The following is an 82,406-nucleotide window of genomic DNA, read 5'->3' as shown; positions in this document are numbered from 1 at the left end:
ACAACGATATACCTTCTAGGTTTAGTGGCAATAGCGAAGAGGTCACACCTGTTCCCATGCCGAACACAGCAGTTAAGCTCTTCAGCGCCGATGGTAGTTGGGGTTTTACCCCTGCGAGAGTAGGACGTCGCTAAGCCAACCACATTGTTTTGATTAACATCAAGGTGGCTTTGTGAGGAGCGTAAGCTTCAACGAATACCCAATTAACGTGACGAACAGTCATAAAAACTTTAGTAGGTAATCTAACTAAAAGGTTACTTATATTATCGCGGGGTGGAGCAAAGCCAACTTCGTTGATTAACATCAAAGTGGCTTTGTGAGGAGCGTAAGCTTCAACGAATACCCAATTAACGTGACGAACAGTCATGAAAATTTTAGTAGGTAATCTAATTAAAAGGTTACTTATATTATCGCGGGGTGGAGCAGTCTGGTAGCTCGTCGGGCTCATAACCCGAAGGTCGTAGGTTCAAATCCTGCCCCCGCAACCAATAATATTTTCTAACTACGTTGAGTAAATTTCACATTAGAAAATAATCGTGTACTGTAAGTGCAACCAATAATATTTTCTAACTACGTTGAGTAAACTTTACATTAGAAATAAATGTTCCATTTTTTATACATAAAAGGTCCGGTAGTTCAGCTGGTTAGAATGCCTGCCTGTCACGCAGGAGGTCGCGGGTTCGAGTCCCGTCCGGACCGCCACTATATGCTACTAAACTATATTGGCTTTCAACTATGAAAGCAAGATATAGTTTTTTATTTTTTTCATTAAACATAAAATGTTATTTCCTAAACAAAGAAAAAAGACCGAGAAATTCCCCTTCAATCTCAGTCTAGCTTCGTTAATATTCCTTTATCCATCTCACAAAGTTCTTTACATCTTGGGTATAATGAGAGGACATAATAATGGTTATCACTTCCTCCTTTAACGATTTAAACACGTTTCTCATTTTAACTACACAATAATCCCTGCTGTTTGTTTATAATTAGGTAAAAACTTAATATAATAAGACCAATGAAGATAACGACTAAGATAAAATAGCAGTAAACTTAGTAATGCCTTGATTTGGATAGAAAACTCAAGCAAATGTCCATCTGTAAATCAAATAATTTTTATCGAGCTGACAGCTTTTCTTATATCTATTTATTACTATTTAGATATATATTATAGATACTAACAATTCCTCGAAATTATATATTAATTTTTGGAATATTTTACTTTACAATATGTATGTTAAATATAGTTTGACATTTTCTTCGATTTCTTTTTTAAACTTTGCTATGATAGGATTAGTGTGATAGAGGAGCTTAAGTTAATGGAAGAGTTTCAGTTTATAGAATCAATCAGACAATCATTTTATCGAAATCAGCAAATTATTAGAGGTATAGGTGATGACGCTGCTGTCTATCGCCAACCCTATCAGGATATTGTCACTGCAGTTGATACTTTTGTTGAGGGCGTACATTTCTCAAAGAAAACGATGGATCCCTTTCATGTTGGCTATCGTGTATTAGCAGCAAATATTAGTGATATGGCCGCTATGGGAGCTGAGCCGATTTCTTATCTTATCTCAATTGTCGTGCCAACAAGCTGGACTGATCATGAGCTAAAAGAAGTCTATCGAGGCTTGAATACAATTGCTAAAGAATTTAAAATAGATCTTATTGGTGGTGACACAGTTTCAGGTGAACAGTTGGTTTTAACTGTCACCATTAATGGTGCTGTTGAACGCGATAAGGCACGTTATCGAAATGCGATGCAGGCAGAAGATGTCATTTTTGTTACGGGGACGTTAGGGGACTCAGCAGCAGGACTATCCATATTATTAACAGAAAATAAAACCGTCAACGAAACAGATTATTTGATCAAAAGACATCGTATGCCATCGCCTCGTGTAGCTTTTGCATCAGGATTAAGCGAGCTCAACCGAGTTGCTTTAAATGATATTAGTGATGGAATCGCTAGTGAAGCAAATGAACTTGCGCAAGCGTCAAATTTAACTGTTTATCTAGAACAAGACAAGCTTCCAGTATCTAAGCAGTTAAACCAGTTTGATCCCCAGTATAGGTTGAATTATGTGCTGAGCGGTGGAGAAGATTTTGAGCTGATTGGCTCTGTCGCTAAACAAGATTGGGACAAAGTCGTGGATATTGCCGAGCAAACTCAAACCCCTGTAACGAAAGTGGGCACTGTGTTAGATCAACCAAGCAAAAATGGGTATGTCTATCTTTATCATCAAGGCCAATATAAACAGTTAAAACCAAGTGGCTATGTCCACCGAAATTAGGTGATCGAATGAAACAAAAACAATTTGAAACTTATACTGCTGAAGATACACAACGTCTTGGGCAAAAGCTGGCTCTGTTACTTCGCCCCAATGACGTTATTACTTTATCTGGTGATCTTGGTGCTGGCAAGACAACCTTTACTAAAGGAATTGGTACGGGACTTGGTGTAATGCGAATGATTAACAGTCCAACATTTACGATAGTTAAAACCTATCATGGCGAATTACCGCTCTACCATATCGATGCCTATCGCTTAGAAGACAGTGAAGAAGATATCGGTTTTGATGAGTATTTTAATGGTGATGGTATTTCTGTTGTAGAATGGCCGCAATTTATAGAATCCTTTTTACCTGATGAACGTCTTGATTTTATCTTTGAGCGTAAAGCTGGTGATAAGCGTCTTATTCTTTGTGAGCCTAAAGGGGAGTTTTTTGAGTATGTGTGCGAGGAGTTAGCGCGATGACGATTTTAGCAATAGATACATCGAATGATGCGATGGCAATAGCTTTATCCAAAGATGAACAGGTAATCGCAGAATATATTTCTATAAATAAAAATAAACATTCCACTCGTTTGATGCCAGCCATTAATCAATTGATGCAGGATGCAAATATAGCACCGAATCATTTAACCAAGATTGCGGTAGCTAAGGGACCAGGTTCATATACAGGAGTCAGAGTTGGATTAGCTACAGCTAAAACGATGGGTTGGTCGCTTAATATTCCTGTTGTTGGGGTTTCAAGTTTACAAGTACTAGCGTTACAAGCTAAACCAGTTACAGGCCTTATCTGTCCTTTTTTTGATGCAAGAAGAGACATGGTCTTTACAGGTTTATATGACAGTAAGCTTGATTTAGTACAGGAAGAGCGAAATGTTTCAATGGATGAATGGTTGGATCAACTCAGTCAGTTAAAAGAAAAGATTGTTTTTATTAGTCCCAATATGGCCAATTATCAAGAACGGATTGTAAATAAGTTAGGAGAGTATGCTGAGTTTATGCCAGAGGGCTTTAATCAACCCCGCCCTGGTTTGCTGGCACTATTTGCAAGAGACAAAAAAAGTAATCAGGTTCACCAATTACAACCCAATTATTTACGTCTCGTTGAGGCAGAGGCAAAATGGCTCGCTAACCAAGAGGAGCAAGCTCATGAGTGATATCTCGATTCGAGCCATGACCTTAGAGGACTTAGAATATGTTGTCGTTATTGAATCGAAGTCATTTACTTCACCATGGTCAAAGGCATTATATCAAAAAGAACTTGTTCAGAACCATTTTGCTCATTATTATGTTATTGAAGTGGATCAAGAAATTATTGGATTTTGTGGTGTTTGGCTCGTTTTAGATGAAGCACAGGTCACTAACATTGCAATTGATCCGAGTCAACGTGGGAAAGGCTATGGGACGATCCTATTTCAGTATATGCTTAATCAGGTTATACGAAAAGGTGCAACTAACCTTTCCTTAGAGGTGAGAAAAAGTAATAAAACAGCGCAAGCGATGTATAAAAAGTTTGGTTTAGAATGTGCGGGAATTCGTAAACATTATTATACCGATAATAATGAAGATGCTATTGTAATGTGGGTGAGACTATGAAAAAAGATAACGAGACGATGATATTGGCTATTGAAACAAGCTGTGATGAGACAGCTGTTGCTATACTTAGGGATGGCGTCAAGTTAGAGGCTAATGTTGTGGCATCACAGATTGAAAGTCACCAACGTTTTGGGGGAGTTGTACCAGAACTGGCCTCTCGTCACCACGTTGAGCAAATGACGATCGTTTTAGAAGAAGCCTTCCGACAGGCGGATATGACCATGGACGAAATTGATGTTGTCGCTGTTACTGAAGGTCCGGGGCTTGTGGGAGCTTTGTTAGTAGGGATTAGTACGGCTAAGGCTTTGGCCTTTGCTCATCAAAAGCGATTAGTTGGTGTCCATCATATCGCGGGTCATATTTATGCCAATCGGCTTCAAGAGGAGTTTCAATTCCCTATTATCGCATTAGTCGTATCAGGCGGTCATACCGAACTTATTTTAATGAAAGAACATGGCCTGTTTGAAGTCCTCGGTGAGACACGGGATGATGCCGCTGGAGAGGCTTATGATAAAGTGGCGCGGACGATGGGGTTACCATATCCAGGAGGACCAGAGGTCGATCGATTGGCTCAACTTGGTCAGGATACATTAGCTTTTCCTCGTGCTTGGCTAGAGGAGGATTCGTTTGATTTTAGCTTTAGTGGCTTGAAATCAGCGGTCATTAATACGTTACATAATGCTAAGCAGAAAGGTATTGAGTTGAAACAAGAGGATATTGCCGCAAGCTTTCAAGCTAGTATTGTTGATGTATTAGTAGAAAAAACATTTCGAGCAGCGCAACAGTATAAAGCCAAGCAAGTTTTATTAGCTGGTGGTGTAGCTGCAAACAGAGGCTTAAGAACAGCGATCACGACCAAATTTGCTGATCAGAATATAGTATTATCGATTCCGCCTTTATGGCTCTGTACAGATAACGCTGCAATGATCGGTGCTGCGGCTATGATTGCCTATCAAAAAGGAAATCAGGCTGATTGGACGTTAAACGCGAACCCGGGACTTGATTTGGAGATGTACGGAAAGCGATAGGTTATCCACACGTTTGTGGGTAACTTTTTCATTTGTTGTTATAAAAAGCTTTAAGTTGTGCACAAAAATTGTGGATAAACATGATTGTTCTTGTGGATAATGTGTATAAGTCAGTTGATAACTACCAATATAGGTTTTTTTATGTGTATAACTTTAATGGATTGTGAAAGCAGTGTTAATGACAACATGAAGACATAGAATGAATTTTAAATTAAAAATGGTGTAGTAAAACGATCCCGTTAATAGCTACACCATTTTTGAATGTGATTTGTTATTAAAACAGTTATTCTTGCAGGCTTTCCCATTCTTCCATCAGTTTATCGATCTGAGCGACTAAGCGTTGATTATCCTCTGTTAACTCAAGTGCTTTTTCATGGTCTTGAAAAATTTCAGGCAGGCAAAGTAAAGCCTCATTCTCAGCTATTTTAGCCTCTAGCTGTTCGATATCCTGTTCAATTTCTTCAATCCGTCGTAGCCTTTTACGCTCTTGTTGCTTTTTTTGCTTATCCTCTTGAAAGCTATTTCTACTAACCGCTTGATTCTTAACAGCCTGTTCCTGTTCTTTCAGTGCCTCAAGCTCTGCCATCTCTTGCTTCTTCTCAAGATAGTAATCGTAATCTCCCAAATAGACCGTAACCCCATTACGATGTTGTTCAATCACTTGGCTCGCCATTTCATTAATAAAATAGCGGTCATGAGAAACGAAAATAATCGTACCTGGATAATGAATAAGTGCGGCTTCTAATATTTCTTTACTGTCTAAGTCAAGGTGGTTAGTCGGCTCATCAAGAATGAGCAGATTAGCCTTAAGCATCATAAGCTTTGCTAAGGCAAGTCGAGCTTTTTCACCACCACTTAGAGCCGACACAGGCTTTAACACATCATCTCCACTGAATAGGAAATTTCCTAATCGTGTCCGAATATCCTTTTCATTTACTTGAGGGTAGTCGTCCCAAAGTGTCATTAAAACAGATTTAGATGGATCAAGCTGTGCCTGCTCTTGATCATAGTAACCTATTTCAACATTGGTGCCAAAAACTAATTCTCCTGCGGTTGCTTGATATTGACCAATCAGTGTTTTCAGTAATGTTGTTTTACCGACACCATTAGGTCCAACTAATGCGATACGGTCACCACGTGTAACATTAAAGCTTAACCCTTTAAAGACAGGTTCAGTTTCCCCAGGATAATGATAAGTAAGTTCGTTCACTTTAAGAACGTCGTTCCCACTTCGACGATTTATATCAAAAGAAAACGATGCTGAAGCTTCGTCTCCTTTTGGTCGTTCAAGACGCTCAATCTTTTCCAATTGCTTACGTCGACTTTGGGCACGCTTAGTCGTTGATGCACGAGCAAGATTACGTTGAACAAAATCTTCAAGCTTTTTAATTTCGTCTTGTTGTTTCTCAAATGCTTTGAGTTCGCGTTCATATTCAAGTGCTTTTTGCTCAAGATATTTCGAATAGTTACCTTGATATTTCTTTGACTGTCGACGTGATATTTCGTAAACCGTATTAACCGTTCGATCTAAAAAGTAGCGATCATGTGAGACTATGACAACGGCCCCTTGATAATTATTAAGAAACTGTTCGAGCCAGGTTAAGGTTTCAATATCTAAATGGTTAGTCGGCTCGTCTAGGATTAATAGATCGGGCTTAGCTAAAAGAAGCTTGGCTAAGGCTAACCTTGTTTTTTGCCCGCCACTTAATTCATTAATCGAAGTTTCTAAATCAAAATTAGCAAAATTTAGACCATGTAAGACGCTTCGAATATCAGATTCATATTGGTAGCCACCATTTGCTTTAAAAGCTATTTGTCGTTGATCATATTGATTTAGGAGCTGTTGATAACGTGTCTTATCAGCCACTAAATCAGGATCTCCCATTTGTATTTCAAGCTGACGCAAGGATTGCTCCTCTTTAATTAAATCATCAAAAACCTTAAGCATTTCCTTCCAGATGGTTTCATCTGTCTCCAAGCCAGTATGTTGGTCTAAATATCCTAGTGATGTTTCCTTTGGTCGGTGAATCTCACCCTCATCATAAGATAACTGACCAGCCATTATTTTTAATAGGGTAGATTTACCTGCCCCGTTACGTCCAACAACAGCAATCCGATCATTTTGTTTGATCTCAAGCTTGATATTTTCTAATATTGTGTCTGCTCCGAAACGTTTAATTAATTGATTTATTTGCATGACTATCATTTCGTTTCACCTCATCTGTACCAGTGTATCGCATTATTTATCAGACTAGCAAGCAAATCAGTATAGGTTTGTGGTAAAATTGTTTATACTAGATAGTGTCTTTAAATGATAGAAAGCGTTTTATCCTCTAAACGATATAACCAAACATAATTTAACAAACTTTAGATAAAGGTCTTTTATCAAGAAAAAGAAGAGGAGAATGAGTATGGCAGGACAAAGTAAAATACCACAAGCAACGGCAAAGCGTTTACCTTTATACTATCGCTTTTTGAATAACTTACACCTAAAAGGCAAAACGCGTGTATCTTCAAAAGAATTGAGCGATGCGGTAAAGGTCGATTCAGCAACCATTCGAAGAGATTTTTCTTATTTTGGTGCGTTAGGTAAAAAAGGCTATGGCTATAATGTTGAATACTTGCTCGGCTTTTTCCGAAAAACACTTGATCAAGATGAGACGACAAGTGTAGCATTGATTGGTGTGGGTAACTTAGGAACAGCATTTTTACACTATAACTTTACTAAGAATAATAATACGAAAATTGAGATGGCGTTTGATGCTGATCCGAACAAAATTGGGGATGAGATTGGCGGGGTACCGGTTTACCATATTGATGAGTTAGAAGAGCGTTTGAACGATGTACAAGCGGCTATTTTAACTGTACCAGGATCAGTTGCCCAATCAATTACGGAACGACTCGTAGACTCGGGCATTACCGGAATTTTAAATTTTACACCAGCACGTATTTCTGTGCCTGATCAAATTAGAGTACATCATATTGATTTGTCGGTCGAACTACAATCACTCGTTTATTTCATGAAGCATTATCCATTAGAGGATTAAGTTTAACTTCATTCAACATAGGCATTGATCTTACCACTTTAGAAGTTGTCCACAATTGAATAAAGTTAAATCCTCCTGCTGATGTTACAGATTTTCAGCGGAATCTTATCGAGAACTCGATAAGAATGGGGCTAGCAAGGCGCATTTGATTGGCGCAAGTTCAAATTTTTTAAATGGAGTTGAGCTTATGACTCCTAATAGAAAATATCTATCCCTCTCAAATAGATTAAATATTTGTGAATAATAACTTAGAAAGAACAAAAAACAGGCTAACAGATGGATCATAACAAGTGATCATGGATCTGATGCCTGTTTTCTTTTGGATATCAATTAAATACTATATTTAGCAAGAGAAGATTAAGACGCAGCTAGGTGGAAGTACTATTTTTTATTTTTGCTATGACGCTTAATCCGAAAGTGTAGGTTGATCAGTCGAATGGTAATACCATAGTCCAATGTCGCAACAGCTGTTAATAGTAATGTTAGCGGATTGAGGACAGTATCTTCAACCGAATCAATCGCAAAATATAGGAATAATGATCCGATGATAAAGTACAATCCTGCATTTAAAAGTGGTGAAATACGCATAAGATGTTAGCCTCCAATTAAAATCATTTGAACATATGTGGTCGTCTGCTCTAATTGTGGGAGTATGACTAATTGAGCGATGACTACAAAAGTATTCATTAACATATGTGCGATGATTGGGACAATAATCCGCTTTGTTTCGACATAAATAAAGGCAAAAACAAAGCTCATCATGAAATATACAAGGAGATGGGTGAAGTCATTATGAATGACCGCAAAAATAAGCCCAGAAATCACCCCAGCAACTAAAAAGTTAGTACGCTTATAAAGCTCTCCAAAAATAATTTTCCTAAAAATAATTTCTTCAAGAATAGGTCCGATAATGGCAATAACAACAATGAAAATTGGGAAAACACGGGCAACTCCCATTAAATTTTCTGTATTTTGTGATTGCTCATCAATATTAAATAGAAGCATTTGAATTAAGTTAACGATCATTTGACCGAACATGACCATGAAAAATCCAAGAATAGACCAAATGATGGTCATGGTTAGACTGGCACGGTTTGGATCTCGTGGCAATTGCTTTTCTGGTTTAAGCAGGAGTAGGGTTATAATTAATGCTAAAACAAAACTCGCTACCTGCCATCCTAATACAAAATTCATATATTGAGATTCGGTAATGTTCTGTGTCTGTAACCAACTTGCAATAGGAATACCAGAAAGCTGAGCAACAATATAAGTTAAAATAATACCGATATAGCGCATTGGCATTATGAAAGCCCCCTTTTACATTGAATAAAACACCAATAATCGTATTTTACCATAAAGATGCCAGAGAATTAAATAGCTTATCCAGTCCCATCTCTATTAAGAAAAAGGTGAATGAGGTCAAAATAGCTCTTTGTGAAACGGCTTTGCGAGCTGCTGAGTTTATTGACAGCATTAGATTGGATAACATTTATTTTAAACGATTACGCGTTTCCTATCTACCTAAGCTGCATATTAGATCGAGGATAGCGTCGAGAAAGCCGTCTGACCGTTTACGTGATATTCCTTTTAGGGCTCCCTTTTATTTTTACTAACTTTGATAAAATTATTTTAGCTAGTGTGAATGGATTAAAATATATTAAGTCCAATTAAACGTTTATCGCTAAAGATCATCGCATTAAACGTATTTATTATCAATTATTAAATTATCAAAAAAAATTACGCACAATACTTGCAAAACCAAATCGAATTCATTATTATAATAATTGTGTTAGCACTCTAGATTGGTGAGTGCTAAAAATCCAAATAACTATTTTTAATAATACATGGAGGAGGGTTTTTTTAATGCTAAAGCCATTAGGTGATCGTGTCATTATTGAACTCGTTGAAGAAGAAGAAAAAACTGCAAGCGGAATCGTACTTCCGGATTCTGCAAAAGAAAAGCCACAACAAGGAAAGGTTATCGCAGTCGGTTCTGGACGTGTTGCTGACAACGGAACAAAAATCACTCCAGAGGTTCAAGAAGGAAATACAGTTGTGTTCGCTAAATATGCGGGAACTGAATTGAAATACCAAGGTAAAGAATACTTAATTCTTCGTGAAGATGATATTTTAGCGGTTTTAGACTAAGCGAGGAATAGCTTTAAAGAACAATACTTAGATTACAAGGAGGCATTTTTTCATGGCTAAGGAAATTAAATTTAGTGAAGATGCACGTCGCGCAATGCTTCGTGGTGTGGATACCCTTGCAAATGCAGTTAAAGTAACGTTAGGACCAAAAGGACGTAACGTCGTTCTAGACAAAAAATTCGGTTCACCACTAATTACAAATGATGGTGTTACCATTGCTAAAGAGATTGAGCTTGAGGACAAGTTTGAAAACATGGGGGCACAGTTAGTATCAGAAGTTGCCTCTCAAACAAACGATGTAGCAGGTGACGGTACAACTACTGCTACAGTTCTTGCGCAAGCTATGATTCAAGAAGGTCTTAAAAACGTAGCGTCTGGTGCAAACCCAGTTGGTGTTCGTCGTGGTATTGAAAAAGCTGTAGACGTAGCGGTTAAAGAATTAGCACAAATTTCTAAACCAATCGAAGGTAAAGATTCAATCGCTCAGGTTGCAGCAATCTCAGCAGCTGACGAAGAGGTTGGTCAATTAATTGCTGAAGCGATGGAACGTGTTGGTAACGATGGCGTTATCACAATTGAAGAATCAAAAGGTTTCAGCACTGAGCTAGAAGTGGTTGAAGGTATGCAATTTGATCGTGGTTATGCTTCACCATATATGGTGACTGACCAAGATAAAATGGAAGCCGTACTTGATGATCCATATATTTTTGTAACAGATAAGAAAATTAATAATATTCAGGAAGTATTACCGGTTCTTGAGCAAGTGGTTCAACAAGGTAAACCATTACTTCTTATTGCTGAGGATGTTGAAGGTGAAGCTCTCGCAACATTAGTGGTGAATAAGCTTCGTGGCACATTTAATGCAGTGGCAGTTAAAGCACCAGGATTTGGTGATCGTCGTAAAGCTATGCTTGAAGATATTGCAACATTAACAGGTGCAGAAGTGATTACTGAGGATTTAGGATTAGATCTTAAGAGTACAACAATTGAGCAACTAGGTCGCGCATCTAAAGTTGTAGTTACTAAAGAAAACACAACAATCGTTGAAGGTGCAGGTAGCCCAGATGCAATTTCTGGTCGTGTGCAACAAATTCGTGCTCAAATCGAAGAAACAACATCTGATTTTGATAAAGAAAAATTACAAGAGCGCTTAGCTAAATTAGCTGGTGGTGTAGCAGTCGTTAAGGTTGGTGCAGCTACTGAAACAGAATTAAAAGAACGTAAACTCCGCATTGAGGATGCCCTTAACTCTACTCGTGCAGCAGTAGAAGAAGGAATTGTCTCTGGTGGTGGAACAGCGTTAATGAACGTTTACAAGCAAGTTGGCGAGCTTAATCTAGAAGGTGACGAAGCTACAGGTGCAAGCATTGTACTTCGTGCATTAGAAGAACCAGTACGTCAAATTGCAGTAAACGCCGGTCTTGAAGGCTCCGTTATTGTTGAGCGTCTAAAAGGTGAAAAAGTAGGGATGGGTTACAACGCTGCAACTGGTGAATGGGTCAATATGATTGATGCAGGTATTGTTGACCCAACTAAAGTTACTCGTTCAGCACTTCAGAATGCAGCATCTGTAGCAGCAATGTTCTTAACTACTGAAGCTGTAGTGGCTGACATTCCAGAAGAAAATGGTGGCGGTGCACCAGACATGAGTGGAATGGGTGGCGGAATGCCAGGCATGATGTAATTCAGCCGAACAGAGCATAGATAGTTTTTGTAGAGGACTACTTCCTAAGTTAAAGGGAGTAGTCCTTTTTTTGCTTTTTAACATTTGCATATAGGGATCTTATCGAGTCCCCATATTCAAAAATATAAAGTATATTAGATGGATTTATTAAATATTGTAATGGTAATGATGGCTTGAATAATGAAGATATCGAAAGCAATCACGTAAACCATCATTATATAAACGGTTAAAAAAGGGTTTTCGTTTAGCTTTATCGAATTAAATTTAAGAAGTATTATTTTTTTATTGGGGGACAAATATGACAAAATCAATCGTTAATCTAAGTGAGTATAATCCAAATTGGGAAAAACAATTTGAGTATGAAAAAAATAGAATTATTGATGTTTTAGGTGATAAGGTTGTTGGAATTGAACATATTGGAAGTACCTCGATAAAGGGATTAACAGCTAAACCAATCATTGACATTATTGTAGGTGTACAAAACTTAGATAAAGTAACTAACTTCGTGAGTCCTTTAAGTGAAATAGAATATGAATATGTTCCTAAACCAGAGCTTAAAGATAGAAGGTTTTTTAGGAAGGGGTTATGGGGGCAAGGCACTAGTCATCTTCATATCTGTGAGTTTAATAGCAGCGAATGGATTGAAAAATTAGTATTTCGTGATTATCTTAGGTTACACCCCCAAGTAGCGGAAGAGTATGCTTCATTAAAAAAGAAACTTGCCTCTATATATCAGTTTGATAGAATGACTTATACAATGAAAAAAGAACCGTTTATAAAAACAGTTATAGAAAGAGCTAAGAGGGAAAAGTATAGTGAATAACATTGCTTATGTAAGCTATAGGTACTTTTAGCACAGGATATAAAGTGAAACTTCGTTCAGTGGGGGTTTCGACGCATAGGATCTGCTCGCAGACGTTGCGAATGACGTCGCGAACTAAGTCAGTTCTCTCCCCCCACTGAAAGTGAGTTGAACCAATTGGGCCGTTACTGGCAGTTTGATCTCGCACTTAGACATTTCCCTTATTTCTTGAAATGGGAGTCTTACAAAAGCCCTTCGATGGGGCGAGTAATCGCGCAGCCCCAGCCAGTTACACTGAGATAAATATAATAGAATACTTACATAAAGGTGTTAGTTTACTTTTCTTAATTATTTGATTTTGATCCAAACTAATGCTATTTTTTTTAGTGTATCTTGCTAGATGAGATAAAGAAAGGAAGCATGTTTATGATACAAAAAACTTATTTTATAAAAAGAAAGATAATGCTAGTTTTAGCTATCGCATTTGCCGTTTTGACTATTTATACTGTAAATTATCAATTGAATCCGAACAATCACGTTATCGGTGAGAACACGACAATGATCTGGTCTCTTCTTACTATATTATACTGATAACGCTCTATGTCGTTGCTCGAGCTCTCGATCCTAGACCAGCAGTCATTCTAACTGAAACTAGTATTATAGCCTTAAATATGTTCTTTAAAACAGTTGAAATTCCATATAATGAAATAGAGCAATTAAACCGTACTAAATATGTAACCCATCATGTAGGAAGTGCTATTCTTAATACTACTTCTACTACGTTAAAAATCAAAGGGAAAAATAGTGCAGTAACGATTAATTTTACATTAATGGCGAATAATCAACAGTTTATTAAAGACTTGCTACATAATCTACAGCAGGCAGCATGAAGGATAACAGAGTAGAGTACAATGCATGTCTAGGCGGTCTGAAAATCAAGGCGCGAGTGCGAATACGCCAAGGCGCATTGGCGATAGTTCTCTGAGAAAGACAACCGTATTCAATTGCAATACTGAATAACGGTGTCTAATAAGCAAGGATTAGGCTTAGCAACGCATTGGTATTAGCTAAAATATCTGTCATTCTTGACCCCTGCCAATTATTCATATCGAATCACGCTACTAAAGTCGTCTCACAATTTGGCATAAAGACGATCTTTAAGTGGTTTAGGTCTTTCTAAATAGATGATACAGACAATAGAGCTGATTAACATCATCCCACTGAATAGATAGAGTTGACCAAACCATTGTGTCATTAGTCCTGACATGCTTGATCCGGTTACTACACCTAGAGAGAAAGCGGCATAAAAAATCCCATAGGCCCTCCCACGCTCCTCTTTATTGGTGATGAATGTAACGAATTGATTCATCGATGGAAAAACCAAGGCAAATCCTATACCGTATATAATCATAGCTAGTATAGCTAAATAAATGCTAGTCATCATATTTAAAAACCATAACGAAATAAGAATCAAAGCTAAGCCGATGTTTATCAATTTTATTGATGATTGTTTCGCATAGATCTTATTCAAAGGTGTTAAAAAAATAATAAAAGCGACAGATGCGAACAAGCTTAGTAATGCACCTGTGGTACTTGTCGTGTAACCCAGTGTTTTTACTTGGATCGGTAATGCAAAAGAAAGTGTACCGTTACTCACCATTAAAGCAAAAGCAGCAACTGTAGCTTGAATTAATGAATGATTGGTTAATAATTTAGCCAGATCCTTAAGCTTCACTTGCTCTTGAATGCTTTTGGAATTAGTTTCCTTAATCGCGTATATCGATATCAAGGCTGTTAAAACAAACAAACCTGCTACAAGGTAAAATACAGCCTCTATTTGGGCACGGGCTGCCATCATACCACCGAACGCTGGCCCAATAATAGCTGATAAACCTATTGTGGCACCTGTGAATGCCATTGTTCTTCCATCTTTTCTTAATCGGGTGTAGTCCCCAATCAGTGTAAAAGTGGCTGGAACTAGGATTCCACCAGCCAAACCGTGCAACCCACGTATCATCAGTAATTGAAGTGCGTTTTGAACAATCGGATATCCTGGTAAGATAAGACTGACTGAGCTTAGTCCCATTACTAATAGTGGCTTGCGACCGAAGTAATCAATCCAGTACCCAGCAATTATATTACCAGATATATTTGTAAGCGAATAGATGGCTACGATAAAACCTGACATCCATTCACTAGCTCCTAACTCAATTGCATATCGTGTGATAATGGGTAGTTGAATAAAAGTATCTAAAAAAGCGACAGTCATGACCATATACAAAAATTTCATATTTGCTAATTCCTCCTGATAGGTAACCTATAATTATACTTATCCTAAGCTAACGATGTTAAACATATACCAATAAATTGTTATTTTTTGTTTTAGCAGGTAGGCTTAGGGGAATGACTGAAATAAATGAACATTGATCCTAACAAACTAAGGAGGAAGAGTTCATGGCAGAATTAAAATCAATGCCAAAGGAAGAAGGATTAGAAAAGGGTCTGAGTATGTTAAGAGAAGGCTATCAGTATATCTCAAATCGTAGCCAAAGCTTTCAGTCAAAGGTTTTTGAAACACGCTTGCTTGGGGAAAAAGCTATTTGTATGGTGGGGGAAGAAGCAGCTAAATTGTTTTATGATAACGATAAATTTATTAGAAAAGGCGCGGCATCCAAGCGTGTCCAGAAAACACTGCTTGGACAAGGTGGCGTCCAATCTTTAGATGGACAAGAACATCGTCATCGAAAAGCAATGTTCATGCAATTAATGAACCCAGATAGTCTTCACAAAATGCGAACCTTAATTAAACAAGAATGGGAGACAGCTATTCAGAATTGGGAGCGTCAAGAAAAGATTGTCCTATATGACCAAACGAAACCATTGCTTATGCGTGCAGTTTGTAAGTGGGCAGGTGTCCCGCTCCAAGAAGACGAAGTAATAAAAAGAGCGGATGACATGGCCGCCATGTTTGAAACCCCTGTTACAATAGGTTTAGAACAACATAAAGGACGAAAAGCACGTAGAGACTCAGAAAAATGGATCAAGGATTTGGTTGCACAAGTACGACAGAATGAAATAGCCGTAGATCAAAATAGTGCCCTTTATCAATTTTCATGGCATAAAGACTTAGAAAATCAGCTATTAGATCCGGATATTGTTGCAGTTGAAGTCTTAAATATACTAAGGCCTACGATTGCTGTTACGATCTATATCAATTTCATTGCATTAAGTCTTTATCAGCATCCGGAAGAAAAAGAAAAGCTCACTACCAACGATGAGAAAGCCTTAGATATGTTTGTTCAAGAAGTTCGCCGTTTTTACCCATTTTTCCCTTTTAACGGTGCACGTGTTAAAAAAGATTTTATTTGGAATGGCTATAAATTTGAGCAAGGCACTTTAACCCTATTAGACTTTTATGGTACGAATCATGACCCGCATATATGGGAAAATCCTGATTTATTCAAACCAGAACGGTTTGCGAATTGGGAGGGTAATCCTTTTACACTGATTCCCCAGGGAGGTGGCGATCATCATACTGGTCACCGCTGTGCAGGTGAATGGATCACCACAGATATTATGAAAATTAGCCTAGATTACCTAGCTAATAAACTAACCTATCATGTTCCAAAGCAAGACCTCAGCTACAGCTTAGTTGAGATTCCAAGTATCCCAAAAAGTCGTTTTATCATGGAAAATATTAAGAGAAGATAACGTCCGTTAAATCCACTATCTTATGAGCAGGTAGGGGATTTTGCTTATGTGGCAGCCATGATCGGTAAAAGGACAAAAAAGAAAGAGTCATTCATCAAGAATGACCCCTTTATCAATAAAATATCTTAATTGATAAGCGCGGATCGCTGTTTCACCTAAGGTTTCAAGTAAATTGTGATTCGCATAAGCTCCAACTACAGCACCGAATCCAGGGAGCATTTGAAGTAACTTAGCCAAATCAAGGTAATCTCGATACTCTAGTTGAAATGCCTTCCAGTCCATCTCTCGAAGAATTTCTTTGTTTTCAGACCAATTTCTAATTATATTATAGGTTTCCTTTCGCTTCTTCTCACCAGAAAAAGCAAGCTGAAAAACATGAAGAATAAACATTCTTTCCTCATATTTGTCAGTATTGTACCCGTATACAGAGGCTACCTCAAATAAAAACTTAATCTTGATTGAAAGCAGCAATGGAAAATCTGTCATCGCTAAAAGTATACCGCCAGCGCCTGTTCCTGCTCCTTCTACCACAGCAGCCTTTTGAAACGTCTTAAATTTTTCGTTAAATAACTGATCCTTCTCATATAGAGTTAGTCCGGTTGATTGATCTTTTTTTGTTGTCAAATTTGACCCTACTAATGTTACTTTTACCATATTGCTAATGCTGTCCGTAATCAATTGTTGGACCTTTTCAGGCATCAGGTTATTTAACTTGGTTTGCACCTTTTTAGACATTTGCCCGAATAAGCTAGTGGGCTTGAGGAGCTGTATACGCCATTTTTCAATTTCAGACCAAACAATTTGCTCGTATTCTGTCATTTTTACCACCCTGGGGAATTTACTTTTAAAAGTTAGCTAAGGCTTAATGTAACGAATCCGTTTCATTTTATCGCAGTGTAACTGGCTGAGGCTGCGATTACTCACCCATCGAAGGGCTTTTGTAAGACTCCCCCTTCAAGAAATAAGGGAAGAGGTCGTGTCGCAACGTCTGCACAAGCACATCCTATGCGTCGCCCTCCCACATAACGAAGTATTCACTTTATTATAACAGAAAAAATTAAATCACAGTTTAGACTGAAATTGATATATATATCAGCTTATTGACAATCTTCCCGAAGACCAAAATCTCGCATATAAACTCATGAACCGTTAGGGTTATACAGACAAATATTACACAAAGTTCATCCAAGGGACAAATCAAAGCTATGGTAAACTCGGCGGGAGTTGACTCTCTTGTACGATGGAACAAGAGAGGATAAAGATGATCGCTTTAAACTACTTCTTAGCAAAATCATATAGGGATATCGTTTTGGGGCGTTTAGTCAAGGGATAGCTTGATAAATTCTAACTTAAAAGATCAGTAGGACTAAAAAAGTCAAGAATAGCAATGTTGACAAGCTCGTCAAGTACTTTATGGCAATTGGGGTAATGTTCAAGGTCTTCTCATTATTGCCATGAATAAAAATTTGATCAATGACGTGGAAAGTTAGTTAGACTCCTTATATATGTTGGATTTAATAAGAAATAACCAGGTGTGATTCTCAAACAGCTAACATAAAGTTAGTTCTCTTTGACGTAAGACTTCATTGAAGCTATCAATAAGCTGGTCAAATATTTCATCCCATGATTGTGTTTCAGCAAACTGACGGGCAGCGATTGAAAAAGAAGCATGTAATAGACGATTTTCTAATAAGCTGGTCGTTCGTTCAACAAATTGATCGATATTCCTCGGTTCACAGAGGAAGCCAGTTATACCATCTAGCACGAGATGTTGTACGCCACCTGCATTTGCACCAATTACGGGTAGTCCAGATGCCAAAGCCTCTAGAATTACATTTCCAAAAGTTTCAGTCGGGGATGGAAATAAAAACAAGTCACTTGAAGCATAAATCTGGGCTAATTCTTCCCCTTTGATAAATCCAGTCCATGTTATCTGTTCATTATGGGCTTCAGATAAGCTGCGATACAGTGGACCGTCTCCAACAATAACTAAATGGGTGTCTTTTTTTAGTGTTTCTGGTAGCGAATAAAATGTTTCTAGAACAATATCTATGTCTTTTTCAGGCGCGACTCGCCCAACATAAAGTAAAATGTTATTTTCTTTAATTTGATAATTTCTTTTGAAAAAATCTTCTGATCTTTTTAATGGGCAATAGAAATCATGATTAACGCCTCTGCCCCACACTTCAATATCTTGATGAAACTGTTTTAAAAGTAGCTTTTCTTTCGTACTTTGCGATGGTACATATATCTTTTCAAAGGAGCGATGAAACCAATTCACATACTTCCATGCCCATTTTTTCAGGGCTGCTAAGTGATAATAATCAAGATAGTCATCGAAGTGGGTATGGTATGAGGCGACCATAGGTATTTGATGCTTTTTACCATACTTCAGTCCGGCTAATCCAAGGCTAAACGGGGTAGCGACATGAATTAATGTTGGTTTAAAATCGTCCAGTACATGATTAATGTACGATGGATTCGGAAGAGCAAGCCGACAGTTACTATACAATAAAAAGGGGATGCTAGTTGATTGTTTTATTTTTTCTGTAGTGGTAGCTGGCCATTTTGTAGAAGGAACAAATAAACGGTATGCTATTCCCTGCTTTTCTAGATGAGTTACATATCGCTCTAATGTTAGGGCAACGCCATTAATCTCAGGTGCGTAGGTATCTGTAAAGATTGCAATACGCATTTGTACACTCCTCTTTGATGTTTTTTCTGGCTATTATTAACATAACAAAAGAATTTAGTGTGAGTATTAAGTTTTGATTAAGATATTGATAATTTTTAGCAATGTGCAAATCAATTCTTTTTTAAGTGAGAAAGATTTGATCAAGTATCGACTTAGCGTTATTTTTTTGATATAATAAGAACAAATGTTCGTGTCAAATTTGAGGTTAGGGGGAAATGATATGGAGCGATATTTGATTGAAGCGATGGAAGGTCAGGCTAAGATTATGATTTTTTATCTAGATGGTAAAAATAGAATAACACAGCGAATTATTCGTGTGATCAAGTTAACTGATCATTATCTGCTGGCGTATTGTTATTACCGTAAGCAAATACGTGCTTTCAAATTTGATCATATCCTCTCATATGGGCCAGCAAAAAGGTACCAAGCCAAAAAAGCCATTTGAATCAATCACAACGATAGTAAAAATCAGCTAAATAACTTCTATCGCTGCTAAAAATTCAGGGCTTTTTTCGCTATGGTTTGGATTAATGGAGTAAAGTACAACTCTTTTAATAAGGTTTTGATTTAGCGGTTAGATGATCGAGTCGTTCATCTGTAAGATCAGACTAAGTTAAAATTTATTCGATAGGTACAACCTAACGGTGGCTGGTCGTTCACACAAAGAATATGAATTATATCTTAATATAAACTAAGGTAATTCATGTAACAATTTTAGAAGCAAGTAGTAACTAGACTAAACCACCCATATTTTTTGACATAAATCTATTAAGTTGTTATATTGTAATTTATAACTCACTAGGGGTGTTTTTTAAAACTGAGATGAGCTTTGTGCTCAAACCCTTTGAACCTGAACTAGTTGATACTAGCGTAGGAAAGTGCCTTTTTTGATACATATATATAAGGAACAATGGTTTCTTATATTACTTTGTGTATATAACGCAACTTTCCTATTAAATTAAGATGGTTGTGTTTTTTTTTATATAAAAATAATATAGATGGAGGAGTTGTCATTATGACGAGAACAGTATTAGTTACAGGAAGTAGTAGAGGTTTAGGAGCAACGATTGCAAGAACATTAGCAGAACAGGGGTATCAAGTTGTTATTAATTATTATCAAAGTAAGGAGAAAGCAGAGCAGCTAGTTGCTGAAATTGGTGAAGAGAATGCGAGTGCAATTCAGGCTGATGTCACAAACCGACAAGAAGTCGATAAAATGATAAAAAAGGCCATAGACCATTTTGGCCAACTAGATGTTGTAATTAACAATGCATTAGTAGATTTTAAATTTGATCCTAATAAACAGAAACCATTTACAAAGCTTAGTTGGGAAGATTATGAAAATCAATTGAATGGAACGATTAAGGCAGCTTTTAACATCGTTCAAAGTGTTATGCCTCAATTTATTGAACAAAAAGGTGGAACGATAATAAGTATTGGAACGAATTTATACCAAAATCCAGTCGTCCCATACCATGAATATACGACAGCAAAAGCAGCATTAGTCGGATTTACCCGTAATATTGCAGCTGAACTCGGTCAATATGGTATTAGTGCGAATGTCGTATCGGGTGGCTTATTAAAAACTACAGATGCGAGTGCTGTGACTACACCAGAAGTGTTCAATCTAATTGCACAATCAACACCATTGAAAAAAGTAACCACTCCTCAAGATGTTGCGAACATGGTCGCTTACTTATCATCAGAAGAAGCAAGTGGAATCACAGGGCAAAATATTGTTGTCGATGGTGGTTTAACGATGAACTAATCAGCTCAGTTATAAAGCATTTTATTGATACAAATTTAATAAATGATCTGTTCATGGGTGTTTAATTAATGACTATATCCAAAGAAAAACAAATGCATTTAGGTGATTTAATATATGGATGTGGACACCATTAAGCTGTTTGGCTCATGCCAGATTCAAGTATTGAGCGTATCGGTGATATTTCGTATTATCAGTCATTAGCAAAATTGACAGAAAGAAGATATTTTGATGCGGTATTTTTTTGTAGACAACCAATCATTTCAAGGGATTGATTCAAATGCGATACCAGCATTTTGATTTGATCCATCAATAAATTTAATGCTATTTCTTAAGTGACAAGTCGTGTTGGATTAGTTTCAACGATTTCAAGTACATTTTCTAATCCATTTACAGTCAACATACCCGATAATGAGATACGCTGCTCATCATTTCTTTTTAAAACAGTCTCTTATACCTACATTCTGTTCTATCGTTATTGAGTTGATGATATGACTGTAGCAAAAGTGAGCTGTTTTTTTATATGATTTCAGACTATAAGCGAGCTTAACTCATTGAGGAAAAGAAGGTATCTATAGCTGAATTCTGAGTAGCATGGCCATCTTATCTGTATTTCTAGTCATTAAACAATCGATCATTCACCACTTACCTTAAAATCAAGTAATCTATAAAACTTACTGACTATTAAGGTAAGTATCGGTTTGCTTGGCAATTCTTTTAAGTTATAATGTAAAGTAAAAGCAGGAAAAGGGGGGAGAAGTGTGGAATTAATAGAAAACTGTGTCTGTTTAACAGCAGATGTCATCAACTCACGAGCTAAAGATAAGCTGACAGAACTAGCCCAAATCGTAGCAGCGCTGAATCGGACTAATCGGCAAGCTATTGTAACACCTTTCACGGTTAGAGCAGGAGACGAGCTATTTGGCATCGTCAAGTCATTTACTGTTGGATATCGAGCATTTAAAGAACTCCATAGACTAGCAAGTCAACTCGATATAGCGTTATATGTTGGAATAGGGTTCGGCAGTATTTATAATAATCAGCTTGAAAACCCTAATCAGGTTAATGGACAGGCAATCTGGAACGCAGCTGATGCATTAGAATTGGTAAAAGGACGAAAGACGAAGCATCGTCTCGATGTATCAGATCATTTCAGGTATCACTTGATCATCGGTAATAATGATCCTGTTTATCAAGCGATGCACGATTTGCTATATTTCATTATGGAAAAAATAGTCAAACGAACAGATAAGCAGCACCAAGCCGTTTATTTGCTTGAGCAGCACCCTGATCACCTTCATAAAGAGCTAGGTGAACAACTTGGCTATCAGGGTAAGCATGCTGAGGCTAACTTTAGTAAACTATTAAATCGAGCAGATTATACCTTGGTCAAAGAAGCCGAACAACACATGATTGAAACCATCACACACCTTTATGAGCTAGAACAAAAGAGGAGCGGAGAATGATGCAGCTGTTATTGGTGATTTTATTTAGCTACTTTTTTTGTCAATACATAACTCCGCTAGCCACCATGATTACGTTCAATAAAACTCAGGTCAAATTAAACGGTTCAATTGTTCTTTTACCTGTTATTCACTTCTTTTTACTAGCTCTACTCCTTGTTACATTAATCGGTTTAGTAAATAAGCTGACTTTACTCGCCCTACTACTCATCAGTTTACTTCATTACCTGTTGACTTTACTAAACAGTTACTACTCAGAAACCATTCTTAATTTTTGCCAGCTTGATAATCATTGGTACAAAAGCTTTGTTGCTCTTCTTGGGAGAAAGGCTATTTATGCTAGTGTTGTACAGCTTGTTTACGTTTGTTCAATTTATTTTGTTCTTTGGCTCCTAAATCAAGTTGGTTCCCCCATTTATCTTTGGAACAGAGTGATCACGCTTATAAACCTTGAACTTAGCCTTACAAGTATAGATAAACTCCTATTACTCGGGATTATGCTGATCCTATTAACCTTTGGCTCAAGTCAATTGATTGTTTACATCCTTCAAGATATTAAACCAAATTCCAATCAGCCGGAAGCAGAACAAGCAGCTACGTTAGATCATGAAAACAATGAATTAGCTGGTATTGAAGCTCAAATGAAAGGTTTGAAACATAATGTTATGTTTGAGAAATCATGGGAGTCTATCAATCAACAGCAATTAAAAAGTAGCTTGAAAATTCAATATCAATTATTTAATGAATTAGATCGAAATAATGCTGGAAAGTACATCGGGATGTTAGAGCGGGTGTTAATTGTGCTGTTGATTATACCTGAAGCGTATCATGTGTTAACCGTTTTAACCGCACTAAAAACATTAACACGCTTTAAACAGTTTGATAACAAAAATTTTGCTGAATATTATTTAATCGGTTCGATGATCAGCATGATTCTTGGTCTAGGGATTGGTCAAATGGTCCGAATTATTTTATTAAGCTAGTAATGACTTAGTGAAGGTGGACTTTTTAACTTCATTCAACAGAGGTCACCCCACTTCAATAAGTGGTGTGCTAAATCCCTATGTGTCTATCATTCGGTGGAAGCTCAACCCTGGCTAACTAAACCAAGCCTTCGACGGATGCCACAGATTTTTAGCTGAAATTTATCGAGTAACGCTCGATAAAATCTAGGCACAAATATGCCAGGACATATTTGATTTGAGTTCTTTTTTAAAAGAATATCTGAATATTCGGAAGTTTTTATAATGGCATGACTTTGATTAATAGGAGTCGAGTGAACAAATGGAACACGGGTAGGTTCTAGGTTGATGATTAATGGATTTGCTCACCTAGGAAACCCCTACTTAGACTGGTAACTCGATTTTTTTTTGATGAAAAATACATGATATGTTGTTTAAAATTTTAGTTATGTCCCGTTATAAAAGAAATGTACTTCTAGACCTTTGCATAACATAAATAAGAAAGTCTTTAAAGGTACATTCGAAAATGCCCGATGAATAACAAGCAGACCAAGATTGCAGTAGTAACGTGGCCTATGCGAGCTGGGTGCTTTGTCATTTGGTGGTTTTTGATAACCTATTAAAGGTTAAGTAAGATACCAATTAAATGGAGGAGAAAAATGATTGAATTTGCAAAGCCTAAGGTAGAACAATTTTTTCGGTCAGTCGTGATTACGGATTTTACAGTCAGTAAGGATGAAAGGCGAATCGTATATAGTTCGAATTTAAATGACAAGGTTAATTTGTGGGTAATGGATTTACCTCATACCTATCCCTACTTGTTTGCCCATCATGATCAATCCGTTGGTTTTATTAAATTTGATCCGAATAACCGTTTTTTGTTAACCAGTTATGATCAGGATGGGGATGAAAATTATCATATTTATGCACTTCCACCAACTGGAGGTTTGCCTGAGCCCTTGATTACAGGCGAGGCTGAGGATAAGTATTATTTCGCTCACTTAAGCGAAGACGGTGAACGGATTTATTACGATACGTCAGCAGGGAATCCTTCATTTTTCAATACTCGTGTATTTAATTTAAAAGATCGAACCGATACGTTAATTCATGTTGGTGAGGAAGTACCGACCCAGTTAGCTACAGTATCTTCAGATGAACAGCGTTTTATTTATTTACAGATGTATGCAAATACCTATGTAACGGCTTTTGTTAAAGACAATGATAAGATTAGCTACCTAACCCCTGATCCCAGACAAATACATGTTGTGTTTGATCCCGTTTTTGTGACAGAAGAGAAAATCTATTTCGTTACTAATTATCAAGAGGAGTACAAATATGTTGCACAATTCGATCTAAATACAGGTGTTTTCGAGCCATTACTTAAAATTGAACATGAAGATGTTCAACATATTAAATATAACAAAGCCAAACATCGGCTTTACTTGGTGACAGAAAAAGGCGTGTCCGATTATCTCTACCAATACGACATCAAAGCAGAACAGCTAACCAAGCTAGAGTCACCAGTAGATGTTATTGAAAAATTACATGTTGCTGAGTCAGGTAATCTTTATTTACTAGGGCGAAGTTCGACCATTCCACTAAATATTTTTAAATCAACGGAGTCTAATCAATGGCAATCGTTAACGAATAATCGAGTATTAGGAGTAAATCGCGAGCAAATGGTTGAACCAGAGGTGGTCACTTATCCCTCATATGACGGCTTACAGATAGAAGCATTATTATTTAAAGCCAAACCTGATCTAAATAATGGTTATACCATTCTTTGGCCGCACGGAGGCCCACAAGCTGCTGAACGAAAAATGTTTCGAGCCATGTTTCAGTCATTTTTAAATCGAGGTTATACTATTTTTGCCCCTAATTTCCGCGGCAGTACTGGCTATGGGGCAGCGTTTACCAAAATGGTTGAACAGGATTGGGGAGAAGGTCCTCGGTTAGATAATGTTGAAGGAATTAAATGGTTATTTGATCAGGGTATTACTGATCCAGATCATCTATTTCTAATTGGCGGCAGTTATGGCGGCTATATGGCTTTATTACTTCATGGGCGTCATCCTGACTATTTTAAAGCTGTTATTGATATTTTTGGTCCATCTGACTTATTTACTATGGTCAGTTCTGTTCCAGAGCATTGGAAGCCAATTATGGAGCGTTGGTTAGGTGATCCCGTCCGAGATCGCGTCCGATTTACCAAAGATTCACCTATTACTTACCTTGATCAAATGACAAAGCCAATGCTTGTCATCCAAGGAGCGAAAGACCCGCGTGTGGTCAAGGGGGAATCAGATCAAATTGTAGCCAGGCTAAGGGAAAAGGGGCGGGACGTGGAGTATCTCGTATTAGATGATGAGGGACATGGTTTCTCGAAGAAAGAAAATGAAATAAAAGTATACCGTTTAATGCTCGATTTCTTAGCTAAACATCATTAAATTAAGAAGGAATGGATCAATCTGATCCATTCCTTCTTAATTATGTTACAGTTGCATCGTGTACTTAATCGCTTTACCGATAATTTTAGCCGGATTCTTTTCATTCACCACAATGGGATCATAACTTGGGTTGTCAGGAACTAGAATTAAAGTATCACCTTGTTTTTTAACACGCTTTAATGTTGCTTCAGTTTCACCGTTAACTAAGACAGCTGCAATTTCACCACTTTCAACCTCAGGTTGTTCTCGAATAACAACGATTGAACCATCAGGGATAGTCGGATACATGGATTCACCTGATGCTTCTAAACAAATTAAATGACCACTAGGCAAAGTGTCTTGTGATTCGTAATAATAGCCCTTAATATTTTCTTCGGCCGTAATCGGATCACCACAGGAAATTGTACCGAGAATGGGGATCGCAACGGTTTGGGCGCTAATTGAAGCTACATTACTTGGTAGTTGATCCGTTAATTCACTAATTGGAATAGCAAAATATTGTGCTAGTAATTGTAGCTTTTCAGGTCTTGGGTAGGTTTTACCTTGAACCCAATTAGAAACCGTCATTTCTGGTATATTTAAATCCCGGGCCATCATCGTTTGGGTACGTCCTTTTTTATTGAGCTGGTATTTTAAATTGCGTGCTAATGTTTGCTTTAAACTATCCATCATTAAGCTCCTTTCTTAATCATTATAGTACCTTTAAAAGTTATTGAAGTAAAGTGTTTTATACCTTGAATCAGTATTGCATAACAAGAAGAGCTTGACAATACCTTTTTAAGGTACTATATTAACATATATAATCCAAATATTTTCATGAGGAGGAATGAAGTTATTGATTTTAGCATTCATATCTCATTCAGTACCTTATAAAGGTAGTTCCGTGGTGTTTACTAAGAGAAGTAAGTATCACGATTTAATAAAAGGAGTTGTTATAGATGTACGATCTAAAAATTACGAAACAAACGTTTAAAAAAGTAGAAGCAGAATGGATGAATTATCATCATACTTTAAAAGAAATTAAACGATTAGAAGAAGATGTGTTTAATCCATATCAGGAAGTTTGGGACAGAGATGAGAATATTGGCGGTGGACAAGCTAACATCATTCGCGATCCTACCCAATCAACGGTGATCCGATTATCTAAGCATAAACAGCTCAACTATTTAAAAGATATTGTTCGGGCGATTGACACTGTATACCAACAATTATCTAAGGAGTATCAAGCTTTTGTTCAAATACGTTATTGGTCAAATCGTAAGCTGACATGGGATGGCATCGCTGATCAATGTTATATTAGCAAACGGCAAGCTATGCGCTGGCGTGACGAGATTGTAAAAATAACCATTGAGGTACTGGGCTGGCGCTAGCTGTGTCACTTTCATGTCACTTTTTCCTCTTCAAACGGTGCTATTATGATAGTGTAGAAAAATAAGTTGAATCACTCCACTTAATCTAAAGAAATGTGGGGATGCGAGATTCTTAAAAACCCCGGGGTAACTACTTGTTAGCGATTAGTCTCTACGGTGAAAATTGAAACTTAATATGTTGGACTTATACGTCTAACCTAATGCTCGTATTTCACTGTCAGCTTTAGAGCGGACTACAACTCATTATTGGCTTAATTCCCGCTACTGGTAGCATAACTAGTAGATCAATTTGATTTTGTCTGGATCTGCCTACATCTCATTCGGTTTTCTGAATACAGAGTTTAAGTTAACTGTATTACTGTAATGAAACCGCATCCAATGACGGATAAGAGTGTCAGTTAAGGTTAAGCATGATCTATGTTTTATAGGGGTATTCTTGAATAACAAGAATGCTCTTTTTGCACTTTAGGAATGGATAGCTTTTCTATCGGATTGAAGTATTAGAAAAACGAAAGCTTTCACCTTAGGAAATTGGTGATTGCTGAATCCTTCCAATTACAAACAAGGAGATTTGTGAGCAGTGGCATGATTTCAACTTTGTTTGCTCTACAGATGATTATGACCTAAGCATGTCGATCAAAGGCTTACCAACTTGAAAAGAGGGGGGAAGAAATGGGGGAGCGTGGACAATGGTATACCAATAAAGAGCTGTTTGAACAGCTAAACCAAATGCAAATTGATTTTAATGATCTTCGAATTGAAATGCGAGAGACCAGAGAAGTCATCAACAAATATAATGGTCTCAGAGAAAAGCTCGATATGGTTGAAGACAAAGTGGATCGTATTGAAGCAAAGAATGAAGGAAAACAGTTACTTGGCCAAGCCATTCGTGAATGGGGAGGCTGGATTTTTGCGTTAATCACGCTAATTATATTAATTTATCGAGGATGATGATTATGAATTTAAAAGGTGTAACAAAGCAGACATGGGGGCGAGTAATCGCCCTCTTTTTAGTGTTTATTAATCAAATTGGTGTCAGCTTTTTTAATTTTACCGTTCTCCCTTTTGCTGATCAAGAGATTTATCAAGGAGTATCTGTAATGATATCGGTAATAGTTGCGATTTGGACAAGCTGGAAGAATAATAGCTTTACCGAGCTAGCGCAACAGGCTGACCGCCAAATGAAAGGAACTAGACAGAATGATTAAGCTTTATCTTGATCCTGGACATGGAGGGATTGATCCAGGTGCTATCGGAAATGGTTTGCAGGAAAAAGATTTAACACTCGCCATTGCAACAAGAATGAAATCAATGTTAAACGGCTATAGTAATGTTTCAGTTCGGATGAGTAGAGCAACAGATCAAACCGTTAGTTTATCACAGCGAACAGATGATGCCAATCAGTGGGGAGCGGATTACTTTATTTCGATTCATATTAATGCAGGGGGTGGTACGGGATATGAAGATTTTATCTATAACCAACTGCCTTCCGGTTCAAAAACAACTCAGATGCGTCGTACGATGCATGAGCACATTATTAAACAAGTTAACCTTATAGATCGGGGGATGAAGCAGGCAAATTTTTATGTGTTAAGGGAGACACGAATGCCTGCTATTTTAACTGAAAATGGCTTTATTGACCATAAGAGTGATGCGGCTCTAATGAAAACAGACACATGGCTAGAAGCTGTAGCTTTAGGGCATGTTAATGGTTTGGTCGAGTTATTTAATCTTGCTACCCATAAAAATGCAGTGAAGGAACCATCAAAACCTAATAAGCAGGTGCAGACGGACTACACAGGAATAAGTATTGTTGATTATTTGAATCAGATCGGGCAAGACAGCTCTTTTTCTAACCGAGCAAAGTTAGCACGACAATTTGGGATAGTCGATTATCGTGGAACAGCTGAACAGAACCTAAATCTATTGGCTATGCTTCAATCCAATCATAAATCGGTTCAAGTAAAAGGTGATTTAGAGACAGATAGTATTGTGGATTATTTAAATAGTATTGGTAGCGACTCTAGCTTTGCTCATCGTAAAGAGTTAGCAAAGCGTCATGGCATCACCAATTATCGTGGCTCGGCCGAACAAAATATCCAGTTACTTCGTTTAATACGGGCGACCAATTGATTCTTTTGTTGGCATAGTGGTAAGGCAGAAGTGTCACTATGCCAGCCTGCTTTATCGCAGTGTAACTGGCTGGGGCTGCGTTTACTCGCCCCATCGAAGGGCTTTTGTAAGCCTCCCCTTCAAGAAATAAGGGAACACGTTATTTGTAAGTGGGAGATCCGACAGCCAGTAACGGCCTGATTGGTTCAACTAACGTTAAGTTCGTGACGTCGTGTTGCAACGTCTGCACGAGCACATCCTATGCGTCGAACCCCACTGAATGAAGTTTCACTTTATGGATTATCTATTTTTGGTTTGCTAGAATAAGATATAAGTGTTTTTATCAATGAAGTGTCATGTCTAGTAATGGGTCAAAAATATCATCATCATTAAATTCTCTTTTATTGCAGTGTAACTGGCCGTAAGCCTCCTTCTTCAAGAAATAAGGGAACATGTTATTTCTAATTGGGGGATCCAGCAGCCAGTAACGGCCCGATTGGTTCAACTAACGTTCAAAGGGGGAGAAAGGAAGCTGACTAAGTTCGCAACGTCTGCACGAGCACATCTATGCGTCGAAACCCCCACTGAACGACGTTTCACTTTATTTTCTGAATTCTGGAACGAGTACATTATATACATTAACTTCACAAGATTGGTTAGGAGGACAAAATGGATTTTCAAACATATCAAAGCTATGATGGCCTTGGCTTGGCAAAGCTTGTAAAAGATAAAAATGTATCAGCTAATGAGTTATTGGATGTTGCCTTTGGACGACTAGAGGAAATCAATCCAAGGATTAATGCCGTGATAAGATCTCGTCAGGACAAGGTATATAATGAGTTAGCTAATTCTAACCAGTATGCACCTTTCTTTGGTGTGCCGATCTTGTTAAAAGATATCTCTCAAGCACTAAAGGGAGAGGTGCTTAGTTCTGGGTCAAAGCTATTAAAACAAAATATCTCATCCAGGGATTCACATTTTGTTTCTAAGCTTCGGGAAGCGGGTTTTCTATTTATTGGTCACACCAACACACCAGAATTCGGTTTAAAAAATATTACTGAACCAACTGAATATGGTGCAACTCGGAACCCTTGGAATTTAAATCATTCCCCCGGAGGATCAAGTGGTGGTGCAGCAGCTGCTGTAGCAGCAGGAATTGTCCCAATAGCTGGTGCTAGTGATGGTGGTGGCTCAATCCGTATTCCTGCTGGGTTTACTGGCCTATTTGGGCTTAAACCAACGAGGGGAAGAACACCCGTCGGCCCAGGTGCAGGGCGACAGTGGCAAGGAGCATCGATTGATTTTGTTTTAAGTCGTTCAGTTCGAGATAGTGCGGCACTTTTGGATTTGCTCCAAACTATCCAACCCGCAGCGGCATTTCATACACCATTATTTCCGGACAGCTATCTTGATCTTGTACAAAAACCAGTCAAAAAGAGATATCGTATTGCTTTTACCACAGCTTCTCCTGTGCGCACGCCTGTTAGCGAAGCAGCTAAATCTGCTGTAGGCAAGATGGTTGACTGGTTAGAAAAAGAGGGGCATGTAGTTGAAGAAGTCGAGGCACCGATCGATGGTGTTAAAATGATGGAATATTACTATGTCATGAATTGTGGTGAAATGAATCGTGTGGTCTCCCAATTAGAACAACAAATGGGGAGGGTTTTAACGTTAAAAGATATCGAGATCTTTACTTGGGTCCTTCATAAAGCAGGTGAGAGCGTTACAGCTGCTGCCTATAGTGAGGCGCTACATGGTTGGGATATTGCCGCTGAACAGATGGCACAATTTCACCGGTACTATGATTTTTATCTCACGCCGACCAATGCTAATGCTGCGCCAAAGGTCGGGGAGCTCACACCTACAGAGCTTGAAGTTGAACAATTGACTTTAATCGAGGAGTTGGCTCCATTAAGACAACAGGAGCTCGTTTATCAAATGTTCTTACCTAGTTTAACCTATACACCTTATACCCAATTGGCTAATTTGACTGGACAGCCTGCAATGAGTGTGCCAATTAGTAAAAATAATCAAGGTTTACCGATCGGCGTTCAATTTCTTGCCTCAAAGGGACGAGAAGATCTGCTGTTAGCTTTAGCTAGCCAAATTGAACAATCAGATTTATGGCTAGAACGATTAAATTCTACGCCTAAACCAAACGTGTTAAAAGCCTAAAAGATTTGGATTTACCACATTCGCTCCTAAACGACATCAATGAGCATTCCTATAACATGAAACTTCGTTCAGTGGGGGGCGAAGTATAGGATGTGCTCGTGCAGACGTTGCGACACGACGTCACGAACTTAGTCAGCTTCCTCTCTCCCCCACTGAACGTGAGTTGAACCAATCGGGCCGTTACGGCTGTTGGATCTGACGTGTTCCCTTATTTCTTGAAGGGGGAGTCTTACAAAAGCCCTTCGATGGGGCGAGTAATCGCAGCCCTAGCCAGTTACACTGCGATAAATTGAGGGTTAAAATAAAAAGTCCTTTCTTGGGTTATCCAATTAGTCCAAAGCTTTGAAGCAAAAATAGCCCTTTATCAATAACTAAGAACGACCCAATAATAAAGGATAGACAAATCAAAATCTGTCTTCTTTATTATTTTACAATCGTCTTCTTCACGAGGAGAGCTCCTATCAAAGGCGTCTTGGCTTATTGCGCCCAGAATTTATCGAGCTTGACTCGATAAATTCCCATTGAAAATCTGTGCTATCAAAGGCTTTAACTTTATTTTGTCGGGGTTTTTACCCCCATTGAATGGATGACTTATTTGCATACATCTTAGAAGTGGGAGGCCTCTGCTGAATGAGGGTGTGGTTGCTTCATTTAGTAATCGAGTGCCTTCTTTTTTTAAAATCCACTATTCCCCAGTGAACCTTCGTGAGAAATATTTAACATATCCTTCGCTTTTTTTTAATTTTACTATTGTTTTCAGTTCCCTTTACTTTTTTCCATTTGATAATGGAAAAAACGTAATATAATAATAAAACGCTTTCATGATAAAATAATTGTAAATAAAAACATTCCATGATCATTTGGAGAAAATAGGTATGGATATGATGTTAGTCATTCAGTAGATATAAGTGCAAGCGTGTATCCGTGCTAAAAAGTGACGTCAAGTCTGATCTGCTTGAAAGGAGAGATGCGTCCTAAAAAAGTTAACGTACGTTTAAATGGTTTGGCTACAGGTTTACCCATTATTTTATAAAGGAGGTATACTAATGAATGCTTTAACTGCGTGGTTGGAGAGGTATTTTCTACCCATAGCCACCAAAATTGGAAGTCAAAAGCATTTAGTTGCATTAAGGGATGCGTTCATTGGAACCATTCCGGCAACCATGGCTGGTTCTGTGGCTGTAATGATTAACGCACTTATACGAGACCTTCCGCCACAATTCTTTGATGGATACGATGGGAACACCATTCCAATCATTAGAGAGATCATCGAAATAAATGGATATGTATGGAATGGAACCCTTGCTATTGCTGGTTTAATTTTCGTGTTTTCATGGGGGTATAATATCGCCAAAGCCTATCGAGTGAATGAATTATCTGGAGGGATTGTTGCAACAGCAGCGACAATTGCTGGGATAACATTCTCTTTCTCTGGTGGAATTACAGGGTTAAATTTGGATCAGTCTACCATAGATGCCATAAATGAAGCGGGTTGGTCGGCAACCGCAACAGAGATTACAGCAGGAGGCTGGGGCTGGCTACCGTTAAGCAACTTAGATGCTAATCTCTTTTTCACCGCAATGGTTATTGGTTTAGTGGCTACCATGATATACGTAAAATTAATGTTAAAAGATATAACTATAAAGTTACCGGATTCTGTACCACCAGCTATTTCGAAAGCGTTTGCATCTATTATTCCGGCAACTGTTGCCCTATATGTAGTTAGTATTTTTTACTTTGTTTTCTCAAAGTTTGTGCCAGACATGACTTTCTTAGAATGGATACAAAAAACTGTTGCGCAACCACTTCTAGGCCTATCACAAGGGTTTGGTGCAGTTATCTTAGTTGCTTTATTTGTTCAATTGTTCTGGTTCTTTGGAATTCATGGACCTAATGTCCTTGCTCCGATTTTAGAAAGTGTTTTCGGTGTTGCTCAAATTACAAACGTTAACTTATTCCAACAAGGTGGAGCTGAATTAGTCATTTCTGAAGGATATAAATGGGTTCGTGGCTCTTTCGACGCCTATTCTTGGTTCGGAGGATCGGGCGGTACGCTTGTCTTAATTTTAGCTATTCTGTTCTTTTCCAAAAGGAAGGATTACCGGACAGTCGCTAATTTGTCTGTCGGACCTGGAATTTTCAATATTAATGAGCCAATCATGTTTGGCTTACCTATTGTGTTAAATCCGATTATGTTTATTCCATTTTTACTTGCACCAGTGGTTTCGGTTTCAATCGGTTACTTTGCGACTATCTGGGGATTTGTTGCACCAGTTTCCCAGCAGGTTACTTGGGTAACGCCTCCGTTCCTGCTATCCTTCTTGGCAACAGGAGCAGATTGGCGTGCTCCAATTGTTACATTAGTTGCGATGCTTGCTTCATTTGCGATATGGGTTCCATTCGTTATTGCGGCAAATAAAATGGATGCAACTTTAGAAGAAAACAAAGCATCATGAAATGATAGCAAAAAATGAAGGGGCCACTTCTGTCGAAGCGGCTACCCTTCTTTTCAAAGAAAAGGAGTTAGCGATATGATTGAAATCAGTTCAGCTGTACAACAAGATAAAATCATTGCACTATTAAATAGTTATCAAGAAGCAGGGGTCGAATTTTCTTTCAAAGAAAAAAAGGGGATTAACCTCTATTTTGAAACAAATATCGATGATTTAGAAAAAGCAGCGAAACTAGCAAAGAAAGCAATCAAAGGTCAGACGTGGGGTTCGATTCTTTATTTTCGCGTTATTCCTGTTCAATAATAAGAAAAGGATGATGACCATGGGGAAATGGGCCTTATTTCTACTCAGTATTGGCGGTCTGCTCTTCCTCTTTAGTGCAAATGCACGAACGGGGAACTATAATATGCTTAATATGACGACTGCACTCTTTTTTATTATAGTGGGTATTTATCTCGTTTATAAAGAAAAGAAGCAAAATAAAAAGAAGATTAGGTGAAACTGAATGGAATTAGTAAGAAAAATGAACGTGCCAGTTGGATTTCTCTATGAAACAATCATAAAATCCGTTTTGGCGGATATTCATTCTCAGAAAGGAGAAAAACTATCAGAAAAACAATTGAAAGGATATGAATATGTAAAGACGTTCTCGAAAAATGCTAAAGCGACCATCCGAATTGAAGACGTCAGCAAAGATAAATTCTATCAGTATCGGACATCCAATAGTAAAAATACCTTTTTAGTCACTTATGATATTCGTCAGCTTACAGAGGATAGCTGTGAATTGCATTATTCTGAAAAAATGGAGTCTTATGGCTACTTGCAGCAAATCAATGATACGGTTATAGGTATAATTTGGTCTCCATTGAAAAAAAGAAAATTTAAAGAAATGCTAAGACAAATAGAAGCAACTTATTCCAATCAAAGTTATTGATCTTGATCGAGAGCAAAACTGATCATCTCTCGGTCATTTTATCATTCCATTCAGATAGTTTTTTGACTATTTCCTTCTTTATATACTCGATCATTTTCCCTAATCTTGTCTGTATAAATACTAGTTTATTTGTAATCTCCCTCTTATTGTTATGTTAGTTGTAGAGGACGATGACAAAGAAAAAGGGTAAAGCTTTATATACTTCCTGATTAGCCTCTTTTACTCAGTTAATCAAGCGACAAGGAGAGAAGGCACTTGAATTTACGATCAAAGCGGCAAAGGGACATTATTTTGTTTTTATTAAAGATGAATAAGCCTGTCATATCAGAATGGTTAGCTAAAGAATTAGGAGTTAGTGGTCGCACAATACGTAATGAAATCAAATTAATCCAACAAGAATCGCAATCATCTGGTTTCACGATTGAATCGATTAGGGGGAAAGGTTACCTACTAAATATACGGAATCAGGCATTATTTAAGCCATTGCTAAAGCAATTAGAAGCTGAAGATGATGATAAATTAGGCGACTTTGCTAAACAAAATAATCGGGTGCTGTATATGCTAAGACGACTTTTATTAGAAAAGAATCCTGTTAAGTTGGAAAGCTTTACAGATGAAATGTTTGTCTCCTTGTCGACCATTCAAAACGATATCAAAATGGTCAAAAAGATATTGGGGAAATATCACTTGAAACTAACGAATCGTCCTCACTATGGTTCAAAAGTGGAGGGTGAGGAGTATATGAAGCGATTATGCTTATCGAATTCCTTGATTAGTCGGGACCAGGATGCCTTTCTAGGCAATGATCCTTTGCAGCTCATTGACCAAGAGTTATTTGAAAAGATCAAGGAAGTCATTATAAAAAAGGTGAACCAGTATAAAATTGACATTTCTGATATTGCTTTAGAGAATTTAGCTACACATATAGCAATTGCTTGTAAGAGAATAGAAGAAGGATTTTTCATTGAACAATTGACTGATGTTTTAATCGATGAATATCCTTTTGAAAAAATAGTTGCCAAAGAGATCATTAATGAGGTTGAAAATTATACGGGATTAACTTTTCCGAATGCGGAGATGGATTACATTATTGTTCATTTATTAGGGACCAAGCTATTACACAAAAAGGCGTTATTCGAATTTAGTAAGTTTGATGAAGTGGGGATCATTGTCAATGATATACTAGAACGGCTACGAAGAGAACTTAATTGGGATTTTAGTAATGACGATGAATTTATTCAGGCGTTAACCTTACATATTCGCCCTGCTATGGATCGTTTACGCTACAATATGAATATCCGAAATCCATTATTAAATGATATCAAGATCAAATATCCAGCAGCATTTGAAGGAGCTATTATTGCTAGTAAATGTATAGAAGAATATTTACAAATTGAAGTTATTGAACACGAGATTGCGTACATTGCTCTTCATATTGGTGTAGCATTAGAGCGGATGAAATCTAAAAGAAAAATAAAGAAAAAGGTACTGATTGTATGTGCATCTGGGGTGGGTAGCGCCAAATTACTTTATTTTCGCTTGCAAAATTTATTTGAACAAGAAATGGAGATCATAGCGGCAATTAACTATTATAATTTAGCTTCGTATGACTTATCAACCATTGATCTTATTATAAGTACAGTCCCTGTTACGGAAGATTTTGGGGTGCCTGTTCAAGTTGTCAGTACGTTCTTAGAGGACAAGGACATCGACTCTATTAAAAATATGATTACAATCGCTACACAAAAAAATCAAATTGAAACATATTTACAGCCTTCTAGGGTTTTTCTTCAACAAGATTTGCCGAATAAAGAAAGTGTTATTACCTTTCTTTGTGATCAATTGTATGAGCAAAACCTCGTACAGAAGGATTATGTCAATCTTGTGTTAGAAAGAGAAGCGGTCTCACCGACAAGTTTCGGAAATTTAGTCGCGATCCCACACCCGATAACGCCAGTAACCGAAGAGGCATTTTGGACGGTATGTACATTAGCACGCCCGATTCAGTGGCATGACCAACAAATGGTTCAATTTATTTGTTTGTTAAACATTAAAAAAGGGGCTCAAGGTGACTTAGATCATATGTTTAAAACACTTATCTCTATTATTGAAAATAAAGTCACTGTCGAAAAATTAATACAGAGTAAGTCGTCGGAAGAACTGATTGAAGTGTTGAAAAATAAATGAGCAAGTCCCCACTGACGAAGTTTCACTTTATCATAAGTTTTTCCCGTTATTATTTTCCCGTTATTAATGGAAAAAACTCAAAGCGAAACTTAACCGCTTTCGTTGTAAAATATAAGTATAATATGTAGACATTTACCTTGTGCTAGGAGGGTGGAAATGGTCAATATAGGTTTATCTATTTACCCGGCAAAAAGTACCTTTGCCCAGGACAAAGAATATCTTGATCTTGCAAGGAAATACGGCTTTACTAAAATTTTCACAAGCTTGTTAGAGATAGAAGGTGATGCAGATCAGGTCATTAATCAATTCAAGAGAATAATGGACTATGGCAATTCGATTGGGATGGAAACGATTTTGGATATCAATCCGGGATTGTTTAAACAACTGAACATTAGCTATGATGATCTTAGTTTCTTTAAGGAGTTAGGAGCAGCAGGAATCCGTTTGGATCTTGGTTTTACTGGGTTAGAAGAAGCTTCAATGACAAAGAATCGATACGGTTTGAAGATTGAAGTAAATATGAGTAGTGGCACGAAATATATCGAAAATATTTTAAGTTACCATCCAAATAGGGATAACCTTTGTGGATCTCATAACTTTTATCCTCAAACGTACTCAGGTTTATCGCAGTCCCATTTTGAGGAAACAACAGCTCTATTTAACAAACACAATATTGTTACAGCGGCTTTTGTCACATCACAAGAAGGTGAGCTGGGCCCATGGCCAGTTCAGTCAGGATTATGTACGTTAGAGCAACATCGAAACCTAGATATTCAAACACAAGTGACGCATTATCGACTGATGGGTACAATTGATGATTTATTAATTGGTAATGCTTATGCAAGTGAAGGGGAATTAAAAAGAATGGCAGCGGCCTGCTTAGACTTACATCCAAATTTTGAACTTGAATTAATCGACGGCCTATCCGATGTAGAAAAGAAGATTATTCTTGATGAGATTCATCTTTATAGAGGAGATCGCTCGGAATATATGATTCGTTCCACTTCAACACGAATTAAATATAAAAATGAAAGTATCCCAGCGCATCATACAAAACCAATTAAAAAAGGTGATGTTTTAATTTGTAACGACGACTTTGGCCAGTACAAAGGGGAAGCACAAATCGCTATCAAAGATATGAAGAATGAAGGAAACCGAAATGTCATTGGACAACTAAAAAAAGATACGATCTTTTTATTAGATTACCTTAAGCCGTGGTCAACTTTTAAATTTTCACTTTAAAGAATAAGGATTAGAAATATTGTTTAGGAGGGGAATACCTGTGAAAACCATTATGTTAGTTTGCTCAGCAGGAATGAGCACAAGCCTGTTAGTAACAAAAATGCAAAAAGAAGCTCAGGCGAGAAATATCGAAGCAGATATTTTTGCAGTTTCTGCTTCAGAAGTAGACCTGATTTTATCAAAGAAGTCTATCGATGTCTTATTACTTGGCCCGCAGGTTCGTTATATGAAAGCTCAATTTGAATCAAAATTAAAAGGAAATAACATTCCTGTTGATACCATCAATATGCAGGATTATGGCTTAATGAATGGTGAGAAGGTTTTAGCACAAGTGCTAAAATTATTGGATAAAAACTAACCAATTCTGAAAACGCTTACTAAAAAATGCTAACGAATGAGTTAATAAATACCTAGTGGTTTGCTTTTCCATTGCTACACCTGCAGAATAAAGCAAAAATAGAGGTATGCGATCTACGAGAAGGATGTGAAAATAATGATTAATGAAAGTATAGATAGGATTGCTTTTCAAATGATTAGTAATGTTGGATCTGCAAAAAGTTTAGTAATGGAAGCTCTTTATGCTGCTAAGGAAGGAAATTTTACTCTAGCTGAAGAAAAATTAGCACAAGCAAAGGAATATTTTGTTGAGGGACACAAAGTCCATGCTACTTTAATACAAAAGGAAGCTGCTGGTGATAAGGTTGACTTTTCTTTACTCTTTATGCATGCGGAAGATCAGTTAATCAGTACAGAAACGATCAATGAATTAGTGAAAGAGATGATCGAATTGTATAAAAGAATCGATAATTAAAAAAATCAAATGGGTTAATAGCCTAAAATATAGGGATTTGTCACAACCGATCTACTACAACGCATAAACTACATTATCTAAATGCCTATAGGAGGAAAGTTATGAATCCCTATTATATTAACCAAAATCAATATGTAAATTTTTATCCTTATCAGCTACCAAGCTTTGATGGTTATTTGCCGTACCAGTCAACAACATGGCAGCGACAAAACATGATCAGGGGGCAAGCAACTTGGACAGACGGGGGAGAAAGAACGCAATGCGGTATACCATGGTCTCATAATCAATATATGACAGTTGCCGTATCTACGACTGCTCCATATCAATGTGGTCAGACATTAAAAGTACGTAATCTGGATGATCCTAGCGATCGGGAAGTGATCGTGACGATCGTGGATAGAGTCCAAGGTTATCCGAATAATAAAATCAATCTCCATCGCAGAGCATTTCAGGCGTTAGGTGCTAATCTAGCACAAGGGGTAATTAATATTGAATTCGAGCCGACACCACAGCTTGAGGAGGAAAGATGGGGAAAGTATTTGCTTGAGTTGGCTCAGGTGGCTTATCCTAGTTACCAAGTATCGGATTATCAGTTTGTCTCGCGTACACAGCCAAGCGCTAACCAGGTGAAGGAAGAGTATGATTATGTGCTCCAATCGATGCAGGAGACGGTTAGAGTCAGAGGCACAGTAATTTATAACCCGACAACTGAGCGTGTGATTGCTTTCGATATTAAAGAGATCTAGCTCGTAAAATCCGCCTAAAGTGAAACTTCGTTCAGTGGGGGGCGACGGATAGGATGTGCTCGTGCAGATGTTGCGACACGACGTCGCAAACTTAGTCAGCTTCCACTCTCCCCACTGAACGTGAGTTGAACCAATCGGGCCGTTACTGGCTAATTGGATCTCCCACTTAGCCATGACGTGTTCCCCTGATTTCTTGAAGTGGGAATTTTCCACACTGTGATAAATAAAGGGATTGGAAAATTATAGAACAAGCAATTTAATAAAATTAAGATAATCTGAGCTTAATTTTTTTTAACGACTAATGAAAACGTTTGCATATTTAACTTAGTATCTTTAATATAAATAAATAACACTCAACAATGGAATGGTCCATTTCATTGTTGTTGTAATAGAGTTTTTAAAGGAGGGAGGATGGTGCAAACGCTAAGCGAATAAAACTTAGCCCCAAATGATTACTCATCGGAGATGACGAACTAAGACAAAAGCAAAATCGAGTCAATCTAAAGGAGCGTGTTCATGAGAAAACGGCTTTTATATTCTGTTGTTTTAATCGTAACCGTACTGTTATCAGGATTTTTAATTAATTCTTCTGTTCAGGCTAGTGAATCTGAGCGACTCACCGAACAGCGGATGCTACCGGCCAATCCAGAAGATGGAGCTATCTTTCATGCATGGAATTGGTCCTTTGATACCATTAGGGAAAACCTTGAAGCATTAGCTGAGGCAGGATTTAATACCGTTCAAACATCACCAATTCAGGGTGTCAAAGAGCCTTTGATTAGCGGAAGCCAATGGTGGATTCTATATCAGCCGATTAATTTCCGTATTGGCAATAGTCAACTAGGTGATCGAGAAGCATTCAGACGCTTATGTGAAGCAGCGGAACAATATGGGATTAATATCATAGTAGATGTGATTGCTAACCATATGGGCAATGCTGGAGGAGGTGATCTTAAGTATACGCCTAGTCCAAATGTTGATCCGGTCATTCTTAACAATCCTGATTTCTGGCGTGAGGCAAGAGGGGTCGAGAATTGGAATGATCGTTACCAAGTGACACATTGGGGGATAGGATTACCCGATTTAAACACAGCGAACCAGGAACTTCAAGATATGGTCATTGATTTTTTAAATGAAGCTATTCAATTGGGTGTGGATGGATTTCGTTTCGATGCTGCCAAGCATATTGAACTTCCCAATGATGTGGTAGGATCGAATTTTTGGCCGAGAGTACTAGGTTCATTAACGAATCGTGATGATCTCTTCATATACGGTGAGGTACTTCAAGGTGGTGCTGATCATTTTACTGGCTATGCCGAATATATGCATGTCACTCCTTCACATTATGGAGATCGTGTTAGGAGTGCGGTAGGCTTTAACAGTAATCGTAATGTTCATGAGACTCGAAACTATGGCGTAAATGTTGACCCTTCAAAATTAGTGACATGGGTAGAATCGCATGATACGTATGCGAATGACTCAGAAGAATCTACGGCGATGACAGAATGGCAGCTTAGAATGGGCTGGGCTTTGATTGCAAGCAGAGCTCAATCCACCCCTTTATATTTTAATCGACCTGCTGGAAGTGGTAAATTTGCTACTCAATTAGGGACAGCAGGAAATGAATGGTGGAGGCATAGAGATATTGTTGCAGTTAATCATTTCCGAAATGCCATGGTTGGCGAAGAGGAATATTTACGTCCATTGAATAATGATCTTATGTTAATAGAGCGTGGAAGCAAGGGGATGACCATAATCAATCTTGGTGGTCAAACCGGCATTAATTCCGCTACGAATCTTGCTGATGGCAGTTATACCAATAAGGCAAGTGGTCAAGAGGTATTTACAGTCTCGAATGGGAGGATTACTGGTACGATTTCAGCTGGTCGTATTGCTGTACTATATGATGGAGAAGATAATGAGGACGGTGAACCAGATCACGAGCTTGTACCTGTTACCTTTAATATAAACAATGCCACAACCAATTGGGGGCAAAATATTTATATTGTAGGTGATCTAGCTGAGCTTGGTAGCTGGGAGCCGAGCCGAGCTGTAGCAGCAGCGATTACAAACTATCCAAGCTGGCAAGCAACGGTTTACCTTCCAATAGGGACCCGCTTCGAATTTAAAGCGATCAAGAGGAACGGTGACCAAGTCGATTGGGAAAGCGGGAATAATCGCGTTCACACTGTTACAGCAAATCAAAATGTTATTAACTTTAACTTCAATCACTAGGTTAAGATAGCGACCGACATTTTATTATTTATTCGAAAATAGACTTTGAAGAAGTTAAATTTTTACAACACTTAGCCGTATGAAATCTTAAGCTTTTTCCTGATTTCATACGGTTCTTTGATCATCATTCAGTAGAAGTCTTCACTTTCAAAGTAGTGAGAGGAATGCTTATTTATCTTTCACTCAAGTGGGGTCAACCCCGGCTGAATAAAGTTAAAGCCTTCGGTAGATGCCACAGCATTCTGTGGGAATTTACCGAGCTTCGCTCGGTAAAATAACAATTGATCATCTTCAAACAGAAGACTTCCTCTATTCTTACTTAGTTGTTTGTTTCTATTAAAGCAATGCTTTTGTCTTAAAATCTAACACACCTTGATTGTTGCTTAATATGGTAAACTAGTCATTAAGAACAGATTGGAAAAGGTTGTGATGTTTTATGGCGAAGCAAATTTTACATAATGATTGGGCGGAGCAATTAGAAGTAGAGTTTAACAAGCCATATTATGTTAAGCTCCGTCAATTTTTAAAACAAGAATATCAGACCCAGGTCATTTATCCTGATATGTATGATATCTTTAATGCCCTGCACTACACGCCTTATGCAAACGTTAAGGTTGTTATTTTGGGGCAGGATCCTTATCATGGTCCAAACCAAGCACACGGGCTCAGCTTTTCTGTAAAGCCAGAGGTTCCAATTCCACCATCACTACAAAATATGTACAAGGAATTATCTAATGATTTAGGCTGTACCATCCCTAATCATGGTTATTTGGTTAAATGGGCAGAACAGGGCGTCTTGTTGTTAAATAATGTGCTCACTGTCCGTAGAGGCCAAGCACATTCACATAAAGGAATGGGCTGGGAAACATTTACGAATCGAGTAATTGAAGTGATTAATGATAAGCCAGAGCCTGTTGTCTACCTACTATGGGGAGCTGCTGCACAAAAAAAGCAGGAAATGATTGATACCGATAAGCATTTTATTATTAAATCGCCACATCCAAGCCCACTATCTGCACATCGGGGCTTCTTTGGCAGTAAGCCTTTTTCAAAAGCAAATGCCTATTTACAAGAAGCTGGAAGAGAACCGATTGATTGGCAAATTGAAGAGTTGACATAGTTAGTATTTAAGAAAGTTAACATGACATTATTTAGAAGTTATTGAGCACGATGCATGAAAACAACAAATTGCGATGCCAGTTATACACAAGCATTCATGGTAAGCTATGCATCGGAGGATCAAGAAAAATATGCCGAAAAAGTTGTTGCATCTTTACGTCATCAGTTTGACGGGCACGACGTATGTGTTAGAGAGGAATAAAATATGACAATTATTGTTAGTGTTGATATTGGGACGACTAGTCTTAAAGCTATGATGTTTGATCAAGCCTATCAAGTGATTGACCAAAAAAAGATTGGCTATCCAACCATTCATCCAGATTTACATCAGGCAGAGCAAGACCCTGAGACCATTTATCGTGCTGTAGTAACAGCACTGACTGAGCTGAAGCATCCTGAACAACATCCTATTGACTATATCGTCTTTTCAAATGCGATGCATAGCATTATGGCTATTAACCAAGCTCATCAACCGTTGACCCCGTTATTAATCTGGTCGGATAATCGTGCTATCAAACAAATCGATTGGTTTAAGCAACAACCAGAGGCGTTCAGCTTTTTTCAAAAAACGGGTACGCCGATTCACCCGATGAGCCCTTTTGCTAAATTACTATGGTTTAAACGAGAAACAGGACTGATCGAACAAGCAGCTAAGTTTATTGGTATGAAGGAGTATATTTGGTTTCAGTTAACAGGGAGTTTTCAGGTTGACTATTCGACTGCCTCAGCCACAGGTTTGTTTAATCATCAAACACTTAGCTGGGATGAACAAATTTTACAATATATCGGTATTGAACCAAAGCAATTGCCAGATTTGATTCCAGTTCAAACAACAAGTCTGATCAAGGATGAGGCAATCTTAGCTCTTGAGCTGATAACCCCTGACACAAAACTGATGATAGGTGCTAGTGATGGTGTGCTAGCAAACCTAGCAATCGATATGATCAATTCATCAATAGCAAATATGACAGTAGGAACGAGTGGAGCGATTCGTTTATCTGTCGATAAGCCCATTCTTGAACCTGAAGGGCGTCTCTTTTGTTATTATCTTTCTCCGAAGAAATGGGTTGTGGGTGGAGCGGTCAATAATGGTGGAAACGTGTTGAAATGGCTAGATCAGTTGTTATTTGAACAGCCAGGTAGACTCTACCAAGAGCTCGAACAAATAAGCTTTGAAGCGATTAATCATCAAAAGGATCCGTTATTATTTTTACCACACTTAAATGGGGAACGTGCACCATTTTGGGATAGCCATTTGACAGGTCAGTTTTATGGTTTAACCACATATCACCAAAAAAGGGATTTGATCCGTGCTGCTGTGGAAGGCATCTTTTTTAATCTCTATGATGTGTATAAGATGCTAGTGCAGGTAACAGGTCAAATAAATGGTATTTGTGTATCCGGAGGTCTCTTTACCAATACCAATCTCATTCAATTAGCTGCTGATATCTTTGGTGTATCGTTTTACTTAACCGAATCTATTGAACAGAGTAGTTTAGGAGCTGCTATGTTAGTATCTAGCCATACCGTTACTCAGGCTCCAACAAAGCTTTATCAGCCTAATATGGGAAGACATGATGACTATCAAAGTAAATATCATTATTATCAAAAGGTGTTAACACATAGCCGAGCATTGAAGCCTTCTTAAAGCTTCTTTAATGCTATAATAATAGCATCTTGTTTGATGGGGTGGTATTGATGGCTACAAGTGAGCAAGCAATTTTTACGAACATGTGTATGATTTATGATCAATATGGCCATGTGCTCGTCCAGGATCGAGTTAATCCAAATTGGCCGGGTATTACCTTTCCAGGTGGTCATGTTGAGAAAGGTGAGTCTTTTACCGATTCTGTTATTAGAGAGGTCTGGGAAGAAACTGGCCTAACCATTCAGGCGCCTATTTTATCTGGGATTAAGCAATTTCAAACGAAGCAAGATCAACGTTATATTGTCTTGATGTATAAAACAAACCAATTTAAGGGTGAGTTAGTTTCTTCGGAAGAGGGTGAAGTATTTTGGATCCCTAGAGCTGAACTGCTAAACTATCAGCTTGCCCCTGATTTTGAGCAAATGGTCAAGGTGATAGAGACAAACCATTTGAGCGAGCTATATTATTTTGAAGAAGAAAACCAGTCTAAGTTGAGCTTGTTTTAAACTTCATGTAGCAGAAGTCTCCCACTTCGATAAGGTGGTGAGATGAATGCTATTTGTATCTCATTTAGAGGGGGGCAAATCTTGGCTGAATCAAGTTAAAGCTGCTGGTGGATGCCACAGATTGTCAGCGGAAAGTTATCGAGCTTAGCTCGATAAAATCTCGGCGCAAATAAGCCAGGGTGTATTTGATAGCTTGTTTCAAAAATTAATACATAAAGATTTTAAAAAGTGTATTGCATCGCTCTATGTCTTTACAGAAACGGGCACATGATCATTGATGTGCTTCCTTAAAGGTAGATAGATTACCTTAAGGGAAGAATATCAGCCATGTGCCCGTTTTATAAATGAATTGTTATTCTGATATAGGCAAAGATGATTTTCTTGGCAACTGGAAGCTATTAATCTCAGCCTCGCCACAACCAAACGGATAAAAGAGTTATAATTTCCGATTAGAATCCAACAATAATCCATTCAGGCATAAAAAAAACCTCCTATTTGTTTTCTTTTTTTAAGAATAGAAAACAAATAGGAGTTTTAATTAAAACACTGTTTATTTACAGTAATCGCTGGGTCCAATCCTTGAACATTTTCAGCATGTGGGTCATAGAAAGTGTTTCCATAATAGTGAAGCTACTTTCAATTTTATCTAGTCCCTGCTCATTTCGATTGACAAGCTTGTCAACTAAACCGTCACACCAGAGCAATACAGTACGTGAAAACATTGCTCGTTCATCAGTCTTTTGAGATTGAATCATTTGATTAATTTCCTTCGCTTCAGTCAAGGCCTGATGCTCTAAGCATAAACAAATAACATTAACTGAGAGTAATGTTTCCTCGTGCGTAGTTTTATGGAGTTTTTGCGTTTTTGAAAAGGTGCGGTACGCTTTTTTATACAAGGTTAAAATGGTTGACAAGTCACCGAAAGCAAATAATGTATTGCTGAAAAGACTGACTTCATAGTAACCCCATTCTTCACATTGAATTAAGTAATTCTTAATTGGTAAAATTAACCTCTTAGTTATTTTCTTTTGTGTGACTGCAGCTAGATAAATTTCAGTTAAGAGATGAAGATGGTGGTACTTGATTTGATTGGTTAATTGATACTCGTTCAAGGCTTTACTGGATACTTCTTTTAATCCATCTAAATCCTTTGTACCATAATAGCGAATTAATTCTCTGCCCCAAATCGTATAGAAATCTTGTTCAGATTCATTGTGTAAATAATGAAACTCTTCATATGATATATTTAGATTATTAAGTATCTGGTAGAAAGTATCAGCAGATACAGAGATTTGTCCTTTTTCAAAACGCCAATAATTGCCTGGATCAATCATGTCCCCACAAATATGTCTAATTTTAATTTTTTTCATCTTTCTAATTTTTGCGATCGTTGCTCCTAGCGACATAGTCATCTCATCCTCATTCTTTAGCATCATTTCAACTAAGTTTATTTTAAAGGGCAGCAATTAAATACTCAAGCAGTTGGTTAGAAAAAAGATGTAAATTTACAGTGATTCAATTATTTTTTCATAGTTTGTGTGATAGTCATAATTTAATAGGATTTTAAACACATAATACGAAACTTCAATCAGTGGAGTGATGCCTACATGATGTAGATCATGCAGAAGTTAACACAAACGTGGCGGCTCTAGTCAGCTCTCTTCTTCCACTGATTGTGAGTTGAATGAGTAAGGACATTAGTGTCTGTTATCTGTCCTATTTCCTCACTTCATTATGAGAAGGGAACTTTACGGACGGTTATCTGTGATAAACGGGGGTGAGTGCAATAAAGCTGCTAATTCTAGATGATCAAGAGGGTGTAGGTGTTGGGCTGAAGTACATGATTTTAGATCATTCAACTATTGATGTGACCTACCGGAAAACATGTCTTAGGGAAGAAGTGATGGAACTCTATCAAAATTTTGATGTCTTTTTGATTGCGCTTAATCGGTCTAGTCATCAAGGACTTGAAACCGCATTGGAATTATTAAATATCGATCCGCAAGCTAACATCATTCTATTAACAGATTACGACTTTACGGAACATTTTAATTTCTTTATTGAATTAGGCTTTACAGCGTTTATCAGTAAATCCTCATCGAGTCGTCAGCTCATGCGAGCGATTGAGTGTGTAATAGACGGTGAAGTGGTGCTACCTCAGTCATTGCTACCGCAACTCCGTAAGCAAGATGTGCGAATTACCGAGGATGGTCATAATATAGACTTGACGGAAATTGAATCTAAAATTATCTGCTATTTAGCGTGCTTATTAAGTACCGAACAAATTGCCTACCAGCTTCATATGAGTAAGCGAAATGTTGAACGCTATTTAACTAGCATTTTCGATAAGCTAGGGGTAGCAAGTCGAAGCGAAGTATTGGATAAGTGTAAACAATTAGGGATCATTCCAGAGGCGCTACTACAGACAGAAGCTGTTTTTTAGCAAAAAATTATTAAATGATCGTGAAGGTAAAGCTTAACTTCATTTAGCAAAGTCTATGTGGTGAGAGGAGTACATAGCTGTATACCATTTGGTGAGGGTTCAACCCAGGATGAATAAAAAGTTAAAGACGCCGAAGGTTGCCACAGATTTTTAGCGGAGATTTATCGTGCTTTGCTCGATAAAAGCTGGACACAAATACTTTGATAGGTGCGATTCCGACAAATAGATAATTTCGACGGTATAGCTATTCAGAACGTGAAAAGGTCAGAAAAATAAGATTCTGTGATGGTATTTTCTTAGAATCTATTCGTAAGAATACTTATTCACTTAATTTAATCGTCTATATCTGCCCGGCGCTTCCCCATAATTTTTTTTAAATACACGATGAAAGTACGGATAGTTTCCAAATCCACAATTTTCTGCGATACGCTCTAATGTCATATTCGTATATTTCATTTGGTTGATAGCTGCTGTTAAACGGATATGTTGTGCATAGGCTATCATTGTTTGATTAGTATGTTCTTTAAATAAATGAACAGCCCGTGAAACACTCAGTTCTACATCTTCAGCTACTTCTTGGATGGTTAACGGACCTAAAGCGTGTGCTTCGATATAGCGCATCATACGTGTAACGACAAATGGTCGTTTTTTTGCTGATCGTGCGACCATTTCTTGTTGGATAAGTAAGCAAATACTTTTAAAAAAATGCTCCATTAGCTCTTGACTTTGCTCTGATGAGGGTCGTCTCATTTCAGTTGCTAAAAAATTGCACAATGTCGTGACTTGTTCGATATTACTAATTTTTACATGAAATGGCTTGGATAGATTCTCCCACCAGTTGTCGAGCCATTTCCCTTCACCAAATAAGTGGAAATCGCCACTTAACTGATTGGGCTCAATTTTTAATTGATAGCGATGGTGAGCGGGCACAATAATCATATCGCCTTTATCCAACGAATAGCTTTGCTGATTTAGCATGGCTTCGGCATGCCCTTCGGTTTGAAGTCGAATTAAAAAGGAATCAAAGCCTTGCTTTCTTGTTTCATCATAACCGTTAGTATGAAAAGAATAACCACAATGTCCCACCTTCATAGGCTCACCTCATTAGCAAGATCGTATATGTTTTGTCTTGTCTTATTTATATCAAAAAAACAAATAGAACACCACTAAAGTCATTCAAATCGATGACATGTTGCAAGTAGTTCTCCGCAGCGCATATCTGTTTCTAATGCAAGTAATACCAGTAAGTTAAAATGGTTCTCTGTATTATGGTACAAAGATGTTATCGAAATTTATAGTAATATATGCATTAATTTTTATTAGTGCATTACCCTGAAGGAAGGTGTCTAAAGTAATAAATTTGAATCAAAAGAACAATAGAGAAAGTACATGAAGAAGGGCTATGAGAGATAGAAAAATAACCCGCATCTAAATGATGAGGATTATTTTACGATTTCTTTAGTAAGCAATGACTTCTAAAGTATTGATAACCAAAGTAGAATTAACTTCTAGGTTATTGCCTACTGGATTAAGTATACTTGTATTACCTAATTGTTTTTTCCAATTTAACAATGATACCTATACATTTATTTGATAAATAATTTGAAAATTAGTGCATAATGGATCTACGTCAATACTTATGACACAAATAAGCTAATTTTCTTTTAGTGTTCTGAAGCTTATTTCAATAAATATGTGAAGGCATGACATGGAGCCTGAGAGACTAGCAGAAATATTATATAGATTTAGAAAAGCCGTGGATTCATTTTTCTTCAAACTGAATCCGCGACTTTTTATAATGATTTATGGTTGTAACCTCTGTAAAATACTGATCACACCATGATATGTATGATATCCAATTAGGTTGCCGTGCTTAAAGGCCCTATCTGATCTGCCTTGAAACTCTTCTATCCAGTTTCTATTTCCAGCTGAATCAGTTTTTGTGGTGTGCATTGTAAACTGAGCTGGAACGCCGGCTGCTTCCATTTGTATTGATTCGGTTGCTCTGTCAAAATCGAAAGTTAAGACAGCATGTTCCTTAAGGGAAATTTCTCCTGATTCATATAGCAATGTACTCATTTCTTTTAAGTTATCAAAGGTAGTATGAGTAACATCGTATTTTTGTGCAAGCTCTTGCCATATATTTGAGCTATTCTCTGCCGTTAAGGGTGCAGCTTTCTTTTCATTAATTTCTTTACTAAATTGCTCTTCCGTTTCTAAGTCTCTTACTGACCGTTTAGCAGCAAAGGTATATGACGAAATTGAAGCTGTGCGATTAATATTCATAGTCTACATGCTCCTGTATGCTTATTTTATTGCAGTGTAACTGGCTGGGGCTGCGATTACTCGCCCCATCGAAGGGCTTTTGTAAGACTCCCACTTCAGGAAATAAGGGTCTAAGTGGGAGATCCAACAGCCAGTAAAGGCCCGATTGGTTCAACTTAACGTTCAGTTGGGGAGAGAGGAAGCTGACTAAGTTCGCTGCGTCGTGTCTCAACGTCTGCACGAGCACATCCTATGCGTTGAACCCCCCACTGAATGAAGTTTCATTTTATCTAAAATTCATCCAAGCGCTCATTGTATTCCAAGGAGCGTTGATAGAGGTAGTTTGGTAAGTAAAACCTCCTAATGAATTTTTAATTCCTATATTTGTAATATCGACTCATTTACCAATATGTTTAGTGAAAATTAATACATTTTCTTACATTTTATATTATTGATTTATTCGGGAGATTAGTAATATTAATTATCTGAAACTCACGGTTCATACACTAAAAAATTCTTTATAATGGCAGTACAGGTGCTTCCCTGTCCAAATCCAAAATAAAGGATACCACATATGGACAAACATACTCTAAAAACATTATTTGATAAATGGATTGTCCCCATAAATATAAAAAATCCTAAAGAAAGTAAAAGGGTTATTACACAAAAAAGCTTACAACAAAGGCTTAGATAAAACTAATGTTACTTGCTCAATTACAAGGATTTAAGATCCTAATGCTTCAAATCCAACCTTGACCTGCTTGTTACTTAAACCTTTTTCCTCTCTATCGTTAAAATATTCCTTGCTTGACCCGAAAGACAAGAAACTGAAAGTCAAGTCATACTTTTAATCCACCTAAAAAAAATACAGAACAAGTTAAAAAATCACTATTGAATACGCTTACAAAATTAAATATACCCCCCTATACTTAAAGAGAAAGAAAAACTTGTTTAAAGAGAAAGGGGAAGTCATTTTTATGGTTAAAAAGAATAAAACACTTTGGTTATTAGGATTAGTTGCCTTATTTGCTCTTATGTTGGTTGGCTGTGCAAATAATACGGATGGTGATGATTCAAACACTGATCTTGATGAATCAGAGGAGGTTACAGCTGATCCAGGAGATGAAAGCAGTGAAGGTGGCCTTGATGTTGGGATTGTTTTACCTACCCGTGATGAGCCTCGATGGGTTCAGGATGAACAACGTTTTAAAGATGCATTAGCCGATTCTGACTACACGACAGAGATTTTGTTTAGCCAAGGCTCTTCAGCTAATGAGTTACAAAATGTTCAGACTTTAGTTAGTAAAGGGATTGATGTTTTAATAATTAGCCCACATGATGGGGATGCGGCAGGTGCAGCAGCAGAGGCTGCAGCAGCAGAGGGGATTACGGTTATTGCCTATGATCGTTTAATTACCAATTCAGATGCGGTTGATTATTATGTCACTTTTGATAGTGTTGCTGTAGGAGCAGCGCAAGGACAGTACTTAATCGACAATGTAGAAGGTACAGGTATACCACTCTATCTATATGCAGGTGCAGCATCCGATAACAATGCCTTCTTATTCTTTGAAGGAGCCTGGTCTGTGCTACAGCCAAAGATTGCTGATGGTACATTTGTCATTGCCAATTCCAGTGAAGCTGAAGCGTTAGCGGACAGTCCAGAATTATCACGTGATGAAATGGGACGTATTCTTGGTCAAATTACGACCAACTGGGATCCTAATGAAGCGATCAATAAAGCACAAACGCACTTAACAGCAGCTGGTGACGAGTTAAAAGGCGACGTGGCAATTTTAGCGCCAAATGATGGAACAGCACGTTCAATCGCTGATACATTTGCAACAGATAGTGATGTCACTAGCTTTGTTATCACAGGGCAGGATGCGGAGATGGCCTCTATTCAATATATTATTGATGGAAAACAATCAATGACAGTGTTTAAGGATGTCCGTCGTCTCGTTGAGGATGCAATGGGCATGGCTGTCACGATCCTAGATGGTGATACACCAGAAACAACAGGAAGTTATGATAACGGTGCCAAAGATGTTGAAGCGATGCAGTCAGAGGTTATCGTGGTTGATCAAGCCAATGTACAGGCAGAATTAATTGATTCTGGTTACTATGAGGCAAGTGACTTTACTGGTCTGGAATAAAACGTGAGGCGAAATGGTGATAGTTAACTATCACTGTTTCGTCCTTTAAGATCTTGTTTGAAAATTTCCGAATGGTGTGCGACACATCCCATTGTTGGCTGGGTTGTGCTAATTGCGTAGCTCATACATACGCTCTGTTGCTCAACCCATCGCCGCATTCGATAATTTGAACACAGATTTTAACTTCAATTAGTAGAAGTCTCCCATTTTATAAGTGGTGAGAGAATGCCTATTTGTATACCATTCACTGGGGTACAAACCCCGGTTGAACAAGTTAAAGTCTCCGGCGGATGCCACAGATTTTATCAAGCTTCGCTCGATAAAATCTGGAGGCAAATACGCCAAGGCGCATTTGATTTGTAAGTAGTAAAGGTGGGAGGACAATGGTTGATTATATTCTTGAAATGCACAATATTACCAAAACGTTCCCTGGTGTAAAGGCCTTAAGTCAAGTCAATTTCAAAGTTGAAAGAGGCGAAATTCATTGTTTAATCGGTGAGAATGGAGCCGGTAAATCAACATTGATGAAGGTCTTAAGTGGCGTGTATCGTTATGGTGAATATGAGGGTGATATTGTTTATGACGGTAAAGTACAGCAATTTAATAAAATTAATGATAGTGTTGACGCGGGCATAGCCATTATTTATCAAGAGCTTGCCCTATTTCCTGATTTATCTGTATATGAAAATATCTATATGGGTAATGAGGTGAAGGCGAATGGCGTGATTAATTGGAATAAGACGATTGTTAAAGCAAAGGAAATGCTGGATAAAGTGAACTTAAAGGTAAATCCAGAAACCTTAATTAAGGATTTAGGTGTGGGTAAGCAGCAGCTTGTTGAGATTGCTAAAGCTTTAAGTAAACATGTTAAACTGCTGATTTTAGATGAACCAACAGCAGCCCTTAACGAGGACGATAGTGAGAATTTATTAGAATTAATTAAGCAGCTAAAGCAACAAGGCATAACGTGTATTATGATTTCACATAAGCTTAAAGAGGTGGTAGCCATTGCCGATAAAGCAACAATTCTTCGTGATGGTCAAACCATTTGTACCTTAGAAAAAGACGAAATTGAAGAACGCACAATTATTAAACATATGGTTGGGCGTGAAATAAGTGATATCTATCCAAAGCGACCAGAGAAGAATATCGGCGATAGAGTATTAGAGCTACACAATTGGTCCGCCTATGATCCTCAGCTTGGCCGTGCTGTAGTCAAAAAAGCAGACTTATATGTTAGAAAAGGTGAAATAATCGGTCTTGCTGGACTAATGGGTTCTGGTCGAACAGAGCTGGCCCTTAGTATTTTTGGCAATCCAAAAAACTACAAATTGCAAGGTGATCTAGTGTTAAATGGACAACCGCAGACCTTTAAACATACAAGTGATGCAATTGAAGCTGGGATAGCCTATGTCACAGAGGACCGAAAAGGAAACGGTTTGTTTTTATTACAGGATATTACGCAAAATGTTTCAGCCGCGAAGCTAACTGGCATTTCCAATAAAGGCATTATTAATGACAACGAGGAGATTAAAGTCGCAGAGCATTATAAACAGGCACTCCATATTAAAGCGTCCTCGATAGAACAGTTAGTAGGAAAGCTAAGTGGAGGAAATCAACAGAAGGTATCATTAGGGAAATGGCTTTTTGTTGGGCCGAATATTCTCATTTTAGATGAACCGACACGCGGAATTGATGTGGGCGCCAAATTTGAGATTTATACTGTCATGAATGAGTTAATTGATAAAGGAATGAGTATTATTATGATTTCTTCGGAATTAGGCGAAGTACTCGGTATGAGTGACCGTGTCTATGTTATGGCAGAAGGAGAGATCAAAGGCGAGCTGTCTGCGGAAAGAGCGGATCAGGAAAAAATTATGGAGCTTGCTACGCAATAGGAGGGTGATCGAGATGAAATTTGTTAATGAAGCACGAACGCTAATTAAAGATAATATTCGTGATTATGGGATGTACATTGCCTTATTTATAATCATGCTAACATTTAATTTTTTAACCGATGGGCTATTTATGTCGTCTCGTAATATTAGTAATTTAATTGATTCTGCAGGCTATATTGCTGTGTTGGCGGTCGGGATGACACTGGTCATTGTCATCCGTCATATTGATTTATCTGTTGGTTATGTTGCTGGATTTCTTGGTGCGATCGCTGCCATATTATTAATGCAACATGGTGTACCCGTCTATTTAACGATTCCGATTATTTTGGGAATCGGTATCGTAATCGGTTTATTTAATGGGTTTCTTATTGCACAGATTGGGATCCCAGCTTTCGTTGCCTCACTAGCGGGTATGTTAATTTTTCGAGGTGCGCTCCTTCAAGTAACAGAAGGAACTGGAACGATTATTATACAGAATGCAACTTTTAATGCCCTAGGAAATGGATTTATTCCTTCAATTACTGAAGTGGGTGGACTTCATTTACTTTCATTAATCGTTGGATTACTAGGGATTGGCTTTTATATTTATGGGGAGTTAAAAACAAGACATGACAAGCAGAAATATAACTTTGAAGTGGTTTCATTTGGGATTTTCCTGCTTAAGCTTATCTTTGTCTCTGCAATTATCGGCTACTTGACATGGATATTGGCAGGCTATAACGGTTTTTCTTGGACGATGATGATTGTCTTAGCTGTGGTGGTCATTTATCATTTTATTTCCACTAAAACAGTGTTGGGACGTCAAATTTATGCGGTAGGTAGTAACCCAGAGGCGGCTCACTTAAGTGGGATAAATGTAAAAAAAATCACTTACTTAGTCATGGCGTCAATGTCAATGCTAGCTGCTCTATCTGGAATTCTTTACACAGCACGCCTTCAATCAGCTACAACAACAGCTGGGATGCTGTTTGAATTAGACGCTATTGCAGCTGCGTATGTCGGGGGTGTCTCTTCTGCCGGTGGTGTCGGTAAAGTAACAGGTGCCATTATCGGCGCCATTGTCATGGCTTCATTAACGAGCGGGATGAATTTACTTGGCGTTGGTATTTCTTATCAATATATGATCAGAGGAGCGGTCCTAGCAGGAGCGGTAATTTTTGATGTAATTACGCGTAAAAAAAGTAAATAGTAACGAAGCAGTGGGATCGATTCGGTCCCTGTTTTGCTTTTCTTAATTAGTCAAGGATTTTACCGCAGTGTAACGGGCTGGGGCTGCGATTACTCGCCCCATCGTAGGGCTTTTGTAAGACTCCACTTCAAGAAATAAGGGAGCACGTCATGTCTAAGTGGGAGATCCAACAGCCAGTAACGGCCCGATTGGTTCAACTAACGTTCAGTAAGGGAGAGAGGAAGCTGACTAGTTCACGACGTCGTGTCACAACGTCAGCACGAGCACATCCTATCCGTCAAACCCCCATTGAACGAGGTTCACTTTACCAGCATCTGTCCGACTCTGTATCAACTAACGTTGATATTGCTAATGATCCCACAACAGTGATAAGATAATACCGTAAGTTTGAGTGTGGTTAGAAATTGAGGTGCTCGTCTATGCGCAAAATTGTAACCGTTTTAACAATTGTCATTTTTATCACCTTAGCCTATTTCACATTTAATTCAGCGAGGCGCGTGGTCGGTTTTGAGTGGCAAGAGCCACTACCCATTAGTCAAATTGAGCCACAGCATCGACTAGTTCTTATTACCCAGGAAATAGATACGCCTTTTTGGGATGCTGTAGCTAAAGGTGCACAGGCTCAGGCAGAAAAGGATCAAGCTATTATCGAAGTATTAGGGAATTACGGACATAACGAGGAGGATTTTCTGCGTAATTTAGAGCTCGCGATCTATTCACGAGTGGATGGGATTATTGTGCAGGGTCTTGACACCGAAGCCTTCAAAGAATTAACCAAAATTAAAGCTGCTTTCTATAGTATTCCTATTATTACAATTGCCAATGATGTCCCGATTGAAGAGAGTTTGAGAAGAACCTATGTAGGTTCAGATCAATACCAGGCTGGGCAATTATTGGCGCAGCAACTCATCAATGATATGGGATCTAAAGGTCAAGTAGCTATCCTATATGATCAGCAACAATATTACTTCCAACAGCAACGCGCGTTAGGTATTGAGTCAGTTTTGACCGAATATCCCAATATAGAAGTCATCCTAGCTGATACAATCAATACCCGAGAAGATATTGTATCAACGACACAACAATTATTAAATGAATTTCCTGACATTGATGCAGTCATAGCCATAAATGCAAATATTGTCTCAGGTATGGTTCAAGAGATTAGTAGACGACGACAGATGGAATCCATTTATTTGTATTCTTTTGATGACCATACTGACATAGAAGGGTTATTAGAGCAAGGTAAACTTAATGCTGTTCTAAAACAGGCTCCTGAAGAAATGGGGCGTTGTAGTGTTCAATTAATCATTGAATGGTTAAATGGAGAGACAGTACCGTTGGATTTCGATGGCTATCATACCAAGATTGAAATCGGGAAAGCGAAGGATCAGCTATGAGTACCATTCAAAGAAAAGTTCTACTCCTTACCACCATCGTCGTGTTAATGATGATGATGATTTGGGTGGCATTGACTTATTATAATCGTCAAACTCAAGAACAATACAATACGATTTTGCAACGCTATTTAATTCTGAATCAAGTTAATGTGGCCAGTGCTCAAATGATAACCGATTTAAACAATTATTTGGCACAGCCAATCCCGAATAATTTAGAAAAAATACAAACCGGTCAGTCTGAACTTGAAGGCGTCGAACGAGAATTGCTTTCACTCGGTCACCAAGAGAATGAATTTGAATTACTAAATTATGTTGGACTGATTGATAGCTTAATTGAAACCGTTGATCGTACGATAAGCTTACATCATCATGATGATGAAGAAGCGGCGTTACGTGAATTTAATGATGCCACTCGTATTGCAAATTATATCTCGGATACAACCTTAGACTTGGTTGATCAAGAATTGAAAACCTATGATAGCTTTTATCGTCATATTATTGATCAATCAAAGGAAATAAGTAGACTGGGTATTTGGCTCTTTATTTTATTTACCTACAGTCTAATCGTGATAACCTATGTCTTAGCTAGAAGTATTACCCGTCCAATCTATCAATTAACGGAAGCAGCTAACGCTTTATCTAGAGGAGAGTTCGACTCAGAGGTCGAGGTTGATTCCAATGATGAGATTGCCTTTCTAGCTAAAACATTTAACCGCATGCGTCTTAATATTAATAATTTAATTTCAGAAATACAAATGAAAGCTCAACTAGAAAAGGAGCTCCAACAAAATCAACTTTTATTGCAGGAAAGTCAGCTAAGGAGCTTACAAAGTCAAATTAATCCACATTTTTTATTCAACACATTAAATACCATTTCCAAAAAAGCTTATCTTGAAGGAGCCAATCAAACAAGTGACTTGCTGGTCAATATTGCAGGTCTGCTCCGTTATAATTTAAAGCAATTGGATCGGGCGGTAACATTACAGGATGAAGTGACCGTTTTAAAACAATATATTGATATTCAAAAGGCACGCTTCACAGAGCGCCTGCAATTTGAGGACGAAATAGATGATCACGTCCTCAATATCGCTATTCCGGCTCTTACGCTTCAACCCATTATCGAAAATGCCATTATCCATGCGGTTGAGCCAAGAGAAGAGGGAGGAAGAATCACCTTTCGTATTAAAGAAAAAGATCGTTATGCATTAATTGAAATAGAGGATGATGGTCCAGGAATGTCATCAGAGAAGGTCGAGCATTTATTAGAAGGGCTTATTTTGCCAAAAGAGGGTCATTCAACGGGGATTGGTTTTACCAATGTGGTTAAACGTCTCAAACTTTTTTATAACCAGGATGATTTGGTGAAGATAAATAGTCGACTTGGTGAAGGGACAAAGATAAGTTTAATCATACCCAAACAAAAGGGGGGACCAGTCAATGATACGGTTACTTATCGTAGATGATGAAGATATTGAACGTAACAGTATGGAAATGATTTTAGCACGTGCCATTCCAGATCTAACGATAACCCAAGCTAAAAACGGGAAGAGTGCGATTGAACAGGCAGTCAAACTAAAGCCTGACCTTGTCTTAATGGATATTAAAATGCCTGGAATGAGCGGATTAGAGGCGATCAAGGAAATAAAAGGGCGTGGTATTTCCTGTCAATTTATTTTAGTCACCGCTTACGATACCTTTGATTATGCGAAGCAAGCTATTAGGATGGGGGTAAAGGATTACTTATTAAAGCCTAGTAAGGTTAGTGAGATTGTTGCGACAGTTGAGCAAGTCATCGACCAAATCAAAGTGGACAAAAAGGTTCAAGCCCAGCAAAATAAACAACAGCTGCTGCTTGAAAAATCACGCCGTGTTCTAGAAACCGATATGGTCATCCAGCTTCTGTTTGACCATGTTCATGATGTGAATTTGACGATGCTGCTGGAAATGCTTGAAATCAAAGCACTGGAGCAAATGTTTGTCATGGTCTTTCTTCTACCAGAAGGGTTAGAAAATCAATATCCTGCTTTAGTCGAACGCATTAAACGAATGGCTCCGTCTGCCTGGGTAGGTTCGCTTTATGGACGACAGTTCCCTGTTATTGTATTCCGAAATCGAGAAAAAACCTATCGTGCACAAGCAACGGAGATCGCGCGAAACTGTTTAAAGAGAACAGAAAAAACTTTAGAAAAGGGCTGGTTTATCGGGATTGGACAGGTATATGAGCAACTTGATGATTTGAAGAAATCCTACCATGAAGCTTTAGTAGCGATGATGGATACTAAACGCCCAGTTAAATATCGATTTTATCAAGATGTTGAACCAGGAATCGATCAAACAGATCAGCAACTTGATCATTACCGAGACAAAGCTTTTTTTGACGATATACGCTTAGGTAAATGGGATAATATCTCTCAACAACTTGTCACCTTAATTCAATGTTATCAAAATGAGCAGACCGATTTAGTCAAAGTGCAGCAACGGATATTAGAAATGATTTGGATGATGGCACTTATTCTTGACGAAATGCACATTTCAATTAAACGCGAGACTATTTCTTTGCATAGCCAAACCTATCAGCAGCTAATAGAAGAAGTAAAACGGTATTTTGATCAAATTAAGGAGCGATATCAGACGTATCAGCATGCTTTAGCCGCTGATCGTATTCAGCAAATTAAGCAATACATTATTGAGCATTCACATGAAGATATATCACTTGATCTATTAGCCGAACAAATTGGTTTAAGCCCAATCTATATTAGTAAAATGTTTAAGGAAAAGCTAGGCGTTAACTATATTGAATTTCTAACAGCTTGTCGAATTGATCATGCTAAAAAACTGATGCATAACCAGGCTATGAGTATTAAAGAAATCTGTTATGAAATTGGTTATCATGATCCAAATTATTTTAGTAAGGTTTTTAAACGGCTCACTGGCGTCTCGCCTAAAACCTATCGAGAGAAGCTAATTGCATCTAATCGTTCTTAAGGTAGCCCGGAGGTGTTAGCGAATGGCATTGAAAAAGATCAATCTGTGTACTTTAATTGTTTTGCTGAACGTAGGTATTTTTGGATGTGAGACAAAGCTTGAGGAAGATCCTTCTGAACAAGTTACAGCTGAATTAAATGAAGCTCAAGAGCAGGATACAGAAGCATCTGTTCCTGATCAGAAGCTGAAGATTGCTTTTTCGATGGATACGCTAGTCGAAGAACGCTGGGAGAAGGATCGTGATATGTTTGTAGAAGCGGTGAAAGCGCTAGGTGCTGAAATTGAAGTCAAGGCGGCTAATGGGAATGATGCTCTTCAGATTGCACAAGCTGAGACGTTAATTAGTCAAGATCCTGACTTATTGGTACTTGTCCCGCATAATGCTGAAGTAGCGGCAACGATTGTAGGAAAAGCTAAAATGGCTGAGATACCGGTGATTGCATATGATCGTCTTGTTAAAAATGCTAATGTAGATTTGTACATTTCTTTTGATAGTATGAAGGTAGGAGCTTTGCAGGCTGAAGCCATCACAGAACTTGTACCAAAGGGTAAATATGTATATATAGGTGGGGCTTCAACAGATAATAACGCTCATTTACTTAAAGAAGGGGTGTTTAGTGTCCTCCAGCCCTATATAGAAAAGGGCGATATTACAGTCGTCTATGATCAGTGGAGTGATGCATGGACTCCTGCCAGTGCCAAGCTAAATATGGAGGAGGCTTTAGCGGCTAATGACAATCAGATTGATGCCGTTATTGCTGCTAATGATGCGACCGCTGGAAGTGTGATTGAGGTGTTAGAAGAATATGGCTTGGCAGGTCAAATCCCAGTTGCCGGTCAGGATGCTGAATTAGCCGGCATTCAACGAATTATTGATGGCACTCAAGCGATGACAGTATATAAGCCTATTAAGGAATTATCCAAACAAGCTGCAGAAATTGCTGTACGCATGGCAGGTGGAGAGATGATTGAAACCAACCTCGTTACCAATAACGGTAAGAAAGATATTCCGACGGTTTTTTTAGATCCAATTGCGGTTAATCAAGATAATATATACGAGACCGTTATTGCTGATGGTTTCCATCAACTAGAAGATCTTAAGCTGGATGAAGTGCAGTGACATCATTTGAAAAAATCGTTATACTGGAAATATGATGAAAGGTACTATGCTAATTGAACGGTTGCATAGTACTTTTTTTACGATAAGCAGGTCTAGCAAATTTATCGCAGTGTAACTGGCTGGGGCGTGATTACTCGCCCCATCGAAGGGCTTTTGTAAGACTCCCACTTCAAGAAACAAGGGAACAGGTCATGTCTAATGCGTCGAAACCCCCACTGAACGAAGTTTCACTTTATCGATTATAAGTAAAACTAAGCTTTTCACCAAAAAGCTTGGCGACAGGCCACGTTTTTTACACGTTAAAATTTTAGCAAGGGAGTTATTCGACATCGTAGCCATTTGGACGTACTGAGTATAAGCAAAATATACACAAGCGCAGGCGATTTTTCTAAGCATGCAGCCGGTTTGGATAGTTAATTAAAAAAGAGTTTGGGAGGGAGCGCGTTGTCGGAATTGTGGGTTATTTTCCAGGAAATCATTTTGCCGATCTTTATCATGCTATTACTGGGGTATATCATGCAAATCAAATTTAAGTTGGACTTATCCACGTTAGCTAAAGTCAATATATACTTTTTAGCACCAGGCTTTATTTTTAATGCCTTATATCATGCTAATATATCAGGGGGAATTTTTAGTCAGGTTCTGTTATTTCTTATATTACTTGTGGTTATTCTATACATAATTGCTCGACTAATCAGTGTTGTTTTTAAGATGGATCAGGATACGCGCACGGTATTTACTAATAGTGCTATGTTTTTTAATTCTGGTAATTATGGTGTCCCCGTTAATGATTTGGTTTTCCAAGGTGACCCTTACGCCATGTCAATTCAGGTCGTCACACTAACCTTTCAAAACATGTTTCTCTTTTCATATGGTGTCTTTTCCCTTCGTGCTTCACAAAAGGGAACATTGTCCGCTATTCTTGGCTATCTACGTATGCCTGTTTTGTATGCCTTGTTAGCAGGGATAAGCTTTAACCTATTAGACGTTCGCTTACCTGAGTTTATCCTTACGCCATCACAGTATATAGCAAACGCAATGGTTGGAATTGCTTTGTTTATGCTTGGAGCCCAAGTTGCTATGATTAAGTTTTCGCTAAAAATGGGCTCCGTTTATCTTAGTTTATTGCTTCGGTTAATCGTGGGACCTGCTGTTGCATTAGCTTTAATTTATCTGTTTGGGTTGGAGGGTATGACGGCACAAGCCTTATTGATAGCTTCGTCTATGCCAACATCGGTAAACACAGCTATTATTGCTCAGGAGTATAGTGATTCTCCCGATTATGCCGCTCAGATTGTCTTATTCTCAACATTGCTTAGTGCATTAACCGTTACCTTTGTGATTTATTTAGCACGCTTTTTATTTTAACACTGCTCGGTTCGTGTTAAAGTAGAGAGACGAATTCAAACGTTAGGATGAAGAACATGCAAACCGTAAAAATAAAAAATAAATATGTAAGTAAATATCGAGGTGGCTACCCTCATTTATTTAAAGAAGCGATCATCGATCCAACGGCGCTTGAGCAAGAAGGAACTGTGATTGACCTGATTGAACAAGGTGGCAAGTTTCTAGCCCGTGGTTATTATGGCCGTCAAAATAAGGGTTATGGTTGGGTGTTAACACAGAACAAGTCCGAAACCATTGATCAACTATTTTTTTCTAACAAAATCGCCACAGCCGTTACCAAGCGAGACACCTTCTTCTCAGATGATCAAACGAATGCCTTTCGCTTATTTAACGGGGAAGGAGACGGAATCGGTGGATTGACTATCGATTACTATGCTGGTTTCTTATTAATTACATGGTACAGTCAAGGCATTTACCAATTTAAATCATATGTGTTAGAAGCCTTGGAGCAATCACTTACTTATCAAGGTATTTATCAGAAGAAACGTTTTGATACTGGTGGGAAATATATTGATGATGACGACTTTGTTAAAGGAAAACGTGCAGAATGGCCATTATTGATTAAGGAAAATGGGATTAATTATGCCGTTCATTTGAATGAAGGACCAATGACTGGTATCTTTCTTGATCAGCGTGAGGTTAGAAAAGCGATAAAAGGGCATGTCGCAAAAGACAAAACCGTATTAAATACCTTTTCATATACGGGGGCATTCTCAGTAAGTGCAGCACTTGGAGGTGCGATCAAGACGACGAGCGTCGATCTCGCCAATCGCAGTTTGGCCAAAACAATTGAGCAGTTCACGGTAAACCATTTGGATCACAACAAGCACGAGATTAAGGTCATGGATGTGTTTCGTTACTTTAACTATGCTAAAAAACATCAGTTAAACTTTGACTTAGTTATTCTTGATCCACCTAGCTTTGCTCGTTCAAAGAAACATACCTTTAGTGTGGCGAAGGATTACGTTAAACTATTGGAAGAGGCAATTGCGATTACATCTGATGGTGGGATGATTATAGCGTCGACTAATTATAGTGGGATTCAGCTAAAGAAATTTAAACAATTTATTGAACAAGCCTTTACCAATTTGAACGAAAAATATCAAATTAAAGAAACGTTCCGATTACCATTCGACTTTCAAACAGATAAGCAGTTCCCTGAGGGCAATTACCTCAAAGTTATCTTCATTGAAAAAGTAAGAGGCTAACCTCTATATCTTTGTTACATGTAAATAAAGTGAAACTCGTTCAGTGGGGGGCGACGCATAGGATGTGCTCGTGCAGACGTTGCGACATGACGTCGCAAACTTAGCCAGCTTCCTCTCTCCCCGACTGAACGTTAGGAGAACCGATCGGGCCATTACTGGCTGTTGCATCTCCCACTTAGCTATGACATGTTCCCTTATTTCTTGAAGTGAGAGCCTTACAAAAGCCCTTCGATGGGGCGAGTAATCGCAGCCCCAGCCAGTTACACTGCGATAAAATTAGTAAATATCAAAATAGAATTGACTTGTTTATTCTTAGTGAACAAGTAATTCTATTTTTTTATGTCGAAATGCTTATAAATTTGCCAAAATGCGCCTTTTACAAGGCGGTAGTGCTATGTTAATTTAGCTGAAAAGGAGGTGAGCAAATTGGTTAAAGAAGACATCCCCATTGTCAAGGTATTTGAACAATTATTCTGCTTAGGATTAACTGAAAATCGATTGATGTTGCTTTCTTTTTTAAATGCCGTCTTCGAAAATAGTCTAACGGACCCCATTTATACTGTTGCGTGTGATTCCCCTTATCAACGTGATCGGCATTTACATAGTGTAACAGGCATTAACCTAAGAGCAAGAACATTCCTTCACCAAGATCTTCTGATTAGACTTCAATTTAGAGAGGAAAGCTATTATCGATCTCCATGTTATTATAGAGATCAGTTCGTTGCAGAACATACCAATCAGCTAGACCCGCAGATCCTTATTATCTTAGTCAATTTTAACTTACTGCAAGAAACCTCAGATTATCACACCTATTATCCGATGCGACCAGCGCAATGGTTTGAACCACATCCACCGACCCATACACATTACTTAGAGCTGCCAAAGCTTAATATTTTAAAGCCAGAACGTCCCTTAGAGCAATGGCTTTATTTTATTCGCTATATTGGCCGGAACAAGAGGACGGAAGGTTTAGCTCATTTGATAACGAAAGATAACGTTTTTAAAATAGCGAGTAGTCTTATTTTGGACAAGTATAGTCAGTCGGTTGAATCAGATTGGCCCGATTATATTAGAGATGCCAAACCACCTCATCAATGGGATGGATGGATTGGCTCACTTGAACGAGAGTGCATGGCTTTAAGAATGATTAAACGCAGATACCCCTATAATCAAATTGTTGATTTAACGGGTTTATCCGAACAACAGTTAGATAGGTTGGCTTTGGACCATTACTATTCAAATGGGAAAAATAATTAAACATGATGTTTTTTTGAACGGGAATCCCTTCTAACGGTTGGAAGTGGAATGATTTAGCATAGGTATGAACTTAGTAGGCTGGGACAAAATTTTTTTATAAACTGACGTTTAATAGCCAAACTAAGTTAAAAGGAGGATGAGCTATGCTAAATCAACAATATAAGATAGGTGATAAAGTCTTTGTTATGTTACGAAATCCTCATGTCCAAGGTGTCGTAAACATTCAAGAGGCAACTGTAGTAGAGCGTCCAGATTATCCAGGGGAGATGGCTATTTTTTTAAACGAGGAATATTTCCCTCTAGTTGATGATCTTGCCATATATACGGATTACTTTGAAGCGAAATATGATTATCAAGCCGCATTTGATGATGGAGAAACAGAGGGTTATTATGGTTAAGCCCTTCATGCCTCAGCTCGTCTATTTTGAGCCCAAAGCGCTGGAATATCCGTTAGGTAAGACCTTGTATGACAAATTTTCTGAAATGGATTTAGAAATAAGGGAAACCACGTCACATAATCAGATTCGTAATTTGCCAGGGGATAACGACTTTCAAAAATATCGAAATGCTAAGTCAACGCTAGTCGTTGGCGTACGACGAACATTAAAATTTGATACGTCTAAACCATCAGCTGAATACGCTATTCCTTTTGCAACTGGCTGCATGGGGCATTGTCATTATTGTTATCTCCAGACAACAATGGGAAGTAAACCTTATATTCGAACCTATGTTAACACAGATGAAATTTTTGAATCAGCTGAGCAATACATGCAGGAAAGAATGCCTGAAATAACACGCTTTGAGGCTTCTTGTACCTCTGATATCGTAGGAATCGACCATCTAACACATACCTTAAAACGTGCGATTGAATATTTCGGCCAAACAAACTATGGACTTTTACGCTTTGTAACCAAGTTTGCGCATGTCGATCATTTGCTTGATGCTAATCACCAAGGTCGAACACGTTTTCGCTTTAGTATTAATGCGGAGTATGTCATCAAATATTTCGAGCCTGGGACCTCAAGACTGGTTGATCGAATCGAGGCGGCCAAAAAGGTTGCAGCAGCAGACTATCCCCTAGGTTTTATAATTGCGCCTATTTATTTGCATGAAGGGTGGAAAGAAGGCTATTTAAGTATGCTCGAACAATTAGCTGAACATTTGCCCAAAAAGGCTAAAAATGATTTAACCTTTGAATTAATCCAACATCGGTTTACCGCCCCAGCAAAGCGTGTCATTCAAAAGAATTATCCGATGACAAAATTAGAGCTCGATGAATCAAAGCGTAAAACCAAATGGGGACGTTATGGTATCTTTAAGTATGTTTATACCGATCAAGAGCAGGAGGAGATGAAGCAACTGTTCTTAACACATATCCCAAAACTATTCCCCAAGGCAACTGTTGAATACTTTACCTAAAGCTACTGACTATATAACCGAAGATACCCGAAGACAAACGTGAGCAAAATCAGTTTGTCTTCAACTATTTAGTCAGTGATTAGGTTAAAAAGATCATCTAAGACTCAGGTCTTAGCTAACCTTATGTCTCAGGATGGTTGTCTTGAATGAAAAATCAGGTTAAGCTTAGCATGCTTGTTTAACTTCATTCAGCAGAAGTCTGCCAATGCTAGAAGCGGTAAGAGGATGGCTAGTTGTCTGTTCAGTCGGGGCTTAAGCCCGAGCTGAATAGGTTAAAGCCTTCTGCACATGCCAGAAATTTCAGTAGACATTTCTATAGCTTCACGCGATAAAATTTGAGCGCAAATACGCCAAGGGGCCTTTGATTAAGGATTAACTTGAAAGAGCTCTTAGTTGACAAATGACGGTGTGTCATATAGTATGGGAACCGAAAGTGACATCGTGTCATAAAGGGGTGTACACTCATGCCTAAGCAGACTTTCTTAAATTTAGATCAGCATAAACAGGACAAATTAATTATGGCACTCAAAAAGGAGTTTTCACGCGCCCCTTTACACGCAGCATCGATCGCTAATATTGTAAAAGAGGCGAGCATTCCTCGAGGTAGTTTTTATCAATACTTTGAAGATAAAGAAGATGCTCTACTGTTTTTGATTGATTTATTAAGTCAAGAATATCAAAGAGACTTTTTGACATGTATCAGCCAAGCGAATGGGGATTTGTTTGAATCCTTTCTAAATTTTTTTAAGCTATTGATTAATAAATCGGCAAAACCTGACCGTAAGCAATTCTTTTTCAATGCTGTTTTAAGCCAGAATCATAAGCTAGAACAGGCTTTTGTTGAAATGGTCAAAAAGAATCAGAAGATGTTTGATTTATTTAAGGCAATTAATACTGAAGAATTGTCTATTACCTCTGTAGAGGAGTTTAGGCATGTGATTAAGATTTTGGTAGCCGTCAGTTCACACAATATTGTTCATACCCTTATCACGAATACAAGTGTTGAGCAAGCTGTTGAAGATTTTACTAAGGAGCTAGAAATACTTAAAAATGGTCTAAAAAAGAAATGAATGCTAAGGTTATAGAATAATGCGGTTTTGAACGACGATAGATCGACCTCTATTCTATCAAACCGTTAATGATCAGATTTCAAGGAGAAGTCTGTACATATTTTAAACAAAAGTATTCATGTTTGCTACTGCAAAATAGGCGATACATCTTCCCGATAACCATTGAGATACTCCTTAACACGCTGAACGGAAAGTGTTCTCGCCTAGCTTTAGATGAAAATAAAAAAACACGATGCGGAGGAGCAGATTTTCTTGGGTAAATTAAATTTAGTTAATATTGAAAAGTCATATCGCACAGGGAATAGCTATTTAAAAGTACTAAAAGGAATTTCGCTAGAATTTAGAGAGAGTGAGTTTGTTTCAATTTTAGGTCCGTCTGGCTCTGGTAAAACAACCCTCTTAAATATTGTCGGTGGGTTAGATCAATACGATTCAGGGGATTTAGTGATTAATGGATATTCAACCAAACATTTTAAGGACCGTGATTGGGATGCCTATCGCAATCGCTCAATTGGGTTTGTATTCCAAAACTATAATTTAATTAGTCACCAAACTATACTACAAAATGTTGAGATTGCTATGACATTGTCCGGTGTTTCTAGTAAAGAACGTAAAGAGCGTGCGAAAACAGCCTTAACTGAAGTGGGCTTAGCAGATCATATAAATAAGAAACCCAATCAATTATCGGGCGGACAAATGCAGCGTGTGGCGATTGCCCGTGCCTTAGTCAATAATCCAGATATTATTTTGGCAGATGAGCCGACCGGTGCTCTTGACTCAAAGACGAGTTCGCAGGTTATGGCGATTTTAGCCGAAATTGCTAAAACACGTTTAGTGATCATGGTTACGCATAATGAAGAGATTGCGGAACAGTACAGTACGCGAATTATTCGCTTTTTAGATGGAGAAATTCAATCCGATAGTCATCCCTATCATGAAGAGAAGCAAGTCGAACAACAAGCTAAAAAAGCAAATAAACGTAATAAAACGTCGATGTCTCTATTTACGGCGCTTTCCTTATCCTTTAAAAACCTATTGACCAAAAAAGGACGTACGATCCTTACGGCATTTGCCGGGAGTATAGGGATTATCGGGGTAGCATTAGTGTTGGCCTTATCAAATGGCTTGTCTGACCAGCTAGATACGATGCAAGGTGATACGTTGGCTAATTTCCCAATAATGATTGATACGAGTGAGCAGCTCGTTGATTTTACTGAAATGGGCCCACCACATCAGCAAAATACAGGTGATTTCGAAGAATTCCCTGAAGAAACCGTTATCTATCGCTATGATAATAGTGAAAATTTTGAGACACATACGAATGTACTGACAGAAGACTTTCTTGATTATATTGATCAAATGGAAAATGAATTACCCGATGCAGTTGATAATATCTCCTATGCAAGAGGTGTTGAAGTCAATTTATTAGCCCAATCAGATGACAGTGTTGTTAAATTTGAGACGATTTCTCAACAGATGATGCCAGGTATCCCTAATATGAATGGGAGAACGTTTTGGCAAGAGATGCCTGCTGATCAGGATTTTATCTTAGAGCTGTATGATTTAATTGGTGAGGACAGTCGTTTACCAGAGGCAGATAATGAGGTAGCGATCGTAATCGATAGATATAATCGTATTAGTGCTGAATTCTTTGACAAAATTGGCTTAGAAGGTGAGATAGAAAGCTATGAGGTGACCGATTTTATTGGTGAATCAATTTTGAAGGTTGTTCCCAATAATCTTTATTATACGGAAGATGATCATGGCTTCTTTACACCGGCTAACCCAACCTCCTATCAAGAACTTTATGATCATGAAGAGGCTAAACCACTTATCATTACTGGGGTTTTACGTATAAAAGAGGATGCTGCCACACCTTACTTTGATGAGGGCTTTATTTACCCACAAGCTTTAACCGATTATATTGTGGCAGATGCACAGGAATCGGATATTGCTCAAGCCCAGCAAGATGCAGACATTGATTTGTTAACCAATACGCCTTTCCCGAATGATGAAGTAAAAGAACTAGCCCTTATCCGTTTAGGTGCGATTACTACACCGACTGGGATTAATATATATCCGAAAAGCTTTGACGGTAAGGATGAGATTAAAGAATACTTAGATGAATATAATGCAGGACTTGATGAGGAAGATCAGATTGTATACAATGATTTGGCTGAAATGATTAGTGATATTATGACCGATTTAATTAATACGGTGACGTATGTGTTAGTTGGCTTTGCGGCCATTTCGTTAATTGTCTCAACGATCATGATTGGGATCATTACCTATGTTTCCGTTATTGAACGAACAAAAGAAATTGGTATTTTACGTAGTGTTGGGGCACGTAAAAAGGATATTTCACGGGTATTTAATGCCGAGACTTTAATTGTTGGCTTTGTTGCAGGTTCACTTGGTGTGGGGATCTCATACTTGTTGATTTTCCCAATTAACAATTTGATCTATTACTTAACTGAAATTGAAAATGTAGCAGGTTTAAATGTTTTACCTGCGGTCTTACTAGTGGCAGGAAGTATGTTGCTTACGTTAATTGCGGGTGTTATTCCAGCCCGAATGGCAGCCAAGAAGGATCCAGTTATTGCCTTACGAACAGAATAATTAACTTGCAAGAAAATTAAGTGAGTATAAAAAATTGCAGAACTCAAGTAAGAACCGGTCTGATCGTTGTGGTCAGACCGGTTTTCGTTATGAATCGGAAGCGTATGTATTTTTGTAGCAGAAAACAAGCCAAAAAAGAGCGGATATTGTTAATCATTTGCTAATATTTTTGAACACCGCTAAAAAGAGTTCTGCTAGAAAGCTAAGTTGTTGGATCAAGGGAGCGGGTCTAATTGATTTATTGACATTGATAACCATTATCATTTAAGGTGGTAATATATTATTTTGAAAGGATGTTGGTTAGATGCTTGTCCAATTAAGGAGATTTAAAGTAGAAAAGGGCTATAGTGATCAAGTTGCTGAAGACTTCTCAAAAGAAAGTCCTGTTGATCAATTTCCAGGCTTAATTGATCGTTCAATCATGGTTAATAAGCGGATAAGAGACTATGAAGAAGTCATTCTGATGATTCGTTGGCGTTCTAAGGATGATTGGAAAAATTGGGAGAAAAGTGATGTTCATCGTGCCGGTCATAAAAATAATAGAGGGAAAGAAAAACCGTCATATATATTAGAGGTAGATGTCAAAATGTATGAAGTTGCAAACGTTTATCAAGGCCAGGCATTGGAAGATTAAATATTTTATAATCTAAACGTCTCAGGACTTAGCTGAAAAGATGTGATCGGCTGTTATCTCTATTGCGCTAAAATAAGCATAATATTGATTTAGGAGAGAAATAATGAAGAAACAGGTCGTTTATTTGTTATTACTAAGTACTGGGAGACAATGCTTTCCAAAATAATTGTTTATATACGAAATCTTGTCAATATCTTAATTACTCCTCGTTTTGATGCCACCAAAGCTCGCCAGGCAGTGTAACTGTCTGGGGCTGCGATTACTCGCCTCATCGAAGGGCTTTTGTAAGTCTCCCAGTTCAAGAAATAAGGGAATACGTCATGTTTAAGTGGGAGATCCAACAGCTAACGTTCAGTGTGGGAGAGAGGAAGCTGACTAAGTTCGCGCCGTCGTGTCGCAACGTCTGCACGAGCACAGCCTATGCGTCGAACTCCCCACTGAACGAAGTTTCACTTTACTCCACATTTCTGCTAAAAAATCTCAAGCCTATGGTTGTGTAATTGTTTGTTTAAAGTTAACACAAGTAATCGTGATTAGTGAAAATCAGTCCAGTTTGGTCAGATGATTTCTGTTCTAATACTGCATACTATAAGCGTAATAGAGCAGAAGGCTATCGTTAACCAGCTAGGTTCATAAAAGCGCTGAATTAAAAGCTAGTCATTCGCTACAATGGTAACTATGTACAAGTGTTTATTTATCATCAAAATACAACATCAATAGACTTATGGTTGCCCGAGTATGGTAAACTGAACTTAGGTTTGGCATAAATGATCGACAAGGAGTAATTTGATGCACTTTATTCAGGCGTTTTTTAAAAAATCAAAACAAATGTATACTACCCAACTAATCGTCATGTTCTATTTATTAGCGATTCTTATCTCAACTCTAATATTGTCTGTTCCCTTTTTTCTTAGAGAGGGTGTGACAGTTTCGATTATTGATACGATGTTTACAGCAATAAGTGCGATAAGCGTAACGGGTCTAACGGTTATCCCAATTACAGAAACATACAATGCAGGCGGCTATTTTGCCTTAGCATTTATTCTGCAATTTGGTGGGATAGGGATTATGACGCTTGGGACGATGTTTTATATTGTCCTCCGGAAAAAAATAGGCATTAGGGAACGCCGACTTATTTCGATCGACCAAAATCGTTCGACATTGTCAGGGCTCGTTCAATTAATGTTAAAAATTCTAAAAACCGTGCTTCTAATCGAAGTTGTCGGAATGATTGTGCTTAGTCTTCATTTTTTAAATTACTTTGACACATGGCAGGAAGCGTGGATTCAAGGCTTTTTTGCATCTGTTAGTGCAACAACGAATGCCGGCTTTGATATTACCGGACAATCATTAGTACCTTTCGCCGATGACTATTTCGTCCAATTTATTAACATGCTCTTGCTTATTTTAGGTGCGATTGGTTTCCCCGTACTTATTGAGATACAGCATATGATCAAAGGTGAAAGTCGACATAAGGGGATTCCATTTCGATTTAGTACATTTACCAAGTTAACGACCACAACTTTTTTCATTCTTGTTATATTTGGAGCAGTGATGATTTACTTGCTGGAACGTCAGTATTTTTTAGCGGATAAATCCTGGCATGAATCTTTATTTTATAGTTTATTCCAGTCAATCACTACGCGTAATGGCGGATTATACACAATGGATGTCAGTGAGTTTACCTCACCTACGTTAATGGTATTATCTTTTTTGATGTTTGTTGGGGCCTCACCGAGTAGTGTAGGTGGGGGAATACGGACCACGACCTTCGCTATTATGTTGTTAGCTATCTATCACTATGCAAGAGGACATCAGACCATTAAAGTGTTTAAGCGCGAGATACAACAAGAAGACGTCATGCGTTCCTTTATTGTTGGGACAACTGCTTTGTTACTATGCTTCACAGCTATATTAATTCTATCTATTACCGAGCCATTTACCAATATGGCGTTGGCTTTTGAAGTCTTCTCTGCCTTTGGTACAACTGGATTAAGTTTGGGGATTACCCCTGACTTATCTGTAATCGGGAAGCTGGTTATTATGGTGATGATGTTTGTCGGCCGAATTGGTATCTTCTCATTCCTTTTTCTTATTCGTGGAAAGCCAACCAAAGATTCCTATCACTATCCTATTGGTAGGATGATTATTGGTTAGCATTATTGAAGACTCTTAATCACTTGATTAAGGGTCTTTTTTTAAAGCATCTAAAATTTAATCCACGTCAAGCAAGCTAGTCAACAGAATTTAGCAAGGGAACACGTCATGTCTAAGTGGGAGATCCCAAAAGGCGAGTTACACTGCGATAAAATTTGTAAAAAAGGTTCAATCACTTGGCTGCTTAACTGCTTGTAAAGAATCGTACTATTTTGTACTTTCATTGGGATTTCTGTTCCAATTTGTCTGAAAAAAAGATAAGATAGTATTAGAATGTTTTTTCGGAGGTTAAAAAATGCTAGAAAAGCAAGTAACCATGTTAGAAGTCATACGTAATATTAACCATGTGATTATTGGAAAAGAAGATGTAGTTGTACTAAGCTTAACAGCACTCTTAGCTAAAGGCCATGTTCTCTTAGAAGATGTACCAGGAGTGGGGAAAACCATGCTCGTTCGCGCCTTAGCTAAATCACTTGATTGCTCATTTAATCGGATCCAGTTTACTCCTGATCTGTTACCATCAGATGTAACAGGTGTTTCTATATATCACCCACAGAAACAGCAATTTGAATATCGGCGAGGCCCTATTGTTGGTGATGTCATTCTAGCTGATGAGATTAATCGTACCTCACCCAAAACACAATCTGCATTGTTAGAAGCAATGGAGGAAAGCAGTGTGACCGTAGATGGAGAAACAGTAAAGATTAATCAGCCATTCTTTGTCATGGCAACACAAAATCCAATTGAATATGAAGGCACCTATCCTTTACCAGAGGCACAGCTTGACCGATTTCTAATTAAGCTAAACATGGGTTATCCAACTGCTGACGAAGAAAGACAAATGCTAGCCAAAACGGGAGGGACTCATCCTATCGAGACTTTATCTACTGTGTTGGATAAAGAGGATGTTGTTGAAATGCAAGCAAAAGTGGATGAGGTCTATATTGATCCAATTATTCAGGACTATATCATTCAGCTTGTTCGGCAAACTCGGTCACACCCATCGGTTCAATTAGGGGTCAGTCCACGGGGAGCGATTGCGTTGATGCGAGCAGCAAAAGCCTTTGCCTTTATTAAAGGGCGTGATTATATTATTCCAGACGATATTATTTACTTAGCACCATATGTGCTGGCCCACCGGTTAATCCTAACGCATGAAGCTAAATTTGCTAAAGAAACAGGGAAAAGAATTATCCAACAAATCATTCATGATGTAGATGTGCCAACTCGAAAGGATTTTCATTGATGCGACGTATCGTATTGACGGTAATGAAGCTGGTACAGATTCTAACATTATTGATTATTTTATTTAGCTATGCCATGTTTCAAGGGGGATTTGTAAGCTGGTTTCTTTTCTATGCCGTGCTACCGTTCTTACTCTATTATTTGGTTTTCTTATTTTATCCAATGGGAGATTGGCGGGCTAAGCGTATTCTCCCTCAAGGTTCAATTAAGGCTGGTCAAACGGCTAATATTCAACTGGAACTAAGCCGTCGTTTGGTTTTACCCATTCCTTATTTAATCATCGAGGAACATGCACCAAAATCACTTGATGTTCACTTTTATCAGCGAGACTGGGCCAGGTTATTAAGTGATCCTAATTATCTAAACCGCAAACGGGTAATTAAGAAAATGGTATTCCCCCATATCGAAAAAAGGATTACCTTAGACTATTCGCTCGATCATTTACCAAGGGGTGAACATCAATTAGATCAAATTGAATTGACGATTACTGATTGGTTTGGTGTGATCACTAAAAAAACGACCCTTTCGGTCCAATCTGTCTTAGCAGTTGAACCCGCTGATCTACCGATTCAGATACAATGGGCAAATCATTGGCAACAAGTTGGTGAAAAGTCGACAACGCCATTGCAATCTCAGCAATCTAATATTGTTACCGGTATACGTGAATATGTACCTGGAGATCGTATCTCCTCGATAAATTGGAAGGCCACCGCACGAACAGGAACGTTCATGACCAAGGAATATGATCAAGAACAACATTTTGATGGGATGGTCTTGTTAGGGGGGAGTGAGCCAAATATTGCTTTTGAATGGAATCTAGCAGTAGCCAGAATGCTAATCTTCGTGTTAAAGCAAAGCGGGCATACAGTAGAGTTTAGCTATTTAAATAAGGCTGATCATTGGTTAGGAGGTCAGGCTAACGAGGAAGAATTAGTCAAATTATTTACCAGTCTGTCAACAGATCAGGCCAATAGTGATTTTGCTTACGGGCTACACATCGATCAGCTCAAGCTAGCAAAAGCGAGTTTTATTGTCTTATTTACCAATCAACTAACCGAGGCATCACTCGAACAATTACGTCTCTTATCACATCAAGTCAAACGTATCCAGCTCTATTGGACGAAGGCAATTGACCAGCATACTGAGCAAGATAAGATCTATCTACGAAGCTTGCGTAGTTATAACATTGATACACATACGATAACGGAGCATGAGCTAAAGTCGGGTCAATGGGTGGTGAGCATCTAATGAAAAAGAAAATGAGTAAAGCTGAGCTATTCCTGACTTTTTTACTTTATTTTGGCGGTCTTGTCATAGCACTTGAGTGGTTTCATCCTATTCAAGAACTCTTACAAACCGATTATCCGATGATATTTGTAGTCTATGCCTTGTTTTGTTTTTTACTTACGTTCATGCAGACATCAGTATGGCTTTCACTAAGCCTGAAAATGACTGGTTTATTATTTATTTTAAATCAACTATTCATGCCCAGTCCATTTTTAGGAGCAAATTGGATCGACCGACTGACCGAAGAGGTGAACCATAACTTTATAGCAATTAGCCAGCAAAATTGGTATCACTTAACCGAAATGTTTCAAATTGCTATGTTTCTGCTTTTAATTGCTTTAATGAGCTATTTACTTTATTTTTGGTTGATTACCATGAAGCGCGTATTCGTGTATGTGATTCTTTCGTTTGTGTTTGTTACGGTTATGGACACCTTTACTTTGTATCAAGCGCATTATGCTATCATTCGCCTTTTTATTGTTAGCTTATTTATGCTCGTCCTAGCCCATTATTTAAAACGTATCAGTCAACATCAGTTGACCATTCAATTAAATAATTGGTTTAGTCATGTCATTGGTCCACTGTTTCTATCTTTAATCATTGCTGTTTTAATCGGGTATCTTGGTCCTAAGTCTGAACCGGTATGGCCAGATCCAGTTCCCTTTTTATCAAATGTAGCCGAACGATTTGGTGGCATCGTAAATGCTAACCAGCGCGCCGGTTATGGTGATGATGATAGTGAACTAGGCGGATCCTTTATTCAAGATCGTACCCCCGTTTTTCAAGCCGATGCACCAACAGAACATTATTGGCGTGTGGAATCAAAGGATTATTATACGGGAAATGGTTGGGAGCGCTCGACAGAGCTTCAATTTCAAGAGCTTAGGCCAGGCGAATTTGAATTGTTCTATTCGTATTATGGTGGTTCGTATCAAGAAGCGACAGTCTACTATATGGATGGGTTTAACTTTGACAAACTGGTTTATCCTTACGGTTTTAGTGAGGTAGAACAAGCTCAAATCCACTATTTTGCTCATGATGCGGTTACTGGAATTATCGAACCGCGTAGCGCTTCGGGAGAGTTTATTAAGGAGCCGATTCATCTTACCTACCATTCTCCTGGTTACACAGAGGAGCAACTTCGACGAGCAAATGGGGGAGTCTCTGGAGAGATGAGGTCACTCTACTTACAGCTCCCTGAAGAATTACCTGATCGGGTCACTGAACTGGCTGAATCTATTATCGAAGGGCATGCAACACAGTATGATCAAGCGTTAGCGATCGAGCAATATTTCAGCCAAGCTGATTTTTCTTATCAAACCAATCGTGTACCAGTACCAGCAACAGGGCAGGATTATGTGGATCAGTTTTTGTTTGAAAGTCAAGTGGGCTATTGCGATAATTTCTCAACAGCGATGGTTGTTATGCTTAGATCAGTAGGCATACCTGCACGATGGGTTAAAGGCTTTACTAGTGGGGATATGATTCAAGATCTGTCGACGGATGATCAAGAATTATATCGCTATCAAATCACGAATAGTCACGCACATTCGTGGGTTGAGGTTTATTTTCCCCAGATTGGCTGGGTTCCATTTGAACCAACGATTGGTTACAGCAGCAGTGATATTCTTGATGAAGAGGCTGGATCGTTTGAATCCAATTTACCTGAAGAGCTAAATGTTGATGAAGAGCAAGAGCCCAATCAGGAAGTGGACACGGAAGAGGAGCAAGAGGAGCAGAATTCACCGATTGAGCCAGTAGAGCAAAACCAGAACCAAGAGGAACAAATGATAGAAGGAGATAGTGAACAGCAGGTTGAATCATCGATTAACCTGACCTATTGGTTGATTGGGTTTATCACGGTTGTTCTTATCCTGGCTATCGTCAATTGGAAGAAGCTCTTACGCTATTACCTGCTCAAACGTAAGACACATTTTAAACATGCCAACGATTTTCAAAGAGCCTATTGGTTGCTAATCAGACTGCTGTACTTACGAGGGATAAAGCGCGGTGATAGTAGTGAGACGCTAAGCGACTATGCGAAAAAGGTTGATCAGCAATTGGGATCAACCGCAATGAGTGAGCTAACGACGCATTATCATCAACTGATTTATCGAAATGATCAAGAGCTTGTAGGCAAACCTGCTGTTTTCCAAAGTTATCAAAAAATGGTGGATATAGTATTGGCTTGACCCATAGTCAAGCCACTGATAGAATAAAAACATTCATAGTAGTGGTTTAAAAGCGATCAAATGATAGGCAGACGTCGCCTAGGTTTGCTCTTTCCTTGAACACACACATTTATAGTAAGCAACCTCTGTATATCCTCGATAATAAGGTTCGAGAGTTTCTACCGGGAGTCCGTAAAATTCCTGACTATAGAGGCAGAATCACGATGGTCAAATTCTGCCTCTGTATTAAACAGAGGTGGATTTTTTTTCGTACTCAGCTTGGCATTATGCTAAGCTAATTATTGTTCTACACTTGTTAAAAATAATAAGTGAGCCTGTCGATGATAGGGAATAAATTTAGCTTGATTCAGCTGAAGTCTTCACTGCTATAAGTGGTGAAATCAATGCCTGCAGCGGGAGTTTAAAATCAGGCTGAGTCAAGTTAAAGCCTCCGGCGGATGCCACAGATGTTCAGAGGGAATTTATTGATATAATCTGGGTGCAACGATGCTAAGGCGTATTTTGATTAGATAAAAGGAGTGGCTTGTGTGCAAGTTGATAACGAACTGATTTTAGTGCTTGATTATGGTAGTCAATATAATCAATTGATTACAAGACGTATCCGTGAATTCGGTGTTTACAGTGAGCTTCATTCTCACCGACTAACCCTTGAAGAAATAAAAGCAATGAATCCAAAAGGGATCATCCTATCAGGAGGACCACATAGTGTCTATGATCAAAATAGCTTTAGTGTAAATGAAGCCATTTTTGATTTAAATATTCCTATACTAGGTATCTGTTATGGAATGCAACTGATTACCAAGCATTATGGTGGTACAGTTGAGCGTTCTAGCCATCGTGAATACGGAAAAGCAGATATTGATGTCACTCCAGGTGCTGCTATGTTCACAGGGACGCCTGACCAACAAACGGTTTGGATGAGCCATAGTGATAAAGTTGTTGCCGCTCCAGCAGACTTTGTTGTTGAAGCAACGAACCCTTCGACCCCAATTGCAGCCATGCGTCATCAGGACAAAGAAATTTATGGTGTCCAATTCCACCCAGAGGTGCGGAACACGATCTATGGTAATGATCTATTACGTAATTTTGTCTTTCATATTTGTGGGTGTTCAGGGGATTGGACGATGGCTAATTTTGTTGAGCAAGAGGTTGCCAAAATCCAAGAAATCGTTGGGGAGCGCAAGGTCTTGTGTGCATTAAGCGGTGGAGTTGATTCCTCCGTTGTTGCTGCCCTGATCCATAAAGCGATTGGTGATCAACTAACCTGTATCTTTGTTGATCATGGCTTGTTACGTAAGCATGAAGGTGACATCGTAATGGAAACCTTCCGTGATGGCTTTAAGATGAATATTATTCGAATTGATGCCAAGGAGCGCTTTATGAGCAAGCTAAGAGGTGTCACAGATCCAGAGCAAAAACGAAAAATTATCGGTAATGAATTTATTTATGTCTTTGATGACGAAGCAGCCCGTCTGAAGGATATCCATTTCCTTGCTCAAGGCACATTGTATACCGATATCGTTGAATCGGGTACAGAAACGGCTCAAACGATTAAGTCGCACCACAATGTTGGCGGCTTACCAGAAGATATGCAATTTGAGCTGTTAGAGCCACTTAATACATTGTTTAAAGATGAAGTACGTGCATTAGGCTTAGAGCTAGGTGTACCTGAAGCGATTGTCTGGCGACAACCATTCCCAGGTCCGGGCTTAGGTATCCGTGTGTTAGGGGAAGTAACAGAAGAAAAAGTAGAAATTGTCCGTGAATCTGATGCCATTTTACGAGAAGAAATACAAATAGCCGGACTTGACCGTGATATTTGGCAGTACTTTACTGTCTTGCCGGACATCCGTAGTGTCGGCGTAATGGGCGATGCACGTACCTATGATCATACGATCGGTATCCGAGCTGTGACCTCCATTGACGGGATGACTTCAGATTGGGCACGAATCCCATGGGATGTATTAGAAAAAATTTCGACCCGAATTGTCAATGAAGTTGAGCATGTCAACCGCGTTGTTTATGATATTACCAGCAAGCCACCAGCGACGATTGAGTGGGAGTAGGAACAGGAGCCCTAAAAGCCTTGGTAACACAGGGTTTTCAGGGCTTTTTTATTCTTCATGGCACAGTTGTGGCACACTTTGAAATTTTGTCTGCATAAACTGATTGCTGCTGTAATGTTCAATTTGTGTATCTTCACTTGTTTTTAGCAGAATAAAACTGCTTAATCTATCGGCAACTTGAAAATTGCTGTTTGGATAGAGGTGCCCATAGGTTCCTAAAGTCGTTTGCACATCTTCATGTCCGAGTCTGTCTTTAATCACCAAAGGGTTTTCTCCCATACTAATTAACAAAGAAGCGTGAGAGTGTCTTAGTCCATGAATTTTAATTCGATGGATATTCGCAGCCTTGGCAAAGCGTTTAATAGAATGGGAAACAGTATATTTTTGAGTTGGAATGCCATTATACGATAAAATGAAATTGGTTTTACATTGTTTCTGTTGTGTCTCTTTCCAATCTCGTAATAAGTTTAGTGTATCTGAATCTAAAGCAATGACACGAATGCTTGCCTTTGTTTTAGGTTCTGTGAAACGATAATTGGCAGCATTCTTATAATAGAGAGTTTTGGAAATGTTTATTGTTCCTTCCTCAAAGTCCACATCATCCCATTGTAAAGCAGTAGCTTCACCAATACGCATACCTGTCATGAATAAAAGCCAGATAATGATAAATTGAAAATGTTGAAAGTAATCACCCAGATATATTTTGGAGATAACAGCTTCAAACTCTTCCTTTGTCCAAAAATCAATTTCGGCTTTAACTTTTTTAACATTCCCAATTACTTTTGATGGGTTATCTTTCATTAAACCTAAAATAATCGCTCTATCAAAAGCTAAGGATAATAAACCTTGTATGCCTCGAACGTATTGACTGGAATATTTTTCAGTAGCCTTTAATTGCCATCGTTGCAGAATTAATGGCGTGATGTCTGAAAGACTGACGTTATAAAAATAGGTGAAGTGTTTATCTATTGTATGCTGCCTATTCTCAAACGTACTTTCTTTCACTTGGTTCTTATACCAAGGTACAAAAAACTCCTTGGTAAACTTCTCAAAAGTCATACTACTGTTTGGGTTATAAGCACCTTCACTATTGTCTAAAACCAATTTAGCATAAGCGGCTTCTGCCTCGGCTTTTGTTTTAAAACCGCTCATTCTTTTTTGTATTCTTTTGCCTGTGGCCGGATCAGATCCTAAACTTACCCTAAATTCATACGTTCCATTGGCTTTTTTCTTTACTTTAATCATTAGAATTCCTTTCCTTGATTAAAGCAGCCTCGCTGGAACCACATGACTTTAATAAATCTTCTTGGTTAAGTGTTATTCCCAATATTTCTTCTACAGCTTCTACTGGTACTCGACCTAATTTTTTGGTGTTGTAGAAACCATATCCTTTCTGCACCATAAGACATTTAGCCTGACGGATAATGTCACGGGAGAAAGAAGGACCATAACCTAAAGCGATTAAGTCTTTTCGGGTTATAGTGATTACCATATTGCTCCTTTCTCGGTCGAGCCAATACAATATATACTCATTATATCATCCTTAAAGAAATTTTTTGATAGAGCGAACTTGAAAAATCAGACGGCTGTTGGTACAGCTCCACGGGAATTTCACCCCTGCAAGTATTTCTTCCAGCCCTACTCATAGCTTGCGACGCTTTGAACGCTCGAACGATGACGGTAGGGGAGTATCATTATCCATACTGATGGGTTATCGCCAGCAATCCACCACGATTGCGTTAGATTCATAAATTATCGCTCGTCCCCGTTGGAAGTCATGGCGTGTGAATCAAGTGGCTCATCATCAGCAGAACGTATCTGATTTTTGAGATATGCTACATGGCGTTATCTTCCATGCTTTCTTTGTCAAAGAACAAAAAAATGTAGTGAAAGGGGAATGGCAACTATTTTTCTACTCAAACCTTGAAAGCCAAAACAGACTGCATAAGCTTTGACCGTAAGCGGTCAAGTACATCTTCATCTGTGCCCAATAGGTGTTTCCATGCTCATCACGGAGCTTGCGCATTGATAGACTTGTCATGTAGCTTCCATAATGCTGGACAACTATTTTCATTGCTTCTGGTTCACCCTTGTTTGCAGCTATAATGATTGGATATGGCAACAAGCCACGCTCGTTGTTTTCCGTGTTGGTATTACTCATCTCATTCATCTGCATGCACCTCCAAAAATCGTTTTAACCGTTCAAAAGAGCTTGTCCGTCTATACTGTACGGTGCTGCGTGGAATATCGAGTAGTTGACTGATTTCCATGTCAGACATGTTAAAGAAGTAGTATAGTAGAACGGCGGTACGCTTCTCATCTGGCAAGGTATGCATCGCTTTTGCAAGAAGGTTAGGAGTAATTCTCTTTCCTGCCACTTGAAAGCCTTGTGTTTCCTCACCCTCGTAGTGCTTATCTAAGGAATAGAGTTGATTTTCTTCCAGTGGCGTGAGATCGGAAAAGGTCATTTCTCGTGACTGTCGTTGTCGCCGTTGGTTGTAGGCATTGATCGCTTCGTTCTTCAACACTCGCTTGCAAAAACCATTAAAAGCACATCGCACTTGCCATTGGGTACGAGTAGGTTCCATTTGTTCACCTCCCTTCGCAACCGCAAAGGCGGGTGATGATTTCCCCTTTCATAACCCTCAACAAGTGTTTTTCTAAAATGCCGAAAATAGGAGCCGTTTTTTGTTAGCTTACAGCCTTAATACTGGACTGAGAATATCTGATATATTGAGAGCTAATGTTAAAGACAGTATAGAGGGAGTATGGAGAGACAGAGAGGAAAAGACTAACAAGGAAAAGATAATACAGCTTAATGCTAAGTTACAGCTACTGATAAGGGATTATGTAGAGGCTAATAAACTACAGAAGGATGATTACCTATTCTACAGTAACAAGAACAGGAAAAAGCCTATAAGCAGAGTACAGGCTCATAGAATAGTAGCCCATGCAGGAGAGATGATAGGGGTAACATTGTCCTGCCACTCCCTCAGAAAGACCTTTGGCTATATGGCATACAATCAGGGGGTAGACCTCTCCCTACTGCAATACATCTTTAATCATAGCAGTCAGGCAGTTACATTGAGATATATAGGAATAACACAGGATGAGGCTAATAAAGTTACATCAGGATTAAGCATAGGAATATAGACAGCAGGAGGCAGTAGCTACAGGAGCTATTGTCTTTTTTATTTGTATATAAGGAACAACTATATA

General features: G+C 38.3%; 69 protein-coding genes, 2 tRNA genes, 1 rRNA gene, 2 pseudogenes and 2 riboswitches. Of the genes and pseudogenes, 60 read left to right on the top strand and 14 right to left on the bottom strand.

Annotated elements, in window-relative coordinates:
• Nucleotides 1–20 precede the first annotated feature (20 nt).
• The 8 genes from rrf to tsaD all read left to right on the top strand — a co-directional run bounded on the left by rrf (nt 21) and on the right by tsaD (nt 4,911).
• Nucleotides 21–136: ribosomal RNA gene (rrf, locus tag ASE01S_RS10295) — 5S ribosomal RNA — on the top strand.
• Nucleotides 137–411: 275 nt separating this feature from the next.
• Nucleotides 412–488: transfer RNA gene (locus tag ASE01S_RS10290), tRNA-Met, on the top strand.
• 137 nt (nt 489–625) lie between these two features.
• Nucleotides 626–702 (top strand) — tRNA-Asp (locus tag ASE01S_RS10285).
• 614 nt (nt 703–1,316) lie between these two features.
• Nucleotides 1,317–2,288 carry a thiamine-phosphate kinase gene (thiL, locus tag ASE01S_RS10280; protein ID WP_067841771.1) on the top strand — a complete coding sequence of 324 codons (972 nt, stop codon included), beginning with the start codon at nt 1,317–1,319 and terminating at the stop codon, nt 2,286–2,288.
• A gap of 8 nt (nt 2,289–2,296) precedes the next feature.
• On the top strand, nt 2,297–2,752 hold the full coding sequence (gene tsaE / locus ASE01S_RS10275; RefSeq protein WP_067841769.1) for a tRNA (adenosine(37)-N6)-threonylcarbamoyltransferase complex ATPase subunit type 1 TsaE: 456 nt from the start codon (nt 2,297–2,299) through the stop codon (nt 2,750–2,752).
• Nucleotides 2,749–3,444, top strand: a complete 696-nt coding sequence (gene tsaB / locus ASE01S_RS10270; protein ID WP_067841767.1) for a tRNA (adenosine(37)-N6)-threonylcarbamoyltransferase complex dimerization subunit type 1 TsaB — start codon at nt 2,749–2,751, stop codon at nt 3,442–3,444. The genes tsaE and tsaB overlap by 4 nt, the downstream gene beginning before the upstream one ends.
• Entirely contained in the window at nt 3,437–3,883 is a 447-nt protein-coding gene (gene rimI, locus ASE01S_RS10265; protein WP_067841765.1) for a ribosomal protein S18-alanine N-acetyltransferase, read from the top strand. Before tsaB ends, rimI begins: the two co-directional genes overlap by 8 nt.
• Nucleotides 3,880–4,911 (top strand): tRNA (adenosine(37)-N6)-threonylcarbamoyltransferase complex transferase subunit TsaD, encoded by a 1,032-nt coding sequence (gene tsaD, locus ASE01S_RS10260; protein ID WP_083512099.1) that lies wholly within the window; start codon nt 3,880–3,882, stop codon nt 4,909–4,911. The genes rimI and tsaD overlap by 4 nt, the downstream gene beginning before the upstream one ends.
• A 283-nt stretch (nt 4,912–5,194) precedes the next feature.
• Here the strand turns inward: tsaD and ASE01S_RS10255 are convergent, their stop codons facing one another.
• Nucleotides 5,195–7,117: an ABC-F family ATP-binding cassette domain-containing protein gene (locus ASE01S_RS10255; protein WP_067841760.1), complete on the bottom strand. Its 1,923-nt coding sequence runs from the start codon at nt 7,115–7,117 to the stop codon at nt 5,195–5,197.
• Nucleotides 7,118–7,322: 205 nt separating this feature from the next.
• On the opposite strand from ASE01S_RS10255, the gene ASE01S_RS10250 reads away from it, so the two are divergent.
• Nucleotides 7,323–7,958: a redox-sensing transcriptional repressor Rex gene (locus tag ASE01S_RS10250; protein ID WP_067841758.1), complete on the top strand. Its 636-nt coding sequence runs from the start codon at nt 7,323–7,325 to the stop codon at nt 7,956–7,958.
• 381 nt (nt 7,959–8,339) lie between these two features.
• On the opposite strand, the gene ASE01S_RS10245 is transcribed toward ASE01S_RS10250, so the two are convergent.
• Nucleotides 8,340–8,546 (bottom strand): YdiK family protein, encoded by a 207-nt coding sequence (locus ASE01S_RS10245; protein WP_067841756.1) that lies wholly within the window; start codon nt 8,544–8,546, stop codon nt 8,340–8,342.
• 6 nt (nt 8,547–8,552) lie between these two features.
• Nucleotides 8,553–9,260 (bottom strand): CPBP family intramembrane glutamic endopeptidase, encoded by a 708-nt coding sequence (locus ASE01S_RS10240; protein WP_067841754.1) that lies wholly within the window; start codon nt 9,258–9,260, stop codon nt 8,553–8,555.
• Between the two features lie 561 nt (nt 9,261–9,821).
• Between ASE01S_RS10240 and groES the strand changes: the two genes are divergently transcribed.
• The 3 genes from groES (at nt 9,822) to ASE01S_RS10225 (ending at nt 12,613) form a co-directional block, all read left to right on the top strand.
• On the top strand, nt 9,822–10,106 hold the full coding sequence (gene groES, locus ASE01S_RS10235) for a co-chaperone GroES (protein WP_067841752.1): 285 nt from the start codon (nt 9,822–9,824) through the stop codon (nt 10,104–10,106).
• A 52-nt stretch (nt 10,107–10,158) separates the two neighbouring features.
• Nucleotides 10,159–11,790, top strand: coding sequence for a chaperonin GroEL (groL, locus tag ASE01S_RS10230; protein ID WP_067841750.1), 1,632 nt, complete (start codon nt 10,159–10,161; stop codon nt 11,788–11,790).
• A gap of 298 nt (nt 11,791–12,088) precedes the next feature.
• Nucleotides 12,089–12,613, top strand: a complete 525-nt coding sequence (locus ASE01S_RS10225; protein ID WP_067841748.1) for a GrpB family protein — start codon at nt 12,089–12,091, stop codon at nt 12,611–12,613.
• A gap of 1,111 nt (nt 12,614–13,724) precedes the next feature.
• Here the strand turns inward: ASE01S_RS10225 and ASE01S_RS10215 are convergent.
• Nucleotides 13,725–14,882, bottom strand: coding sequence for an MFS transporter (locus tag ASE01S_RS10215; RefSeq protein WP_067841744.1), 1,158 nt, complete (start codon nt 14,880–14,882; stop codon nt 13,725–13,727).
• Between the two features lie 164 nt (nt 14,883–15,046).
• Here ASE01S_RS10215 and cypC point away from each other — a divergent pair, with 164 nt between their 5' ends.
• Nucleotides 15,047–16,303, top strand: a complete 1,257-nt coding sequence (cypC, locus tag ASE01S_RS10210) for a CYP152 family fatty-acid peroxygenase CypC (protein WP_067841742.1) — start codon at nt 15,047–15,049, stop codon at nt 16,301–16,303.
• 87 nt (nt 16,304–16,390) lie between these two features.
• On the opposite strand, the gene ASE01S_RS10205 is transcribed toward cypC, so the two are convergent.
• On the bottom strand, nt 16,391–17,122 hold the full coding sequence (locus tag ASE01S_RS10205) for an EcsC family protein (RefSeq protein ID WP_067841740.1): 732 nt from the start codon (nt 17,120–17,122) through the stop codon (nt 16,391–16,393).
• Between the two features lie 730 nt (nt 17,123–17,852).
• The gene (locus tag ASE01S_RS10200; protein ID WP_067841738.1) at nt 17,853–18,998 is read right to left on the bottom strand and encodes a glycosyltransferase family 4 protein; all 1,146 of its coding nucleotides are present in this window, start codon (nt 18,996–18,998) and stop codon (nt 17,853–17,855) included.
• 220 nt (nt 18,999–19,218) lie between these two features.
• Here ASE01S_RS10200 and ASE01S_RS10195 point away from each other — a divergent pair, with 220 nt between their 5' ends.
• The 6 genes and pseudogenes from ASE01S_RS10195 (at nt 19,219) to ASE01S_RS10175 (ending at nt 25,635) form a co-directional block, all read left to right on the top strand.
• Nucleotides 19,219–19,443, top strand: a complete 225-nt coding sequence (locus ASE01S_RS10195) for a hypothetical protein (protein ID WP_067841736.1) — start codon at nt 19,219–19,221, stop codon at nt 19,441–19,443.
• A gap of 345 nt (nt 19,444–19,788) precedes the next feature.
• Nucleotides 19,789–19,892, top strand: a riboswitch (TPP riboswitch).
• A gap of 121 nt (nt 19,893–20,013) precedes the next feature.
• The gene (locus tag ASE01S_RS10190) at nt 20,014–20,766 is read left to right on the top strand and encodes a 3-oxoacyl-ACP reductase (protein WP_067841734.1); all 753 of its coding nucleotides are present in this window, start codon (nt 20,014–20,016) and stop codon (nt 20,764–20,766) included.
• A gap of 68 nt (nt 20,767–20,834) precedes the next feature.
• Nucleotides 20,835–21,161: pseudogene (locus ASE01S_RS16205) on the top strand (LLM class flavin-dependent oxidoreductase); the annotation flags it as partial.
• 363 nt (nt 21,162–21,524) lie between these two features.
• Nucleotides 21,525–22,229: a hypothetical protein gene (locus tag ASE01S_RS10185; RefSeq protein WP_067841733.1), complete on the top strand. Its 705-nt coding sequence runs from the start codon at nt 21,525–21,527 to the stop codon at nt 22,227–22,229.
• Nucleotides 22,226–23,209, top strand: a complete 984-nt coding sequence (locus ASE01S_RS10180) for a hypothetical protein (RefSeq protein ID WP_157065194.1) — start codon at nt 22,226–22,228, stop codon at nt 23,207–23,209. Before ASE01S_RS10185 ends, ASE01S_RS10180 begins: the two co-directional genes overlap by 4 nt.
• 638 nt (nt 23,210–23,847) lie before the next feature.
• On the top strand, nt 23,848–25,635 hold the full coding sequence (locus tag ASE01S_RS10175) for a S9 family peptidase (protein WP_067841730.1): 1,788 nt from the start codon (nt 23,848–23,850) through the stop codon (nt 25,633–25,635).
• Nucleotides 25,636–25,680: 45 nt separating this feature from the next.
• On the opposite strand, the gene ASE01S_RS10170 is transcribed toward ASE01S_RS10175, so the two are convergent.
• Nucleotides 25,681–26,307 (bottom strand): LexA family protein, encoded by a 627-nt coding sequence (locus tag ASE01S_RS10170; protein ID WP_067841728.1) that lies wholly within the window; start codon nt 26,305–26,307, stop codon nt 25,681–25,683.
• A 266-nt stretch (nt 26,308–26,573) separates the two neighbouring features.
• On the opposite strand from ASE01S_RS10170, the gene ASE01S_RS10165 reads away from it, so the two are divergent.
• From ASE01S_RS10165 to ASE01S_RS10085, 18 genes are all read left to right on the top strand, one after another.
• A complete protein-coding gene (locus ASE01S_RS10165; protein WP_067841726.1) occupies nt 26,574–27,005 on the top strand; it encodes a DUF722 domain-containing protein in 432 nt (143 codons plus the stop codon).
• Nucleotides 27,006–27,677: 672 nt separating this feature from the next.
• Nucleotides 27,678–27,956, top strand: a complete 279-nt coding sequence (locus tag ASE01S_RS10160) for a hypothetical protein (RefSeq protein WP_067841724.1) — start codon at nt 27,678–27,680, stop codon at nt 27,954–27,956.
• Nucleotides 27,957–27,961: 5 nt separating this feature from the next.
• On the top strand, nt 27,962–28,213 hold the full coding sequence (locus ASE01S_RS10155; protein ID WP_067841722.1) for an SPP1 phage holin family protein: 252 nt from the start codon (nt 27,962–27,964) through the stop codon (nt 28,211–28,213).
• Nucleotides 28,206–29,138 (top strand): N-acetylmuramoyl-L-alanine amidase, encoded by a 933-nt coding sequence (locus ASE01S_RS16510; RefSeq protein ID WP_067841720.1) that lies wholly within the window; start codon nt 28,206–28,208, stop codon nt 29,136–29,138. The genes ASE01S_RS10155 and ASE01S_RS16510 overlap by 8 nt, the downstream gene beginning before the upstream one ends.
• Nucleotides 29,139–29,786: 648 nt before the next feature.
• A complete protein-coding gene (locus ASE01S_RS10145) occupies nt 29,787–31,292 on the top strand; it encodes an amidase (protein WP_067841718.1) in 1,506 nt (501 codons plus the stop codon).
• A gap of 1,046 nt (nt 31,293–32,338) precedes the next feature.
• Entirely contained in the window at nt 32,339–33,748 is a 1,410-nt protein-coding gene (locus tag ASE01S_RS10140) for a PTS sugar transporter subunit IIC (protein WP_067841716.1), read from the top strand.
• A gap of 75 nt (nt 33,749–33,823) precedes the next feature.
• The gene (locus ASE01S_RS10135) at nt 33,824–34,048 is read left to right on the top strand and encodes a hypothetical protein (protein ID WP_067841714.1); all 225 of its coding nucleotides are present in this window, start codon (nt 33,824–33,826) and stop codon (nt 34,046–34,048) included.
• A 19-nt stretch (nt 34,049–34,067) separates the two neighbouring features.
• Nucleotides 34,068–34,244, top strand: a complete 177-nt coding sequence (locus tag ASE01S_RS15825; protein ID WP_157065193.1) for a DUF3188 domain-containing protein — start codon at nt 34,068–34,070, stop codon at nt 34,242–34,244.
• A 6-nt stretch (nt 34,245–34,250) separates the two neighbouring features.
• Nucleotides 34,251–34,679, top strand: coding sequence for a DUF3284 domain-containing protein (locus ASE01S_RS10130; RefSeq protein WP_067841712.1), 429 nt, complete (start codon nt 34,251–34,253; stop codon nt 34,677–34,679).
• 255 nt (nt 34,680–34,934) lie between these two features.
• Complete coding sequence (locus ASE01S_RS10125) at nt 34,935–36,866, top strand: BglG family transcription antiterminator (protein ID WP_083512097.1); 1,932 nt, start codon at nt 34,935–34,937, stop codon at nt 36,864–36,866.
• Between the two features lie 156 nt (nt 36,867–37,022).
• A complete protein-coding gene (locus ASE01S_RS10120) occupies nt 37,023–38,108 on the top strand; it encodes a DUF871 domain-containing protein (RefSeq protein ID WP_067841710.1) in 1,086 nt (361 codons plus the stop codon).
• 40 nt (nt 38,109–38,148) lie between these two features.
• Nucleotides 38,149–38,466 (top strand): PTS sugar transporter subunit IIB, encoded by a 318-nt coding sequence (locus tag ASE01S_RS10115; RefSeq protein ID WP_373277946.1) that lies wholly within the window; start codon nt 38,149–38,151, stop codon nt 38,464–38,466.
• A gap of 135 nt (nt 38,467–38,601) precedes the next feature.
• Nucleotides 38,602–38,919 (top strand): PTS sugar transporter subunit IIA, encoded by a 318-nt coding sequence (locus ASE01S_RS10110; protein ID WP_067841708.1) that lies wholly within the window; start codon nt 38,602–38,604, stop codon nt 38,917–38,919.
• A 101-nt stretch (nt 38,920–39,020) separates the two neighbouring features.
• The gene (locus tag ASE01S_RS10105; protein ID WP_067841706.1) at nt 39,021–39,665 is read left to right on the top strand and encodes a DUF3889 domain-containing protein; all 645 of its coding nucleotides are present in this window, start codon (nt 39,021–39,023) and stop codon (nt 39,663–39,665) included.
• Nucleotides 39,666–40,181: 516 nt separating this feature from the next.
• On the top strand, nt 40,182–41,900 hold the full coding sequence (locus ASE01S_RS10100; RefSeq protein ID WP_067841704.1) for a carbohydrate-binding module family 20 domain-containing protein: 1,719 nt from the start codon (nt 40,182–40,184) through the stop codon (nt 41,898–41,900).
• A gap of 436 nt (nt 41,901–42,336) precedes the next feature.
• A complete protein-coding gene (locus ASE01S_RS10095; protein ID WP_067841702.1) occupies nt 42,337–43,020 on the top strand; it encodes a uracil-DNA glycosylase in 684 nt (227 codons plus the stop codon).
• A 204-nt stretch (nt 43,021–43,224) separates the two neighbouring features.
• On the top strand, nt 43,225–44,667 hold the full coding sequence (locus ASE01S_RS10090; protein WP_067841700.1) for a gluconokinase: 1,443 nt from the start codon (nt 43,225–43,227) through the stop codon (nt 44,665–44,667).
• Between the two features lie 50 nt (nt 44,668–44,717).
• Nucleotides 44,718–45,173, top strand: a complete 456-nt coding sequence (locus tag ASE01S_RS10085) for an 8-oxo-dGTP diphosphatase (protein ID WP_067841698.1) — start codon at nt 44,718–44,720, stop codon at nt 45,171–45,173.
• A 554-nt stretch (nt 45,174–45,727) separates the two neighbouring features.
• Here the strand turns inward: ASE01S_RS10085 and ASE01S_RS10080 are convergent.
• Nucleotides 45,728–46,579, bottom strand: a complete 852-nt coding sequence (locus ASE01S_RS10080; protein WP_067841696.1) for an Rgg family transcriptional regulator — start codon at nt 46,577–46,579, stop codon at nt 45,728–45,730.
• Nucleotides 46,580–46,950: 371 nt separating this feature from the next.
• On the opposite strand from ASE01S_RS10080, the gene ASE01S_RS10075 reads away from it, so the two are divergent.
• Nucleotides 46,951–47,616: a response regulator transcription factor gene (locus tag ASE01S_RS10075; protein WP_067841695.1), complete on the top strand. Its 666-nt coding sequence runs from the start codon at nt 46,951–46,953 to the stop codon at nt 47,614–47,616.
• A 327-nt stretch (nt 47,617–47,943) separates the two neighbouring features.
• Here the strand turns inward: ASE01S_RS10075 and ASE01S_RS10070 are convergent, their stop codons facing one another.
• Nucleotides 47,944–48,708, bottom strand: a complete 765-nt coding sequence (locus ASE01S_RS10070) for an AraC family transcriptional regulator (RefSeq protein ID WP_067841693.1) — start codon at nt 48,706–48,708, stop codon at nt 47,944–47,946.
• Nucleotides 48,709–49,419: 711 nt separating this feature from the next.
• Entirely contained in the window at nt 49,420–49,902 is a 483-nt protein-coding gene (locus tag ASE01S_RS10065; RefSeq protein ID WP_067841691.1) for a hypothetical protein, read from the bottom strand.
• Between the two features lie 956 nt (nt 49,903–50,858).
• On the opposite strand from ASE01S_RS10065, the gene ASE01S_RS10060 reads away from it, so the two are divergent.
• The 21 genes from ASE01S_RS10060 to guaA all read left to right on the top strand — a co-directional run bounded on the left by ASE01S_RS10060 (nt 50,859) and on the right by guaA (nt 79,187).
• Nucleotides 50,859–52,037 (top strand): sugar ABC transporter substrate-binding protein, encoded by a 1,179-nt coding sequence (locus ASE01S_RS10060; RefSeq protein WP_067841689.1) that lies wholly within the window; start codon nt 50,859–50,861, stop codon nt 52,035–52,037.
• A gap of 383 nt (nt 52,038–52,420) precedes the next feature.
• Complete coding sequence (locus ASE01S_RS10055; protein WP_067841686.1) at nt 52,421–53,935, top strand: ATP-binding cassette domain-containing protein; 1,515 nt, start codon at nt 52,421–52,423, stop codon at nt 53,933–53,935.
• Between the two features lie 13 nt (nt 53,936–53,948).
• Complete coding sequence (locus tag ASE01S_RS10050; RefSeq protein WP_067841684.1) at nt 53,949–55,124, top strand: sugar ABC transporter permease; 1,176 nt, start codon at nt 53,949–53,951, stop codon at nt 55,122–55,124.
• A 149-nt stretch (nt 55,125–55,273) separates the two neighbouring features.
• Nucleotides 55,274–55,501, top strand: coding sequence for a hypothetical protein (locus ASE01S_RS15820; protein WP_157065192.1), 228 nt, complete (start codon nt 55,274–55,276; stop codon nt 55,499–55,501).
• A gap of 42 nt (nt 55,502–55,543) precedes the next feature.
• The gene (locus ASE01S_RS10045) at nt 55,544–56,521 is read left to right on the top strand and encodes a sugar ABC transporter substrate-binding protein (protein WP_067841682.1); all 978 of its coding nucleotides are present in this window, start codon (nt 55,544–55,546) and stop codon (nt 56,519–56,521) included.
• Nucleotides 56,518–57,984, top strand: coding sequence for a sensor histidine kinase (locus ASE01S_RS10040; protein ID WP_067841679.1), 1,467 nt, complete (start codon nt 56,518–56,520; stop codon nt 57,982–57,984). The genes ASE01S_RS10045 and ASE01S_RS10040 overlap by 4 nt, the downstream gene beginning before the upstream one ends.
• Nucleotides 57,959–59,506 (top strand): response regulator, encoded by a 1,548-nt coding sequence (locus ASE01S_RS10035; RefSeq protein WP_067841677.1) that lies wholly within the window; start codon nt 57,959–57,961, stop codon nt 59,504–59,506. The genes ASE01S_RS10040 and ASE01S_RS10035 overlap by 26 nt, the downstream gene beginning before the upstream one ends.
• Before the next feature lie 22 nt (nt 59,507–59,528).
• Entirely contained in the window at nt 59,529–60,626 is a 1,098-nt protein-coding gene (locus ASE01S_RS10030) for a sugar ABC transporter substrate-binding protein (RefSeq protein ID WP_067841675.1), read from the top strand.
• Nucleotides 60,627–61,070: 444 nt separating this feature from the next.
• Nucleotides 61,071–61,994: an AEC family transporter gene (locus tag ASE01S_RS10025; RefSeq protein ID WP_067841673.1), complete on the top strand. Its 924-nt coding sequence runs from the start codon at nt 61,071–61,073 to the stop codon at nt 61,992–61,994.
• Between the two features lie 56 nt (nt 61,995–62,050).
• A complete protein-coding gene (locus ASE01S_RS10020; RefSeq protein ID WP_067841671.1) occupies nt 62,051–63,241 on the top strand; it encodes a class I SAM-dependent rRNA methyltransferase in 1,191 nt (396 codons plus the stop codon).
• A 426-nt stretch (nt 63,242–63,667) separates the two neighbouring features.
• Nucleotides 63,668–64,498: a PD-(D/E)XK nuclease family transposase gene (locus ASE01S_RS10015; RefSeq protein WP_067841668.1), complete on the top strand. Its 831-nt coding sequence runs from the start codon at nt 63,668–63,670 to the stop codon at nt 64,496–64,498.
• A 143-nt stretch (nt 64,499–64,641) separates the two neighbouring features.
• Nucleotides 64,642–64,896 (top strand): transcriptional regulator SplA domain-containing protein, encoded by a 255-nt coding sequence (locus tag ASE01S_RS10010; RefSeq protein WP_067841666.1) that lies wholly within the window; start codon nt 64,642–64,644, stop codon nt 64,894–64,896.
• On the top strand, nt 64,889–65,917 hold the full coding sequence (gene splB / locus ASE01S_RS10005) for a spore photoproduct lyase (protein WP_067841663.1): 1,029 nt from the start codon (nt 64,889–64,891) through the stop codon (nt 65,915–65,917). Before ASE01S_RS10010 ends, splB begins: the two co-directional genes overlap by 8 nt.
• 464 nt (nt 65,918–66,381) lie before the next feature.
• Nucleotides 66,382–66,987, top strand: coding sequence for a TetR/AcrR family transcriptional regulator (locus ASE01S_RS10000; RefSeq protein WP_067841661.1), 606 nt, complete (start codon nt 66,382–66,384; stop codon nt 66,985–66,987).
• Between the two features lie 252 nt (nt 66,988–67,239).
• Nucleotides 67,240–69,606, top strand: coding sequence for an ABC transporter ATP-binding protein/permease (locus ASE01S_RS09995; protein WP_245630357.1), 2,367 nt, complete (start codon nt 67,240–67,242; stop codon nt 69,604–69,606).
• A gap of 304 nt (nt 69,607–69,910) precedes the next feature.
• Nucleotides 69,911–70,240: an antibiotic biosynthesis monooxygenase gene (locus tag ASE01S_RS09990; RefSeq protein WP_067841659.1), complete on the top strand. Its 330-nt coding sequence runs from the start codon at nt 69,911–69,913 to the stop codon at nt 70,238–70,240.
• A 789-nt stretch (nt 70,241–71,029) separates the two neighbouring features.
• A complete protein-coding gene (locus ASE01S_RS09985; protein WP_067841656.1) occupies nt 71,030–72,397 on the top strand; it encodes a TrkH family potassium uptake protein in 1,368 nt (455 codons plus the stop codon).
• Between the two features lie 295 nt (nt 72,398–72,692).
• The gene (locus tag ASE01S_RS09980; protein ID WP_067841654.1) at nt 72,693–73,643 is read left to right on the top strand and encodes an AAA family ATPase; all 951 of its coding nucleotides are present in this window, start codon (nt 72,693–72,695) and stop codon (nt 73,641–73,643) included.
• Nucleotides 73,643–74,890, top strand: coding sequence for a DUF58 domain-containing protein (locus ASE01S_RS09975; RefSeq protein ID WP_067841652.1), 1,248 nt, complete (start codon nt 73,643–73,645; stop codon nt 74,888–74,890). Before ASE01S_RS09980 ends, ASE01S_RS09975 begins: the two co-directional genes overlap by 1 nt.
• Nucleotides 74,890–77,121 (top strand): transglutaminase TgpA family protein, encoded by a 2,232-nt coding sequence (locus ASE01S_RS09970; RefSeq protein ID WP_067841651.1) that lies wholly within the window; start codon nt 74,890–74,892, stop codon nt 77,119–77,121. The genes ASE01S_RS09975 and ASE01S_RS09970 overlap by 1 nt, the downstream gene beginning before the upstream one ends.
• A 105-nt stretch (nt 77,122–77,226) precedes the next feature.
• A riboswitch (purine riboswitch) is annotated at nt 77,227–77,328 on the top strand.
• 320 nt (nt 77,329–77,648) lie between these two features.
• The gene (gene guaA / locus ASE01S_RS09965; protein WP_067841648.1) at nt 77,649–79,187 is read left to right on the top strand and encodes a glutamine-hydrolyzing GMP synthase; all 1,539 of its coding nucleotides are present in this window, start codon (nt 77,649–77,651) and stop codon (nt 79,185–79,187) included.
• Nucleotides 79,188–79,235: 48 nt separating this feature from the next.
• Here guaA and ASE01S_RS09960 read toward each other — a convergent pair whose 3' ends face one another.
• From ASE01S_RS09960 to ASE01S_RS09945, 4 genes are all read right to left on the bottom strand, one after another.
• The gene (locus ASE01S_RS09960) at nt 79,236–80,432 is read right to left on the bottom strand and encodes a tyrosine-type recombinase/integrase (RefSeq protein ID WP_067841646.1); all 1,197 of its coding nucleotides are present in this window, start codon (nt 80,430–80,432) and stop codon (nt 79,236–79,238) included.
• A complete protein-coding gene (locus tag ASE01S_RS09955) occupies nt 80,425–80,679 on the bottom strand; it encodes a DUF3173 domain-containing protein (RefSeq protein WP_067841641.1) in 255 nt (84 codons plus the stop codon). The genes ASE01S_RS09960 and ASE01S_RS09955 overlap by 8 nt, the downstream gene beginning before the upstream one ends.
• A 420-nt stretch (nt 80,680–81,099) precedes the next feature.
• A complete protein-coding gene (locus ASE01S_RS09950; RefSeq protein ID WP_444541737.1) occupies nt 81,100–81,357 on the bottom strand; it encodes a helix-turn-helix domain-containing protein in 258 nt (85 codons plus the stop codon).
• Nucleotides 81,350–81,775 carry an RNA polymerase sigma factor gene (locus ASE01S_RS09945; protein WP_067841640.1) on the bottom strand — a complete coding sequence of 142 codons (426 nt, stop codon included), beginning with the start codon at nt 81,773–81,775 and terminating at the stop codon, nt 81,350–81,352. Before ASE01S_RS09945 ends, ASE01S_RS09950 begins: the two co-directional genes overlap by 8 nt.
• Before the next feature lie 97 nt (nt 81,776–81,872).
• On the opposite strand from ASE01S_RS09945, the pseudogene ASE01S_RS09940 reads away from it, so the two are divergent.
• A pseudogene (locus tag ASE01S_RS09940) lies at nt 81,873–82,340 on the top strand (tyrosine-type recombinase/integrase); the annotation flags it as partial.
• Nucleotides 82,341–82,406: the final 66 nt, after the last annotated feature.

It is taken from the genome of Amphibacillus sediminis NBRC 103570 (genome assembly GCF_001552275.1).
Classification (GTDB): Bacteria; Bacillota; Bacilli; order Bacillales; family Amphibacillaceae; genus Amphibacillus_B; species Amphibacillus_B sediminis.
The sequence above is the reverse complement of the archived record's forward strand: the minus strand, read 5'-3'. Positions and strand labels throughout refer to the sequence as shown.

Bases quoted from the DNA above. Each gene is read 5' to 3' on its own strand.
- ASE01S_RS10215 (WP_067841744.1), bottom strand. From the start codon at position 14,882: ATGAAATTTTTGTATATGGTCATGACTGTCGCTTTTTTAGATACTTTT.
- ASE01S_RS10085 (WP_067841698.1), top strand. From the start codon at position 44,718: ATGGCTACAAGTGAGCAAGCAATTTTTACGAACATGTGTATGATTTAT.
- cypC (WP_067841742.1), top strand. From the start codon at position 15,047: ATGGCAGAATTAAAATCAATGCCAAAGGAAGAAGGATTAGAAAAGGGT.
- ASE01S_RS10080 (WP_067841696.1), bottom strand. From the start codon at position 46,579: ATGTCGCTAGGAGCAACGATCGCAAAAATTAGAAAGATGAAAAAAATT.
- ASE01S_RS09960 (WP_067841646.1), bottom strand. From the start codon at position 80,432: ATGATTAAAGTAAAGAAAAAAGCCAATGGAACGTATGAATTTAGGGTA.
- ASE01S_RS10000 (WP_067841661.1), top strand. From the start codon at position 66,382: ATGCCTAAGCAGACTTTCTTAAATTTAGATCAGCATAAACAGGACAAA.
- ASE01S_RS10175 (WP_067841730.1), top strand. From the start codon at position 23,848: ATGATTGAATTTGCAAAGCCTAAGGTAGAACAATTTTTTCGGTCAGTC.
- ASE01S_RS10070 (WP_067841693.1), bottom strand. From the start codon at position 48,708: ATGAAGGTGGGACATTGTGGTTATTCTTTTCATACTAACGGTTATGAT.
- ASE01S_RS10110 (WP_067841708.1), top strand. From the start codon at position 38,602: ATGATTAATGAAAGTATAGATAGGATTGCTTTTCAAATGATTAGTAAT.
- ASE01S_RS10030 (WP_067841675.1), top strand. From the start codon at position 59,529: ATGGCATTGAAAAAGATCAATCTGTGTACTTTAATTGTTTTGCTGAAC.
- ASE01S_RS09975 (WP_067841652.1), top strand. From the start codon at position 73,643: ATGCGACGTATCGTATTGACGGTAATGAAGCTGGTACAGATTCTAACA.
- ASE01S_RS16510 (WP_067841720.1), top strand. From the start codon at position 28,206: ATGATTAAGCTTTATCTTGATCCTGGACATGGAGGGATTGATCCAGGT.
- ASE01S_RS10155 (WP_067841722.1), top strand. From the start codon at position 27,962: ATGAATTTAAAAGGTGTAACAAAGCAGACATGGGGGCGAGTAATCGCC.
- ASE01S_RS10020 (WP_067841671.1), top strand. From the start codon at position 62,051: ATGCAAACCGTAAAAATAAAAAATAAATATGTAAGTAAATATCGAGGT.
- ASE01S_RS10140 (WP_067841716.1), top strand. From the start codon at position 32,339: ATGAATGCTTTAACTGCGTGGTTGGAGAGGTATTTTCTACCCATAGCC.
- ASE01S_RS10040 (WP_067841679.1), top strand. From the start codon at position 56,518: ATGAGTACCATTCAAAGAAAAGTTCTACTCCTTACCACCATCGTCGTG.
- ASE01S_RS09955 (WP_067841641.1), bottom strand. From the start codon at position 80,679: ATGGTAATCACTATAACCCGAAAAGACTTAATCGCTTTAGGTTATGGT.
- ASE01S_RS10145 (WP_067841718.1), top strand. From the start codon at position 29,787: ATGGATTTTCAAACATATCAAAGCTATGATGGCCTTGGCTTGGCAAAG.
- ASE01S_RS09970 (WP_067841651.1), top strand. From the start codon at position 74,890: ATGAAAAAGAAAATGAGTAAAGCTGAGCTATTCCTGACTTTTTTACTT.
- ASE01S_RS10180 (WP_157065194.1), top strand. From the start codon at position 22,226: ATGATGCAGCTGTTATTGGTGATTTTATTTAGCTACTTTTTTTGTCAA.
- ASE01S_RS10195 (WP_067841736.1), top strand. From the start codon at position 19,219: ATGGAGCGATATTTGATTGAAGCGATGGAAGGTCAGGCTAAGATTATG.
- splB (WP_067841663.1), top strand. From the start codon at position 64,889: ATGGTTAAGCCCTTCATGCCTCAGCTCGTCTATTTTGAGCCCAAAGCG.
- ASE01S_RS10055 (WP_067841686.1), top strand. From the start codon at position 52,421: ATGGTTGATTATATTCTTGAAATGCACAATATTACCAAAACGTTCCCT.
- groES (WP_067841752.1), top strand. From the start codon at position 9,822: ATGCTAAAGCCATTAGGTGATCGTGTCATTATTGAACTCGTTGAAGAA.
- ASE01S_RS10135 (WP_067841714.1), top strand. From the start codon at position 33,824: ATGATTGAAATCAGTTCAGCTGTACAACAAGATAAAATCATTGCACTA.
- ASE01S_RS09980 (WP_067841654.1), top strand. From the start codon at position 72,693: ATGCTAGAAAAGCAAGTAACCATGTTAGAAGTCATACGTAATATTAAC.
- ASE01S_RS10065 (WP_067841691.1), bottom strand. From the start codon at position 49,902: ATGAATATTAATCGCACAGCTTCAATTTCGTCATATACCTTTGCTGCT.
- tsaD (WP_083512099.1), top strand. From the start codon at position 3,880: ATGAAAAAAGATAACGAGACGATGATATTGGCTATTGAAACAAGCTGT.
- ASE01S_RS10060 (WP_067841689.1), top strand. From the start codon at position 50,859: ATGGTTAAAAAGAATAAAACACTTTGGTTATTAGGATTAGTTGCCTTA.
- ASE01S_RS09950 (WP_444541737.1), bottom strand. From the start codon at position 81,357: ATGAATGAGATGAGTAATACCAACACGGAAAACAACGAGCGTGGCTTG.
- ASE01S_RS10105 (WP_067841706.1), top strand. From the start codon at position 39,021: ATGAATCCCTATTATATTAACCAAAATCAATATGTAAATTTTTATCCT.
- ASE01S_RS10045 (WP_067841682.1), top strand. From the start codon at position 55,544: ATGCGCAAAATTGTAACCGTTTTAACAATTGTCATTTTTATCACCTTA.
- ASE01S_RS10250 (WP_067841758.1), top strand. From the start codon at position 7,323: ATGGCAGGACAAAGTAAAATACCACAAGCAACGGCAAAGCGTTTACCT.
- ASE01S_RS10120 (WP_067841710.1), top strand. From the start codon at position 37,023: ATGGTCAATATAGGTTTATCTATTTACCCGGCAAAAAGTACCTTTGCC.
- ASE01S_RS09945 (WP_067841640.1), bottom strand. From the start codon at position 81,775: ATGGAACCTACTCGTACCCAATGGCAAGTGCGATGTGCTTTTAATGGT.
- ASE01S_RS10095 (WP_067841702.1), top strand. From the start codon at position 42,337: ATGGCGAAGCAAATTTTACATAATGATTGGGCGGAGCAATTAGAAGTA.
- ASE01S_RS10165 (WP_067841726.1), top strand. From the start codon at position 26,574: ATGTACGATCTAAAAATTACGAAACAAACGTTTAAAAAAGTAGAAGCA.
- ASE01S_RS10225 (WP_067841748.1), top strand. From the start codon at position 12,089: ATGACAAAATCAATCGTTAATCTAAGTGAGTATAATCCAAATTGGGAA.
- ASE01S_RS10200 (WP_067841738.1), bottom strand. From the start codon at position 18,998: ATGCGTATTGCAATCTTTACAGATACCTACGCACCTGAGATTAATGGC.
- ASE01S_RS10170 (WP_067841728.1), bottom strand. From the start codon at position 26,307: ATGATGGATAGTTTAAAGCAAACATTAGCACGCAATTTAAAATACCAG.
- groL (WP_067841750.1), top strand. From the start codon at position 10,159: ATGGCTAAGGAAATTAAATTTAGTGAAGATGCACGTCGCGCAATGCTT.
- ASE01S_RS09990 (WP_067841659.1), top strand. From the start codon at position 69,911: ATGCTTGTCCAATTAAGGAGATTTAAAGTAGAAAAGGGCTATAGTGAT.
- tsaB (WP_067841767.1), top strand. From the start codon at position 2,749: ATGACGATTTTAGCAATAGATACATCGAATGATGCGATGGCAATAGCT.
- tsaE (WP_067841769.1), top strand. From the start codon at position 2,297: ATGAAACAAAAACAATTTGAAACTTATACTGCTGAAGATACACAACGT.
- thiL (WP_067841771.1), top strand. From the start codon at position 1,317: ATGGAAGAGTTTCAGTTTATAGAATCAATCAGACAATCATTTTATCGA.
- ASE01S_RS10160 (WP_067841724.1), top strand. From the start codon at position 27,678: ATGGGGGAGCGTGGACAATGGTATACCAATAAAGAGCTGTTTGAACAG.
- ASE01S_RS10090 (WP_067841700.1), top strand. From the start codon at position 43,225: ATGACAATTATTGTTAGTGTTGATATTGGGACGACTAGTCTTAAAGCT.
- ASE01S_RS15820 (WP_157065192.1), top strand. From the start codon at position 55,274: ATGTCTAAGTGGGAGATCCAACAGCCAGTAACGGCCCGATTGGTTCAA.
- ASE01S_RS10245 (WP_067841756.1), bottom strand. From the start codon at position 8,546: ATGCGTATTTCACCACTTTTAAATGCAGGATTGTACTTTATCATCGGA.
- ASE01S_RS10010 (WP_067841666.1), top strand. From the start codon at position 64,642: ATGCTAAATCAACAATATAAGATAGGTGATAAAGTCTTTGTTATGTTA.
- ASE01S_RS10205 (WP_067841740.1), bottom strand. From the start codon at position 17,122: ATGACAGAATACGAGCAAATTGTTTGGTCTGAAATTGAAAAATGGCGT.
- ASE01S_RS10240 (WP_067841754.1), bottom strand. From the start codon at position 9,260: ATGCCAATGCGCTATATCGGTATTATTTTAACTTATATTGTTGCTCAG.
- ASE01S_RS09985 (WP_067841656.1), top strand. From the start codon at position 71,030: ATGCACTTTATTCAGGCGTTTTTTAAAAAATCAAAACAAATGTATACT.
- ASE01S_RS10035 (WP_067841677.1), top strand. From the start codon at position 57,959: ATGATACGGTTACTTATCGTAGATGATGAAGATATTGAACGTAACAGT.
- ASE01S_RS10050 (WP_067841684.1), top strand. From the start codon at position 53,949: ATGAAATTTGTTAATGAAGCACGAACGCTAATTAAAGATAATATTCGT.
- rimI (WP_067841765.1), top strand. From the start codon at position 3,437: ATGAGTGATATCTCGATTCGAGCCATGACCTTAGAGGACTTAGAATAT.
- ASE01S_RS10130 (WP_067841712.1), top strand. From the start codon at position 34,251: ATGGAATTAGTAAGAAAAATGAACGTGCCAGTTGGATTTCTCTATGAA.
- ASE01S_RS10255 (WP_067841760.1), bottom strand. From the start codon at position 7,117: ATGATAGTCATGCAAATAAATCAATTAATTAAACGTTTCGGAGCAGAC.
- ASE01S_RS10100 (WP_067841704.1), top strand. From the start codon at position 40,182: ATGAGAAAACGGCTTTTATATTCTGTTGTTTTAATCGTAACCGTACTG.
- ASE01S_RS10190 (WP_067841734.1), top strand. From the start codon at position 20,014: ATGACGAGAACAGTATTAGTTACAGGAAGTAGTAGAGGTTTAGGAGCA.
- ASE01S_RS15825 (WP_157065193.1), top strand. From the start codon at position 34,068: ATGGGGAAATGGGCCTTATTTCTACTCAGTATTGGCGGTCTGCTCTTC.